The 115,343-nt window shown below is 38.0% G+C and carries 96 protein-coding genes, 1 other RNA gene, 1 pseudogene, 2 riboswitches and 1 other annotated feature (2 of these 101 running past the window's edge); of the genes and pseudogenes, 82 read left to right on the forward strand and 16 right to left on the reverse strand.

What is annotated here, in order from left to right; translation table 11 throughout:
• Positions 1-58: the final stretch of an HAD hydrolase-like protein gene (locus tag O3598_RS00550; protein ID WP_285416387.1), read on the forward strand. The gene continues 626 nt to the left of window position 1, outside the view; 58 of the gene's 684 nt are visible here — the last part of the coding sequence; its start codon lies beyond the left edge, outside the window; the stop codon is at positions 56-58.
• Between the two features lie 105 nt (positions 59-163).
• Here O3598_RS00550 and O3598_RS00555 read toward each other — a convergent pair whose 3' ends face one another.
• On the reverse strand, positions 164-670 hold the full coding sequence (locus tag O3598_RS00555; RefSeq protein ID WP_005378718.1) for an S-adenosylmethionine decarboxylase family protein: 507 nt from the start codon (positions 668-670) through the stop codon (positions 164-166).
• 270 nt (positions 671-940) lie between these two features.
• On the opposite strand from O3598_RS00555, the gene O3598_RS00560 reads away from it, so the two are divergent.
• From O3598_RS00560 to trmFO, 59 genes and pseudogenes are all read left to right on the forward strand, one after another.
• On the forward strand, positions 941-1,420 hold the full coding sequence (locus tag O3598_RS00560) for a CtsR family transcriptional regulator (RefSeq protein WP_285416385.1): 480 nt from the start codon (positions 941-943) through the stop codon (positions 1,418-1,420).
• Between the two features lie 6 nt (positions 1,421-1,426).
• A complete protein-coding gene (locus O3598_RS00565) occupies positions 1,427-1,966 on the forward strand; it encodes a UvrB/UvrC motif-containing protein (RefSeq protein ID WP_005379925.1) in 540 nt (179 codons plus the stop codon).
• A gap of 10 nt (positions 1,967-1,976) precedes the next feature.
• Positions 1,977-3,041: a protein arginine kinase gene (locus tag O3598_RS00570; protein ID WP_371451390.1), complete on the forward strand. Its 1,065-nt coding sequence runs from the start codon at positions 1,977-1,979 to the stop codon at positions 3,039-3,041.
• A gap of 156 nt (positions 3,042-3,197) precedes the next feature.
• A complete protein-coding gene (locus tag O3598_RS00575; RefSeq protein WP_371451392.1) occupies positions 3,198-5,648 on the forward strand; it encodes an ATP-dependent Clp protease ATP-binding subunit in 2,451 nt (816 codons plus the stop codon).
• A 155-nt stretch (positions 5,649-5,803) separates the two neighbouring features.
• A complete protein-coding gene (radA, locus tag O3598_RS00580) occupies positions 5,804-7,180 on the forward strand; it encodes a DNA repair protein RadA (RefSeq protein ID WP_371451394.1) in 1,377 nt (458 codons plus the stop codon).
• A 70-nt stretch (positions 7,181-7,250) separates the two neighbouring features.
• On the forward strand, positions 7,251-8,399 hold the full coding sequence (locus tag O3598_RS00585) for a PIN/TRAM domain-containing protein (protein WP_371451396.1): 1,149 nt from the start codon (positions 7,251-7,253) through the stop codon (positions 8,397-8,399).
• Positions 8,392-9,564, forward strand: a complete 1,173-nt coding sequence (gene ispD / locus O3598_RS00590; protein ID WP_371451398.1) for a 2-C-methyl-D-erythritol 4-phosphate cytidylyltransferase — start codon at positions 8,392-8,394, stop codon at positions 9,562-9,564. The genes O3598_RS00585 and ispD overlap by 8 nt, the downstream gene beginning before the upstream one ends.
• 2 nt (positions 9,565-9,566) lie before the next feature.
• Positions 9,567-11,027, forward strand: coding sequence for a glutamate--tRNA ligase (gene gltX / locus O3598_RS00595; RefSeq protein ID WP_156718716.1), 1,461 nt, complete (start codon positions 9,567-9,569; stop codon positions 11,025-11,027).
• A gap of 1 nt (position 11,028) precedes the next feature.
• Positions 11,029-11,349: pseudogene (locus tag O3598_RS00600) on the forward strand (bile acid:sodium symporter family protein); the annotation flags it as partial.
• 219 nt (positions 11,350-11,568) lie between these two features.
• Positions 11,569-11,774, forward strand: a binding site (T-box leader).
• 49 nt (positions 11,775-11,823) lie between these two features.
• Positions 11,824-13,272, forward strand: a complete 1,449-nt coding sequence (gene cysS / locus O3598_RS00605) for a cysteine--tRNA ligase (protein WP_371451400.1) — start codon at positions 11,824-11,826, stop codon at positions 13,270-13,272.
• Entirely contained in the window at positions 13,262-13,747 is a 486-nt protein-coding gene (locus tag O3598_RS00610; RefSeq protein ID WP_371451402.1) for a Mini-ribonuclease 3, read from the forward strand. Before cysS ends, O3598_RS00610 begins: the two co-directional genes overlap by 11 nt.
• Entirely contained in the window at positions 13,740-14,477 is a 738-nt protein-coding gene (gene rlmB / locus O3598_RS00615) for a 23S rRNA (guanosine(2251)-2'-O)-methyltransferase RlmB (RefSeq protein ID WP_316111585.1), read from the forward strand. Before O3598_RS00610 ends, rlmB begins: the two co-directional genes overlap by 8 nt.
• A gap of 9 nt (positions 14,478-14,486) precedes the next feature.
• Entirely contained in the window at positions 14,487-15,023 is a 537-nt protein-coding gene (locus tag O3598_RS00620; RefSeq protein ID WP_005379915.1) for an NYN domain-containing protein, read from the forward strand.
• A gap of 128 nt (positions 15,024-15,151) precedes the next feature.
• Entirely contained in the window at positions 15,152-15,820 is a 669-nt protein-coding gene (gene sigH / locus O3598_RS00625; protein WP_371451404.1) for an RNA polymerase sporulation sigma factor SigH, read from the forward strand.
• 5 nt (positions 15,821-15,825) lie between these two features.
• Positions 15,826-16,062 (forward strand): preprotein translocase subunit SecG, encoded by a 237-nt coding sequence (secG, locus tag O3598_RS00630; RefSeq protein ID WP_005377589.1) that lies wholly within the window; start codon positions 15,826-15,828, stop codon positions 16,060-16,062.
• Between the two features lie 70 nt (positions 16,063-16,132).
• Positions 16,133-18,472 carry a ribonuclease R gene (gene rnr / locus O3598_RS00635; protein ID WP_371451406.1) on the forward strand — a complete coding sequence of 780 codons (2,340 nt, stop codon included), beginning with the start codon at positions 16,133-16,135 and terminating at the stop codon, positions 18,470-18,472.
• Positions 18,473-18,502: 30 nt separating this feature from the next.
• Positions 18,503-18,973, forward strand: coding sequence for an SsrA-binding protein SmpB (gene smpB, locus O3598_RS00640; protein ID WP_005377596.1), 471 nt, complete (start codon positions 18,503-18,505; stop codon positions 18,971-18,973).
• Positions 18,974-18,994: 21 nt separating this feature from the next.
• Positions 18,995-19,375 carry a glucosaminidase domain-containing protein gene (locus tag O3598_RS00645; RefSeq protein ID WP_005377606.1) on the forward strand — a complete coding sequence of 127 codons (381 nt, stop codon included), beginning with the start codon at positions 18,995-18,997 and terminating at the stop codon, positions 19,373-19,375.
• A gap of 154 nt (positions 19,376-19,529) precedes the next feature.
• Positions 19,530-20,021 carry a hypothetical protein gene (locus tag O3598_RS00650; RefSeq protein WP_270523982.1) on the forward strand — a complete coding sequence of 164 codons (492 nt, stop codon included), beginning with the start codon at positions 19,530-19,532 and terminating at the stop codon, positions 20,019-20,021.
• Complete coding sequence (locus O3598_RS00655; protein ID WP_270523980.1) at positions 20,021-20,749, forward strand: 6-carboxyhexanoate--CoA ligase; 729 nt, start codon at positions 20,021-20,023, stop codon at positions 20,747-20,749. The genes O3598_RS00650 and O3598_RS00655 overlap by 1 nt, the downstream gene beginning before the upstream one ends.
• A 1-nt stretch (position 20,750) precedes the next feature.
• Positions 20,751-21,914, forward strand: a complete 1,164-nt coding sequence (gene bioF / locus O3598_RS00660) for an 8-amino-7-oxononanoate synthase (protein ID WP_275249134.1) — start codon at positions 20,751-20,753, stop codon at positions 21,912-21,914.
• A 29-nt stretch (positions 21,915-21,943) separates the two neighbouring features.
• Positions 21,944-22,285, forward strand: a transfer-messenger RNA (tmRNA) gene (gene ssrA / locus O3598_RS00665).
• Between the two features lie 270 nt (positions 22,286-22,555).
• On the forward strand, positions 22,556-23,686 hold the full coding sequence (locus O3598_RS00670; protein WP_316064968.1) for an efflux RND transporter periplasmic adaptor subunit: 1,131 nt from the start codon (positions 22,556-22,558) through the stop codon (positions 23,684-23,686).
• 10 nt (positions 23,687-23,696) lie between these two features.
• A complete protein-coding gene (locus O3598_RS00675; protein WP_287516133.1) occupies positions 23,697-26,906 on the forward strand; it encodes an efflux RND transporter permease subunit in 3,210 nt (1,069 codons plus the stop codon).
• A 150-nt stretch (positions 26,907-27,056) separates the two neighbouring features.
• Positions 27,057-27,998 (forward strand): manganese-dependent inorganic pyrophosphatase, encoded by a 942-nt coding sequence (locus O3598_RS00680; protein ID WP_105084181.1) that lies wholly within the window; start codon positions 27,057-27,059, stop codon positions 27,996-27,998.
• Between the two features lie 110 nt (positions 27,999-28,108).
• The gene (gene pcrA / locus O3598_RS00685; protein WP_371451409.1) at positions 28,109-30,298 is read left to right on the forward strand and encodes a DNA helicase PcrA; all 2,190 of its coding nucleotides are present in this window, start codon (positions 28,109-28,111) and stop codon (positions 30,296-30,298) included.
• Between the two features lie 30 nt (positions 30,299-30,328).
• Positions 30,329-32,329, forward strand: a complete 2,001-nt coding sequence (ligA, locus tag O3598_RS00690) for an NAD-dependent DNA ligase LigA (RefSeq protein WP_005377616.1) — start codon at positions 30,329-30,331, stop codon at positions 32,327-32,329.
• 64 nt (positions 32,330-32,393) lie between these two features.
• On the forward strand, positions 32,394-32,684 hold the full coding sequence (gene gatC, locus O3598_RS00695; protein ID WP_005377582.1) for an Asp-tRNA(Asn)/Glu-tRNA(Gln) amidotransferase subunit GatC: 291 nt from the start codon (positions 32,394-32,396) through the stop codon (positions 32,682-32,684).
• Positions 32,685-32,695: 11 nt separating this feature from the next.
• Positions 32,696-34,156, forward strand: a complete 1,461-nt coding sequence (gene gatA, locus O3598_RS00700) for an Asp-tRNA(Asn)/Glu-tRNA(Gln) amidotransferase subunit GatA (protein WP_371451412.1) — start codon at positions 32,696-32,698, stop codon at positions 34,154-34,156.
• A complete protein-coding gene (gene gatB, locus O3598_RS00705) occupies positions 34,153-35,601 on the forward strand; it encodes an Asp-tRNA(Asn)/Glu-tRNA(Gln) amidotransferase subunit GatB (RefSeq protein WP_005377579.1) in 1,449 nt (482 codons plus the stop codon). The genes gatA and gatB overlap by 4 nt, the downstream gene beginning before the upstream one ends.
• Before the next feature lie 145 nt (positions 35,602-35,746).
• Complete coding sequence (locus O3598_RS00710) at positions 35,747-36,112, forward strand: DUF4229 domain-containing protein (protein WP_287523962.1); 366 nt, start codon at positions 35,747-35,749, stop codon at positions 36,110-36,112.
• A 64-nt stretch (positions 36,113-36,176) separates the two neighbouring features.
• Positions 36,177-37,922, forward strand: coding sequence for a B12-binding domain-containing radical SAM protein (locus tag O3598_RS00715; protein WP_005377567.1), 1,746 nt, complete (start codon positions 36,177-36,179; stop codon positions 37,920-37,922).
• 14 nt (positions 37,923-37,936) lie between these two features.
• Complete coding sequence (gene mnmL / locus O3598_RS00720; RefSeq protein WP_005377578.1) at positions 37,937-38,917, forward strand: tRNA modification radical SAM protein MnmL/YtqA; 981 nt, start codon at positions 37,937-37,939, stop codon at positions 38,915-38,917.
• The gene (locus O3598_RS00725; RefSeq protein WP_005377602.1) at positions 38,910-39,878 is read left to right on the forward strand and encodes a PhoH family protein; all 969 of its coding nucleotides are present in this window, start codon (positions 38,910-38,912) and stop codon (positions 39,876-39,878) included. Before mnmL ends, O3598_RS00725 begins: the two co-directional genes overlap by 8 nt.
• A gap of 5 nt (positions 39,879-39,883) precedes the next feature.
• On the forward strand, positions 39,884-40,360 hold the full coding sequence (gene ybeY, locus O3598_RS00730) for an rRNA maturation RNase YbeY (protein WP_005377587.1): 477 nt from the start codon (positions 39,884-39,886) through the stop codon (positions 40,358-40,360).
• Positions 40,353-41,252: a GTPase Era gene (gene era / locus O3598_RS00735; protein ID WP_005377575.1), complete on the forward strand. Its 900-nt coding sequence runs from the start codon at positions 40,353-40,355 to the stop codon at positions 41,250-41,252. The genes ybeY and era overlap by 8 nt, the downstream gene beginning before the upstream one ends.
• 35 nt (positions 41,253-41,287) lie before the next feature.
• Positions 41,288-42,622, forward strand: a complete 1,335-nt coding sequence (locus tag O3598_RS00740) for a hemolysin family protein (protein ID WP_371441771.1) — start codon at positions 41,288-41,290, stop codon at positions 42,620-42,622.
• Entirely contained in the window at positions 42,609-43,310 is a 702-nt protein-coding gene (gene recO / locus O3598_RS00745) for a DNA repair protein RecO (protein WP_371441770.1), read from the forward strand. The genes O3598_RS00740 and recO overlap by 14 nt, the downstream gene beginning before the upstream one ends.
• Before the next feature lie 320 nt (positions 43,311-43,630).
• A complete protein-coding gene (gene larE / locus O3598_RS00750) occupies positions 43,631-44,377 on the forward strand; it encodes an ATP-dependent sacrificial sulfur transferase LarE (RefSeq protein ID WP_371451416.1) in 747 nt (248 codons plus the stop codon).
• Complete coding sequence (gene larB / locus O3598_RS00755) at positions 44,374-45,129, forward strand: nickel pincer cofactor biosynthesis protein LarB (RefSeq protein ID WP_371441768.1); 756 nt, start codon at positions 44,374-44,376, stop codon at positions 45,127-45,129. Before larE ends, larB begins: the two co-directional genes overlap by 4 nt.
• Positions 45,126-46,340, forward strand: a complete 1,215-nt coding sequence (gene larC, locus O3598_RS00760) for a nickel pincer cofactor biosynthesis protein LarC (RefSeq protein ID WP_371441767.1) — start codon at positions 45,126-45,128, stop codon at positions 46,338-46,340. Before larB ends, larC begins: the two co-directional genes overlap by 4 nt.
• 55 nt (positions 46,341-46,395) lie before the next feature.
• Positions 46,396-47,673 carry a nickel-dependent lactate racemase gene (gene larA / locus O3598_RS00765; protein WP_005383406.1) on the forward strand — a complete coding sequence of 426 codons (1,278 nt, stop codon included), beginning with the start codon at positions 46,396-46,398 and terminating at the stop codon, positions 47,671-47,673.
• Between the two features lie 139 nt (positions 47,674-47,812).
• On the forward strand, positions 47,813-49,603 hold the full coding sequence (locus O3598_RS00770) for a ShlB/FhaC/HecB family hemolysin secretion/activation protein (RefSeq protein ID WP_371451418.1): 1,791 nt from the start codon (positions 47,813-47,815) through the stop codon (positions 49,601-49,603).
• Positions 49,604-49,653: 50 nt separating this feature from the next.
• The gene (locus tag O3598_RS00775) at positions 49,654-56,904 is read left to right on the forward strand and encodes a two-partner secretion domain-containing protein (RefSeq protein WP_371451419.1); all 7,251 of its coding nucleotides are present in this window, start codon (positions 49,654-49,656) and stop codon (positions 56,902-56,904) included.
• A 5-nt stretch (positions 56,905-56,909) separates the two neighbouring features.
• Positions 56,910-57,842, forward strand: a complete 933-nt coding sequence (locus O3598_RS00780) for a DUF805 domain-containing protein (protein WP_165852680.1) — start codon at positions 56,910-56,912, stop codon at positions 57,840-57,842.
• Positions 57,843-58,337: 495 nt separating this feature from the next.
• The gene (locus O3598_RS00785) at positions 58,338-58,634 is read left to right on the forward strand and encodes a hypothetical protein (RefSeq protein ID WP_119982926.1); all 297 of its coding nucleotides are present in this window, start codon (positions 58,338-58,340) and stop codon (positions 58,632-58,634) included.
• Positions 58,631-58,810 carry a hypothetical protein gene (locus tag O3598_RS00790; protein ID WP_371451421.1) on the forward strand — a complete coding sequence of 60 codons (180 nt, stop codon included), beginning with the start codon at positions 58,631-58,633 and terminating at the stop codon, positions 58,808-58,810. Before O3598_RS00785 ends, O3598_RS00790 begins: the two co-directional genes overlap by 4 nt.
• Positions 58,811-58,858: 48 nt before the next feature.
• Positions 58,859-59,455 carry a hypothetical protein gene (locus tag O3598_RS00795; protein WP_227041320.1) on the forward strand — a complete coding sequence of 199 codons (597 nt, stop codon included), beginning with the start codon at positions 58,859-58,861 and terminating at the stop codon, positions 59,453-59,455.
• A 360-nt stretch (positions 59,456-59,815) separates the two neighbouring features.
• Positions 59,816-60,691, forward strand: a complete 876-nt coding sequence (gene glyQ, locus O3598_RS00800) for a glycine--tRNA ligase subunit alpha (RefSeq protein WP_316600741.1) — start codon at positions 59,816-59,818, stop codon at positions 60,689-60,691.
• Position 60,692: 1 nt separating this feature from the next.
• Complete coding sequence (gene glyS / locus O3598_RS00805; RefSeq protein WP_371451423.1) at positions 60,693-62,744, forward strand: glycine--tRNA ligase subunit beta; 2,052 nt, start codon at positions 60,693-60,695, stop codon at positions 62,742-62,744.
• Between the two features lie 146 nt (positions 62,745-62,890).
• A complete protein-coding gene (locus O3598_RS00810) occupies positions 62,891-63,262 on the forward strand; it encodes a MarR family winged helix-turn-helix transcriptional regulator (protein WP_371451425.1) in 372 nt (123 codons plus the stop codon).
• A gap of 170 nt (positions 63,263-63,432) precedes the next feature.
• Positions 63,433-63,774 (forward strand): 50S ribosomal protein L19, encoded by a 342-nt coding sequence (gene rplS / locus O3598_RS00815; protein ID WP_005377523.1) that lies wholly within the window; start codon positions 63,433-63,435, stop codon positions 63,772-63,774.
• Between the two features lie 91 nt (positions 63,775-63,865).
• The gene (gene ylqF, locus O3598_RS00820; protein WP_005379959.1) at positions 63,866-64,771 is read left to right on the forward strand and encodes a ribosome biogenesis GTPase YlqF; all 906 of its coding nucleotides are present in this window, start codon (positions 63,866-63,868) and stop codon (positions 64,769-64,771) included.
• Positions 64,764-65,564 carry a ribonuclease HII gene (gene rnhB / locus O3598_RS00825; protein WP_371451427.1) on the forward strand — a complete coding sequence of 267 codons (801 nt, stop codon included), beginning with the start codon at positions 64,764-64,766 and terminating at the stop codon, positions 65,562-65,564. The genes ylqF and rnhB overlap by 8 nt, the downstream gene beginning before the upstream one ends.
• A gap of 172 nt (positions 65,565-65,736) precedes the next feature.
• The gene (locus O3598_RS00830) at positions 65,737-66,138 is read left to right on the forward strand and encodes a YraN family protein (RefSeq protein WP_298606990.1); all 402 of its coding nucleotides are present in this window, start codon (positions 65,737-65,739) and stop codon (positions 66,136-66,138) included.
• Positions 66,139-66,148: 10 nt separating this feature from the next.
• Positions 66,149-67,720: a YifB family Mg chelatase-like AAA ATPase gene (locus O3598_RS00835; protein ID WP_371451430.1), complete on the forward strand. Its 1,572-nt coding sequence runs from the start codon at positions 66,149-66,151 to the stop codon at positions 67,718-67,720.
• A complete protein-coding gene (gene dprA, locus O3598_RS00840; RefSeq protein WP_371451431.1) occupies positions 67,704-68,840 on the forward strand; it encodes a DNA-processing protein DprA in 1,137 nt (378 codons plus the stop codon). Before O3598_RS00835 ends, dprA begins: the two co-directional genes overlap by 17 nt.
• Entirely contained in the window at positions 68,830-71,148 is a 2,319-nt protein-coding gene (gene topA, locus O3598_RS00845) for a type I DNA topoisomerase (protein ID WP_371451433.1), read from the forward strand. The genes dprA and topA overlap by 11 nt, the downstream gene beginning before the upstream one ends.
• Positions 71,141-72,457 carry a methylenetetrahydrofolate--tRNA-(uracil(54)-C(5))-methyltransferase (FADH(2)-oxidizing) TrmFO gene (gene trmFO, locus O3598_RS00850; RefSeq protein ID WP_371451434.1) on the forward strand — a complete coding sequence of 439 codons (1,317 nt, stop codon included), beginning with the start codon at positions 71,141-71,143 and terminating at the stop codon, positions 72,455-72,457. The genes topA and trmFO overlap by 8 nt, the downstream gene beginning before the upstream one ends.
• Before the next feature lie 106 nt (positions 72,458-72,563).
• Here trmFO and lgt read toward each other — a convergent pair whose 3' ends face one another.
• Entirely contained in the window at positions 72,564-73,391 is an 828-nt protein-coding gene (gene lgt / locus O3598_RS00855) for a prolipoprotein diacylglyceryl transferase (RefSeq protein ID WP_371451436.1), read from the reverse strand.
• A 131-nt stretch (positions 73,392-73,522) separates the two neighbouring features.
• Here lgt and O3598_RS00860 point away from each other — a divergent pair, with 131 nt between their 5' ends.
• The 3 genes from O3598_RS00860 (at position 73,523) to O3598_RS00870 (ending at position 78,254) form a co-directional block, all read left to right on the forward strand.
• Positions 73,523-75,142: a glycosyl hydrolase family 18 protein gene (locus tag O3598_RS00860; RefSeq protein WP_371451437.1), complete on the forward strand. Its 1,620-nt coding sequence runs from the start codon at positions 73,523-73,525 to the stop codon at positions 75,140-75,142.
• An 80-nt stretch (positions 75,143-75,222) separates the two neighbouring features.
• Positions 75,223-77,691, forward strand: a complete 2,469-nt coding sequence (gene leuS / locus O3598_RS00865) for a leucine--tRNA ligase (RefSeq protein WP_371451438.1) — start codon at positions 75,223-75,225, stop codon at positions 77,689-77,691.
• A gap of 83 nt (positions 77,692-77,774) precedes the next feature.
• Positions 77,775-78,254: a deoxycytidylate deaminase gene (locus O3598_RS00870; RefSeq protein WP_371451439.1), complete on the forward strand. Its 480-nt coding sequence runs from the start codon at positions 77,775-77,777 to the stop codon at positions 78,252-78,254.
• A 123-nt stretch (positions 78,255-78,377) separates the two neighbouring features.
• Here the strand turns inward: O3598_RS00870 and O3598_RS00875 are convergent, their stop codons facing one another.
• Complete coding sequence (locus O3598_RS00875; protein ID WP_371451440.1) at positions 78,378-79,607, reverse strand: aminopeptidase; 1,230 nt, start codon at positions 79,605-79,607, stop codon at positions 78,378-78,380.
• 152 nt (positions 79,608-79,759) lie between these two features.
• On the opposite strand from O3598_RS00875, the gene O3598_RS00880 reads away from it, so the two are divergent.
• The 4 genes from O3598_RS00880 (at position 79,760) to O3598_RS00895 (ending at position 87,267) form a co-directional block, all read left to right on the forward strand.
• Complete coding sequence (locus O3598_RS00880) at positions 79,760-80,392, forward strand: ComEA family DNA-binding protein (RefSeq protein ID WP_371451442.1); 633 nt, start codon at positions 79,760-79,762, stop codon at positions 80,390-80,392.
• Between the two features lie 112 nt (positions 80,393-80,504).
• Entirely contained in the window at positions 80,505-82,544 is a 2,040-nt protein-coding gene (locus tag O3598_RS00885) for a ComEC/Rec2 family competence protein (RefSeq protein ID WP_371451444.1), read from the forward strand.
• Positions 82,545-82,558: 14 nt separating this feature from the next.
• Positions 82,559-83,539, forward strand: coding sequence for a DNA polymerase III subunit delta (gene holA, locus O3598_RS00890; RefSeq protein WP_371451446.1), 981 nt, complete (start codon positions 82,559-82,561; stop codon positions 83,537-83,539).
• A gap of 2 nt (positions 83,540-83,541) precedes the next feature.
• Complete coding sequence (locus tag O3598_RS00895) at positions 83,542-87,267, forward strand: PolC-type DNA polymerase III (protein ID WP_371451448.1); 3,726 nt, start codon at positions 83,542-83,544, stop codon at positions 87,265-87,267.
• Between the two features lie 73 nt (positions 87,268-87,340).
• Here O3598_RS00895 and poxB read toward each other — a convergent pair whose 3' ends face one another.
• Positions 87,341-89,086, reverse strand: coding sequence for a ubiquinone-dependent pyruvate dehydrogenase (poxB, locus tag O3598_RS00900; protein ID WP_371451450.1), 1,746 nt, complete (start codon positions 89,084-89,086; stop codon positions 87,341-87,343).
• A 247-nt stretch (positions 89,087-89,333) separates the two neighbouring features.
• A riboswitch (FMN riboswitch) is annotated at positions 89,334-89,449 on the forward strand.
• A 73-nt stretch (positions 89,450-89,522) separates the two neighbouring features.
• Between poxB and ribD the strand changes: the two genes are divergently transcribed.
• The 9 genes from ribD to O3598_RS00945 all read left to right on the forward strand — a co-directional run bounded on the left by ribD (position 89,523) and on the right by O3598_RS00945 (position 98,852).
• Positions 89,523-90,743: a bifunctional diaminohydroxyphosphoribosylaminopyrimidine deaminase/5-amino-6-(5-phosphoribosylamino)uracil reductase RibD gene (ribD, locus tag O3598_RS00905; RefSeq protein WP_371451452.1), complete on the forward strand. Its 1,221-nt coding sequence runs from the start codon at positions 89,523-89,525 to the stop codon at positions 90,741-90,743.
• Positions 90,724-91,380 carry a riboflavin synthase gene (locus O3598_RS00910; protein WP_156718681.1) on the forward strand — a complete coding sequence of 219 codons (657 nt, stop codon included), beginning with the start codon at positions 90,724-90,726 and terminating at the stop codon, positions 91,378-91,380. The genes ribD and O3598_RS00910 overlap by 20 nt, the downstream gene beginning before the upstream one ends.
• 17 nt (positions 91,381-91,397) lie before the next feature.
• On the forward strand, positions 91,398-92,600 hold the full coding sequence (locus O3598_RS00915; RefSeq protein ID WP_060807168.1) for a bifunctional 3,4-dihydroxy-2-butanone-4-phosphate synthase/GTP cyclohydrolase II: 1,203 nt from the start codon (positions 91,398-91,400) through the stop codon (positions 92,598-92,600).
• 51 nt (positions 92,601-92,651) lie between these two features.
• The gene (gene ribH / locus O3598_RS00920) at positions 92,652-93,113 is read left to right on the forward strand and encodes a 6,7-dimethyl-8-ribityllumazine synthase (RefSeq protein ID WP_005377561.1); all 462 of its coding nucleotides are present in this window, start codon (positions 92,652-92,654) and stop codon (positions 93,111-93,113) included.
• A gap of 195 nt (positions 93,114-93,308) precedes the next feature.
• A complete protein-coding gene (hslO, locus tag O3598_RS00925) occupies positions 93,309-94,187 on the forward strand; it encodes an Hsp33 family molecular chaperone HslO (protein ID WP_287504664.1) in 879 nt (292 codons plus the stop codon).
• 76 nt (positions 94,188-94,263) lie between these two features.
• Positions 94,264-95,058 carry an S-methyl-5'-thioadenosine phosphorylase gene (mtnP, locus tag O3598_RS00930; protein WP_005383365.1) on the forward strand — a complete coding sequence of 265 codons (795 nt, stop codon included), beginning with the start codon at positions 94,264-94,266 and terminating at the stop codon, positions 95,056-95,058.
• A 43-nt stretch (positions 95,059-95,101) separates the two neighbouring features.
• Positions 95,102-96,160, forward strand: coding sequence for an S-methyl-5-thioribose-1-phosphate isomerase (gene mtnA / locus O3598_RS00935; protein WP_371451455.1), 1,059 nt, complete (start codon positions 95,102-95,104; stop codon positions 96,158-96,160).
• A gap of 91 nt (positions 96,161-96,251) precedes the next feature.
• Positions 96,252-97,496 (forward strand): adenosylhomocysteinase, encoded by a 1,245-nt coding sequence (locus tag O3598_RS00940; protein ID WP_105084141.1) that lies wholly within the window; start codon positions 96,252-96,254, stop codon positions 97,494-97,496.
• Positions 97,497-97,568: 72 nt separating this feature from the next.
• Complete coding sequence (locus O3598_RS00945; RefSeq protein WP_316584680.1) at positions 97,569-98,852, forward strand: amidohydrolase; 1,284 nt, start codon at positions 97,569-97,571, stop codon at positions 98,850-98,852.
• 82 nt (positions 98,853-98,934) lie between these two features.
• On the opposite strand, the gene O3598_RS00950 is transcribed toward O3598_RS00945, so the two are convergent.
• A complete protein-coding gene (locus O3598_RS00950) occupies positions 98,935-99,684 on the reverse strand; it encodes a class I SAM-dependent methyltransferase (RefSeq protein ID WP_316584681.1) in 750 nt (249 codons plus the stop codon).
• Positions 99,685-99,832: 148 nt separating this feature from the next.
• Between O3598_RS00950 and O3598_RS00955 the strand changes: the two genes are divergently transcribed.
• The 3 genes from O3598_RS00955 to O3598_RS00965 all read left to right on the forward strand — a co-directional run bounded on the left by O3598_RS00955 (position 99,833) and on the right by O3598_RS00965 (position 102,590).
• Positions 99,833-100,771 (forward strand): DUF1848 domain-containing protein, encoded by a 939-nt coding sequence (locus O3598_RS00955; protein WP_316600157.1) that lies wholly within the window; start codon positions 99,833-99,835, stop codon positions 100,769-100,771.
• A 149-nt stretch (positions 100,772-100,920) separates the two neighbouring features.
• Positions 100,921-101,835 (forward strand): HAD family hydrolase, encoded by a 915-nt coding sequence (locus tag O3598_RS00960; protein WP_316584683.1) that lies wholly within the window; start codon positions 100,921-100,923, stop codon positions 101,833-101,835.
• 11 nt (positions 101,836-101,846) lie between these two features.
• The gene (locus O3598_RS00965) at positions 101,847-102,590 is read left to right on the forward strand and encodes a DUF4241 domain-containing protein (RefSeq protein WP_060807160.1); all 744 of its coding nucleotides are present in this window, start codon (positions 101,847-101,849) and stop codon (positions 102,588-102,590) included.
• A gap of 90 nt (positions 102,591-102,680) precedes the next feature.
• Here O3598_RS00965 and O3598_RS00970 read toward each other — a convergent pair whose 3' ends face one another.
• Positions 102,681-102,830, reverse strand: a complete 150-nt coding sequence (locus O3598_RS00970) for a hypothetical protein (RefSeq protein ID WP_005377529.1) — start codon at positions 102,828-102,830, stop codon at positions 102,681-102,683.
• A gap of 152 nt (positions 102,831-102,982) precedes the next feature.
• On the opposite strand from O3598_RS00970, the gene O3598_RS00975 reads away from it, so the two are divergent.
• On the forward strand, positions 102,983-104,287 hold the full coding sequence (locus O3598_RS00975; protein WP_371451457.1) for a WG repeat-containing protein: 1,305 nt from the start codon (positions 102,983-102,985) through the stop codon (positions 104,285-104,287).
• A gap of 148 nt (positions 104,288-104,435) precedes the next feature.
• Here the strand turns inward: O3598_RS00975 and O3598_RS00980 are convergent, their stop codons facing one another.
• Positions 104,436-105,050, reverse strand: coding sequence for a phosphatase PAP2 family protein (locus O3598_RS00980; protein WP_005377496.1), 615 nt, complete (start codon positions 105,048-105,050; stop codon positions 104,436-104,438).
• A 157-nt stretch (positions 105,051-105,207) separates the two neighbouring features.
• The gene (locus O3598_RS00985; RefSeq protein ID WP_005377518.1) at positions 105,208-106,566 is read right to left on the reverse strand and encodes a VanW family protein; all 1,359 of its coding nucleotides are present in this window, start codon (positions 106,564-106,566) and stop codon (positions 105,208-105,210) included.
• Between the two features lie 112 nt (positions 106,567-106,678).
• Between O3598_RS00985 and O3598_RS00990 the strand changes: the two genes are divergently transcribed.
• Positions 106,679-107,689, forward strand: a complete 1,011-nt coding sequence (locus tag O3598_RS00990; protein WP_227041097.1) for a site-specific integrase — start codon at positions 106,679-106,681, stop codon at positions 107,687-107,689.
• A 75-nt stretch (positions 107,690-107,764) separates the two neighbouring features.
• Here O3598_RS00990 and yneA read toward each other — a convergent pair whose 3' ends face one another.
• Positions 107,765-108,067, reverse strand: coding sequence for a cell division suppressor protein YneA (gene yneA, locus O3598_RS00995; RefSeq protein ID WP_227041098.1), 303 nt, complete (start codon positions 108,065-108,067; stop codon positions 107,765-107,767).
• A 212-nt stretch (positions 108,068-108,279) separates the two neighbouring features.
• Between yneA and lexA the strand changes: the two genes are divergently transcribed.
• Complete coding sequence (gene lexA, locus O3598_RS01000; RefSeq protein ID WP_005377476.1) at positions 108,280-108,957, forward strand: transcriptional repressor LexA; 678 nt, start codon at positions 108,280-108,282, stop codon at positions 108,955-108,957.
• A 34-nt stretch (positions 108,958-108,991) separates the two neighbouring features.
• Here the strand turns inward: lexA and O3598_RS01005 are convergent, their stop codons facing one another.
• From O3598_RS01005 to recN, 7 genes are all read right to left on the reverse strand, one after another.
• Positions 108,992-109,927, reverse strand: coding sequence for a bile acid:sodium symporter family protein (locus O3598_RS01005; protein WP_005378974.1), 936 nt, complete (start codon positions 109,925-109,927; stop codon positions 108,992-108,994).
• 12 nt (positions 109,928-109,939) lie between these two features.
• On the reverse strand, positions 109,940-110,782 hold the full coding sequence (panC, locus tag O3598_RS01010) for a pantoate--beta-alanine ligase (protein ID WP_005383350.1): 843 nt from the start codon (positions 110,780-110,782) through the stop codon (positions 109,940-109,942).
• A gap of 77 nt (positions 110,783-110,859) precedes the next feature.
• Positions 110,860-111,252 carry an aspartate 1-decarboxylase gene (panD, locus tag O3598_RS01015; protein ID WP_005378768.1) on the reverse strand — a complete coding sequence of 131 codons (393 nt, stop codon included), beginning with the start codon at positions 111,250-111,252 and terminating at the stop codon, positions 110,860-110,862.
• A 254-nt stretch (positions 111,253-111,506) separates the two neighbouring features.
• On the reverse strand, positions 111,507-112,394 hold the full coding sequence (dapA, locus tag O3598_RS01020; RefSeq protein ID WP_227041099.1) for a 4-hydroxy-tetrahydrodipicolinate synthase: 888 nt from the start codon (positions 112,392-112,394) through the stop codon (positions 111,507-111,509).
• Between the two features lie 23 nt (positions 112,395-112,417).
• Positions 112,418-113,449: an aspartate-semialdehyde dehydrogenase gene (locus tag O3598_RS01025; protein ID WP_227041100.1), complete on the reverse strand. Its 1,032-nt coding sequence runs from the start codon at positions 113,447-113,449 to the stop codon at positions 112,418-112,420.
• Positions 113,450-113,485: 36 nt separating this feature from the next.
• The gene (gene dapB, locus O3598_RS01030; RefSeq protein WP_038148777.1) at positions 113,486-114,283 is read right to left on the reverse strand and encodes a 4-hydroxy-tetrahydrodipicolinate reductase; all 798 of its coding nucleotides are present in this window, start codon (positions 114,281-114,283) and stop codon (positions 113,486-113,488) included.
• Positions 114,284-114,361: 78 nt separating this feature from the next.
• Positions 114,362-114,535, reverse strand: a riboswitch (Lysine riboswitch).
• 41 nt (positions 114,536-114,576) lie between these two features.
• Positions 114,577-115,343 carry the 3' end of a DNA repair protein RecN gene (gene recN / locus O3598_RS01035; RefSeq protein ID WP_227041101.1) on the reverse strand. The gene runs 898 nt beyond the window's last position, so 767 of the gene's 1,665 nt are visible here — the last part of the coding sequence; its start codon lies off the right edge, out of view; it ends in the stop codon at positions 114,577-114,579.

Consider the following 115,343-nt stretch of genomic DNA (forward strand, 5'->3'; position numbering starts at 1 on the left):
TGATGTAGATGATATTGTTATGACCTTGGACTTAGAGGAAATGCTTGTTCGTAGATAAGACTATTAACGTTCATATTAAAAGGCTAGAGATTCGTCTCTAGCCTTTTTTACGCAGTAAAAAGACCTTGTTCGTACTGAGCAAGGTCTTTTAGATTTTCTTATGTTATTTTTTTAGGCCACTTTTTTTAGCTAATGATTTGATAACCTTAGCGCTTTGTTTTTTGAGTTTGCCTCCAGTTTGTTTTAATTGGATACGTGTACGGAATACACGACCAAGTGTTGTAATTTTGGTTTTGCGACGCGGTTTCATATCGCGTTCGTTACCAAAATCGCCACGTTGGACAGTGGTTGCTTTTACCTTTTCAGATCCAAATGATTGACGTAAGGATTTCATAAATTGTGTAAGTGGTAGAGTACGATTGAAGGCGAATAAATCAACTGCTACATAACCCAATTCCGGATACGCATGTAATGTGAAGTGAAATTGTTTTGCAATAGCAAGAACGACAATTTCATCATCCATAACTTGATAGTTAATTTCGTCTAATTCAATATCTGCTAACTCAAATGCAGCAGCTACACTTTCTTGTACGGCTGCAGCGGAAGAGAGGGATTCTTCATTGCAAGAGTATAAATCTAGTAATAATTGATGACCTAATGCATCTGCCATTGTAGCACCTTCTTTCGTACATACGCTATTATATCTTTAATATTATACATTGAATTCTTATATTAGTCTATTCGTAGAAACATTTACGTACATACATTGATTTGGTGGCGTAATTCATATAATAAATTTACGTATTTTGGTAATAGTCAAATAATAATTTATAAAAATTTGACTTTATATTTGACAATAGTCAAATAGTCAAATATAATAAAACTATATTAAAAGAACAAAAAGACAAATTAAGAGATAAATTTATAAAGAGGTGTTATTATGAGCGTTATAGCTGATAAAATAGAAAAATTTATACTTAATAAATTAACAGAAGAACAAGAAAGATTGATTTTAAAGAGAAATGAGTTGGCCGATGAATTAGATTGTGCACCATCTCAGATTAGTTATGTATTGAGTACGCGTTTTTCTAATGAACGAGGATTTGATGTTGAATCTAGACGTGGATTAGGTGGATATATTAGAATTCGTAAGTTGCAACCAGAATCTTCTAATATGGTACCAGCAGTGACAACCTATCATATCTATGAAGGTCCAAATCGCGTGGAACGGTTAATCGATTTACGCGATGTTGATCAATCTTTATTTCAATTGTTACAAGATAATAAAATTACAAAGCGCGAGGCTCAAATGATGCATAATTCATTTGCCAGCATCATTGAACATGTAGATTATGAATCTAGAAATGATGCAATTTGCAATCTTTATGCATCCATGATAGAGACATTGCGGAAGGAGTGATGTCATATGAAATGCGATCATTGCCATACAAACGAAGCAACAGTGCATATGACAAATATCGTTAATAATCAAAAAACAGAACAACATTTATGTTCGTCCTGTGCTAATAAATTACAAAAAGATGGTAAGTTATCTCCCTTTAGTTCTTTCGTAAATGATATTTGGGACAATGACTTTTTCTCCAATGATTTTTTCAAAAATATGGTGTACCCAGACCATATGTTGCAATCACAGCAGATGAAACGCTGTCCAAATTGTGGAAATACATTTGAAGATTTTAATCGATTTGGGAAATTTGGATGTCCTAGTTGTTACGAAACTTTTAAAAATCAGATTGCATCATTGGTTCAACGCATTCAAGGGTCAGTTGAATATGAAGGACGCGTACCAAACCAAGGGCATAATGTGTTTAAAGCACAATATGAAATTAAGCAATTACGACGTCAATTAGAAACGGCCATCGGTGATGAAAACTTTGAAGAAGCAGCTCAAATTAGAGATAAAATCAAAGCTTTAGAATCGAAGGTCGATAGTAAAGAAAATTGAGGAGGATAGTATGTTTGATAATATATTAGATGCAGCCCTTAGTAAATGGCTCCAACATACGCCATCCGATTCAGATCATATCGTTATTTCTAGTCGTATACGATTAGCTCGGAATTTCAGAGACACATTATTTACCAATAAAAATGATGGAGCCGCTCTACATCATGTTGATTCTATTGCACGTGGTTTGGTTACTACGTTAAAAGATTCCGACAATCAAGATTATTACTGTATTAGTCTTGATAAATTATCCGATACAGAGCGTGCTATTCTTGTGGAAAAACATTTGATTAGTCCTGTTATGGCTGAAAAAATGCCATATCGTAGCTTACTTGTATCCGATGACGCAGCGGTAGCAATTATGGTTAATGAAGAGGACCATTTGCGCATACAAACTATGGAGGCGGGCCTGAATTTAATAGATGCTTTTCACCATGCAGAACGCATTGATGATGTTATTGATGAGAAGCAACCATTTGCATTTAATGAATCTTTTGGCTATTTAACTGCATGCCCAACGAATGTGGGCACCGGTTTACGCGCCTCTGTTATGCTTCATCTTCCTGCATTAGCAATGACTGGACGCATTAATCGTCTTGTTCGGAGTATTGTTCAGCTTGGCTATTCTGTGCGCGGTTTATATGGCGAAGGTTCTGACGCATTAGGTCATATGTATCAGGTGTCTAATCAACGTACGATGGGCATTAGCGAAGCCGATACCATTGAGCAATTGACGAAAATTGTAGACGGTATCATAGCAGAAGAGCGAAAATGTCGTCAAACATTGGTGCACAATGATAAAGATGGTCTTGAAGATCATTTGTGGCGGTCCTATGGTATATTGCGATATGCAAGGTCTATAAGTGGTCAGGAGTCCCTAGAAAAATTAAGCGATGTTCAATTAGGTGTAGATTTAAATATCTTACCAGCATGGTCGAACGATAGTTTTAATGAGTTGGTGGCTATTACAAGACCTAATTTTTTACTTAAATATATGGGAAAAGAAGAGATAAGTCCTCAAGAATGCGATAATTATAGAGCAGCAGTTATTAGAGAAAAACTTTCACAAAAATAATAAGTGATTTTCCTATTTTCTATGATATTTAAGAATACTATTCATGGAGATATTCAAGAAATTCCATTTTATATAGATTGATAAAATGTACCTTCATTTCATGAATGAAGTTTATATAAAGAGCGCAAACTGATGTTTGCGAACGAGGTAATACATATGATGCAACGATTTACAGATGATGCACAACGAGTGTTATCCTTCGCCCAAGAAGCGGCCTTAGAACTAGGGCATGACTATGTGGGAACGGAGCATGTACTCATCGGGCTCATAAAGGTTAAAAATGGTGTTGCCGCAAAGGCTCTTAATGAGCTTGGTCTCAGTGCAGAGACGATTATTGAAGATGTTGAAGAGCATATAGGACGAGGTAATAAGAAGGTTAGTTCCGTCTATATGACTCCCCGTGTAAAACATGTGCTGGAGTTAGCTGTTGAAGTGGCTAATCATATGAACCACAATTATGTGGGGACAGAACATATTCTATTAGGTCTGTTGAGCGATGGTGGTGGCGTAGCAGTAGGTATATTGCGCAATCATAATATTCGTGCAAATGATATTGTGGATACGATTCGAACAATTCTCGGCTCTTCTGACAGCGTTAGTCATAGTGCGGAAGATAGGAAAGATAATAGTTCATTAGGTGAACTTGCTGATTTTGGCACAGATTTAAATGAATCGGCTAAGCAAGGTAAAATTGACCCCGTTATTGGTCGGGATAAAGAGATAGCGAGGGTCATTCAAATTTTGAGCCGCCGCACTAAAAATAATCCGGTGCTTATCGGTGAACCAGGTGTAGGTAAAACGGCTATTGCAGAAGGGTTGGCTCAGCGCATCGTAAATGGTAATGTGCCAGAAATTCTGCGTAATAAGCGAATTATTTCATTGAGTATCAGTTCCATGCTAGCCGGTGCGAAATATCGTGGCGAATTTGAAGAACGATTGAAAAAAGCCATTGATGAAGTTCAAAAACATAACGATATGATTATATTCATCGATGAAATTCATACATTAGTTGGCGCTGGTGCCACTGAAGGCGCCATGGATGCAGCGAATATTTTAAAACCTGCATTAGCTCGCGGTGAGTTCCAAGTGGTTGGTGCTACGACTTTAGATGAATATAAAAAGCATATCGAAAAAGATGCTGCGCTAGAACGTAGATTTCAACCGGTGTTGGTCGGTGAACCCTCTGAGGAGGATGCACTCGAAATTCTAAAGGGTCTACGCGATCGATATGAGGCCTTTCATAAGGCAAAGATTACCGACGAAGCATTGGCAGCCGCGGTTTCACTATCCAGTCGTTATATTACGGATCGGTTCTTGCCGGATAAGGCTATCGATGTTGTCGATGAGGCGGCGTCCAAGGTGCGGATGAAAGTGTTTTCTGCCGCACCCGATGTGAAAGCATTGGAGACACAATTAGCAGATGTAAAAAAGGAAAAAGAAGCGGCTGTAACAGCTCAAGAATTTGAGAAGGCGGCTGAGATGCGCGATGAAGAAAAGCGCATTGAAAAGGAAATCAATGATAAGAAAAAAGCGGCTAAGGAAAATAGCGATGCTAAGTTAGTTGTGACTGACGAAGATATTGCCTCTGTTGTAGCACAATGGACGGGGATTCCTGTTTCTAAAATCGCACAGGAAGAATCTGAATCATTATTACATCTAGAAGAAGAGCTTCATAAACGTGTCATTGGTCAAGATGAGGCCGTTGTGGCCGTTTCTAAGGCTGTTCGCCGCGCTAGAGCTGGTTTAAAAGATCCTAAACGTCCTATTGGGTCATTCTTATTCTTAGGACCTACTGGCGTTGGGAAAACCGAATTGGCTCGTGCCCTAGCTGTTGCCTTATTTGGTGATGAGACGGCGATGATTCGCCTAGATATGTCCGAATATATGGAAAAGCATACGGTATCGCGTTTAGTAGGTGCGCCTCCAGGCTATGTTGGCTATGAAGAAGGTGGGCAATTAACTGATGCAGTTCGCCGAAAACCATATAGCGTAATTCTACTTGACGAAGTAGAAAAGGCTCATGCAGATTTCTTTAATATCTTATTGCAGGTTCTTGATGATGGTCGATTAACAGATAGCCAGGGTCGCACTGTTGATTTTAGAAATACTGTTATCATCATGACGAGTAATCTAGGTGCTAAAGCTTTGCGCAAGGATTCACCTGAACTAGGATTTTTAGCAGCTAAAAAGGCTGATAGTAACACTGAAGATACTAATGAGGTTAATTTTAAGGAAGCAAAAAAATCTGTTATGGATTCGGTAAAGCGCCATTTCCGTCCTGAATTTTTGAATCGTATCGATGAAATGATTGTATTCCATGCTTTAACGTCAAACGATTTAAAACAAATTGTTACAATTTTAATGGATACTGTAGTAAAACGTCTTGTTGATATGGGATTATCACTAGAAATTTCACCAGCTGCTATGGATTTGCTTGTGAAAGAAGGATCTGATTTCTCAATGGGCGCACGTCCATTGAAACGAGCTATTCAACGGTTAATTGAAGATCCTATATCAGATCTTATTTTACAAGGTAATGCTCCTGAAGGAGCTATCATCAAGGCCGATGTAGAAGATGAACACATTGTGGTAAAAGCTTCTAATTAACTGGGAATAGATATTATTTTCATACAGTCTTTTATGTAAAATTTAATGTCAAAATGGTATACTATTAGTGATAATAGTTGACCGTAGTATAAATTATGCACAAAAGGTCATGAGTGAATTATCATTCATGACCTTTTACTTTTCATGGGGGTTGTATGGCAAAGGTAAAAACAGTTTTCTTTTGTAATAATTGTGGTGCTGAATCTGCCAAGTGGATGGGAAAGTGTCCTCAATGCGGTGAATGGAATACACTGGTTGAAGAAGTGGTGAAAGACACTAAACACAGCCGTACACCATCTGTGCGTGGGGTGGGCACTAGTATGACTAAACCCGTGGCATTGCCAGATATTGAAATGTCCGCTGTGTCTAGAATTCCTACGACCTATAAGGAGATAGATAGAGTGCTTGGTGGCGGTATTGTGCCTGGTGCATTAATGTTATTAGGTGGTGACCCTGGTATTGGTAAATCAACACTGCTTTTACAAGTTTCTCAAAAGGTGGCCGATACAGTTGGTACCGTTTTATATGCATCTGGCGAAGAATCACAATTACAATTAAAATTGAGAGCGGAACGATTACATATTAATAGCGAACGATTACATGTGATAGCCGATACAGATTTAGACCATATTCTTGAGGTCGCATTAGATCAAAAACCATCATTACTGGTCATCGACTCCATACAAACAATGTTTACTGCAGATATCGAGGCCGCACCTGGTAGTGTTAGTCAAGTCTGTGAGTGTACATCGCGTTTATTACGGTTTTGTAAAGAACAGAATATTCCGACCATTATCATTGGTCATGTAACAAAGGAAGGCAATATTGCAGGCCCTCGTATGCTTGAACATATGGTGGATGTAGTACTCTATTTTGAAGGGGAACGTTCCTATCAGTTCCGTATATTACGAGCTATCAAAAATCGCTTTGGTTCCACATCGGAAACCGGTATTTTTACCATGATTGAAGATGGTTTAGCAGAGCTGGCTAATCCGTCGGCGTCCTTGTTAGCTGAACGAGCAGATGATGAAAGTGGTAGTGCGGTCATGATTTATCTTGAAGGGGTTCGTCCCATTCTGGTAGAGGTTCAAAGTTTGGTAGCTACAACAGCCTTTGGAATGCCAAGGCGTACGGCTATTGGCTATGATTTGAATCGTCTAATTGTGCTACTAGCAGTATTGGAAAAACGCTGCGGCTTTACGTTGGGCAATAAGGATGTCTACGTCAATGTAATCGGTGGATTAAAGGTTAATGAACCGGCTTGTGATTTATCGATGGCCGTTGCCATTGTATCTAATTTAAAAAATCGCGTAGTGCCTCATGACATGGTGATTCTTGGAGAGGTTGGATTGACCGGTAATGTTCGTAGTATTCCACGCATAGAACAACGAATTAATGAAGCTAAGAAATTGGGCTTTACAAAGTTTATTATCCCAGAAGGGAACTATAAGCAAATTAAGCACGATGATAAGTCTATTCAAATCCGTGGTGTTACGTCAATTGCACAAGCGATGCAACTCGCATTTTCTTAATATATGTTACAGTTCATAGAAGGCTAATTCATTGAGTATAAACTCTATGGTATTTGAAGGAGGTGATGCCATGATTTATGGCATTTTACGGTATGTGATTGCTATCCTTATCGGTACGGCCGCATACGTAGGTATGGACAACTTAGCCCCTATTATTGATCCTTATTTAGTATCTCAATTTGCAAGCTTTGGAGATATGTCGCTCACTGTAGCACGTATTTCAGTTATTGTGCTTGGTACGATAATTGGTATTTTAATAGGCTATTTTATTTCGTCCTTTATTTTAAAACAAGGTTTAGTCATTGCTAGACGATTGGAACGGGTATTAACACATATTCCTAACCAAGAATTGATTGCAGGCACCATCGGTTTATTATTTGGTCTTATTATTGCTAATTTAATTGGTGCAGCATTCAATCAGGTTCCTATCATTGGACCGTATATTTCAATCATCTTAAGTGCCATTTTTGGCTATAGCGGTGTACGTTTGATGGCCCGTAAGGGACCTGAAATGTATCTTAACTATTTAAAGCAATGGAAACGCAGTGAAGCGGGGACTAAAAAAAGTAGAGGCTTCAACATGTTTGGATCTCACAAGTCCAGTGACTCAAATTCAACTGCAAAGTTATTAGATACTTCTGTTATTATTGATGGGCGTATTAAGGAGCTGTGCGCTACTGGGTTTATTGATGGCCCATTGGTAGTTCCTGTCTTTGTTTTAAATGAGTTACAAATTATTTCCGACTCCGCAGATGCGATGAAACGAAATCGTGGCCGTCGTGGGTTAGATATTTTAAAAGAAATGCAGGATGCAAAACTTGTATCTATTGAAATTGTAGAAGATGACTATGATGATCTACACGAAGTTGATTCTAAATTGATGCGATTAGCTTTAGAGAAACAATGGAAGCTTATGACCAATGATTTTAATCTCAATAAGGTGGCTCGTGTACAAGGCATTAAGGTTTTAAATTTAAACGAATTAGCCAATGTATTAAAACCGGTCCTCATTTCAGGTGAATGGATTCGCGTACAAGTAATGAAGGAAGGTAAAGAGGTTCAACAAGGCGTTGCTTACTTAGACGATGGTACAATGATTGTCGTAGAAGATGGTCGTCCATATGTAGGTCAAGAGGTTGAGGTTATGGTTACATCCATTTTACAAACCAGTGCAGGTCGTATGATTTTTGCGCGTGTAGATGGAGGTAAGCATGAGTGAGGTTAGCTGTATTGTATTAGCTGCCGGCGCAGGTCGCCGGATGGGTCATGATGAGAACAAAATCTTCATTAAACTTGGCAATAAATCGATTATTCAATGGACGTTAAGTAATATTGAACAAGTTAAAGCAGTGAGTGAAGTCATTCTCGTTGTTGCTGATGGCGAAGCAGACTATATGAAGCAGCATATTGCATCATTAGGGCTTTCAAAATCAATTAAAATTATCACAGGTGGCAAAGAGCGACAAGATTCTGTGTATGCAGGTTTACAAGCGGTTAGCGATGATATGGATATTGTCCTCGTTCACGATGGAGCTAGACCTTTAGCAAAGCCAGAGTTATTTGAACGTGTCATTGAAGGGGCCAAGACTCATGGTGCTGTGACTATAGGTGTACCATCTACAGATACGATTAAGCGTGTTGATATCGATGGACAGGTTTTAGAAACATTGAATCGTAACGAGTTGATGAATATTCAAACGCCACAAGGTTTTCTAAAAGATATATTCAAAGAAGCTCAAGAAACGGCTAAGCGTGATGCTTATTTGGGGACGGACGACGTGTCCTTAGTTGAATATATCGGTAAAGATGTGTACATTTTAGATGGCGATTATGAGAACATCAAGGTTACGACACCAAACGATATAGCGGTGGCTAAACGGTATTTAGGAATCAAGGAGCAACAGATGCGCGTAGGTTTTGGATATGATATTCATCGATTGAAGGAAGGAAGACCTTGTATTTTGGGCGGTGTTCATATCGAATCGCCTGTTGGCCCCGATGGTCATTCCGATGCAGATGTATTGATTCATGCGCTGATGGATGCCTTACTTGGTGCTGCTGGTTTAAAGGATATAGGCTACTATTTTCCACCGGAAGATGATACATACAAAGGGATTTCTAGCATGATTTTATTAAAACATGTGAATTCCTTGTTGAAAGAAAGAGGCTTAGAAGCCTATAATATAGATATTATGGTTATTTCTGAAACGCCAAAATTAAAGCCACACATCGATACGATGAAGGCTAATTTACAATCTGTTTTAGAAATTCCATTAGATCGCATTAGTATTAAGGCTACTACCAATGAAATGCTTGGTGCCATTGGGCGCCGTGAAGGTATTGCAGCACAGGCAGTAGTTTCCGTATATGAAGGAGAGGTTTAATTATGAAGGTACGTTTTGCGCCAAGTCCAACAGGTCCATTTCATATTGGCGGTGCTCGATCCGCTTTGTTCAACTGGCTATTAGCACGTAAGGAAAAAGGTACGTTTGTACTTCGCATTGAGGATACAGATTTATCTCGTTCTACTCGTGAAAGTGAAGAAAATATTAAAGCATCTTTGCAATGGCTCGGTATGAATTGGGATGAAGGCATCGACGTAGGTGGTGAAAATGGCCCTTATCGTCAAACAGAACGTCTTGATTTGTATAATGAAGTAACACAACGCCTACTTGATGAAGATAAAGCTTATGAATGCTTCTGTACAGCTGAAGAGCTTGATGAAGTACGTCAAGCGCAAATGGAACGCGGTGAAACCCCTAAATATAATGGTCATTGTTGCCATCTTACAGAAGAAGAAAAAGAAAAATATCGTGCAGAAGGTAGAAAACCAACTATCCGTCTTCGCGTACCTTTGAATAAAACCTATGCATTCGATGATATGGTTCGTGGTCATGTATCCTTCGAGTCTAATGGTGTAGGTGACTTTGTAATCGTAAAATCCGATGGTATCCCTGTATATAACTTTGCCGTTGTAATGGATGACCACATGATGAAAATCACTCACGTTATTCGTGCGGAAGAACATTTATCCAACACACCTCGTCAAATGGCTATCTACGAAGCACTTGGTTGGGAAATTCCTATATTTGGTCATATCTCCTTGATTCTTGGCAAAGATTATAAGAAGATGTCTAAACGTCATGGTGCTACATCTGTTGATCAATATAAGCAATTGGGTTACTTGCCAGAAGCATTAGTAAACTTCTTGGCACTTCTTGGTTGGGCTCCAGAAGGTGAAGAAGAATTCTTTACACAAGATGAATTGATTCAAGCCTTCTCCATGGATCGCGTTGCTAAGAACCCAGCTGTATTTGATATCGATAAATTAAACCACATCAATTTCCATTACATGAAAAATTTGAGCGATGAAGAATTATTCCGCCTTTGCTTGCCGCATTTAAAAGAAGTTGGTTTAGCTCCAGATAGCTTGAATCAATCTGATATTGATTGGTTAACATTACTTTGTTCTACATTCCGTGATCATATTAGCTTTGGTGCTCAAATTAAAGATCATGTAGGCATGTTCATGGGGGAAACAGTATTCCTCGAAGAAGGTCATGAAGAAGAGTTAAAGGCAGTGCTTAACGAAGAATCTGCGCCAACTGTATTGAATGCTTTCAAAGAAAAATTAGCAGACATGGAAGAAGTTACACCAGAAGCCGTTAAAAAGGCTATCAAGGCTGTTATGAAAGAAACTGCTTTGAAAGGTAAATTTGTATTCATGCCATTGCGTGTTGCCTTGACTGGTCAAATGCATGGTCCTGACTTAAACAATATCGTTACATTGCTTGGTAAAGAAAAATGCTTACATCATTTAGACAATGTAGGTGCTTTAACTAAATAATGTAATAGCGGTTAACCAAAAACAAATTGCTGAAACAGGTCTCATCATTTTTGTAGCTTGTTTAGTACAAAACTTGAGTGGCTACGTTGTTACATTCTTTATTTGTAAAATTCTTAACATCGATGTATCATCTCGTCGTGCTATGCAAATTGAAGTGGCTATGCAAAACTCTGCATTATCCGTTTCACTAGCGATGAAACATTTCACACCTCAAGCAGCGGTAGCTGGTGCTGTTTTCTCGATTATTCATAATTTTACAGGCTCTATTTTTGCCGGTATTTGCCGCAAACATGATGATAAAGAGAAGTTAGAACAAGCTTAGTCATTAACTTATTAAGTAAATCGTTCTAATAACTTATAATTGATAATATATTTCAATAAAATATACAGTTAAACCGCCATTTTCATAATCCTTAATATGTTTAATTCCCTTGATAAAGGGACATATTCAATGGTTTTGAAGATGGAGGTTTTTCTTGTAATTATTGACATTATATAGCATTATTGGTAAAATTATTTTATATCTTAATATAGGTATATATTAAAAGCTAAGATTGAAAGAAGTACTCTACAACTAACTTTTTAGCGAGAACCGATGGTGGGAGGGTTTAAGGATAGGTAGACGAAATGCATTCATGAGCTGACATCCCGATTATAGGTAGGTTTGTCCGGTGACGCGCCGTTATGCGATGAGTGGGTACTATATTGGTGCCTAACAGAGTGGAACCGCGGACCATCGTCTCTGTATGAGATGAGGGTTCTTTTTTATTTTTCGAATATGGAGGCATCAGTATCGATGAGAGAAATTACAGTTTATAATACAATGACGCGCCAAAAAGAGGTATTTACTCCTGTAACACCAGGTGAAGCAAAGATGTATGTTTGTGGTGTAACACCATATAATCATCCTCATATTGGTAATGCTCGTCCTTTTGTAACGTGGGATGTAATTCGTCGCTACATGAAACATGTAGGATATAAAGTAACGTATGTACAAAACTTCACTGATGTAGACGATAAGATTATTAATACATCTAATGGTGAAGGCGTAGCATGGGACGTAATTGCTAATCGTTATATCGATAGCTATTTTGAAGTAATGGATGCACTTGGCGTAGAACGTGCTGATGTATACCCACGCGTATCTACTCATATCCCTGATATTCTCAAGATGATTTCTACGCTTATTGACAAGGGCTTTGCTTATGAGCTAGATGGCGATGTGTATTTTAGCGTAGAAAAATTTGACCATTATGGTGAATTGTCTGGCCGTACATTAGATGATATGGAAGCTGGCGCTCGTATCGAAGTAGATGGTCGTAAGAAGAATCCTATGGACTTTGCACTTTGGAAAGCTGCAAAACCAGGTGAACCATTCTGGGAAAGTCCTTGGGGCAATGGTCGTCCAGGTTGGCATATTGAATGTTCCGCTATGAGCCAAAAATATTTAGGTGAAGAATTCGATTTTCATGGTGGTGGTAGTGATTTGATTTTCCCTCATCATGAGAATGAAATTGCTCAATCTGAAGGCTGTTCTGGCCATCATCCTTCTGTAAAATACTGGTTGCATAATGGATTCATTACGATTAATTCCGAAAAAATGTCTAAATCCTTGAACAATTTCTTCTTGGTGAAAGATATTTTGGAACAATATAGTCCAGATGCTTTGCGTTACTTCTTACTTAGCACACATTATCGTAGCCCATTGGATTTCTCCGATGAACGCTTAGAAGAAGCAAATAAATCTTTGGAACGATTAGGTACTGCTATCGAAAATCTTTTATATCTTGAAAAATGTGAAGCTGGCCCTTGTGACGATGCTCAACGTTTATTAGAAAAAGCTAAAGAATATGAAGAAGAATTCGAAGCCGCTATGAGCGATGATTTTAATACTGCATTAGCTACATCTAGCATGTTTGGTCTTGCTAAGGAAATTAATATTTACTATCAAGTTGTAACAGGTAGAGAAGGCGTTGTTTGCCAAGATGCTATCGCAGAGGTAAAACGTATCTTTAAATTTATGACAGAGGTTATTGGCGTATTAGAAAAAGCTTGGGAAGGTAATACTGGTGCTGACGCAGCAGAATACGAACAATTGATGGATGTTATTCTCTCTGTTCGTCAAGCATGCCGTGAACAAAAGCAATGGGCTCTTGCCGATTGCATTCGCGATCGTTTAGCTGAAATTGGTATTACTATTGAAGATTCCCCTACAGGAGCACGGTGGAAAAAGCGTGAAATTTAAGCAATTTCAATTTCTGAAACAAGAAGCTATTAAAAAATTAATACTCTTAGATACTAAGGAATATTCTTTTGTATCTAAACCAGCATCTGAAGTATTAGCTTCAGATGCTGTTATGTTGGCCTATATTGGTGATGCTGTATATTCTATGTACATTAGACAACGCGTTGTAGAAATGAGTATTTCAAAGGTTCAGGTTCTACATACATTGGTAACCGAATTTATTTGTGCAAAATCTCAGTCAAAAGTATTGGAACAATTAGAATCAATGTTTACAGATGATGAACAAACAATTGCTAGACGAGCTCGAAATAGTAATGTCAATGTACCTAAGAGTAGCTCTGTACGGGAATATCGAAATAGTACCGCCTTTGAAGCAGTCCTTGGTTTCTTATATGAAACAGGTCAGCAAGATCGACTTAATGAATTGATGAAAGAGGCCTATTCTATTACATTAAGAGGACTTTCACATGGATAATTATATTGTAGGCAGAAATGCCGTAAAGGAAGCACTAAAAGCAGGCCGTTCTATACAACGTATTTTGGTGAGTGATGATAAAGTTAAAACGGGGTTATCTGACATCGTAGGATTAGCAAAATCCAAGGGGGTAGAGGTTCGTCCCACACCTGTTAAACAGATGAATCGATATGAAACGGATGTACCTCATCAAGGTGTCATTGCTTTTGTTAATGCTGTAGAATTCAAAGACCTTGGAGAAGTATTGCAAGAGTCCAATCATGAGAATCCATTGCTTATCTTAACGGATGGTGTAGAGGATCCTCATAATATGGGGGCTATTATCCGTACTGCTGAATGTGTGGGTGCTACTGCAGTTTTGATTCCAAAACGTCATAATGCACCTATTAACGCAACGGTTGCTAAAACATCTGCCGGTGCAGTGGAACAAATTCCCCTTGTTCAAGTTGGCAATGTTACACAAACGATTAAACAGCTTCAAAAGCAAGGATTTTGGGTTCTTGGTGCTCATATGGAAGGTGACCGTACCTTGTATGAAACCGATTTAACGATACCTACCGTCCTTGTTATTGGAAATGAAGGTAAGGGAATTAGTCGTGTCGTAAAAGAAGCTTGTGATTTCCTAGTTACCATCCCTATGTATGGTAATTTAAATTCTTTAAATGCATCTGTAGCAGCTGCTATTCTCATGTATGAAGCAGTTCGACAACGGACTATGAAGGTAAAATAGAGGTGCTACATGTTAAAGGATATTTTAATCGTCGATGGGTATAATGTCATCTTCGCATGGCAAAGTTTAAAAAAACTGGCTAATGAATCCTTGGAACACGCTCGAATGGAATTACGTAATCAGCTTTTAAACTATGGTAAATTTAAAGGCTATGAGGTTATACTCGTGTTTGATGGTAAATATACTAAGTCGATAGCGAGTATCGAAGAAATCACTAAAGGGTTTATAGAAGTATATACCGATGATGGTGAAACGGCAGATTCTTTTATTGAACGAGAAGTATTCTTGCGTCAAGGTAAGTATACTAATGTATACGTCGTTACTTCTGACGGGGCTGAACAAAATCAAATATTAGGCTCTGGTGGACTTCGGATTCCAGCAAGAGAATTGCAAAATGATATGCGTCTTGCCAAGCAAGAGGAACGCTTGCAATATACACATAAACATCATCGTGACCAAATGGTACTCAGGAGAAATGAGGTATATGACCACTTAGATCCCGATGTGGCTAAAAAATTAGAAGCTATACGGAGAGGTACAAAGTAAGCACAACAGATAGACCTGCTGTAGTAGTATGAAGTACATTCTATTTCATAAATATTGCAGAACATATATAATTCAAGTATAATAACATATATTGGTATTTCTACAATATGTGATTGTATGGAGGACCTATGAACAATTTTCATATGCAACAGTCCGATTACAATTTCAAAGAAATGACTGATGAGCAAGTTGTGGTCATAGCTCAACAAGAGCAAAATGAGTTTGCAATCGACTATATAGTCAATAAATATAAAAATTTTGTGCGCGCTAAGGCGCGTACCTATTTTCTTGTAGGTGCCGATCGAGATGATATCATTCAAGAAGGCATGATTGGCTTGTATAAGGCTACTCGTGATTTTAGACATGATAAATTAGCCTCTTTTCGGGCCTTTGCAGAACTATGTATTACACGGCAAATTATTACGGCCATAAAATCTGCGACGCGTCAAAAACACGCACCACTCAATTCTTATATTTCTTTAAATAAACCTGTGTATATAGAAGAGTCTGAACGGACCTTGTTAGAAATGCTTTCATCAGCACGAAGTACAAATCCAGAGGACCTCATTATTAGCCAAGAAGAGCTAGATGATATAGAAAAAAACATAGGACATATTTTAAGTGATTTAGAGTGGCAAGTGTTAGAAGGCTATTTAGATGGTAAATCATATCAGGAGATGGCAAAAGGTACTGATCGTAGCATCAAGTCGATTGATAATGCTTTACAAAGGGTTAAACGTAAATTAGAGAAGTTTTTGGAACATCGTGTATTAGATGCTCCTACACAGGAAGGATGACTATTGTGACAAATTTTTTGATGGTTTTAGAAATCATTGTGTCCATTTTATTGATTGTTGTTGTAATTGCTCAAACTAGTAAGAGTTCTGGTATGGGCGGCGCCGTTTCTGGTGCGGCAGATTCTACATTCGGCGGTAAAGAACGCGGCTTAGATGGGTTCTTATCTCGCTGTACAATCATTTTAGGTATTATCTTTGCTGTATTGAGCTTAGTTCTAGGGGCAATGATTAACCAATTCTAATTTGAAAGCCTGCCTAGCAGGCTTTTCTTTTTTTCAGCATATATAAATATTATGCAAAGGAGGTGTTTATATGAAAGAAAAAGTGTTAGCGTTTTATAAATCTATTTATCCCCATACGTATCATATCGATGATGCTGCTATGGATTGTCATATTAAGGGCGGCCGTGAATTGGATGCCTTTATGGATGCTGCTAGAGAACTATTAAAAGAGGGGCGCTTAAGTTTTATACGAAAAGATGTATATGCCTATAATAATGATACAGAATTTATTGAAGGTATTTACAAGGGATATAGAAAATCCTTTGGATTTGTTATTACTGCTCCTGATGAAGAGGATGTGTATATAGCAGAACAAAATAAGGGCACTGCTATGCATAATGATAAGGTTCGTGTACGTATTATCACATCCCGAGATTCACGCCATAAACGAGAAGGCGTTATAACTGAAGTCATAGAACGAGCTAATGAAACTGTTGTAGGTACCTATGACAGACAGCATTCCTTTGGATTTGTCATCCCTGATGATGAACGATTGGGAACAGATATTTACGTTGACTTACATAATACCTTAGATGCTCGTAGTGGTGCTAAGGTGCTTGTAAAAATTATCAAATGGCCAGAAGGCGATAAGAAACCAGAAGGTGTCATTACAGAAGTATTGGGCTACAAAGGGGATGTAGGCCTTGATATCAACTGTATTATGGCTAATTATGACTTGCCATTTTCCTTCCCAGAAGATGTTGTGAAAGCGAGTCAACATATCAATACGACCATTACAGATGATCCAAAACGTTGGGATTTACGCGATGTGCCAATGGTTACTATCGATGGTGAAGATGCAAAAGACCTTGATGATGCAGTCAGTGGTCGTAAACTTGATAATGGTAACTATGAACTAGGTGTACATATTGCCGATGTAAGTCATTATGTAGTGTCACAAAAGGCTATCGATAGAGAAGCCTATAAACGCGGTACATCTGTCTATCTAGTGGACAGAGTTATCCCCATGTTACCAGAGGTACTATCCAATGGTATCTGCAGCTTAAATGCTGGCGAAGATCGGTATGCCATGACCTGTATGATGGAAATTGATACACAAGGTAAGGTTGTTAATTATCGGATTCAACCATCTATCATCCATGTGAATCGCCGTTGCAGTTATAAAGAGATTTATAAAGCATTAACCGAAGATATTATTCCTGATGACTTGGCACCTCTTATGCCGATGATTCACAATTTATCCGACATCGCAAAAACTTTAAATGATATGCGTCGTCGTCGTGGTGCACTGGATTTTGATTTCCCTGAATATAAGGTGCTTTTAGATACGGAAGGCACACCATTGCGCATTGTACGTCGCGACCGGACATTAGCGGAACGACTTATTGAAGAGTGTATGCTTATTGCAAATGAAACGGTAGCTACTCATCTAAAGAATACAAACCGTACGAGTGTATATCGTATCCATGAAACACCGAGCGAAGAAAAGATGAGTATGTATCAAAAGGTACTCAATTATTTAGGGCAAGATATTCGATTACATCTTGATGAATTAGAGCCACGCGTATTCCAACATATTTTAGATGCTGTTAAGGGCACGGATATTGAACAAGTGGCTCAAATCATGACATTGCGTTCCATGCAACAAGCTAAATATAGCATCGATAATGCAGGTCATTTTGGGTTGGCGTCGAAATGCTACACACACTTTACATCGCCTATTAGACGATATCCAGATCTCATGGTACATCGCTTATTAAAAGCTGATATGGGATGGACTGATGGATATGCAAACCGCGATACTAAAACAGAATTTTTAGAACGTGCGGCTGTCCATTCTTCAGAACGTGAACAAGTGGCTGTAGCTGCTGAGCGCGACACAGTCGATTTAAAGAAAACCCAATATATGGTTCCATTTATTGGCGAAGTCTTTGAGGGTAAAATATCTAGCATCACATCCTTTGGTATGTTTGTAGAGTTAGATAATGGTATCGATGGTCTTGTTCATATGAATATGATGACTGATGATTACTATTTTTACGATGAAGAACATTTCCTATTAGTTGGCAAGCGCACGGGTCAAATCTATCATTTAGGTGATACGGTAACGGTGACATTGGTGAAAGCTGATGTAGAAAAACGTCAAATCGATTTCGTACTTGGCGAAGTGGATAATCTTATGAGAATTCAAGAAATGATGAAGAATTCCGAAGGTTATGTAGGGGTAAGAGAAAAGAAACCGTTTGGGCGTTCTGGTATCTCTAAACAATCTAAACGAAAAGGCAAGGGACATAGCAAGTCTTCTAAACGAAGAGAACGATATTCTGGCTTATCTAGTGTTACAAAGCATAAAAAGGGACGCAAAGACCATAAAGCGTCTAAGAAAAAAGTAAAGAAACGTAAACGATAATGAAATATTAATACCTACTGTGAGGTGACTATGGCAAAGAAAGATGCACCATCATTAATTGCAGATAACCGTAAGGCACGTCATGATTTTAATATTCATGAAACCTATGAAGCGGGCATCGCATTGACGGGAACAGAGATTAAATCGATTCGCCAAGGTAAATTAAATCTTAAGGATAGCTTTATCCGCATTGATAAGGGCGAAATGCTTCTCTACGGTGTTCATATCAGTCCTTATGAACAGGGCAATCGCTTTAATCATGAGCCTGAGCGAACACGTAAACTATTGATGCATAAATCGGAAATAAAAAAATTATTCCAACAAGTGAAAGAAAAGGGATTCTCCTTGATTCCGTTGAACTTTCATTTTAGCCGTGGCTATGTGAAGGTAACGGTTGGTCTTGTAACAGGCAAAAAATTGTACGATAAACGCCAAGATATGGCAGAACGGGATGCAAAGCGTGACATTGCTAAGCGTTTGAAAGAACAACAAAAATACTGATATATAATAGGAGGATGTTTAGTGGAAGTTAATCAATACTTTTATAGTTTGGCAAAAATATCAGCTCAAAAAGCAGCTGAAAACGGAGTGCATGTAGATCCTAAATTTATATATACTCAATGGTACATTGAAACAGGTGGGTTTACATCACAACTACAAGCAACACATCATAATCTAGGTGGTGTTACAGCATCAGATGGCAGCTGGAGACATTTTACGGATTTTATTGATTTTGCTAACTATTTTGGCAATTATTTGACATACTATAGAGAAGATGGCATGACAAATGCTACATCTCTGTATTCGTATATCAATGCCTTGTACAATGGCGGATACTTTACAGCAGATTTTAATTCTTATTATGGATCTGTATTACAAGTTTTTAATACAATCAATTTCTAAACATGTTAAGGGACTGTGTTACAGTCCCTTATTTTTATGCATATTGTTAACTTGATACAAAATATAAGTTGATAAATATCACATATTTTTTTATAATGTAAACAAAGTGTGATTTATTTAGTTGACAATGTAAGTGCATGAAGAGGTGAATACTATGAGTCAAATTCGTCAAATCACAGAAATCGGTATTCTAACAGCTATGATTACAATCTTGGGAGCTATCAAAATTCCTAATCTTGTGCCGGGTATTGAGTTCCAGCTATCGGCTCCGCTAGCGGTAGCAATTTGCGCGGCCTTTGGATTTAAAAAGTACATCATCAGCGGTTGTTTATCCAGCCTTATCGGATTGGCATTGGGGACGCAAAATTTTCTAAGTGTTGCTATTGCTATGCAGTTTAGATTGGTCGTTGGTTTCTTATTATGGATTTGCAAAAATCATATGCTCGGTGTAATCCTAAGTGGTCCTATTGCATCTACAGTGGCTCGATTAACACTATCCGTCTATGTTGGTAAAGGTGCTCTCGCTATGGTTATGCTTGCTGTACCTGGCATGATCTTTACCGCTATTGTGGCGCCTATTATGACTGCTGTATTTAAAAAGGTTGTATCAGCAGCTACACATAGTGCACCTCGAAAGGTTGTGTAATGATGGGGCTATATAGTATTCGTATGCGCGGTGCAGAAGGCGGACCTCATGAAGAAGGGGGACGCCATATATCTGGGGCTGAACGCATTGTGGAAGAAAGTGATTTAGAATCTGTAGCATCCTCTTTAATTCATCGTGCATTGCATCATAGTAAAGGAAAATCAGATTTTATAAATATTCGTATAGACGCGGTTCACGATGAGGATATTACATATGTTGATTGTATTGATGTTGATGAACATGAGACTGCATCGGTAAAAGAATCACATGAATTAGCAAAAAACTTACTACAGTCTGTAGTGAGCCATAAGGCAGTAGAAAATGCTTTCACAGAACTAGGCCAACTACCAGGTAATATGCGTGGTGCCATTCTGATGGATGCCAATACAGGTGTGCGATTGGATCAAGATACTATGCGCGGTGTTCGCGTAAGTCATATGGATGCGTGTGGCAACGAAACAAGATCTATGAATGTGCATATGCGTGAAGCACTAGTACTAGCCACAAAGGTGCAGTCATGTCCTGGTATTGTAGGTGAACTTTGTTGGTCCGACGATCCAGATTATACAGTTGGGTATGTAGCATGTAATGGCATATATCATCGCATTCCGAATATGAAAGAAATGGGAAATCCTATCGGGGGCCGTGTATTTTTTGTAGATACAAATAGGCCTATTCGTGAAATTGTTGATTATTTAGAGAATACAACAGTATTGGTACGGTGGTAGCATGGATTATTATCAAGACTTTCAAAAAAAACTAGAGGCTAAGGAGCAAGAACAAAATAAAAGAACGATTAAGACCTACGAGCCCTTAGATGCAGTACGTGTAAAACGCAATGATAGCGAGTATATCATGATGGCATCTAATAATTATTTGGGGCTTACCCATGAACCTCGTGTACAACAAGCGGCTATGCAAGCAATTCAACGATATGGCACCGGCTCTGGTGGTGCTAGACTTACATCAGGATCGTTTCCATTGTTTAAGGAATTAGAAATCGCTATAGCCAATTTTAAAGAAACGGAACAGTCACTTGTGTTTAATACAGGTTATATGGCTAATGTTGGTACGATTACGGCCTTAATGAACAAGCATAGCGTCATCATTAGCGATGAATTAAACCATGCTAGTATCATCGATGGGTGTCGCCTCAGTGGAGCTCATATTGAGCGGTATAAACATAAAGATGTAGAACATGCTGAATACATTCTTAAGAATTATAAATCTGCGTATAAAATGATCATTACTGATGGTGTATTTAGTATGGATGGAGATATTGCACCATTAGATAAGCTGTATGAGTTAAGTAAGGAATATAATGCTCTTCTTATGGTAGATGATGCGCATGCGACCGGTGTCATCGGAAATGGGCGAGGTACGGCTCATCATTTTGGTCTTACCGATGTAGATGTACAGCTTGGTACCTTGAGCAAGGCCTTGGGTTCTGTTGGCGGCTACGTGGCGGGGCGTAAGGAATTGATAGAATACCTGATTAACTATAGTCGTAGCTTTATATTTTCTACAGCTTTGTCCCCGGCGGATATCGGTGCGGCTTTAGAGGCTCTACGAATTGTACGAGATGAACCATCTGTGGTCGATACATTACGTGATAATACTGTGTATATGGCACATAAATTACAGGCTATGGGCATTGATTGTGATGATGAAACACCGATATTCCCGATTGTGGTAGGCGAGAATGATCGAGCCTTAACATTGGCCCGTGAGTTAGAAGAACGAGGGGTTATTATTACAGCTATTCGACCTCCTACGGTTCCTGTTGGTGAAAGTCGCCTACGCATGACGGTGACTGCTGCTCATAGCAAAGAGCAACTTGATTATGTCGCAAAAACGCTACATGAATTACTAGTTGACATGAATATACATTAGGGGTATGATAGATAAACCAACAAACCCATGGGGATGTAAAGGTTTCGACAGGGGCGAGTGTGGTATAGATAGCGAGTCGGCGTTCCATTGGGCCGTTAAACGGTGGAAAAACATTTAAACGCAGAAGAAAATTTTGCATTAGCTGCATAAGCTACGTCCCTCATACTTGTGCCTACCAAGTGTGAATGGACGTCAAACCGTAGGCTGGCTTAATTTAGTTGTTCATATGAATTAGGCGAGACAACATGAACTGGAGTACTGTAGTTTGTCTGTGAGCGATAGGTACTTGAGACTTAAATCATAGACTGTGCTCGGAGAGGTCTATATGGCAACGCTTTTGGACAGGAGTTCGACTCTCCTCATCTCCACCATGAGATGATTCATACCGAAGATTAGTATCTTGTAATGATACTAATCTTCGGTATTTTTTTGTTTTGTACACAAATTGTTATAAAAGTCAACAATATATGGTGTGAAATTGTACGCAATTGAATGTTTAAAAATATAGATAATATCTAGCTTTATTAGAGGTTTATAGGATATAGAAATCTTGACTATCCCATGGGAATAAAGTACAATATATTGAGAAACTTATGAATTTGGATCTTATAAATTTAGTGTTATGAAAAGGAGTACATGTAATGAAGTCTCGATATTCACGCATGTTAGCAGTATTAGCAGTATCTGCTTTACTGGTGGCAGGTTGTGGTAATCAACAACAGCAATCTGCTGATGTGGCGGTAAATTCGTATAAAATCGTATCGCAAAACGCACAAGTTGATCAAACCTATACAGGTACGGTTAAGGCAGAAAATTCTGTGGCTGTACATGCTCGTATTACTGGTTATGTGGTGGAAAAATTTGTTAAAGGTGGGGACCAAGTAGTAGCTGGTCAACCTTTATATCGCATCGATTCTCGCCAATATGAATCCAATGTAGCAACAGCGGAAGCTAATGTAGCAAGAGCTAATGCAGATTATCAAAATGCAGAAACTGATTTAGGTCGTTACGAAACATTGGCAAGTCAAGACGCGATTGCACGCCAACGCGTAGATACTCAACGTTCTGCTGCAGAACAAGCTAAAGCAGCTGTAGAAGCACAACAAGCAGCATTGAAGATTGCGCAAGATAACTTGGGTGACACTATCATTTATGCACCATATTCCGGCACATTGAGCATGGATGCTGTTGATATAGGTACATTTGTTAATGCAGGATCCACGACATTGGTAACCATCGATTCTGTAGATCCTATTTTCGTTGAATTTAGCATGACTGAACAAGAGTATCTTGAATTTATGGCTACTCGTTCTGGTGATGAAAACAGCGGTCTTAATTTGAAATTACGCTTAGCTGATGGCAAGGAATATAATCAAGTAGGTTCTGTTGTTCAAGCGGCAAGAACTTTAGATCCTTCTACAGGTAAGTTAATTTTGAAAGCTTCCTTCCCTAATCCTGACCACTTATTGTTACCTAATATGTTTGCTACCGTTATTTCTCCTGGTGAAAAATTAACGGATGCCATTTTGGTACCTACAAAAGCTATTTTACAAATTATGGATAAAAACTTTGTATATGTCATCGGTCAAGATGGAACAGTATCTCAAAAGGCTGTTGAACTTGGTGGCACTACAGGGGCTTTCACAATCGTTAAATCTGGTCTCATTAGTGGTGATGAAATCGTTGTAGATGGTTTAACTAAGGTTAAAAATGGTGCAAAGGTACAAGCCACTGAATTGTCTAAAACACAAATTGAAACAGCTAAACAATAGGAGGTAAGACGTGTCGAAATTCTTTATTAATCGACCTATCTTTGCCATTGTTATTGCCATCATGATTACATTAATCGGTTTGCTTTCAATGGTTAATCTTCCGGTAGCTCGATATCCACAAATTTCACCACCAAGTGTACGTGTTAGTACCATGTATACAGGTGCTACGCCTCAAGTACTGAATGATACTGTAGCCAGTGTAATTGAGTCTCAAATTGTAGGCGTTCAAGATTTAGACTATATGACATCTGATAGTGCTAGTACTGGTACATATTCTTTGTCATTACAGTTTAATCAAGGTAGTGATCCCGATATGGATACGGTTAATACCCAAAACCGTGTGCAAGCGGCGCTAGCTCAACTGCCTTCAGAGGTCCAACAAGTTGGTGTAACAACGACAAAATCCTCTGGCGATATGGCGTACATTTTCTCCTTGAATTCTCCAAATGGTACCTTTGATAGTACATTCCTTAAAAACTATGGTACAAACTATTTGATGGATGCCATTAAGGGCGTAAAAGGTGTTGGTTCCGTTCAAGAATTCGGTTCTGACTATGCAATGCGCATTTGGTTAGATCCTAGCAAGATGCAAAAATTAGGCATTACCATGTCTGATGTAACATCTGCTATTAAAAGCCAAAACGTACAAGCTGCAGCTGGTACAGTTGGTAAAAATCCTACCAATGGAGAACAAGCATTCCAGTATCCAATTAAAATTGATGGCCGTCTAGTGACAGAGCAACAATTTGGTAATATTGTTATCAAGAACTCTAATGGTACTGTATTACATTTAAAGGATATTGCTCGTATTGATGTGGGCGCAAAAGGGTACGATTTTGTCGCTAAGTCTTCATATCGCGATCCAAATGCTCCATCTGGTGAGATTTTATTTGTTGAACATCGTCCGTCTGCTGGTTTTGCCATTTCTTTACAAAATGATGCAAATGCTTTAGAGACGATTTCAAATGTTCAAAAAATATTGCAAGAACAGTCTAAGTCTTTCCCACAAGATTTGGAATATCACGAAGTCGTAGATAATACGAAATTCGTACGTGCCTCTATTAATGAAGTAGAGCATACATTCTTTGAAGCTTTATTGCTCGTACTCATCGTAGTGTATGTATTCTTGCAATCTTGGCGTTCTACATTGATTCCGATGATTGCAGTACCTGTATCATTACTAGGAACATTTGGCGCGTTTGTATTATTAGATTTCTCCATCAATACATTAACACTGTTTGCCATGGTATTGGCTATCGGCCTTGTCGTCGATGATGCTATCGTAGTGGTAGAGGCTGTTGAATATGAGTTAAAATATAATGGTTTATCTCCAAAAGAAGCTGCCATTGCGGCTATGAAAAATGTACAAGGCCCAGTAGTTGGTATTGCCTTTGTATTAGCCGCCGTGTTCATACCTGTTGCATTTATGGGCGGTATGACCGGTATTTTATATAAGCAATTCGCCTTAACAATTGCCATTTCTGTGGCGATTTCCGCAGTTGTTGCGTTAATTTTGACACCATCGTTGTGTGCATTGATGTTAAAACCACATGTACAAAATGAACGTGAAGACTTTGTTCATCGTCAACTCAATAAATTTAATCGTGGCCTTGAACGTTTTAGTGATTGGTATGGTAAGGTGTTAGCTCGGTTGAGCCATCGTCTGAGCTTAACCGTTATTACATTACTCGTCTTTGCTGCTGGTACAGGTATCGTATTCCATTTCTTACCTACAAGTTTCGTACCTGCAGAAGATAGTGGATATTTCCTTATTGCTGTAAATGAACCACCAGGAGCAACGTCTGCTCGTACCGTGGAAACTCTTGATAAAATCAAAGATTTCTTAGAGCAAACACCGGGCATTAAAGATAATGTAGAACAAGTATTTACTGTTTCTGGGTTTGACCTTTTAGGTGGCTCTCAAAAATCTAGTGCTGGTGTTTCCTTTGCGGTATTAAAAGATTGGGATCAACGTAAATCATCTAATCAATCTGTTAATGCTATGGTGGGTGCAGTATTTGGCTTTGGTGCGAAGAATGTACCTGAAGCTAGTGTAGTAGCTTTGAATCCTCCATCCATTCCAGGCCTTGGTAACACTGGTGGCTTTACAATGTATATCATTAATAAAGCTGGTGATAGTGCTGAGGTAATGGCTGAACGGGCTCAGGCATTTATGGCAGAAGCTAGAACTAATCCGGCTATTCAAACAGTGTATACCACATTTAATACATCATCCCCATCCTTACAATTTGAAATCAATCGTGATAAGGCTGCTCAAGATGGTGTTCAGCTCACTGATATCTTCACCACATTGCAAGGTTTCTATGGTAGTATTCAAGTTAATGATTATACATCGTATGGTAAGAACTATAAGGTTGTTGTTCAAGCAGAGGATCAATTCCGTCAAAATGCTGACAACTTGAATATGCTCGCAGTTCGTAATAGTAAGGGACAAATGGTTTCTATTGCTAACTACATTACGAAAGAAAAGACGGCAACCCCTTCATCTATCACTCGTTTCGATAATGCTATGGCCGTTAAAATTGGTGGCTCTGCGGCTCAAGGATATGCTTCTGGTGATGCAATTCAAGCATTGAAGGATGCAGCTGCTAAAACATTGCCAGCTGGTTATACCTATGATTGGGGCGATCAATCCCGCGAAGAATTGAAGGCTGGATCACAAACCATGTTGATTCTAGGTCTTGGCTTGACATTTGTATTCTTGATTCTTGCTGCATTGTATGAATCCTGGAAAGTTCCATTTGCTGTATTATTCTCCGTACCATCTGGTATGATTGGTGCTGCATTAGTACCATTCTTGTTGAATTTTACAGGTCGATTCCAATTAGCAAATGACATCTATATGCAAATTGGTTTGTTAACATTGGTAGGTTTAGCTGCTAAGAATGCTATTCTGATTATCGAGTATGCGAAGATTCGTGTTGACGAACGCGGTATGGATGTTGTCGATGCGGCTATCGAAGCGGCTAAGATTCGTTTGCGTCCAATCTTGATGACGTCCTTTGCATTCATCCTAGGCGTATTGCCATTGGCAATTTCTACTGGTGCCGGTTCTGGTGCTCGTACATCGATGGGTATCACAGTTGTAGCAGGTATGACAACAGCTACATTCTTTGGTATCTTTATCATTCCAATGCTTTTCATTATCGTCGAAAAGATTGGTCCTGGATTCTTTACAAAACGTAAAAAGGATCACTAATTCCAAATTTCATAACACAAATAAAACACGCTTATAACATAGCTTATAGGCGTGTTTTTTTAACTATTTTATGGTATAATATGCTAGTTAAAACGATTTAATTATCGCATGGGCGATATTGTGAAATATTTATATAAAAGAGGTATAAACATGAGTGAAGTAAAAACATTTGTGGCTGGTCATAAAAGCCCTGATACTGATTCTATTTGTTCTGCTATTTCTTATGCTAATTTGTTAACACAAATGGGTACACCTGCAACGCCTGTATGTGCTGGTGATGCGAATAAGGAAACTAAATACGCATTGGAACATTTCGGTTTCGAACACCCACAAATCGTTACAAACTGGGAAGAGTTCGCTCCTAATGGTGGCGATTTATACTTAACTGACCATAATGAATCCAAGCAAATCATCGATGGTTACAAATCTATGAATATGTGTGGTGTTATCGATCATCACCGTATTGGCGATTTTGAAACTGATGGCCCTGTATTCATTCGCATGGAACCAGTAGGTTGTACAAATACAATTTTGACTAAACTTTATATTGAAAACAATCAAGAAATTCCTAAGAATATTGCCGGTTTGATGTTGTCTGCTATTATTTCTGATACTGTATTGTTCCGCTCTCCAACGTGTACAGAAACAGATAAGGAAATGGCTCATAAACTAGCTGCTATCGCTGGTGTAGATATCGATTCCTATGGTTTAGATATGTTGAAAGCTGGCGCAGATATTTCTGATTTAACAAACGATGAAATCGTACGTACAGATATGAAGGAATTCTCCGAAGCAGGTCAAACGATTTCTATCGGTCAAATTTCCGTTATGGATACAACTGATGTGTTGGCTAAGCAAGCTGAATTAGTAGCAGCTCTAGAAGCTCTTCGTACAACTAACGGCTATGCTGCATCCTATATTATGGTTACCAATATTCTTGATGAAAGTACAACATTGATCTATAGCGGCGATGTAGAATCCGTTGTAGTTAACGCATTTGGTAAAGACGTAAAAGATAATGCTGTATTCTTACCAAATACAATGTCCCGTAAGAAACAAATTGTACCTCCAATTTTAGGAGCTATGAAATAATAAAGGATATCGACATATCATGGTAATAAAAACGTTGCTCTTGCAACGTTTTTATTATATGTGATGGTCATTTATAATTACTCATTTTATGTTATAGATAAGGAGATACCATGCAATCATTGTTAGATGGCTTGAATCGGGAGCAACAACAAGCTGTACAACATACCGAAGGCCCACTATTGATTTTAGCAGGTGCAGGATCAGGGAAAACAAAGGTATTAACTGTACGTATAGCATATTTACTAGCTCAAGGTGTAAATCCTTATGAAATCTTAGCCATTACATTTACCAATAAGGCGGCTAAGGAAATGAAAAGCCGTGTAGAAGGCCTTGTAGGCGATGTAGCTAATCGAATTTGGTTAAGTACATTCCACAGCTTTTGTGCTAAATTTTTACGCTTTGAATTAGATAATTTTTTAGGTTATAACAGTAATTTTACAATTTATGATACATCTGACTCTCAAGTCGTTATAAAAGCAGCGTTGAAGGCCCTTAATCTGGACGATAAATATTATCCTGTAGGTGCCATGATTAGTGCTATTTCCGATGCGAAAAATAAATTGATGTTCGCTTCAGATTATAGAAAACAAGCACGTGACTTTTACCAACAAAAGGTAGCTGATGTCTATGAGTACTACGAACGAGAGTTGCGCAAAAATAATGCATTAGACTTTGATGATTTGTTGCTTGTAGCTGTTAAATTATTACAATCTAACGCCGCTGTGCTAGACAAATACAGCAAACGTTTTAGATATGTTATGATTGACGAATATCAAGATACAAACCATGCTCAATACTTATTGGCGTATTTACTATCATCTCATTGGAAGAATATTGCCGTCGTAGGTGATGCTGACCAAAGTATTTACGCATGGCGTGGTGCAGATATTCAAAATATTCTCGATTTTGAAAAGGATTATCCAAATTGTACATCCATTAAATTGGAGCAGAATTATCGTTCTACCAAAATTATCTTGGATGCTGCCAATGCTGTTATCTACCATAATGAAGGACGTCCAGAAAAGAACCTTTGGACTGATAAGGTAGAAGGGGCTAAAATTCAGCACTTTACGGCGCAATCGGAACATGAAGAGGCTGCTTTCATAGGCGATACAATTGTAAAAAAACATGATATTCACGGCGTACCGTATGGTGATATGGCCATCTTGTATCGTACCAATGCACAATCCCGTGTGCTAGAAGAAGCATTGATTAAACGTGCTCTACCGTACACTATGGTAGGTGGCACTAAGTTCTATGATCGTAAAGAAATCAAAGATGTGCTCGCCTATTTGCGCGTATTATATAATCCGTTTGATGATTTAAGTTTATTGCGTATTATTAATGTGCCAAAGCGTAGTATAGGTGCTACTACGGTATCTAAATTGCAAGATTATGCCCGTGAAAATGGTACATCCTTATTTATGACCTTAACACAATTGCACTTGGTCGATACCATTAAAGGAAAAACGAAAGAGAAACTTGAAGAATTTGGCATTTTAATTTTTACACTTGTTGCAGAAATGGATGATAAATCCGTCCTTGATATTTTAGAAGCTATCCTTGATAGAACTAGCTACTTGGCTCAATTAGAGGAAAGTACGGATCCACAAGATCAAGCGCGGGCAGAAAATATCGGTGAATTATTATCTGTAGCAAAGGATTTCCAAGATACAAATCCAACGGGGACTGTGGAAGATTTCTTGGAACAAGTAGCTCTAGTGAATGATGTCGATTCCTTTGAACAAGAGGAATCTAAGGTTACCTTGATGACATTACATGCTGCTAAAGGTCTTGAATTTCCTATCGTATTCCTCGGTGGCTTAGAAGAGGGCTTATTCCCACATAGCCGTACCTTGATGAATCCAGAGGAAATCGAAGAAGAACGACGCCTCGCGTATGTAGGGATTACGCGTGCTGAGAAGGAATTATATATTTCTAATGCTACAACCCGTACCGTATTCGGTCGTACTAGCAGTTATTTACCGTCTCGTTTCATCGATGAAATTCCAGCGGAACTCGTCGATAGTTTACGTGCAAAACGAAGAATTCCTGATGATATTAAACCAACTGTGCCAAGACATATGTCGGTCGCTAGTCGCCCTGTAACAAAACCGATTATTCGCAATGAAGTTATCGCTGATTGGAAGATTGGGGATACTGCGATTCACAGCAAATGGGGGAATGGTAAGGTCGTCAATGTTTCCGGTGAAGGGGCTGGCATGAAGCTAACTATAGAATTCCCTACACAAGGTGTTCGAGTAGTCATGGCTAAGTTTGCACCGGTAAAAAAAGGTTAGAACAATCACTGTATGATATAGAGGATAATTATGAATCCTAAAGATAGAATAGAACAATTACAAAAAGAATTGACTCATGCTCAGTATCTATATTATGTAAAAGATAATCCGACGATGAGCGATTTTGAATATGATCAAAAATATCGTGAGCTCGTGGATTTAGAAACGGCACATCCTGAATATATTGTGCCATCGTCTCCGACACAGCGGGTTGGCATCAAGGCGGATGGTCCTTTTGAAAAAGTAGTCCATGGTAGACCTATGCTCAGCTTATCCAATGTGTTTAGTGCGGATGAAGTACGTGCTTTTGACCAACGGGTAACGAAGGAATTGGGACATCAAACAAAGGCTTATGTGGTGGAGTTGAAAATTGACGGCTTAGCTGTTAATTTGCACTATGAAAATGGTATCTTTGTCCGTGCCGTCACACGCGGTGATGGTAAGGTAGGAGAAGATGTAACAGCCAATGTGCGTACCATCAAATCCATTCCTTTATACCTAGAAAATGCACCTGAGTTTATCGAAATTCGCGGTGAAGCGTACATGCCACATAGCGAATTTAAACGTATCAATGAGGAACGCGATGAAGAAGGGGTACCGACCTTTGTCAATCCTCGCAATGCAGCGGCAGGTTCCTTGCGTCAACAAGACCCTGCTATTACAGCAAGTCGTAATCTTGCGTTCTTTGCCTACGCTATCGGTTCTGAAAGCGGCGCTAATATTCATACGCAAGAGGAATTGTTACATACATTGGAGAATTTCCATTTTTCTGTAAATCCTCATTATCGCGTTTGTAATACCATAGATGAAGTTATTGAGGCTATTAATTATTGGGGCGAAAAACGTCATGAACTGCCATACGATACAGATGGTATGGTTATAAAGGTCAATGATTTTAATGATCAAGAGATGTTAGGCTCAACCGCAAAGGACCCTAAGTGGGCTACGGCTTATAAATATCCTCCAGAAGAGGTAGAAACAGTTGTCAAAGATATAACCATTAATGTAGGACGTACTGGTGTATTGACGCCAACTGGAGAATTAGAACCTGTGTTTGTATCTGGCACTAATGTGAGCCGTGTTACATTACATAATCAAGATTTCATCACTGAAAAAGATATTCGTATTGGTGACCATGTACTTATTCACAAGGCGGCTGAAATCATTCCAGAAGTCATTCGTGTATTGCCTGAAAAACGTACGGGCAGTGAGGTTCCTTTCACAATTCCCAATCGTTGTCCTGTTTGTGAAAGTCCAGCAGTACGCCGTGAAGGTGAGGCAGCCATTCGCTGTACTAACAAACATTGTCCAGCTATTGAAAAGGAACAAATCATTCACTTTGCATCTCGCGATGCGATGAATATCGATGGACTTGGCCCAAGTATTGTGGAAAATTTAATCAATGAAAAATTGATTACCAATGTAGTTGATTTATATCATTTGACTACGGAATCCATCATGGGTATGGACCGTATGGGTAAAAAATCGGCAGATAATCTTGTGAAAGCTATTGCAGATTCTAAATCTCGTGGATTAGACCGCGTATTATTTGGCCTTGGCATTCGCCTTATCGGTTCTAAAGCGGCCGGTACAATTGCTAATGTTGTGAAGTCTATGGATAGATTTTTAACGATTAGTAAAGACGAATTAGTGGCGGTAGAAGAAATCGGTCCTACCATGGCAGATAGCATTATCGAATATCGAGAGGACCCTCAACATATTAAAATCATCAATAGCTTAATCGAAGCCGGTTTAAAAATGGACGTAGATGTGCAAGAAGCCGCAGGTAATGAAATGGAAGGGGAAATCGTTGTTCTTACTGGTAAACTCGAGGTCATGGGTCGTAGCGAAGCTGGTAAACTATTAGAAAAACACGGCGCTAAGGTGACCGGGTCCGTATCTAAGAAAACAACACTCGTCGTTGCTGGTGAAGATAGTGGCAGTAAATTGACAAAGGCGAATGAACTTGGTATTCGCGTTATCAATGAAGAAGAATTTATAGAATTACTTAAAGATTTAGGTGAAAACTAATCCTTTATTTTGAAAATATATGTCATATGCTTTATAATTAAAAGATATGAAAGGATGTGGACCGATGAAAATCAGCCAAGAGGAAATTAAAAAAATCGCTTTACTGTCCCGATTAGAAGTAAAAGAAGATAAAATGGCTAGCGTTGAGAAGGAATTATCCGATATCTTAACGTATGTAGCAGAATTAAATGAATTAGAATTAGATGATGTAGAAGTAATGGCTCATGCTGTTCCTTTGCATAATGTATTTAGAGAAGATGAGACTAAACCTTCTTTAGATCATGATTTAGCATTGTCTAATGCACCTGAAGAAGATGATGGGTACTTTAAGGTGCCTCGCGTTGTACAAGAATAGGAGGTTTCACTGTGGCAACAATTCATGAATTACACACTAAATTAGTGAACAAAGAAATCAGTGCTGTCGAATTAACAAATGCAGTGATTAGTCACAAAGCAAAAGTGGAACCAGAGGTACATGCGTATTTATCTGATTCTCACGAATTAGCATTAGCATCTGCCAAAGCTGTAGATGAAGCAATTGCTAAAGGTGAAGCTATTTCCCCCTTAGCAGGTATTCCTGGCGCTATTAAGGATAATATTTGTATTAAAGATCAACCTGCTACATGTGCATCTAAAATGTTGGAACATTTCATTCCTCCATATAATGCATCCGTTATTGAACGATTACATGCTAATCACTTGGTTAGCTTAGGTAAACTTAACATGGATGAATTCGCTATGGGCGGTTCCACAGAAAATTCCGCATTAGCTAAAACAGCTAATCCATGGAATTTGGAATGCGTACCAGGCGGTTCTTCCGGTGGTAGTGCAGCTGCAGTATCCAGTGGCTCTGCTATCTGGGCATTGGGCTCCGATACAGGTGGTTCTATCCGCCAACCAGCATCCTTCTGTGGTGTGGTAGGTGTGAAGCCTACCTATGGTAATGTATCACGTTATGGTTTGATTGCCTTTGCATCCTCCTTGGATCAAATTGGACCTGTTACACGCGATGTAACTGATGCTGCATTGGTATTAAATGCCATTGCTGGCCATGACCCTAAGGATTCCACATCCATTCCTGGCGAACGTGTAGATTATACAAAAGCGCTTGTGAACGATGTTAAGAATTTAAAAATTGGTGTACCAAAAGAATTCTTTGGCGATGGTCTTAATGTAGAAGTACGCAAGGCTATTGATGAAGCAATTGAAACATATAAAAAATTAGGTGCTGAAATCGTTGAGGTTTCCTTGCCTAGCACAAAATATGCTTTGTCTGCGTACTATATTATCGCATTGGCAGAAGCAAGTTCCAACTTAGCTCGTTATGATGGTGTAAGCTATGGTTTGCGTGTGCCTGCAGATAATTTGGTAGAAATGTCTACTAAAACTCGTACAGAAGGCTTTGGACCAGAAGTACAACGTCGTATCTTGCTCGGTACCTATGTATTGAGCGCAGGTTATTACGATGCGTACTATTTGAAAGCTCTTAAAGTACGTCGCGTTATCAAAAATGAATTTGATGCAGCCTTCTCCAAGGTTGATTTGTTATTGGCTCCAACAGCCCCTAACACAGCGTATAAGTTTGGTGAAAAAATCAATGACCCATTAGCAATGTACTTAGAAGATATTTGTACAGTTCCAGCTAACTTAGCAGGTATTCCTGGTATTAGCATTCCAGCGGGCATGAGTAGCGATAACTTGCCAATCGGCTTACAATTATTGGGTCCTGCAATGGGCGAAGAAACATTGTTACGTGCCGCTTTCACATTCGAACAAGCACGTCCAGATTGTCAATTAGTAGCACCAACTGGGGAGGTTTCTCTATGAGTAGTAAATACGAAACAGTCGTTGGTTTAGAGGTTCATACAGAGCTTAAGACTAAGTCTAAAATCTTCTGTGGTTGTACCACTGAATTCGGCGGTGATCAAAATACACATGTATGCCCAGTATGTCTTGGCTTACCTGGTGCTATGCCTGTGTTGAATAAACAAGTAGTAGAATTTGCCATCAAAGTAGGTTTAGCATTGAATTGTGAAATTCTTAAATTCAACAAATTTGACCGTAAAAACTACTACTATCCAGATTTACCTAAAAACTATCAAACATCTCAATACGATTTGCCAATCTGCTTGAATGGTCACTTAGACATTGAAGTAAATGGTGAAACTAAACGCATCGGTATCACACGTATTCACATGGAAGAAGACGCTGGCAAATTGGTTCATAGCGGTAATACGATTTCCGATTCTAATTCTTCTAATGTCGACTATAACCGTACAGGCGTACCTCTTCTTGAAATCGTATCTGAACCAGATATTCGATCTGGTGCAGAAGCGAGAGCATACGTTGAAAAATTGCGTTCCATTTTGCAATATTTAGAAGTATCTGACGGTCGTATGGAAGAAGGTTCCTTGCGTGGTGACTGTAACGTATCCGTACGTCTTCGTGGCTCCAAAGAATTTGGTACACGTACAGAAACTAAAAACGTTAACTCCTTAACAGCCATTCAAAAGGTTGTTGAATACGAAGCATTGCGTCAAGCTAAGCTTATCGAAGCTGGCGGCAAGGTAGACCAAGAAACACGTACATGGGACGATGCACAAGGCATCACTCTTGGCATGCGTAAGAAGGACGAAGAAAACGATTACCGTTACTTCCCAGAACCAGATTTGGTACCAATCGTAATTACGGACGAAAAAATCGAAGAAGTACGTCAATCTTTGCCTGAATTACAAGATGCTAAAATTGCGCGCTTTGTGTCCGAATATGGTTTGTCTCGTGAAGATGCAACTATCCTTACTATGGCTCGCAAGACGGCTGATTACTTAGATGCTGCTGTGAAAGCTGGCGCAGATTCTAAGACTGTAGCGAACTGGATGCTTGGCGACTTGTCTAAGATGATCAATGAAAGCGGCTTAACATTTGGTGAATCTAAGGTAAGCCCTGAAAACTTGGCTGGTATGATTGCTCTTATTGAAAAAGGCACTATTTCCGGTAAAATTGCGAAAAAAGTTATCGTATCCATGTGGGAATCCGGCAAGGATGCAGATACTATCGTAAAAGAAGAAGGTCTTGTTCAAATTACAGATACTGGCGCTATTGAAGAAATCGTAAAACAAGTTATCGCTAATAACCCACAACCAGTGGCTGACTTTAAGGGCGGTAATGGCAAAGCTATCGGTTTCTTAGTAGGTCAAGTTATGAAAGAATCCAAAGGCCGTGCTAACCCTGGTATGGTTAACCAATTATTACAAAAATTCTTAAATGACTAAAACCATCGTGATTTAGTTTATCGGAATATATAATTAGAATATCCTCTATGGTATACTCACCGTAGGGGATATTTTGTTTCCATAAGTATTATGGTATAATAGATTGTATAAAATTGATTAATAGTTTTATGATAAGGAATATATCATGAATAACCAAGATACAATGAATGAACATAAAGAACAAGAAACTAAGACGCGTGTGTTAAGCGATACAGAGCGTCGCGATTTTGATGGTGTTACCATTGATGAAGCAGGTGACACTGTACATGTTGAATTTACACCTACCCAAAAAGAAGAAGAGCAAAGTGAGTATGACCAATTTCAAGATTATGGTCCTCGCGTGAAGGTATATCATTTTGGCGGTTCTAGTTGGTTAAGCCGTATCATTATGATTATTGTACTAGCCGCAATCTTAGCAGCCATCGTATTCTTTGGCGGGATCATTTTGTCCATCGTCGGCGTGGTCATCTTAGTAGGGGCTATTATCTCCTTTATCTTAGGCTTGTTTTAATGGTATAATATATCTATTATGACAAGACGGTGGCAAGTCCATTCGATGATGCTAAAGGGGTACTATGAACGTAGTTCTATCAACATTAAACTCAAAATTTATACATTCTTCACTAGCCTTGAGATATCTCAAGGCTTATGGTGAAGCCCATGGACAGGCATACGATATAGTGGAATATACTATTAATATGCCTGTTTTGCACATTCTCAGCGATATTACAGAACACGATATCGATATTTTAGGCTTTGCTTGTTATATCTGGAATATCGAAATGACACTACATGTAGTGGATATGGTAAAAGCCGTACGGCCAGATATTAAAATCGTATTGGGTGGTCCAGAGGTTTCTTTCACAGCTGATGAATTATTAGCACGATGTCCAAATATTGATTATATCGTACAAGGTGAGGGCGAAGAAGCATTTCATGCCCTTGTAACAGCCTTACATCTTGGCAATGATGGGTTAGATCCTGTGATTCCCGGCGTGAGAGGACGTAGGGATGATAGTATTTTAGGCTCTACAGAGGCCGTAGAGGTTCGTGATTTATCTACTATACCATTCCCATATACAGAGGCAGACATGGATGATTTAGAGCATAAGATTATTTATTATGAATCTTCTCGTGGTTGTCCTTTTTCCTGTCAATACTGTTTATCGGGCAATAAGAATACGGTGCGATTCTTTCCACAAGAGCGGACATTAAAAGAGCTGCAATGGTTTATTGATCATGGTGTGAAGCAAGTAAAATTTGTAGACCGCACCTTTAACTGTGCACCTCATCATCATAGACCACTTATGGAGTTCATGAGAGATAGCGATACAGATATGAATTTTCACTTAGAGATGGAACCGGAGCTTATGACGGAGTGGGAAACCAATATTCTCTGTGAAACGCCGCCTGGACGTATTCAAATCGAGGTAGGCGTACAAAGTACACATAAGAAAACATTAGATTCTATCAATCGCTATAATGATTGGCCATACATTCAAAAATCTATACGCCCTATCATTCAAGCAGGACGTACGCATGTTCACATGGATCTTATCGTAGGATTGCCTCATGAGGATTTTAATCGATTTGGACAATCTTTTAACGATTTATTTAGCTTACAACCTCATGCGTTGCAAATAGGATTCTTAAAATTACTAAAAGGATCTGGTGTGCGACGGATGAGTGAATACAAGTATGTAGCAGATCCGTTGGCTCCATATGAGGTTTTGAGTACCCATGTATTACCTTATGATGATGTACGTTTCTTGAAATATTTTGAAGATGTCTTTGAGCGCTTTTATAATAGCGAACGATTTAGAACAACCTTTGGCTATATTGGGCATCAATTGATTCACGGTGAAACTGATGCATTTACTTATTTCTGTGATATGACACGAGCATGGCTTAAGGAAGGCAATCATAAGGTTAATCTCAAGGATATAGACCAAATTGAATTCTTATATCGTTTCTTCCTTGATAAAGGTGATACGATAGCTGCGGAATTATTGCAATACGATACACTGGTAAGTTATCGTGGTAAGGTTCGCAGCGAAGCAGTAGGATTGCCGAAACAAACGAAGGAATTGCTACAAGTAGGCGAAGCATTTTGGCGTAATGAAGAGATAGCTTCCACATTTATTCCGAATTATACATTTAAAGAATGGCGCAAAATTCGCCAACAATATGTGGAAATGACCATGAGCCGTGAAACAGCATCATATTTAGGCATTCAGCATATACCAGAAGGGGCTTTCACAGTTATTATAGATGTGAATAAAGAGGTGGGCCCATTTATTCGCCCTGAAAACATACAATGATATAGAGGAGTGTTATGTCAGATACAACGAGACCGAAACGGTACCGGATGGTGTCAAAATTTTATAAAGAAACATATGGTGAAAAGGTATATAAATTACCTGTTGCATTGCCGTTAACCTGTCCTAATCGTGATGGATCAGCAGGTGTTGGGGGATGTACATTCTGTGGTGAAATCGGTGCTGGTTATGAAAATAGACCGGCATGGATGACGGTGCGCATGCAGTTAGAAGAAAATATTGCACACATCGGACCTAAATATAAGGCTAAAAAATTTATTCCTTATTATCAAAACTTTAGTAATACCTATTTACCTCTTGAGGATTTCAAATCCTATATGGAACAAGGCTGTATTGATGAAGCAGTGGGGATTGCTATCGCTACTAGACCGGATTGTATTTCCAATGAATATTTAGATGTTTTCCAGGATATACAACAGCAGTTTCAGAAGGATATATATATCGAATTAGGATTACAAACTGTTAACTATCATACACTTGATAAGATTAATCGGGGCCATGATTTAGCGCAGTTTATCGATGCGGTTCTACGCATTAAGCGTTATGGATTTAATGTAACCACACATATGATTGTAAATTTGCCATGGGATACGATGGAGGATACCATTGAAGGGGCTAAAATTTTATCATCCCTTGGCGTTGACCAAGTAAAGTTACATGCTCTATATATCGTGAAAAATACATTGATGGCCAAATGGTATGAAGAAGGTCAAATTACCTTGATTAGCGCTGAGGAGTATGCGAAGCGCGTTGTTCAGTTTTTACGCCATCTCCATCCGGATATTGTATTGCAACGTTTAGTGGGACGTGCCCCAGAGGATAATACATTATTTACCAATTGGTCTATGGGCTGGTGGCGTGTACAGGATTTAATCGATGATATGATGGATGAATTAGATGCACATCAAGGCGATTTATGTGATTATTTAAATGGTAAAGCAGTACGGAAATTTATAGATGGGGGACAGCATGAGTGAACGGGTATTTACCTTTCCTACCTATGACTTAGCACAATCTATACTAGGTCAACACAATAGATATTTACAAATGATGAATGAAGTCATTCCTGCGGATATCGTATCTCGCGGTGATACAGTTGTCATAAAGGGCGATGAGCTTCATGTAGAGGCGTTGTATCGGACATTAGAGGAACTTGTATTCCTCTACAAAGAAGGCAGTACGATTACAGAATCTCAAGTTCGCATTGCCGCTAAGATGGTTATGAATGGTAAAGGGGATGCCCTTCATACCATGTTCGAGGATACCTTGTCAGTAACGATGCGTGGTAAAAGCATTACGCCAAAGACGGAAGGTCAAAAGCAATATGTAGATAGTATTCGCAAGAATACTATCACCTTTGGCATTGGACCTGCCGGGACAGGTAAAACGTTCTTGGCTGTTGCATTAGCCGCATTTTACTTGAAGAATCGCAATGTAGATAAGATTATTTTGACGCGCCCTGCTGTAGAGGCTGGTGAACGGCTTGGTTTCTTACCAGGCGAATTACAAGATAAGGTAGATCCTTATTTGCGTCCACTCTATGATGCGTTGCACGAAATGTTTGGTATTGAACAAGTTCAGCGCTTTATGGAACGAGGCACAATCGAGGTGGCACCACTTGCGTATATGCGTGGTCGTACCTTAGAAAATGCTTTTGTTATCTTAGATGAAGCACAAAATACGACGGCAGAGCAAATGAAGATGTTTTTAACCCGTTTAGGTAATAACTCTAAAATGGTCGTCAATGGTGATAAAACACAAATTGACTTGCCTCCACGTGTAACCTCTGGTCTTTATGAAGCAGAGAAGGTATTAAAACGCGTGTCTGGTATTCATATGGTGTATTTCACAGATCAAGATGTAGTGCGCCATGATTTGGTAGGTCGCATCGTTAAAGCTTATGATGCGTACCATCAAAAGCTTTCAAAGGAAGAATAAGAATTATGCATATACAAATTAGTTATGATGATGGTATAGCTAAAGATGCTAACATCGAAGAAGTTATACAAAAGGTTTGCGATGAGGTGAGCCGCGTGTATGGACTCGAGAATGATGAACTAAGCATTCTGCTATGTGACAATAAGAAAATTCATGAACTAAATAAGGAGTATCGCGGTATTGATAGACCAACAGATGTATTGTCCTTTGCCCTTAATGAAGGGGACGATTACGAAGGTAGTGAAGAGGAACATCACCTATTGGGGGATATGATACTCTCCTTGGAACGAGCTCATGAACAAGCTGTCGAGTACGGGCATAGTTTTGAACGAGAATTAGCCTATTTAACAACACATAGTTGTTTGCATATCTTAGGCTATGACCATATGACCGATGAAGATAAAAAGGAAATGCGCACAGAAGAAGAATTTGTGCTTTCTAATTTAGGGTATGTACGAGAGGATCAACCATATAATGAATAAAGCAGAACATTTTAAATCCGGCTTCGTAGCTGTTGTAGGGCGACCAAATGTAGGCAAGTCTACCATGATTAATGCCTTGATAGGCGACAAGATTGCCATTGTATCCGATAAGGCACAGACAACGCGTAATCGCATTATTTGTGTTTACACCGATGAAGAAAAACAAATCGTTTTCATGGATACACCTGGCGTACATAAACCAAAACATAAATTAGGTGAATTCATGGTCGATGCAGCCATTGAATCTTTGAAGGAAACAGAGGCCGTTCTATTTGTTGTGGCAGGTAATGAAAAACGAGGCCCAGGAGATAATTTCATCATTGAACAATTAAAACGCGTAAAAGTACCGGTATTCCTCGTAGTCAATAAAATTGATACACTGCAAAAAGAACAGGTATTAGAAGCTATCGTATCCTATCAAGATGCGTATCCATTTGCTGGTGTCATTCCTATTTCGGCAAAGAATAAAGAAAATTTATCTGAACTTCTTAATGTGCTAGGTGAGCATTTGCCAGAAGGTCCTCAATACTTCCCAGAAGATATGATTACGGATCAACCAGAACGATTGATTATTTCTGATATCATTCGCGAAAAGATTTTGTTGTCTACCCGTGATGAAATTCCTCATGCCATCGCTGTCGATGTAGATGAAATGAAGACTCGTGATGATGGAACTACATATATTCGTGCTACCATCTATTGTGAACGAGATTCTCAAAAGGGTATCATCATTGGTAACAAAGGTGCGTTATTACGCAAGATTGGTGCAGAAGCGCGCATGGATATTCAAAAGTTATTGGCTACAAAAGTATATCTTGATTTATGGGTTAAGGTTAAAAAGGATTGGCGTAATAAATCGGGTATGCTTTCAGAATTGGGATATAAAAAATAGATTATTTAGATTGATTATAGTTAGAAAGGATTGTTATGGACAGTATAGATGCCCTGTTACCGATTGGGTTCGGCATAGTATGTATTTTCTTAATTAACTTTTTGGTGGTAGCAAAATTCTCTTTTGCACGGTTGCGCAAGGAACACGTAGAAGATATGGAAATCCTACATGAAAAGGATCGCCAATTCTTGTTAAAGCTATACCAAAATCCTGAGTATTTCCTTAATACTACACAATTTCTAATACTCTTTTTCATTCTCACATTAGCAGGTACTGGCACATATATCTTTAATAGTTTTGTGGTAGGTATCATGGATATTTTTAATATCCATGGTACATGGGTTCATCATATTTTAGACCTGATCTTGCTTATTATCATTAGTCTTATCGTCCTCATCTTTGGCGAAATTGTACCGAAAGCATTGGGATTATCATTCCCTACAAAATATGTAAATATGCATAGTCGCATCGTCGTTGGCGTTGGTCGTATTGTATATCCTTTTGTCTGGTTAGCTAGTAAAATATCTAATTGCATCCTTAAATTTTACCAAACAAAATACTTAACTGAACTAGACCTTGTATATACGGAAGAGGAACTACGCATGATGATTTCTAGAAGTCATGAAGAAGGTCAGTTAAATCAGGTAGAATCTGAGTTGATAGACAATGTTTTCAACTTTGTGGAACGTATGGCAAAAGAGGTTATGGTGCCTCGTCAAGATGTGGATTGTATTTTCGTAGAGGATGGTTATGATGAAGCCATGAAGGTGATTCGTTCTACATCGCATACGAGATACCCATTGTGTGTGGAAGATAAGGATCATATTGTAGGCCTTGTACATATTAAGGATTTGATGGAACGTCAAAAGCAGGCTAGAAAAGATTTGCGCAACATCAAACGAGATATCTTGACGGTTCCTGAGGTTATGAAATTATCTACCTTACTGCAATACATGCGAACGCGTCGTATTTACCAAGCCGTTGTTGTCGATGAATACGGCGGTATGGTAGGCCTTGTGGGGTTAGAGGATATCATCGAAGAATTGGTAGGGGATATTCAAGACGAACATGAACCTCATTTGCCGGCTACGATGAGTTATTCTGATGGCTCCTTTGAGTTTGACGGCAAGGTTCTTGTCGATGAAGTGTCTGAAATGATGAATATTCACATTGAAGACTCCGATTCCGATACGATTGGTGGCTATATCTTCGGTCTATTAGGCCGTACTCCAATTGTGGGGGATACTGTTGAAGCTTATGGTTATACATTTGAAGTAATTAAGATGCAAGGTTATCGTATTTCACGTTTGCGTGTAACACCTTTACCTGAGTCTGAAACTGTTACGGATGATGAACATGAACAAGATTAGTGGCGCTTTTAATACGCCGGCCATCGTGGTGAGCCGAAAAAAATACAAGCTCTATTCGGTGTTTACCTTTATCACACCGTCCTTAGGTATTATTAGAGCTTCTTTTCCGCATAAACGGTTGCAAACATTGCGTAATGCATCATATTTACGCCCCTTCAGCGCTATGTATATCACAGTTGTGCAGGACGGAGAATTTGTGAAAGTCACACAAATTGATGGGTCCTATGTGGTGGAATCTTTAGATACGAATCTAGATAATATTACGTATGCAGCCGTAGCCAGTGAACTGATACAAGAACTATTTGCATCGTATGATGTTGACCGTAATGTATTTAATGCTGTAGTCAATTATTCAAAATCGATACGTCAACGAAATGTACGATTAGGGACTATCATATTGGGATGGCAAATGCTGTCGTTAGCGGGGGTAATGCCACAACATGAGGCTTTTAATACCGGAGATGGAATTGATTTATTCTGGAACGAACTACGGATACATACGCATATGAATCCATCCCTTTCATTACGCAACGCAATGCCAACTATTTTGGCCTATCAATGGGGTGATGCAGCACCTATTGAACTTCCTGGAACTGTATGGAAGGAACTAGAACGATTACTATTTTCTTATTGTGAACAGGAAATAGGTAAACAACTACAAAGTGTAAAATTTCTGATGAGCTTATAATATATACTGATAAATTGTTAGATATCGATTCATAAGACTCCTTATCAAAAATTTTTATAAATTTTAAACCACTTATCTCGAATAGGTTAGATAAACCTATTTATGATAAGTGGTTTTCTTATATAGAAAAAATATAATGTATTACCTGAATATATATCTCATTTATGAGTTAGAAAATGGGAACAAAAAGTTTTATACTAAATACATTAATGGTTGTTCTATATATAGTAGAGTGATATTAGAGCCTATAGTGATGGCTCTATTTTATTTTTTTATTTTAAAACTATAGATTATAGAAATTTATTAAAGGATTGTATGGAATGGAATTAATCGAGTATATAAAGACATTAGGTAATGTAGGTGTAGCTCTATCTGGTGGTGTAGATTCATCCTATCTAGCGTATGCGGTCAAACAATCTGGCATTCCATGCAAAGCATATACTGTTAAGTCTCAGTTTGTGCCACAGTTTGAATTAGATGATGCCAAGAAAATTGCAGAATATATCGGTATTCCCTTAGAAATCATTGATATTGATGTACTCGAACATGATGATGTAACGAGCAACCCAAGTGATCGATGCTATTACTGTAAACATCATGTATTCACAACGATAAGTGAACAGGCTAAACACGATGGATTTACTGTATTATGCGATGGAACCAACGCCAGTGATGAGGTAGATGATCGCCCTGGTATGAAAGCAATAGCTGAGCTATCTGTTAAGTCGCCACTAAGAGACTGTGGCTTAACAAAATCTATGATTCGCCAGTTGGCCAAACAGGCTAATTTATTTACCTGGGATAAACCATCCTACGCCTGTTTAGCTACGAGATTTCAAGCGGGACAGCACATAACAGGTCATGATTTAGAACATATCGAAAAAGCGGAAGGGTATTTATTTTCGTTAGGTTTATCAGATTTTAGAGTTCGTCTGATAGGAAATACTGCTAAAATTCAAGTCCCAGAGAATCAAATAGCTATTGTTATTAAGAATAGGATTGAGATTCTCTCATATTTTAAATCTATGTTTGATGAGGTTATATTAGATTTAGAGGTGCGTTCATGAGCGATAATATTAGATCTCTTTTAGAGCAAGTAAAAAATGGTCAAGTAGATGTGGATGCAGCCTTATTAAAGCTAAAGATGAAACCGATAGAGGATTTAGGGTATGCCAACGTAGATTTACATCGTCAATTACGACAAGGTGTTCCGGAGGTTATATATGGCGCCGGTAAAACTAGTGAACAAATCGTGGGTATTATCTCCTCCATGCAGTCTAATGGGCAAGGTCATATATTGATTACACGATTAGCACCTGATGTGGCGGCAGAGGTTCAAGAACACCATTCCTTGACATATATCAAGGATGCTCATATCGGCTACGTTGGTGATATGCCTACGGAAAAAACAGATTCAAGTATAGCTATTGTTACCGGCGGTACAAGTGATTATAAAGTGGCTGAAGAATGTGCTGTTACGGCTGAGTTTTACGGCAATACGGTCAATCGAATTTATGACGTAGGTGTGGCGGGTATTCATCGTTTGTTACAACATTTAGATACTATTATGTCTGCTAAGGTTATCGTTGTCATTGCCGGCATGGAAGGGGCTTTAGCAAGTGTTGTTGGGGGCCTTGTGGATGTACCTGTTATCGCCGTGCCAACTAGTGTGGGGTATGGAACGGCATTTGGTGGTGTTACGGCGTTATTATCGATGCTCAATTCCTGTGCTAGCGGTGTTACGGTTGTCAACATAGACAATGGATTTGGTGCTGCTTATACGGCGAATATGATTAATCATATAGGTGAAAGTAAATGAAACGATTATTTTTAGATTGTCAAATGGGCATTGCAGGAGACATGCTGACCGCGACATTACTCGGTTTAGTAGATAACCCTGAAATATGGATAGAACGGCTTAATCAAATAGGGATACCTAATGTTACCTATACACTAATAGCGAAAGAAGAAAATGGATTACAAGGATATCGGGTAGCGGTAACTATTAATGGTATAGAAGAATCTGAACAGTATACAGGTAGTCATCATGACCAACATCATACTGATCATCACCATCATGTGCATGGCCGAGGCTTACAAGGTGTAACGGATATAATTAATAGCTTATCTATTTCCGATACGTGTAAACAGAATGCTATAAACGTATATAATCTGGTAGCTCAAGCGGAGGCTAAGGTTCATAAATCTACAGTGACACAAATTCATTTCCATGAGCTAGGCATGCTCGATGCTATTGCAGATATTGTAGCCGTTTGTGTACTCTTAGAGGCATTGAATTTAGATGAGATTATTATCTCTCCTATACATGTAGGAACAGGTACGGTTCACTGTGCTCATGGAGAACTACCTGTGCCAGCACCAGCAACGATGGAGTTATTAGCGGGTATTCCAATGTACGCAGATTATCAGATTAAGGGTGAGCTATGTACGCCTACAGGCGCAGCGTTAGCTAAGTATTTTGGTACAGCCTTTAGCCATATGCCAGTTATGACACCAACAAAGGTATCTTATGGATTTGGTACTAAACAATTTGAACGACCTAACTGCATTCGCGCCTTTGTAGACATGATTAATGATTTAGAAGATACAATCATTGAAATGGCTTGTAATCTCGACGATATGACACCAGAAGAAATCGGCTATGCAGTAGAACAGCTGTTACTTTCACCAGCCTTAGATGTATTTACAACACCGATTATGATGAAAAAACAACGACCTAGTACGATGCTCACCGTTCTTTGTAAAGTAGACGATATCGATACTGTGCGAGACTTAATATTCAAACACACTACGAGCCTTGGTATTCGATACCATCGTTGTGAACGATATATTTTGAGCCGGTCAGCAGGAGACATAGACTGGGAAGGCAATAGAATTGCTTTCAAAACAAGCAGTGGATTTGGTGTGGAGAGACATAAATATGAATATGATTCACTAGCTGCCATTGCTAAGCAGAATGATATGAGTTTGTTAGACCTTAAACGACAATTGCGTAAGAAGGAGGATTGATTTGTCGTAGCGGGTTATTTATAGTTTGTTAGTGTTAAGTTAAGGAGTGATTCCCATGAAAACATTTAATGTACCCTATGCAAAAGGATTTGTAGATATCAATATTCCTGATCAAAATATTGCAGGTGTATTAGAATCTAAAGCCCATTCCTATAAGGCGGAGCTTTCACAAGAAGCATTGGTAGAACATGCGTTAGATAATCCTATCGGTAGCCAACGCTTGGAAGAATTAGTTAAGGGTAAATCCAATATGGTCATCATCACAAGTGACCATACGCGTCCAGTGCCTAGTAAAATTACGATGCCAATTTTACTTCGCCGTATTCGTGAAGCCAATCCTTCCATCGATATTACCATTTTATTAGCAACTGGTTTCCATCGTCCTACTACGCATGAAGAAATGGTAGATAAATTCGGTCCTGAAATCGTAGCCAATGAAAAAATTGTAAACCATATCTCTGGCGATGCGAGTCAAATGACTAAAATCGGCGTGTTGCCATCCGGTGGGGACTGCATCATCAATAAACTAGCTGTGGAAACGGAGCTATTAATTTCTGAAGGTTTCATTGAACCACATTTCTTTGCTGGCTTCTCTGGCGGTAGAAAAAGCGTATTGCCAGGCATTGCTTCCGAAGTAACTGTAATGGCAAATCACTGTGCTGAATTTATCAATAGCCCATATGCTCGTACAGGTATTATCGAGAACAATCCAATTCATAAGGACATGGTATACGCTGGACGTACTGCGAAATTAGCATTTATTTTAAATGTTGTCATCGATGCGGAAAAACATATTATCAATGCTTTTGCTGGTGATATGGAACAAGCTCATGAAACAGGCTGTGCTTTTGTGTCTGAACTAGCCAGTGTGAAAGCTGTACCAGCAGATATCGTTATCACTACAAATGGTGGGTATCCATTAGACCAAAACGTATATCAAGCTGTAAAAGGTATGACCGCTGCCGAAGCATCTTGTAAAAAAGATGGCGTTATCATTATGATTGCCGCATGTAATGATGGTCATGGTGGGGAATCTCTTTATGAAAATCTTAAAAATGCTAAAACACCTCGTGAATTACTAGACCGCATTGCTAAGGTGCCTCGTAATGAAACAATTCCAGACCAATGGGAAATGCAAATCTTGGCTCGTATTCTAGATCAATTTACCGTTATTGTTGTAACAGATCAATGCGATCCTAAGATGCTTACAGATATGCATTTGCAACATGCTAGCACCTTTGATGAAGCATTGAATAAAGCTTTGGAATTAAAAGGAAAAGATGCAAGTATTACAGTTATTCCTGATGGCGTATCTGTTGTGGTGAAAGCGTAATTATATAAATATTATACTGAAAGGTGTACTGCTTAGAGGTAGTACACCTTTTTTGGCTAAATCTTCTATTGACTTTCGAAAAAAAAAAACATAATAAAATATAAAATATGAGTTTATATTTTATTTAGAGAGGAAATATATGATTAAGCGAGCGGTACTTTTGTATCTAGGGCTAGCATGTGTGATACCTTTACAGGGACATGGTGCTAATCCTATAGACATACAAGAACAACTAGATAGAGCAAGAGCTAGTCAAGAAGCGAGAGAGGCACGATTAGGAGAAGAACGGATACAATGGCAACATATATCATCTAATACAGACGGTAAGACACCAAGACCTGCATCAGGACCTATGAGTGTTTCACCGTCTTTTTATATTACGCAGATACGGTTAGCTGAAGAAGGCGGACACTCGAATACTTCGATAGATAATTCAGCACCATATAGTACGAGATTGATTAAGGGACCTTTATACTATCAAGCTAAAGGTCAGGATATATTACTTGATGTTCCTCAGACATTTTCGTTTCTGAGAAAAGAAATAAAACCTTATATTAACCGTAAGTTATCTATTGAGGATATTAATGGGTTATCGACTCAATTAAATAATTCATTACTATCGCATGGTTTTGTTACCTCTAAAGTGGGAATTCCACAACAATCCCTTGCTACGGGACAATTGCAGTTTAATTTACAAATTGGACGAATTGAAGCTATTATGTATCGGCCAGATTTACCACATTTACCTTGGCATAATGCATTTCCATTACGAGAAGGGGATATATTAAATATTCGAGATATTGAGCAAGGCCTAGAACAGATGCGACGAATTGGATCCCAATCAGTAGCTGTTGAGTTAGAAGCTGGGTCAAAACCGTTATATTCTACTATTATATTGCAAACGTCTAAAAAGCCTCCGATTCATGGCATGGTGTCTATTGATGATTCTGGATTAAAAGATACTGGAAAACTGCAGTGGACGACTTCTATAGGTATTGATCGATTATTCAATGCTAATGATACCTTTCAAGTGAGTTTAAACCAGGATGGAGCTCGAGATGGCGAAGTCAAGGGTACTAAAAACCATAGCATTTCTTACTCGATTCCACGAGGTAAAGATACGTTTTCTGTTTCATATAGTAATATGAAATACCATCAAACGGTACATACTATGGCAAATCCATTTATTAGTTCTAGTCGAGCTAAGACCTTTAAAGGCACATGGAATCATGTATTTCATCGTAGTCGAACAACAAAACGGAGTTGGGATATAACGATAGCTAAACGTAATTCCAAGAATTATATTAATGATGTAGAAATCGAAGTACAGAGAGCGAATACAGCATCATTGGAATTTGGCCTTTCAGAACGACGGTATCGTAAACAAAATACTATATTTTCTCGTGTCGCAATAAAAAAAGGTGTTGGTTGGTTTGGATCACAACCTGATTATGGCTATGGTGCACCAACAACTCGTTATACACAACTTTTATTGGATGTAGATTATCAAATGCCACGTACATGGGGACATCGCCCGGCAAGTATTACAACGTCATTTCATGGACAATGGACATTAGGTGGTAAGCAATTATATTCACGAGATATGATTAGTCTCGGTAATCGATATACAGTACAAGGATTTGATGGCGAGCATACGTTGATGGCTGAGAGCGGTTGGTATATGCGAAATGAAGTAGCTAGTTATATACCAAAATGGAAATCAAGTATATATGCCAATATAGATTTTGGTACCGTATATGGACCGAGTACCGATGTATTAACAGGTCGGTTTATTGTCGGTACAGCCATTGGTATGAGAGGCCAATTTAAGTCTGGATTATTTTATGATGCCTTTGTTGGTATGCCGTTATATAAACCGGAAGGTTATAAAACAAATCATATAACAGCAGGATTCCAAGCGGGATTTTGATTTTAGTAAACTGCTGTCATATCTCATATATATAGTTTGGGAGAGAATTTATGAAACAAAAACGATTACAATATAAAATTGCTGTTTGGCTTACAATGGGCCTCATGGTTATGGATCCTTTAGTAGTTCCTTTGGTTTATGCAGAAAATCCTATAGAGGTAGATCGTAATGCGCCTCAACATCGACAAGCACAAGTAGGACAAGCGGCAAACGGTATTACATTAGTCAATATTGCTGGACCTACGGCAGGTGGTGTATCTCGCAATGATTATACAAATTTTAATGTGCCACAACATGGTGTGATTTTAAATAATTCATATCAAATGGCGAATACGAGCTTAGCTGGGTATGTGCCAGGTAATACTAATATGATGCGTGGATCTGCCTCGGTTATTGTAAATGAGGTCACATCTCATAATCCTACTAACATGAATGGCTTTATTGAGGTGGCTGGACGTAAAGCATCAGTTGTTGTAGCTAATCCTAATGGGATTACTGTAGATGGCGGCGGTTTTATAAATACTGACCGTGCTGTATTAACGACTGGTAAGCCTGAATATGACCCTAATGGAAATCTTAATACCTATCGGGTAGAACAAGGTTCTATTGCTATTAATGGAAAGGGCCTTAATGCAAAAGAATCTAACTCCTTACAAATTTTAACCGAAGCTGCACAGGTAAACGCAGGTGTATGGGCTAATGCAGTAGAGACTCGTACAGGTAAAAATATAATAGATGCCAAGTCTTTAGAATCTAAGGCATTGGGTTCCTCTAATCAAATTGGTCTAGATGTATCTGCTATTGGTGGTATGTATGCTAACTCTATTACCATGAAAGGAACCAATGATGGGCTTGGTGTTAATATTAAAGGTACATTAAGTTCTGTTCATGCGACTAATATTAGTGCGGATGGTATGATTCAAGTGGATGGCGGAATAACAAGTAATGGTCAGACGTCTATTTCAGGTCATGCCATTTCAGTGGGACAAGATGGTGTTGTGCAAGGTGACAACGGCTTATCTATTGAAAGTCAATCGTCTATGGCTAATCATGGTTTGGTAAACTCAAATGGTACTACAGATATTCACGCAACATCGGTAGATAATGCTGAAAATGGCCGTATCTATGGCAATACTGTGTCTATTAAAGCGGATACTGTATCTAATCATACGGATGCAACTATTGAAGCAAGATATAAAAGTGCTGCAGATATTTTGACACAAGCTAAAGAGGAACTTGATAAAGAGTGGAATGCAGATATAACAGCTTATAAGACTAAAGAAGAGTTGCAAGCACATCGTAATCGTATTCAAGAGCTAACTAAGACTTATGATAAGGCGCAAGAAGCAATGACTAAAGTACAAAAGGAATTAGATAGTCATAAGTCTGGTACAATTGCGAGTCGTGACCATATGGATATACAAGCTAATGAAATCCATAATAATGGGAATGCTTTATTGTATAGTGGAAATACGATGAATCTAACAGGTTCTCATGTCATTGAAAATAAGGGCGCTACCATTCAATCAGGTGGTGAGATGACTCTAACAACGTCTAATCTTGTTAATGATAATGCAAGCTTTGGCATGAAGCGTGTTTCAGATGGTATGACTAAGCATGGGGATAAACTTAAAGTTGATGATAAAAATCATCCAGAAGAAAATCAAATTTTTGATATCTCTGAATTTCCTGGCTATACAGGAAAAGGTGGCTATGGTGTGGCTCATAAAGTACCAGTGAAACAAGCTGATGGTACGATTAAAATGGTAGATAAGGGCGTTCCACCTGTAAAAAACTTTACATTAATTCGAAGTGAAGAGGAGCATACCCATACAGAGGTTACGAACAATCAACCTGGGATTATTTCTGCTGGTGGCGATATAGTCATTAATGGTGCTTCCTCTAATATAAATAGCAAAATTGCATCTGGCGGACAAGTTATATTTAATGGGGCACATGAGACTGTCAGTGATACAACCAGTGATAAGGTGTTCAAAACAGGAACAACACAAGTTAGTGAATCGAAACGAGTTCATAAAGGACACGGATTTGGACATAAATGGCGTCGATATTGGGATCCAGAAGTATTTATGACACCTTCCATAGAAGAGCAGAGTATACAACCAATTGGTACAATACAGGAACATGCTGAGGATACCATTGCTGAGGCTAATAAGCGTAAAGTAAATGATAGCCTTGATCCGTTTGGCACAGGAACTCAAGGAAAGTCAAGTATTGGGAACGTAACGATTGAAGGATTAAAATTACCGACACAGGCGATTTATAACATTCATCCAGATATCACAGCGAATGCATTAATTGAAACAGATAGTGCTTTTACAAATCGTAAGAAAATTGTATCGTCTGAATATATGCTAAATGCGTTGGCTAATGACCCAGACCGAAGAATGAAGCGCCTAGGTGATGGTTTTTATGAACAAGGTCTAATTAATTCACAAATTCTATCTGCTACTGGTAAACCATATTTAGAAGGCTATACAGATAACGAAAGTGAATATAAAGCGTTACTCGAAGCGGGTATTGCCTATGGTAAAAAATATAAGTTAACACCTGGTATTACTTTATCAGAAGAACAAATGAAATCCATTACAACAGATATGGTATGGCTTGAAACAAAAACTATTGTTGTGAATGGACAAGCACAACAGGTATTGTATCCAAAGGTGTATTTAGCGAAACAATCGGCTAATCAAATTGATGCTATGGGTGCTGTTGTAAGTGGTAGATCTATTATAGCTAATACGGATAGTACATTTAAGAATAGTGGTAATATGATGGCAGATTCCATTGTGGTACGGGCAAATACGGTGGATAATACGGGTCGATTTAATGCGAATACTGTAGCTATTGGTGCTACGGATTCTATTCGAAATACTGGTGCTATTCATGGTAATCATAGTGTTACATTACGTGCTAATAACGATGTAACTGCTGAGGCAACAACACGTAAACTGGCTAATCAAGATGTACTTGTGCAACAAGGGCGTATTGGCGTATCAAATTCTAAAGGAATCATAGACATTCATAGTAATAAGGACGTACATCTAACTGGTGCTGTTATTACAGGTGGAGAAGAAGGTACAATTTCCATTACTAGTGCGAATACCGTTAATGTGGATACTAAAAAATTAAGTGCCAAGAAAGATATGACATTAAATTCTGCAAATTATCTTCGCACAGATAGAGGTACTGAAATTGGTACACAAATATTAGGTGATGGCAATGTAACAGTAGCCGCTAAGAATGATGTCAATATCCGTCAAGGTGTAATAAATAGTGAGCATGGCGTAACAACTATAGCTGCTGGTAATGATGTGAATATTGAAAATGGGAATACCTATAGCCGTGATCAATATGGACTACAGTACAAGGAAAAAGGGCTATTATCTCGTACAGTTAATACGATTCGTAAAGATTATGAGCATACGGGTGTGGTAGCATCCACTATTGGTGGCAATACAATTCAAGTAGGAGCTAACCATGATGTAAATATCACTGGTTCTAATGTGCTAGGCACAGGTGATGTAGTTATTTCTGCTGGAAATAAGGTACGCACAAATTCTGCAGAAGATAGCAGTCGCAATGATACATATCAACATAGTAAGAAAAAAGGTCTTATGGGAGCTGGCTTAGGATTTACTATTGGTAGTAAAAAAATCACTGACACATATGATGGTCGTTATACTACACAAGAAGCGAGTAATATTGCCTCTACTAATGGGGTGATTAATGTTACTGCTGGAGATACTATACATAGCACAACGACTAACTATTTTAGCAATAGTCCAGTATCCTTAACTGCTACGGATGTTGACATTGATGGTAAACATAACTCATCACATGTAGTACAAACGCATGAAGAAAAACGATCTGGATTAACGGTTAGTGTTGGTGGGCAAGTAGTATCTGCTTTGAACACAGCTCAACAACTTAGCAAACGCGCTAACAGTAGAAAAACTAGTGTGCTATCTGCATTTGAATATGGTGAAGCAGCCAATAGCATAAAACATGCTTATAATGATGCCAAGGCTTATAGTAAGATTAAACCTGTTAATTTATTAGATAAAGAAAGAGAGGTTTTAAGTAAAGCTAATGAATTAAATAAGAGTTATCAAATAGAACATCCAGAAATTGAAAATGCGGTACATCCAGATGTACAAAATGCAATAGATAAAGAACAAAAATATAAACACGAACGAGCTCGAAAAGATAGTCTTCTAAATATCAACGTATCTATAGGCTCTAGTAAATTTAAACAACGAAATGAGTTAAATGAAGAACAATATATTGGTAGTTCTTTAGCTAGTAAAACAAAAGTAGATATTTTGGCTAACAGTAATGATATGTCTAAAGGTAATATACATATTACAGGAAGTACAGTTGAGGCTCCGGTCGTTAATGTAAATGCATCTAATAATCTTCGAATGGATGCTGGGACCAATACAATAGTTCAACACGATGATTATACATCTTCTGGTTGGTCAATAGGTGCAACTGTAAGTCCACATGGAAGTGGTGTTATTGGTTTAGATGCTAATGTGTATAAAGGTAAAGAAAATGCATTAGAGACAACTAAGACACATACAGGAACCGTTATTCTTGGTAAACAAGTAAATACTGTTTCTGGAAATAATACAGAAATTATTGGTTCTAAGGTTATCGGTGAAAGTGTAACTACAAAAGTTGGACATGATTTGAAAATTGAAAGTTTACAAGATACAAATGACTACCATAAAATAAGTAAAAATAAAGGTATATCTGTATCTTATGGAATGAGTGGCCCTGCGAGAGTTGGATTTGATAATTCGAGAGGAACTACAGACAGTCACTATGCAAGTGTTACAAACCAGGCTGGTATATACGCAGGTGATGGTGGATATAATGTACAGGTAGATAATTCAACTACACTTACAGGTGGTATAATTAAAGGTAGTCTTGATAAATCAAGGAATAAATTATCCTCTAATTCTTTAAAAATGAATGATATTCAAAATGAAGCATCCTATTCAGCTAAGACATCTGGATATAGTTTATCTACGACTAAACGCTCTAAAAATAATCCAATAGGTATTACCGGTAGCCCTAAAATGGGGATTCCTGTAAAAGGTAATTCTAAATCAACTACTCATTCTGCTATCAGTGAAGGTATCATTGAAATTGCTGAGAGAGAATCTTTAGAAAAGATTAATCATGATACAGAACAAGCACTTAATAAATTAGCACCAATTTTTGACAAGAAGACAGTAGAAGAAAAACAAATTCTATTAACAAAAATTTCAAATCATGGATATAAATTAATTGGTGATATTTCAACACACCAGCAGACACAATTATTAAATCAAATTATAGATGCAAAACGAAAAAATGATAAAGCTAAAGCAGAAAGCCTTTTGAAAGAATATAACAAATGGGATGAAAATGGCGTTTATAGATTACTTTTGCATTCGGGATTTGGTGCTTTTATTGCAAAGACATCTGGTAATGGAGGTTTTAATGGTTTCAATGCTGCAAGTGCTAATATCCTTTTAAATAATACTAAGAATAAAGATTTAGGGAAGATATTTAGTTTAGTAATAGGAAAAGCCGTTGGAAATGATGTTGGAGTAGCGGTTTCTTCAATTGCAAGAGAGAAGAATTGGTTGGAGCATGAGGATAGGCAAAATCTTAATAATGATTTTGCAGTTTTAATCGCGAATGTCGATAATTTATCTGAGCCTGAAAAATTACATCAACTTAGAAAAAAGGCTGCTTATTATTATGCATTGATGCGATATGAGAGAGATTATCATGAATATTATTTTACTGCAGATAATGAGGTACATCCTACAGATGGAGGAATTCATTTAGATCAACCATATTATACAACCGAATCATATGAAAAGTTTGTTAACAATTTATTTGCTTATATGATGGGGGATAATCAAGCTAATATTGATTATTATAGTGATTTATCAGATAAGTATTATAATGAATTTGTTAGTAATAATAAATATCTTAAAGATTTTGAAGCCAAAGGATATATGATTATTGAACATAATAGTGGTTGGCAGAAAGAAGATGGGCAGTATTATGACCAGCTATTAAATGGTAATCGTGTACTTAATGGAACTTATAGAGGTAAAGTTCTTGAGTTACAAGGATATCCTACAGTTTTGGGAGATGATGGTTCTACTTTTTATACTTTGGATGAGGATGGAACACCTTGGTATAATCCTAATCCATCTGAAAGCTCTAGAAATAGAATAGTGTGGCAGGGTTATCAAGCTTCGGATGGACAATTAATCCAATATCATGCGGATAAAACTATAACACGTACAGGGGATTTTTTAGGCAATCAATTTCTTAAAGCCGGATATAAACCTCAATGGGTGGAGTCTGGTGATTATTGGATTGCTAATGGATGGTATATTAATTTAAATGATGAATCTAGAAAGTTAATAAGTGAATCTTTAAGTGGTGGTGTTGGAGAAAATAATACGATTGCAATGAATACATTAAAGTGGACAACTAGTAAAGTTGGAAGAGATTTAGGTATTTTATCTGATAGAGAAGAAAGTGCCTCTTTATTTTTTATTAATACAGCGGCCCGAAAAGGAAATAGTAGTAATAGTGTAATTTATACTAATGGTGTCGGTGTAGACGTTAACTTATCTAATCTTTTAACAAAAATAGGAGTGAAAGCACCTAAGATAATTTATAACAATACTCCAAATGAATATAAATTGGGTACTAGTGTGGGAGCTTATGCTAGTAAAGTTATTCCTAATAATAGTGATATAGATTTAGAAAGAATGCATTTTAAAACTGAGCATACTAATTTTTTATGGGGAGGTAAATCTCCACAGTTTCAAACTATAAATGATGTTGATTATGCTTTAGGTGAAGACAAGATTGATATAAATAGTAATACGTTACATGCACTAGCACCACGTATGACTCCGGGGAAGATTAAATCTAAGCATCGTAGTAAGACACATTCCATGCCTGTTGAGATTTCTTTTGGGTTATCAAAATCTGTAGAAGAGTATGGGCCGTTAAATCCTGACCAGTTAGCTTTAGTTAAAAAAGTATATGGAGGACTACCTTATGAAAGTCAACGTGCTGCTGCATTTCAAGATAGTCATCCTGATTTTAATGGAGAAAAGTGGATTAATTTAGGCAATAATTTAGAATATTATGTTGCAGTAGATAAAGATGGTCGATATAAAATTCTTCTTAATGAAGGCTGGCATCCAATAACAAAAGAAGCTTTACAAAGTGCATATAGACGGAAGGAATGAGTTGTATGTGGTCAATAATTGTAAATGAATGGGAGTTATTTAAGTTTAACATATATAACTTATTATACAATTGGAGGCTTGATAGACAATCATATTTATTTTCAATATTATTCACATATATAGCATTAATAGGATTACCAGGTCTTATTATCGAATTCTATAATATATTTGATGAATTATTGATATTTTGGTTTGGGTGGATTCATTTTGCTTTTTTTACTATAGTTATAGCTATTATATCCTTTCAGAGATCTATTGATTTTGGAAAATTGTGGGTTTATTTCTTAGCTTGGAGTTTTGTTTTTATATTTTTCTTTTATAATCCGATTAATTTTACTAATTCAATATTTAGGGTCACAAGAGATTTAAATTATATTAGTATTAAATCACAAATTAATTTATGGGTTCCGTTTTTGATATTTTTACTTCTTGGTATATTCCCTAGTGAGAATAAAAAAAGTAAATATGGGCTACCAAATGGCATTATTAAGACTAATTGGGGATATATAAATTACCCTTTTTTAGATAATTGGAATAAATTTTGGTCTGAATTTTCTTTATATAAAGTGGGACCTATAATTTCTGAGAGTTTATCTATACGAGTATTTAATATATCTAAACGGATTAGTCGTGGTGAATTAATTTATTATTATATAAGTTATCAAATAATTATATTAATTTTTGTATTAATTCATATGATATTGATAGAGGTACTCCCTGATATACTTATCATGGATTATCTATTAAATTTGTTAATTTATTTGGTTTATATATGGATTTCTATATATATGATTCAAGTTTTCTCTATGCGATTACATGATTCCGGTAGTAGTGCACTTTGGTTGTTTGGATTGTTAATACCTTATATTAATATTTACGTTGCTTATTTATTATTGGGGAAAGGGTCTTGGCATTTTGTTAGTGATGAGATTGAATGATTAGGTTTATTATGGTGTATGTTTTAGTTATGATTTTAACTGTGAAAATATACTGAGAGGATAAGGCACTGTCAATAATTTTATCTAAATATCTACAGAGAGTGGAATTAGTTGAGAACCCTTAGTGCGCAGCTTATTAAATGGCTCACCGAGGGTGGACTGAACAGATTAGAAGGGCCGGCTTGTCATGGACGGTGGGCAATGGCAAGTCTCAGTATTCTTCAACGTCACACGAGCGTTAATCATGAGGGATATGTTAGTATCCTGCGAAAGGGAATGCATTGCATTCAAATAAGGTGGTACTGCGATTTATAGAGCGCTATAAAATATTGTAATGATAGAACTATAGACTCGTCCTTGACGTCAATTGTCATGGGCGAGTTTTTGGTTTGTTGTCTTTAGACTGGTTCGCGACGTAGTTGTGAATCATAAAATCACCTGCTATGTGGGTACGGAAACGAAAGCTATACAAATTTTATGGGGAAAAGTGTACTCATGATGTTCGATAAGCACGCACACTATTGGAAAAGCTCTAAAGTTACAAATGGAAAAGTAGGCTATATTGCAACTGCTGGTAATGCAATAAGTATGATGACAAGAAATGCTGATAATAGCAAATTTAGTATGCGTGATCAAGCTATTAGAGAATATTTAAATATTGGTTATGCCGTAGGAACTTATTTGCGTTTAAAACGCGTACCTGCACCTGTTAGTGCAGGGGTTACAGGTTTGAAGATTTTAAAGTTCGTGTGGCACAATATGGGACTAGAGAAAATGTATATGGTAGGATGAAACAGACTGATGAGTTATCTGTGTTTGAATTGTATTATATAATTGCTTTAGATGGTGGAGTATATAATCGAAGTAGAGCTAGCGATGAATTGGTCGATCCATCTGTATTGAGTACTGACCCCATTTCTGGAGTTGTTGTACAAAATCCTGAAAAAGGACATCAATTGGAAGGATAGGAAGTCTTAATTAATTCGGATTTGAGATGGACTAATATTGATGAACCTATGGGAAAAGTACATGTAGGGGCTGCAGGTTGGCTTGCAAATAACACATCTTCATGGGATAATCCTAGTGTAAATAATCCTGCAGTAGTTGAAGAAATACCAAGGGTTATAGATGATTGGCCAGAAGAATCCACCGGTAAAATTTATAGAGTTTATAGTAATAGCTCAGAACCAGTATTTACAGGTGAATATCAAGGCAATAGGAATTTAATGTCAGGTGCTACTGCTGTTTATAATCCAGATCATAAAGCTTGGTATGCTGGTGGGTATGTTATTTATCAAAATGATAAAATTGATGCTATAATAAGACGGCAACAGAGAGAGCATGAGTATCAAATTGCTATAGATAAATTTAATAGTCCTAATACTGCTATTGGTTTAATGGGGGATGCAGTTTCTTATACTGGTGAGTATGCAGGATATAAAGGCGCTGGAAATGCAGTAACTATTGGTCAAACTGTTCCTAAATTAATTCAAAATCAAGATAAATATGATACTATTGGTGGAAAGATTTTTTACCAGTACTTTCTTAGCATTATTTATCTTATCTGTATTAGTAGGTGTATTAGTTTTTATATTTATGGGATATACTTCTAGATTTATTTCTTGATTTAGATATTTCTAACTAAATTAATTATTAATTATATATTCCTAGAGATTGACATTCTTCCCTCTGTATTGCTACAATATTGTGTATAATATATGCGATGAAGCAGAGTAGTAAACCTCTCTAGCGAGTGAGGATGGTGTAAGCTCACATTTGGTTGAAGGCGCTGTAGAGCATTGGCAGGAACGCAGGTATTTGTTAGTAAAGGCCAACATAGAAAAAAGAGGGCGCAAGCCAAATAGGGTGGAACCGCGGGTATACTCGTCCCTGTAACGTTTTTCGTTACAGGGACTTTTTTGTTTGTAACGAAATGGTTGATTTTATGTCGGTTGTGTAAAGTGGAGGCAGCAATGACATTTCAAGAGATTATACTAAATCTACAAAAATTTTGGAGTGAACAAGGTTGTATCGTTCAAAATCCATATGACATCGAAAAGGGCGCAGGTACAATGAACCCTGCTACATTCTTGCATGCAATTGGTCCTGAACCATGGGCTGTATGTTATGTAGAACCTTCTCGTCGTCCAGCAGACGGTCGTTATGGTGATAACCCTAACCGTTTGTTCCAACATCATCAATTCCAAGTTATCGTGAAACCATCTCCAGATAATATCCAAGAATTGTACTTACAATCCTTGGCAACACTTGGTATTCACGCTGAAGATCACGATATCCGTTTCGTAGAGGATAACTGGGAATCTCCAACATTGGGCGCTTGGGGCCTTGGCTGGGAAGTATGGCTCGACGGTATGGAAGTAACGCAGTTCACATATTTTCAACAAGTTGGTTCCATCGACTGTAAACCAGTTTCCGTAGAGATTACATACGGTTTAGAACGTTTGGCTATGTACATTCAAGGTGTAGAAAACGTATATGACCTTAAATGGAATGAAAACGTTACATACGGTGACGTTTGGCATGCCAACGAAGTTGAGCAATCCGTGTATAACTTTGAATTAGCAGATACAGATATGCTCTTCAAATTGTTTGATATGTACGAAGCAGAAGCAAAACGCGTTTGCCAAGCGGGCTATGTATTACCAGCTTACGACTATGTATTGAAATGTTCCCATACATTCAACTTGCTTGATTCCCGTGGTGCCATTTCTATCAGCGAACGTACAGCTTTCATCGGCCGCGTACGTGCACTAGCTCGTATTTGTGCACAACAATACCTCGCTAAACGCGAAGAATTAGGATTCCCACTTTTGAAAGGAGATAAATAAGATGGCAAAGGATTTATTATTTGAAATCGGTGCAGAAGAAATTCCTGCCGGCTTTATGCCAAATATCTTAGGTCAATTGAAAACATTGGCTGAAACAAAATTAAATGATGCCCATCTTCCTTTTGAAAGCATCGCTACATACGGCACACCACGTCGTTTGGCTCTTATCGTGAAAGGTCTTGCTGACACATCTGCTGAAATCAGCGAACGTCATAAAGGTCCTTCCGCGTCTATCGCATATGATGCTGATGGCAATCCTACAAAAGCGGCTATCGGCTTTGCTCGTGGTAAAGGTCTTGATGTAGCAGATCTTGTTGTAGAAGATGGCTATATCTACGCTGAAACTAAAACTGCTGGCGTACCTGCGAAAGATATCGTAACAGACATGTTACCTCAATTGATTATAGGTCTTAATTTCCCTAAATCCATGCATTGGGGCAATTTAGATGCTAAGTTCGTACGTCCTGTACGTTGGCTTGTAGCATTACTTGATGAAGAAGTAATTCCAGTAGAATTTGCTACTGTAAAATCTGGTAATGTAACACGTGGTCACCGTTTCTTAGGTGCTGATGAAATTACTATTAAAAATGCAGTATCCTATGTAGATACATTAAAAGAAAATTTTGTTATGGTTGATCAAGATGCACGTCGTGAATTGATCTCCAAACAATTACATGACATTGCAGCTTCTAAAAATGCATCCATCGTTTGGGATGATGATTTGTTAGAAGAAATCAACTATCTTGTTGAATGGCCTACAGCATTGTGCGGTGGCTTTGAAGAGTTCTACTTGGCACTTCCAGATGCAGCCATCATTACACCAATGAAAGACCATCAACGTTACTTCCCATTGGTTGATCAAGACGGCAAATTGTTGCCAATGTTCTTAACAGTGCGCAACGGTTCCGACCATTCTATCGAAGTAGTGCAAGCTGGTAATGAACGCGTATTGCGCGCTCGTTTAGATGATGCTAAATTCTTCTTCAACGAAGACCGCAAGAAACCTCTTATCGACCGTCAAGATGGTTTAACAAAAATCGTGTTCCAAGAAGGTCTTGGCAACTTAGCTGACAAAACAGAACGTTTGTTAACATTAGGCCGTGTATTTAGTGAAGAATGTGAATTACACGAAGATGCGCGTGTCGTATTGGAACGTGCTACTGAACTTGCTAAAACTGACCTTACAACAGGTATGGTTACAGAATTTACTGAATTGCAAGGTGTAATGGGTAAAGAATACGCGTTACTCGACGGTGAATCCCCAGAAGTAGCAGAAGCTATTTTTGAACAATACTTGCCACGTTTTGCAGGCGATGTATTGCCTCAAACAGAAGCAGGTAAAGTGTTGTCCATTATCGACAAAATCGATAACATCGTTGCTACATTTAGCCGTGGCTTAATTCCTACAGGCTCTCAAGATCCATATGCATTGCGCCGTCAAACCATTGGTATCTTGAACATTTTGCTCAACAGCGATTGGAATATTTCCTTGCGCCCAATCATCGTAGAATCCATGAATCTTCTTAATGTGCCTGCAGAGAAACAAGATGAATTGCTTGGCCAAGTAGAAGAATTCATTACATTGCGTTTGAAAAATATCTTCCTTGACCGTGAAGTACCTCATCATGTAATCGATCTATTGTTATCTAACAATGAATTGTCCGTTGCTGATGCTGAAGGTCTTGTGAAAGCTCTCTTGGCTAACCGCATTGATGAAAATGTTGAATTAGTACAAGCTTTCACACGCATGTATAATCTTGTGAAAGATGTAACATATACCGGTGTTGATGAAAGCCTATTAAAAGAAGATGCAGAACGCGCCTTGTATGAAGCGGCTACGAAAGCATCCGAAGCAAGTATCGATGCATGGGATAATAACGACTATGATGCTGTCGTAGCAGTACCTGCTACATTGGTTCCTGCCATCAATACATTCTTTGAAGATGTTATGGTCATGGACAAAGATGAAGCTATTAAAGCGAACCGTTTACAACTTGTTCGTTTAGCATATAGCGTAATGGCTATTATCGGCGATATTAGTGCATTAAAATAACATATATTTTATATAGTTAGGGAATTACATTTGTCTTAACTATGTGAATCTGAGGAAAGGCAACTGCGGTTGCCTTTTCTTTATGCAGGATTTTTGGCATCTATGTCGAATACATAAAGTATACAAAGTTGTAAGGAGATGTCATTATGATTACCAATGTTGAATTATTCAATGCCCTCCGTAATGTGACGGCTAAGCGTGAAGGTTCACGTTATAGAATACTTATGGAACTATATACTATCGGCAAGGGAACGAGTCAACGCGTATTAGTAGATAGTTTACAGATTCGTCCGGCTACCGTATCGGAGCAACTGGATGTACTTATACAATTGGGGTTTGTACAAAAGACTATCGATACGATGGATAAACGGACAACGGTGGTAACGTTAACCGATGCGGGAAAAGAAGAAGCACATAGTTTAGTCGAACATAGGGAACAGCAGTTAGCCCATCGGTTTAGACGATTATCGTCAGAGGATCGACAAGATTTGTATGACCTATTGGGCCGTATTGATTAAGCGATATATTTGTATATATTTACGGTAAAGTAGGTATATAAATCTATACAAGATATAGTGTGTAACCTCTTGCATTGTACATTGACTTGTGATAATATATTACTGTTAATTTGAGACAGTCCGCTGCCTATAAGGTGTAGGTATTGAATGTCTGCAAACAGGAGGAAACAATGAACATTATTAACGTACTCGAACAAGAACAACTTCGTACAGACATCCCTACTTTCCGTGCTGGTGATACAGTACGCGTACACGTAAAAGTAGTGGAAGGTAGCCGTGAACGTATCCAAGTATTTGAAGGCTTGGTAATTAAACGTCAAAACGGTGGCGTACGTGAAACTTTCACAGTTCGTCGTATTGCATCCGGTGTAGGTGTAGAACGTACATTCCCACTTCACAGCCCACGCTTAGCTAAAATCGAAGTTATGCGCCGTGGTGTTGTTCGTCGTGCTAAATTGTACTACTTACGTAACCTTACTGGTAAAGCTGCTCGTATTCGCGAAAAACGCTAATGTTCTTAAAAGGCTGCCGTTGGCAGCCTTTTATTTTTGCTAAAATATAGATATACATACATTCATACAAGATATATAGAAAGGAGACATTATGGCAGATTCACCTATCGTACATTGGTTCCCTGGTCATATGGCGAAAGCGACGCGCATGATAACGGAGTACATCAAAAAGGTAGATGTTGTTATCGAGTTATTAGATGCGCGTATTCCTCGCTCTAGTGCGAACCCAGTCATCCTAGAGTTAGTTGGTCAAAAACCGCATATTGTACTGTTAAATAAGGTAGATTTAGCAGATCCAAAAGCAACGAAGGAATGGACAGAATTCTTTACGCAACAAGGCATTACTGTATTAGCCATCGATTCCAAGTCTGGTAAGGGTAATAAGAAATTAGTATCTACTGTAGAACGTCTCAGTAAACCTATCATTGATCGTTGGGTAGCAAAGGGAATTCGTAGCCGCTCTATACGTACCATTATCTTAGGCATTCCGAATGTAGGAAAATCTACATTGATTAATTCCTTGGCTGGTTCTGCAGCAACCCGTACGGCTAACAAGGCAGGTCATACGCGTGGTCAGCAATGGGTTAAAATTGGTAAGAATATGGAATTGCTTGATACGCCAGGCGTATTATGGCCTAAATTAGAGGACCAACGGGCTGCTGCTCGTCTTGCTATGACAGGTGCCATTTCTGATGATGTATATGACTTAGAGCACGTAATTAAGCAATTGTTAAACCATCTATTGACGAATACACCTAATATCTTGATTGAACGCTACAAATTAAAAGAAGAAGAGATGGCCGATGTGGATACAATTCTTGAAAGCATTGGTCGCCGTAGAGGCTGTCTTGTAAGCGGTGGTGTTGTAGACCTTGATAAGGCACGTCGCATTATTTTGCAAGACTATCGCAATACAAAGCTTGGTACAATTACGCTAGACCAAGTTAATGAAGAGCCTTATTATCCAGAAGATGGTGAGGAAACATATCATGGATAAGGATATTTTCGCTAAGTTAAAGGTAGCTGATATTAAGGCCCTTTTTGAAACAGAACAAGCTTTGGAAATTTTACCATTAGCACAAGAAGATACTCGTACCTCCGTTCAAAAATTGGCAGCCTCTTATATTAAACGTCAAGAAAAAGAGCTAAAAGAGCAACAACGCTTGATGGGCATGTACGACTATGAAGGCATGTTCTATGATGAAGGGCTATATCATGTGGCTGGCGTCGATGAAGTAGGGCGTGGTCCTATTGCAGGTCCTGTTACGGTAGCTGCCGTTATTTTACCGCCTATGACATTAATTCCAGGCCTTAATGATTCTAAAAAGCTAACCGAAGAGAAACGTGAAGCATTGTATGACATCATTATGGAGGACGCTGTAGCGGTTAGCTGTGTTTCTTATGGTCCAGAAAAAATTGATGAGCTCAATATTTATGAGGCTACACGTCAAGCAATGTACGAGGCTATTCGCACCCTCGATGTACCTGCAGAGGCTGTTGTAGCGGATGCGATGAAATTACCTGATTTAACGATACCTGTTGAATCCATCATCAAGGGCGATAGCAAAAGTGCTAATATTGCAGCGGCATCTATCATTGCGAAGGTTACACGAGATCGATACATGAAAAGTCTTGATGAAGAATATCCTGGCTATGGTTTTGGTATACACAAGGGATATTATACAGAACTTCATAAAGAAGCCGTGGAGCAACAAGGCGTTACACCATTGCATAGAAAGAGCTTTGAACCGATTAAGTCCATTGTAGGATGGCATCGAGAAGAAAAATAAATAGATAGAATACTTTATTGTGAAATAAAAATGAAAAATCTACGGAAAAGAGGTTCCTATTGGTCACCTATGTGACTATTAGGAACCTCTTTTCTATTTACATTCATGGTCAGACCGTCTTATGTTGTATATATAAGTATTCGAAAGCATCTATATACATAAGGAGGTAACCATGAATACGATGAATTGTGAACAAAATTGTAATTTATTAGATGCAAAAGCTCTTGGTAATTGGGGAGAAGATATTGCTCGACAATATATTGAGCAACAAGGATTAAAAATAGTGACCACCAATTACAAAACAAAGGTAGGAGAAATCGATATTATCGCTAAAAATGGGCTGACCTATCATTTTATTGAAATCAAGGCGCGCCGTGGTGTCACCCATGGATTGCCACGGGAGGCTGTTTCAAAACGTAAACAAAAACATATTAAGCAGGCAGCCATGTATTTTATACGAGATTTGCGTGCCCAGAACCGTAAATGGAAAGAACTATCCTTTGATGTAGTTGAGGTATATGTACATGAGGACCTTAAGGCCACTGTACACTATATGCCTCAGTGTTTCATGTAGGAGGTCCATTATGTATGCAAAGGTCTATGGTGCTACCATAGATGGTTTAGATGGCGTCGTTGTAACCGTCGAGGTCGATATATCCCAAGGTCTACCTGTCTTTGACATCGTAGGACTCCCCAATCAAGCCGTAAAAGAATCGAGGGAACGCGTACGGGCGGCCATAAAAAATAGTGGTTTTGATTTTCCTATGCGACGCATCGTCGTCAATTTAGGACCTGCAGAGGTCAGAAAAAGTAGTTCCGGATTAGACTTACCCATAGCCATAGGTGTATTAGCCGCATCAGGTCAAATCAGATTACGCAAACCTAAACTAACAAAGTTATTACAATCAACTCTGTTTATAGGCGAATTATCCTTAGATGGCAGTCTGAAAAAGACACAGGGCATTCTTAGTATGGCTATGAAAGCACTTGATGATAAGCTACTTACAATCTTTACCAGTACAGATAATGTATCATTACTGCGCAATATAGAAGCAATTACATCCTATGGTGCCCATACATTAGAGGAGATTGTGAAACTAGTAATGCGACCGGATGAATATCGTATAGATACTATAGATAGGGATTGTGATGACGTGGTCAACAGCCTTATTGATTACAAGGATGTGCAAGGTCAAGAACTAGGAAAACGAGCTATGATTATTTCTGCCACCGGTGTTCACCATGTGATGATGATAGGCCCGCCTGGGTCTGGTAAAACCATGTTAGCAGAACGATTACCCACCATTTTGCCGCCTCTAAGCTGGGAGGAACGATTAGAAACGACACGCATTCACGATGTGGCAGGGTTGCTCGAAAAGAATACGCTGATTGCTAGACGGCCCTTTAGGTGTCCTCATCATACAGCCACCTTGGCGAGTATTATAGGGGGCGGCAGTAATGCAAAACCGGGAGAAATTACATTAGCTCATAATGGGGTCCTATTTATTGATGAAGCACCTGAATTTCCGCGCTATGTGCTAGATGCGTTACGGCAGCCATTAGAGTCCCATATGATTACTGTGAATCGGTTACAAAATAGTTATGACTATCCAGCTGATTTTATATGTATAGTCGCTGCTAATCCATGTCCTTGTGGCTATTATGGTGACCCTCATAAGGAATGTGTCTGTAGCTCTACAGAATTAGAGAAATACCAACATAAAATATCAGGGCCTATATTGGATCGGCTTGATTTATTTATCCTTGTAGAAAGACCTAGTTTTAACGACATGCTACATATTGATTCTAATTCCATGAGCAGTGCAGATATGAAACAACTCGTAGAACAAGGGCGTCAGAAGCAGTTCGAACGTTTCCGAGACCAACCCTTTAAGTCAAATGGTGCCATGCCACATGGTGCTATTCGTGAACTGTGTAATATACGCGATGATTGTTGGGGCTTGTTAGGAGAAGTATACGAACGTTTTCATTTTACGGGACGCAGCTTTGATCGGTTGCTAAAGGTGAGTCGAACCATTGCAGATTTAGATGGTTCTTTATACATAGAAAATGAACATATTTCAGAAGCGATGATGTATCGGCACATACCATACCATGTGTCGAGGATAGGAGTTTGTGATGGAGCAACAGTATGAAAGTAATTTTTACATTGCCGCCATGCAGAGTATTTCTTCACTAGGAGCGGCTACGATACGTGATTTAGTTGAAAAGTTTGGAGGACCCTATGAGGCATGGTGTGCTTTACAAAATCGTAAGAACCTAACAACAATACTAGGTATTCCATCCACAAAATATAGGCAAATCGAGAAAGAAGCAACCGACGAACGATTACAGACTATCTATAAGGCTCTTAAGAACTGGCATATAGAATATATTACGTACCTTGACGTATTGTTCCCTGGGCATTTGCAAGAGATATATAATCCGCCAGCTGTCATTTTTGTAAGAGGAAATGTATCATTGTTAGACGATGAAACAATGAAAATCGCCATGGTGGGAGCTCGAAAATGTTCCGATTATGGACGCAATGTGGCACTGCGGATAGGCAAAGAACTAGCTTCGTATAATGTGGCTATAGTCAGCGGTGGTGCACGGGGCATAGATAGTCATAGCCATGAAGGTGCTTTAGCGGCAAAGGGACAAGTAATCGTTGTTATGGGGTGTGGTTTAGATATTGTATATCCACCGGAGAATAAACGGTTATTTGACGCCGTTCTTAAGAATAATGGACTATTGCTGTCAGAGTATCCTCCAGGTACCCCGCCGTCAGGAGTCCATTTTCCCGCAAGAAATCGCATCATTAGTGGTCTTTCACAAATTATCATCGTAGTCGAAGCCAAGGCGAGCAGTGGGTCTCTTATAACAGCTGATATGGCCGCCAATGAAGGACGTGAAATCTATGTGGTACCTGGCAGTATTTTAAGCAATGTAGCGGAAGGTAATCATTGGCTCATGCGTCAAGGAGCCAATATATTAACGAAAGCACAAGATATAATCGAGGATTATGAGTTAAAGCCCCGTGTGGTTGATACGCAAGGGCCCGATGTGTTAAGCTTTAAGGTGGAATGGGAGGTCGTGTTGAGTACAATTCCTACCGATCAATGTATTAGCGTAGGCGATTTAATCAAGAAAACACACATTCCATTACAACGATTACAAAGCATTTTATTAGACCTTGAAATGAAACATATGATTGAAAAGGTTCATTCTAAGGGCTATATTAACATAATCGGGAGTGATAAACTTGTCCATTAAACGATCTATCGTTATTGGGGAACCGAAAGAACCAAAACAAGAAACAAAAAAGAAAAAGACTACGATTAATAAAAAGGTAGCAAAAGAAGCGTTGACACCAGTTGGTATTGTACGCGACAAATCGATTGTTGCTACATCGATGCCGCCAGAGCAACGAAAACCTCGCGTATATAATCCGGATGGTAAAATCCTTGTCATTGTGGAATCACCGGCTAAATCTAAGACTATCGAGAAATTTTTAGGCCCTAATTATATTGTGAAAGCCAGTATGGGCCATCTTCGGGATTTGCCTAAATCTCAGATGGGTATCGACATTGATCATGACTTTACCCCACGATATAGTAATCTGGTAGCACGTAAAAAGGTGATTGATGATTTGGTGGCCCATGCCGATGAAAGTAGCGCCGTATTGCTCGCAACTGACCCGGACCGCGAAGGGGAAGCTATTTCTTGGCATTTAGCATACATTCTAAACGTAGATATCACATCTAATTGTCGTATTACTTTTAATGAAATTACGAAAACTGCTGTTGCAGAGGCCTTAGAGCATCCACGTACTGTGGATATGAACATGGTTGACGCACAGCAAGCACGTCGTGTACTAGACCGCATTGTAGGGTATAAATTAAGCCCTCTATTATGGAAAAAGGTTTGCAAAGGTTTGAGCGCTGGTCGTGTTCAATCCGTAGCTGTACGTCTCATTTGTGAACGAGAACGTGAAATACAAGCTTTTGTACCTCAAGAATATTGGTCTATTGAAGGACAATTTAAGACGAAAACTAATGAAGAGTTTTCCGCAGAACTAACTCATGTAAAGGGCGATAAACTAGATATTACATGTGAAGCAGATGCAGTAGCAATCCAAAAGGATATTGCGGACCATACGGCTACTGTTACATCTGTTAAGAAAAGTAAACGAAGCCGTAAACCAGCTCCGCCTTTCACCACATCTACATTACAACAAGATGGAGTTCGTAAGCTTAATTTTGGGGCTAAACGGACCATGATGATTGCGCAACATTTATATGAAGGTTTAGAAATCGGTTCTTATGGTCACGTAGGTTTAATTACCTATATGCGTACAGACTCTACACGTATATCCAAAGATATGCAAGAACAGGCAAGAGACTATATTAAGAGAACCTATGGCGATGACTATTGCCCTGCTAAACCGAATGTATATGGTAAGAAGGAATCAGCTCAAGATGCGCATGAAGCCATTCGTCCTACATCTCTTGAATTGACACCTAAAATGGTAGAACCATTTGTAAATCGCGATGAACTAAAGTTATATACACTGATTTGGAATCGTTTTATGGCTAGCCAAATGGCACCACAACAAAATGAGTCCACTACTATTGAACTAGATATTGATGATACTTATACCTTTAAGGCAACTGGTTCTCGCGTGTTATTCCCTGGATTTAGTGCAGTCTATGAAGATAGTAAGAAAGAAGATACGCCACAATTACCAGCGTTGAAGAAATCTGATGTGGTGGAAACTGTACTTATCGACCCAGAACAACATTTTACGCAACCGCCTGCTAGATATTCTGAAGCAAGCCTTATCAAAACATTGGAAGAATTAGGCATTGGTCGCCCAAGTACCTATGCGCCAATTATAGATACTATCGTTAGCCGTAACTATGTAGAAACAAATAATAAACAATTCATACCTACAGAACTCGGCTTTGTAGTAGTAGACTTTTTAGTGGACTATTTTGAAAAAATCATCAACACTGGGTTTACTGCAGAACTTGAAGAGGAGCTCGATGCCATCGCTAATGGTAAGGATACGTATGTGAAGGTATTGACTGATTTTTACAATATATTTAAGCAAGAATTGGATGATGCTAGCGATGTAGACAAAATTCAAATCGCATCCATGGAAAGTGATGAAACCTGTGAGCTTTGTGGTCATCCTATGGTCTATAAATTCGGTCGCTATGGTAAATTCTTAGCATGTTCTAACTTCCCAGAATGTAAGAACACTAAACCGATTACGGTTGGTACCGGTGTTGCTTGTCCTAAATGTGTTGAAGGGGAAATCGTAGAACGGAAATCTAAGCGTGGTCGTATCTTCTATGGTTGTAATCATTATCCACAATGCGATTTTACGTTATGGGATAAGCCTACTCATGAGTTCTGCGATACATGTGGCAGCATTATCGTTGAAAAATCATATAAAAATGGTACGACGAAGAAATTCTGCTCCAATGAAACATGTCCAACTAGACCACCTAAGAAAACGAGAAAGAAAAAGTCTGATGATTCAGTAAAGAAAGAAGAGGATACAAAGAGTGAGTGAACATAGAGTTACTGTTATAGGAGCCGGCCTAGCTGGCTCTGAAGCAGCTTGGCAACTTGCCAATCGTGGTGTTGCTGTCGATTTATATGAAATGCGTCCTGTAAAGAGTTCTCCGGCTCATCAAACGGATCAATTTGCTGAACTAGTTTGTAGCAATTCTTTGCGCGCTGGTAATATAGAGAATGCTGTTGGTCTACTAAAGGAAGAAATGCGTCGATTAGGCTCGTTAATTATGGAATGTGCAGATGCAACAGCTGTACCTGCTGGTGGTGCCTTAGCGGTTGACCGTCATCTCTTCAGTGCTATGGTAACTGATAAGATAAAAAGTCACCCTAATATTACAGTGCATCATGAAGAGGTGACATCTATCCCTACGGAAGGCACCGTTATCTTTGCTTCTGGTCCATTAACATCTGAAACACTAGGTAATGCTATTAGAGAATTGACCGGGAATACGGGTTTTTATTTCTATGATGCAGCGGCCCCTATTGTGACCGCAGAGTCTCTTAACTATGATAAGGTGTTTGCTGCGTCTCGCTACGATAAAGGCGATGCTGACTATCTTAATTGTCCTATGAATGAAGAAGAGTATAAACACTTCTGGCACGAATTGACCCATGCTGAAGCTGTACAGCCTAAGGATTTTGAAAAGGAAATCTATTTTGAAGGTTGTATGCCTGTGGAAATCATGGCATCTCGTGGAGAGGATACATTGCGTTATGGTCCATTGAAACCAGTAGGCTTAGTGGATAAGCGTACCAATGAAGAATCCTATGCGGTTGTGCAATTGCGTAAAGAAAACAAAGAGGGAACTATGTTTAACCTCGTAGGGTTCCAAACTCATTTAAAATGGGGCGAACAAAAACGCGTGTTTGGTTTAATTCCTGGCCTTGAAAATGCAGAATTTATTCGGTATGGTGTGATGCATCGCAATACGTATATCAATTCTCCAGAATTGCTCAATCATGCATTCCAATTACAGTCTGATCATCGATTATTCTTTGCTGGTCAAATGACAGGTGTAGAAGGGTATCTTGAATCAGCCGCATCAGGGCTCATGGTAGGGTTACAGGTAAAACGATACCTTGACGATAATGCATTTATCAACTTCCCTAAAACGACGGCTATCGGATCATTGAGCCACTATATATCTTCTTACGAAGGATCTAATTTCCAACCAATGAATGTTAACTTTGGTATTATGGAATCTTGGCCTCAACGGATTCGCAAGAAAAAGGAGAAAAATGCTCTCATTGCCAATCGTGCATTGGAAGAACTTGACGCATTAAAGGCACAAGAACAACTGTAAATGATGGTTGTCGTTCATAGTCTATCGTTTAGAATAATTGAATAGATATAAAAAATCCTTCATTCATGGATATTGTGTATCCGTGAATGAAGGATTTTATTATTTTCTATTTACGTTTCTTTTGCTTTGGTGGTGCTTCTGGTACTGTTTCTGCAACGGTTTGTTGCTTTTTATCTAGATAACCAAAGTAGATAAATAAACAGATACCTACAATCATAATAATGAGGCTCGTCATCTGTGCTGATTTAAGTCCCATTGTGAGGTTTACATAATCACCGCGTAAGAATTCTAAGCAGAATCGCGCCGCAGAATACAAGATAGCATATAGAACGAATACTTGACCTTTAGCATGTTTAAATGAGCTAAAGAGTAGTAAGATTACGAAGATTAGAATATCGATTTGGCCTTCCCAAATTTCAGCCGGCCATAATGGCTGATTACCGTAGGTGCGGTATGCAAGGGTACTTTCAGGATAGAGAATACCAAAATTTCCACCCGTAGGATGACCAAAGGCATCGCCGTTAAACAAGTTAGCCATACGACCAACCGATTGAGCGAGAATAAGGGCTGGCGCAAAAATATCGGCAAAGGCCCAGAAATCGATATTATGTTTTCTTAGGTACCAATAACCAGCTAATGTACCAAGTACCACGCCACCTTGGATGGCCATACCGCCTTGCCATACGAAAGGAATTTCGAGGAGATGGTTGCCATAGTAATGCCAATCGAAGAAAAACACATCCCATAAGCGGGCGCCTATAAGACCTGCTATAGCGACTGTAATGGAGAAATCAACAATGTGTTCGTGCCATCCACGCCCGTCTTTTTTGAGTAAGAAATAGGCTACAGACGCACCGCTAATGATGGCTAGTGCTAACATGACACCGTAGGACCTAATCGGAAAATCGCCTATGAAAAATAGATATTGATGCATATGAACTCCTTTATGAATAAACGTTCATGCTTTTATAAGCATTGAAATTATAAGTGTCGATATATGTATGATATAATATAGGAATTGTTATGTAAACAAAAGCTAGTCAGCATAAATTATAGGAGACATACATGTTACGTAAATTTGCTATGGTCACGACCTTAGCTGCCGCCGTATTATCTAGTATTTCTGGTAATACCGTACAGGCTGAAGTGTTGGTGCCATTACAACAATATTTAAATACGACCAACCGTAATTATGAGGCCAATCAGTATAAGACCTCTTATACAATCTATGTACCACAGCTAGAGCTTAGCGGTACAACTATTACGATGAATCCTAAAGCCGTTGGAGAGCCGGTTAAATTACCGATTACAAAACGGGATGGTGCCGAGTATGTTGATGTAGAAAATGCAACACCGTTAATAGGCGTCACCTATACAAAGGATGGTGACCACGTTCAATTGACAGCTGCACCAGAAACGATGCAAGTATTACAAAATAAACCTGTCCAAGGGCCTCTATCTTGGGCCTTTGATCCATGGCCTAATCAAGATGCGCCGTATGCGAAAAAATTGAATGCCAGTGGAGATAACATCATCTCTCCAAGTTGGTTTAAATTGCATAGTCTTGGCTTAGAATCGAGTCCTAATATTAATGTGGACTATGTAAAAGCTTATAAAGCCAATGGATATCATGTGTGGCCACTCATTACCAATCGTTTTGATCCACATTTTACAAGTGGTATTTTAGCCGATGAAGCGGTGTGGAAGAAATACGCTCAAAATCTTATTCAATATGCCTACATTTATGGCTTTGATGGATATAATTTTGACTTTGAAAATGTAGACTATTCTGATCGGGATAAATTGACAAGATTCGTGGAATACTTAGCTGACGAATTACATAAATATAATATTCAATCCTCTATAGATGTAACGGGATATTCCAATAGTCCAAATTGGTCTCTTGTATACGACCGTAAGTCCTTTGCTAATAGCGTAGACTATGTCGTATTGATGGCCTACGATGAAACTTGGGCTAAGAGTACTACAGCTGGCCCTGTTGCAAGTTATCCTTGGGTACGTGATCATGCTGAGAAGATGTTACAAGAGGTACCAAGTCATAAGCTTGTTCTAGGCATTCCATTCTATACTCGAATTTGGCATGAATCAGGCGGCGTGGCACGGGGTGAAACATTGGCTATTAAAAATGAACCATCTTATTTCACAAATCACGCATCGAATATTATTTGGAATGATACGTTAAAATCATATTATGCGGCCATTCCAACATCTAGTGGTACCGATAAGATTTGGTTTGAGGATAATAAATCTTTAGGCTATAAATTAAACCTTGTAAAAGAATTACAATTGGCCGGTTTTGCTGCATGGCGCAAAGGCTTTGAAGATGATAATACGATTACAATGATTCAAGGCGTTGATTTAGGTAAAGGTGTACCTAATACAGCACCAGTTGCCGAAGCTCCTAAGCCTGTTGTTGAAAAACCATTAACAAAGGCTGAACGTAAGGCTCTTGAAAAAGCTGCTAAAGAAAAAGCAAAAGCAGAAGCTAAAGCGGCTAAGGAAAAGGCAAAAGCTGAAGCTAAAGCTGCAAAAGAAAAGGCAAAAGCCGAAGCTAAAGCATTTAAAGAACGTACAAAAACAGATGCTAAGGCTACCAATGAAAAACAAAAAATTGATAATGATATAGCGTCTATTGTTCCTGCTGTGCAAGTAGTAAAGAAGTAGATAAATTGACGGTTTATGGTACGAAGTAGTACAATAATACTATTAATTAGAATCACAAATAGATTTGAGGAGGCACCTACATGAACGAAAAATATGTAGCCCAAGATATTGAGAAAAAGTGGCAAAAGTATTGGGATGAGAACCATACTTTTAAAACTGAATATGACGAAAGTAAAGAGAAATACTATGCATTAGAAATGTTCCCATATCCATCTGGTAATTTGCATATGGGCCATGTGCGCAACTATTCCATCGGCGACGTAGTAGCGCGCTTTAAGAAAATGAATGGCTTTAATGTATTGCATCCAATGGGCTGGGATTCCTTTGGTATGCCTGCAGAAAACGCAGCCATCAAACATGGTATTGCACCTAAGACATGGACTCTTGATAATATTGAGAACATGAAAAAGCAACAAAAAGCATTGGGCCTTTCTTATGATTGGGACCGTGAAGTTGCTACATGTAAAGAAGATTACTATAAATGGACACAATGGTTCTTTGAACAATTCTATAAAAAAGGGTTAGCTTATAAAAAAGAAGCAAAGGTTAACTGGTGTGAAACATGCCACACCGTATTAGCGAACGAACAAGTTATCGATGGTCTTTGCTGGCGTTGTGATAATCCTGTAGAGAAAAAGGATTTATCTCAATGGTTCCTCCGCATCACTGAATATGCAGATCGCTTGTTAGATGACCTCGATACACTCGATGGTTGGCCTCAACGCGTTAAATTGATGCAAAAGAACTGGATTGGCCGCTCTGAAGGTACTGAATTCTCCTTTGATGTGCCATCCATTAACGAACGCATTTCCGTATATACAACTCGTGTAGATACAATCTATGGCGTAAGCTACGTTGTATTAGCTCCTGAACATCCATATGTGGAACGTTTAATTGAAAAAGCGCCTAACAAGGCTGATTTAGATGCTTTCATTACGCGTATGCGCAACATGAGCGACATTGATCGCACATCTACAGAAGCACCTAAGGAAGGTATGTTTACCGGTTCTTATGCAGTAAATCCTATGTCTGGCGAACAAGTGCCTATTTGGATTGCTAACTATGTTCTCGTAGATTATGGTACTGGCGCTGTTATGGGTTCTCCTGCTCATGATGAACGGGACTGGGAATTTGCTCATAAATACGATTTGCCTATTAAACCTGTTGTTTCTCACAATGGTGAAAGCTATAATTTTGATACATGGGAAGAATCTGACCACGAAGATGGTGTGTTGATTAATTCCGGCGAATTTGATGGTCAAACATCTGAAGAGGCTCGTAAAAATATTACGGCTGCACTTCACGAACGTGGTATCGGTGAAGGTAAAACTAATTTCCGCCTTCGCGATTGGCTTATTTCTCGCCAACGCTACTGGGGCGTGCCAATTCCTGTTGTATATTGCGATACATGTGGTGAACAACTTGTACCAGAAGAAGAATTACCTGTACGTCTTCCTGAAGATGTTAAATTCGAATCCGGTGCTGTATCCCCATTGGCAACATCCGAAGCTTTCATGAATGCTACATGCCCTAAATGTGGTGGTCCTGCGCGTCGTGAAACAGATACAATGGATACATTCATCGACTCCTCTTGGTATTTCTTGCGTTACACTGACGCATTGAACGATAAAGCACCATTTGATTCTAAAATTGCTAATTACTGGATGAACGTTGACCAATACATTGGCGGTATTGAACATGCGATTTTGCATTTGTTATACTCTCGTTTCTTTGTGAAAGTTATCCATGATTTAGGCCTCATCGAAGCTAACGAACCATTCCGTGGCCTTTTAACACAAGGTATGGTACTTAAAGAAGGCAGCAAGATGTCTAAATCTAAAGGTAATGTCGTTTCTCCAGAAGAAATCATCAATAAGTACGGTGCTGATACGGCGCGTTTATTCATCTTGTTCGCAGCACCAGTTGATCGCGATCTTGATTGGAGTGACCAAGGTGTTGAAGGTTCCTATCGTTTCTTAGGCCGCGTATGGCGTATTGTGGATGCGTATGACCAAGCGGCTAAGGAAAATCATACAGGTGACCTTACAAAAGATGAAGTAGCATTACGCCGCGAATTACACCGTGTTATCAAAAAGGTTACAGAAGATTTAGATAATAACTTCAACTTTAATACGGCAATCAGTGCCATCATGGAACTTGTCAATGCTATGTATGCACACAAGGACAAAGCAGAATCTGTAAATGCTGATCTTGCTAATGAATTAACACATAATCTCGTGTTGTTATTAGCTCCATTCGTACCACATATTACAGAAGAATTGTGGCATGAACTTGGCGAAACTGAATCCGTTCACACTATGAACTGGCCAACATACGAAGAATCTGCTCTTGAAGTAGACGAAGTAGAAGTGGTTCTTCAAGTTAATGGTAAGGTTCGCGATAAATTAACTGTTTCTGTGAATATTACGAAAGAAGAATTAGAAGCATTGGCTAAAGAATCCAGCCGTGTTCAAGAATTTACAGAAGGTAAACAAATCGTTAAGGTTATCTACGTACCAGGTAAACTTGTAAATATCGTTGTAAAATAATATTTCTATATATGATTTGTTAATATCTTGAAAGCCCCCAACTACATAGGTAGAAGGGGGCTTTATTATCTAGAGAGGTTATTATGGCAAAACGTAGCGATTATATTTCTTGGGACGAATACTTTATGGGTGTTGCTATTTTGGCTGCGCAACGTTCCAAAGATCCTAATACACAAGTGGGGGCCTGTATCGTCAGCAATGATAATAAGATTTTATCCATTGGCTATAATGGCATGCCCTTAAACTGTAGTGATGATGATTTTACGTGGGAACGGGATACGGCAGATGATAACAAATATTTCTATACCGTTCATAGTGAATTAAATGCGATTTTAAACTATCGCGGTGGTTCGTTAGAAGGTTCTAAGATTTATGTAACATTGTTCCCTTGCAATGAATGTGCTAAGGCAATCATTCAAAGCGGCATAAAGGCCGTTATCTATCGTGATGATTTATACAAGGATACTAAAGAGGTTAAGGCTTCAAAACGTATGTTAAGGACGGCTGGCGTAGATATCATAGAATATCAATCGACGGGCCGCGTATTGGAAATAACACTGTAATATAAAAAAGAGGGATGGTGTATCCTTCGAAAGCGACTTTGGCCCTGCGGAGGCCGAAGGCCGGAGTCAGACCTGGCCGGTGGAGCTAACGGAGGATGTACCATCCCTTTTATATGTTATTTGTTATACCAATAAGCGGCCGTCGATCATGATATCTACTTGTTGGCCGTCTTTTGTAATACCTTTAATATTCATTTTTTCATGACCAATCATAAAGTCTACATGAGCGAGTGAGTGGTTAAGACCACGTTCTTTAAGTTCTTCTTCAGATAGACCGTCACTATTTTTCAAACATGTTGGATAAGCAGCACCAATTGCTAAGTGGCATGATGCATTTTCATCAAATAATGTTTCATAGTAAATCATGTTAGATTGACTAATAGGGCTATAGTGGTCCACAAGGGCTACTTCACCAAGATATTGAGACCCTTCATCTGTTTCGATGAGTTCTTTTAGGATATCTAACCCTTCTTCAGCTGTGTAATCAACGATTCTACCATTTTCAAAAGTAAAGGCGAAGTTAGAAATTGGATTACCTTGGTAGATAAGTGGTTTTGTACTAACTACTTTACCGTTTACACCATTCCATTGAGGAGCACAGAACACTTCTTCTGTAGGAATATTAGCGTTGAATTTAATTCCTTCTTTAGAGAATTCTTCGCCACCTTGCCAAATATGGTCTTCCGGTAATTCGAGGAGTAAATCTGTGCCATTTTCACAGGTGTATCGCAATGCTTTTAAATCAAGAGTATTTAATGCTTCGCGACGATGGCGTAGCTTAGCCATGTGATGGGCATAGGTATCTTTGGGTTCTACATCATTGAGGCGGCATAATTTTAATAATGTAAGCCATAATTGGTCAATTTTTTCTTTATCAGATCCTTCGTAGCCAAGAAGTTCAGCCCAAAGCACTGTTGGTACAGCGGCTACACACCATGTTACGGACGAGTTCATGATAGCTGTATGGTAGAAGGATAGGACCTTGTTAAGATTGCGTGAGTTTAGGCTAATGCGCTCCGTAGGGATGCCTGCTAATGCCTTTGGATTGGCACTGATAAGTGATAAAAACGCAGCTTTTTCCTCTACATATTGTTCGTAATATACAGGTATCCATTTTGCTGGTGTTTCTAGAACCGACGCATCAGCATGTAATAATCGTTGGCGCGTTATAGGGGTATGTCGCCAATTGATGATAACCTCTTTAGCACCCAATTGGTAAGCTTCTTCTGTAACGATGACTGCAAAATCTTTATTGTCTACATCAACCGATACGATGAGTGTTTGTTTTTCTTGTAAATTAACGCCAGACTGCAATAGTGTACGGGCATATTTACGTAATAATTCTTGATCCATTATAGACTCCTTAACATAGTAATAGGACATACCGGGAAAGCATGTTCTTTTAATTCGATATCATTTTGAAAACTCCTGCTTATGTGACTAATAGAGTCACGAGTAGGAGTTATTTGTTGTATATGGAAACTCTAATAGTAGGAGGTGACCATATGAAACAACTAATCATGTCACATAAGTGGATTGTCATAATCCTGTGTATTTTAGTAGGAATTTATTTCCTATGGCCTATTATAACAGAAGGAAGCACCATAATGCCAGATTCATCTGTATTAGCCGCTGATATGATAAAGGATACTACCACTGAACAACAAAATAGTACGTCCCTTTCCATGAATGGTGATACGACACGGGGAGAATCACAACAGGCGGATGGGAAGGATAGCATTGTATATATAACTGGTGCCATTCAATCGCCAGGGCTTTATAAGGTAGCATCTAGCTCGACCATTGGGGATGTCATAAAAGGGGCTGGTGGTGCACTACCATATGGTGATCTAGAGTCGATTAATCTAGCTGAATCTGTGCAAGGGGGACAACATATTCACGTCAAATTTAACTTTCACGGAAATCCTGAAGCATTGCTACGAAATCAAAAGATTAATATCAATACAGCTACCGTTAAAGAACTCGATTCACTGCCTGGCATTGGACCAACTATGGCAAAACGGATTGAAGAATATCGTCAAAGTAAGGGGGCTTTTACATCTATAGAGGATATTAAGCACGTCAAGGGTATCGGCGATGGATTATTTAAGAAGATACGCGATAAAATTACAGTCTAATGTACCTATCTATTTGACCCTAAATATGTTAATGACATACTCAGAGATAGCCCATTGTATACTAAGTGGTATCATAATAGGTATTTTATGTGCCTATAGCTGGCATTATGTATTGCTCGATACAAGTTGGTACTGTATATGTGGCACAGTTGGATACCTACTATATACATTGGCTAAATCTGTGGTTCGTTATAGATTACAATCGTCTTTATCAATTACCTATATAATTGTAACCTGTATCATTTCATGTGCATTAGGGGGCGTATCATATGTACATGTAAATCATCAAATTAATCAGTATGTTGGGCATACTAAATTCTTTTTATCACAAGAAGGTGAATATGCATTACTCATTGATTCTCCGGTAGATCTAAAAATAATCGATGGAAAAGAATATAAATCATTTAGTGCTTTACTGTTAGGACTAGTGCCACACAAGGATACGGCAAAAGGCGTGCATATTAAGGCTGATGGGCATATTAAGGTAACAATACAAGAAAATTCTACACATCTTCATATGGGTGATTCTATCATCGTTTATGGTACGCCTAAATCTCTATATCTAACAGAAGAACGAGGGACCATTGATAAGCGCAATAAGGCAATACGTAATGAAGATATGGGTACCATATTTGATGGTACCTATAAGGTGGTTAATTTACACGTACTTGAACAGTATAAGATAGATTCGTATATAGGCTATTATCAACGGTGGCTTCACATAATTGATTCCATGCGTAGTACTGTTGAAGAATTGATGCAAAAGTATTTATCAGATACAACGAAATGGCTTGGAACTGCTTTAGTTCTAGGTGGACACTATGGAGAATTAGGCCAAGATGTACTGCGTCAATTTGGTTACACTGGCATCATTCATATTTTATCTATATCGGGTTCCCATATTGCACTGTTATTTTCTATCGTATATGGCCTATGTAGATTAGGTCGTATCAGAAAACGATATGCCATGATAGGTGGTATTATAGTATCTATCTTTTATTGTATATTAGTTGGTTTCAGTGCACCTGTTGTTCGTTCAACCATAATGGGGATTTGGCTCGCTTTAGCTTATTTAAAAGGCCGCATGTATACGGCGAAACAAGGATTGGCAGTGACGGCCATACTATTTTTACTATACGATCCGTTACTCATATTAGATGTAAGCTTTCAACTATCCTTTGGTGCTACCTATGGGCTCTTAGTATTTGGCAGGCCTTTATATCGATGGATTACAGTATTGCCACCGATTGTGAAAGCTCCACTAGTACTCTGCATCAGTGCACAGCTCCTATTGATACCTTTTCAGCTGTATTATTTTCACTATCTGAGTTTAGCCAGTCTATTGGCAGCTATCATTATTACACCTTTACTCGATATAGCGATTATTCTGTTGTTTGGATGTACGATTATTTCGTTACTTATCCCCATAGGATTTGTATGGAAATTAGTAGATAGTATCTTAACCATATGTTTATATGCAAATGCTCATCTCGCTAATAGTTCTATTTGTTTATGGTGGATAGGTACCATTTCTTCCACATTAGGGATGTTATACTATGGATGTATAGGATTACTATATATTAACCTAGTTTCATTAAAGCTTAGATTTAGAACTTTCACAAAAGGAATTATTCTTATGGGAATCGGTATAATTGCTATAGCTTATAGTGGTATCTTATATAGAAATGAAACGATCTTACATATTGTACCTATGAAACAGTCTAATGCGATGCTCATTGTAAAGCCTTTTGAAAAAGAGGCAATTGTATATATCGATACACCTGATGCTATTCCTATGAAAGCTAGTGAAATTCGCGTAAGAAATGGTCTACAAAGTTTTGGTATTCCATTAAAAAATGCTCATGTTCAACGATTTCAATCGACGGGCAAAAATACTGTTTTATACAAAAATGATATAACGTCTGTGATGGTCTATAATAGACAAAATGGTGAAAAAAAACTACAATTAAATGATATGAGGAACACTATTTTGATTACCTCGCAGTCGCATATGGTGAATCAAATTGTAGCGTTACATTCGAATTGTCCTATGCTTGTTAGCATGCCTAGAGGAGCGATGCGAGACATTGATCCAGATGCGGAACATGTTCATTTATGGGGCTATCAATATATTCCAGACTATCGATTATGAAAGGGGGACTAGCGATGCATCAAGTATATCTAATCTATGGTAATGAACCACAACTCATAGAAGAAGAGAAACAAAAATTTTTCTTATCTCATAAAAATCTAGATGTGCGCGTATTGCATGATGAAGCAGGTCCTTCCAAAATATCAGAACAATTGATGGAGGATTCTTTGTTTGGCGATGCTAAGTTATTTTGTCTTATCAATCCTCCTATCTTAAAAAAAGCAGGCCAAAAAGAGAGTCAAGAATGGGATGCACTGGCCGATTTACTGATGAATTATACCGGTGATAATCCAGTACTTATTATCTATCACGATATGGTGGATAAACGATTAAAACAAAATAAAAAGATATTAGAATCGATTCCTAACAAGGAATGTAAGCGATTAGAAGGTGACGATTTATTGATGTGGATACGTCAGTATTGCACATCTAATGGATATACGCTAACGCCTGATGGACATGATTATGTATCTCACCTATTGGAGTTATGGCAAGATGTGCCGGTTGCCTTTATGCGTACCGAGTTTGATCGATATTTTCTCTTATTAGGGACTCATAAGAAAATTGATAGATCTTTTTTAATGGAACATAGTAGTAATTATGGGGCTAAAAATATCTTTACCTTTAAAGAAGCTCTATTAAAACAAGATGTGAATACCTTATTAGAATTATTTCCATTTATGTTTAGCTATAAAGAAATCGACCGCGCCATGGGGTATATCGAAGGACAATTGCGGCTCCAATTATTGGTAAGCGAATGTCGTGCTGCAGGTATGACAGCTAAACAGGTAGAAAATTTTTGTAAAGAAAATGGGGCCTCTTATAAACCGTACCCTATAAAACTAGCCTATGAAGCGAGTTCTCGTATTTCTATAAAGGCTTTAAAAGCACTCTTAAAAGGATTATATGAGGTTATATTAGATAGTCGCACAAGCAAAGGGGATATGTGGCGATTTAGGGATTTATGTTTAACCTATTGTGGGTATAAGGGATAAAAATGAAAGTACGTTATCGAGTAGTACCAAAACAGAATAGTAAACCTGCTTTCTATGTGAATTGTGATGATAAACAGGTAACCATTCAAGCAGCAGATTCAGCGTTTAAAACATTAGTGTCATTACAAGAACGCTTAGCTGCTTGGTACAAAGAAAAAAATATTTCCTTTGATACGATTCCTACCAATGCAACTACATCTTGCTGCTTTGCGTGGAAGGTAGATGACGATGATGAAGAATTTGCACCGTACTACTATGCCGGTGGTTGTGGTGTAGGTGAATTTATTGAAGACGTTGAAGCGCATCGACAAAAATTAGAAGAAGAAAACATGCCAGAGAGAGGAAAGTCCTTTGCTGGCAATAACGATGATGAAATTGATTATGCAGATGAGTTTGTGCCATTTATGGATGCGGTGGAATTGGACTATTTTAATCCAGACCCCACATCGTATGAGTCTGTAACTACAAGAAATCCATCTGTATCTAGTAGCTCATCATCTACATCTTCAGCTAATAATGGACATCAACACAAAGGGGGCAAGAAATATCCACAACGCGCGCCTAAGGATGCCCCAACTGATGAGGGCATGATTTTAGGTCCACGCATTGAGGGCACGACATCCAGCATCATGGGCACTGTAGAAACACCAAGTGTCATTTTTGAAGGTGTGTTCATTGGCCTTGATAAACGCGATACTAGGACTGGTAAAAGTATTGTAAATGGCAGTATCGTAGATGATACGAACAGTATGAAGTTTATCAAGTTTACGAATAGTCCAGAAGAAGGGGATGCCTTATTAAAACAATTAAAGAAATTGCAAAAGGTGCGCGTTCAAGGTAGTGTCAACTTTGATGATCGATTTGATAAGGACTATATTTTATCTATACGTAGTATCGAAGCTATCGAAGAAGACAATACAAATGAACGGACAGAAGACAGACCAGATTCTCGTGTTGAGCTTCATCTCCATACTAAGATGAGTGATAAAGATGCACTCGTATCGATTAAGGATTTATTTAAAACTGTCAAAAAATGGGGCCATCCTGCGGTCGCTATTACGGACCATGGTGTTGTACAAGCCTTTCCTGAAGCACAAGCACTTGGTAAAGAACTTGGTGTTAAGGTTATTTATGGCGTTGAAGGATATCTCGTTGATGATGCGGATTTAGAAAAGGAATTATCCTTAGACGTTGTAAAACGAAAAGATGAAGCGCCTCGTTATCACATTATTTTGTTAGCGCAAAACATGGTGGGCTTACGTAATCTGTATAAAATGATTTCTATATCCCATTTGGAATACTATAAACGGAGACCTCGTTTGCCTCGTTCTATCATTGAAGAACATCGTGAAGGTATTCTTATAGGGTCTGCTTGTGAAGCAGGTGAATTGATGCAGGCTATTGTTAAAGGTTCCTCCAAAGAAGAGCTATTAACGATTGCATCATTCTATGATTACCTTGAAATTCAACCACATACCAACAATACATTCTTAATTCGCAAGGGTATCGTGCCAGATGAACAAGCTCTGATCGATATGAATAAGACGGTTATTGAATTGGGCGAAGCCCTCAATAAACGTGTATGTGCTACCTGTGACGTTCATTATTTAACGCCAGAAGAAAAGATTTATCGTGAGATTATGTTAACCGCTTGTGGGTTCCCTGATGCGGATGAACAACCGGATTTACATTTGCGTACTACTGATGAAATGTTAGCATCATTCCCATATTTGAGTGAAGAAAAAGCCTATGAGGTTGTTGTTGCGAATACACGGGCCATCAACGATAGTATTGAAGACATTAAACCAGTGCCAGATGGCACATATTCACCTAAAATTGAAGGGGCCGATGAAGCTTTCACAGAAATGTGTTATGTAAATGCGAAGAAGATTTATGGTGATCCATTGCCTCGTGTTGTACAAGAACGCCTAGATTATGAGCTTGACTGTATCATCAGCAATGGTTATGGCGTGCTTTACTATATCGCTCATAAGCTGGTAAAAAAATCGCTAGATGATGGCTATCTAGTAGGTTCTCGTGGTTCTGTAGGTTCGTCCTTTGCAGCGACCATGTCGGAGATTACAGAGGTTAATCCATTGCCACCGCATTATATTTGCCCTGAATGTAAGTGGTCGGAATTTTATGAAAATGGTGAATACGCCGGTGGATTCGATTTACCGCGTCGTGACTGTCCTAATTGCGGTCATCCATTACAAACGAATGGTCATGACATTCCATTTGCTATCTTCCTTGGTTTCGAAGGCGATAAGGTTCCAGATATTGATTTGAACTTCTCTGGTGACTACCAAGCGAAGGCCCATAAATACACAGAAGAACTGTTTGGTCGTGATAATGTATTTAAGGCCGGTACGATTGGTACCATTGCAGATAAGACTGCGTTTGGGTATGTAAAGAAATATGCAGAGCTTAGAAATATTCAGGCTCGTAGTGGATTCCTTGAGCACCTAGCAAAAGGTTTTACAAATGTAAAAAATACGACAGGCCAACATCCTGGTGGCATCATGGTTTGTCCTCGTGATATGGATGTGCACCATTTTACGCCGATTCAGCATCCGGCCAATAAAAAAGAGAGTGGCGTATTAACCACTCACTTTGATTATCACTCTATTGAAGGGCGTATGACAAAACTCGATATTCTGGGCCATGATGATCCGACGATTATTCGTATGCTGGAGGATTTGACCGGTATTGATGCGAAGACGATTCCTTTTGATGATCCGAGAACGCTAAGCCTATTCTCATCAACAGAGGGTATCGGATTGACGCCTGAACAATTGCAAGGGGACCAAGTAGCTAGCCTTGCCGTACCGGAATGTGGTACGAAATTTGTACGGGGCATGTTAGAAGATTCTAGGCCGCAAACCTTCTCTGATCTTGTTCGTATTTCTGGTTTCTCCCACGGTACGAATGTATGGCTCGATAATGCACAGGAACTTATTAAAAATGGTACTTGTAAATTGAATGAAGCTATTTCTACTCGTGATGACGTAATGAACTTTTTGATTCATCGTGGCATGAACAAGAAAAACAGTTTCTTCGTCATGGAAAATGTTCGTAAAGGGAAGGGCATCGAAAAGAGAAATAAACAAGGGCAAGCGACTACGGAATTTGAAAAAGAAATGCGAGAAAATAATATTCCTGAATGGTTTATTGAGTCTTGTAAAAAGATTTCCTATCTATTCCCACGTGCCCATGCCGTTGCTTACGTTATGATGGCCTTCCGTATTGCGTGGTTTAAGGTATACCATCCATTAGCATTCTACGCTGCCTATTTTTCCATCCGTGCAAAAGCCTTTGATTTACGGATCATGACAGGTGATTTGAATACACAATTGAAAGAATTTAATCGTATTAAAGCTCTTGACCGTGGTGCCAGCCCTAAGGAAAAGGATTTGATGTCCGCCTTAGAGGTATCTATGGAAATGTATCAACGGGGCTATCGATTTATTAACGTAGATATTCAACATTCCGGTGCTCGCCGATTTAGCATTAAGGACGGCGCACTATTACCACCATTCTTAGCTATCGATTCACTTGGTGAAACCGTTGCCGATGCAATTGTAGAAGAACGAGAAGCAAAACCATTTACATCCTTAAAAGACTTGCAACGTCGTTGTAAGGTATCTGCTACAATCATTGAAACAATGAAAGAACTTAAATGCTGTGGAGATTTGCCAGAAGATGAACAAATGTCGCTGTTTGGCTAATAAATTTAAAAGGTGTCATCGTTTGATGACACCTTTTTTTGAAAGTTTTGCAATTTAATTATTTTGGCAGATTTTAGTATAAGGATTTATATTTCATCCAGTTAGTTTTAGCCATTTCTTTAAGTTCTGTACCACGTCCATCAAGGATGGCGTTGATCAAGTATTTACTAAAGCCTTTTGCTTGTTGGTATGCAATTTTTGGAGGCATAGCAAGTTCTTGTTTATCTACACGAACGTTGATAATAACAGGACCTTCATTATAGTTCAAGGCTTCTTTAATTTTTTCATCAACTTCGCGAGAATTTGTAATGCTAATACCTTTGATACCAGCTGCTTCGGCAAGTTTACCAAAATCAGGATTTACAAAGTCTGTAGCATAATCTAGGTAACCAGATGCTTTCATTTCCATGGCAATGAAGCTAAGTTCTTCATTGTTAAATACGAATACTTTCACAGGAAGATTTAATTGTTTTAATGACAACATTTCGCCCATCATCATTGTGAAACCGCCGTCCCCAGATAGGGAGATAACTTGGCGATTTGGACATGCATTTTGAGCGCCTATTGCGTGCATCATTGCATTGGCCATGGAACCGTGGTTGTAGGAGCCAATGATACGACGTTTGCCATTTGTTTTAATATGGCGTGCTGTCCAGATAACCGGAGTGCCCACATCGAATGTGAAGATGGCGTCATCAGCAGCCAATTTATTGAGACGATTTACGAAATATTGAGGGTGAATTGCTACGCCATCAGGTTCAGCAACGGCATAGCTGTCCAAATCATTGCGGAATTTAGTGTATGCTTTACGAACGGTATCGATGAATTCTGTATCATCGCGTTGTGTAAGGTGAGGAAGTAGTTCGTGTAATGTATCTTTCACAGAACCTATGATGCCTTGTGTTAATGGAACGCGTGCACCTAGGGCAGATGGATTGATGTCTACTTGAATTACCTTAGCATTTTCAGGATAGAATGGACGATAAGGGAAATCGGTACCTAGCATGATTAGTGTATCGCATTGCTCAATAGCACGGTAACCGGATGTATAACCAAGCAAACCTGTCATGCCCACATCATAAGGATTGTCCCATTCGACCCATTCTTTGCCTCTGAAAGCATGTACAACAGGGGCTTGTAATTTAGTAGCAAGTTCAACCACTTCGTCATGAGCACCGGCACAACCAGCACCACAGAAAAGTGTAATGCGTTTGCCATTGTTTATATGTTGGACCATTTCAAGAATATCCTCTGATTGAGGAATTACGCGTGGCAATTTAGGCGCATGCCATGTAGGTAATTCATCAATTTCTGTTTCCATAACGGCCACATCACCAGGTAGAACGATTACGGCTACATCGCGATTGCCAACTGCGGCATTCATGGCGCGGAATAGGATTTCAGGCATTTGCTTTGGATTAGAAACGAGTTCACAGAAACAAGAGCACTCTTTAAATAAATTTTCTGGATGTGTTTCTTGGAAATAGTTGAGACCGACTTCGGATTGTGGAATATGAGAGGCAATAGCGAGCACTGGTACACGATTGCGATGACAATCAAATAGACCATTGATCAAATGGAGATTACCAGGGCCAGAGCTACCAGCACATACGGTTAATTTACCTGTTAATAGAGCCTCTGCACCAGCAGCGAAGGCTGCAGATTCTTCGTGGCGCACATGTTCAAATTGAATTTTCCCATTACGACGTAAACTATCGTTTACCGAGTTTAAACTATCCCCAGTAATACCATAAATTCTTTCGATGCCTGCGTTAGCTAATACTTCTATGATTACATCTGATATACGTTTTTTTGCCATATTATCACCTCTGTATGATAATTAATGTTATTTAAAAATATAATTCATTGTATACTATAAATAGTAGTATCTTATGATTGCATATTATGTGACTTTTATCACAATATATTGTATACATCACAAAATTAGTTCAATTTCTAAAAGTGTTATATAGTTGAGATGGATATTAATAAGTTTTCTCATATACAAATGTATAATCTTGCGAAAGTATCATAAAAGTGGTACTATAAACATATAAATTAATATGATAAGTCTTTGGGGATAGGTGAAATTCCTTACCGGCGGTTATAGTCCGCGAGCTATATGGCATGAATCGGTGCAATTCCGATACCGACAGTAGAGTCTGGATGAGAAAAGACAATAGCACATATATTTTGTATGTGTATATATGATGCCCCAAGGACTATGTTTATAGTCCTTTTTTTATTGAGGTATTATGATGAACGACGAATTATATATGAAGCGTGCCATTTGTCTTGCAAAAATGGCAACTGGACATACATCGCCCAATCCTTTGGTTGGTGCCGTCGTAGTAAAAAATAATACAATAGTTGGCGAAGGGTATCACCATAAGGCTGGTGAGGCCCATGCGGAAGTGCATGCTTTAGATGCCGCAGGCGACAATGCTAGGGGGGCTACCTTATATGTAACTCTTGAGCCTTGTGCTCATTATGGTAAGACCCCGCCATGTGCAAAGCGTGTCGTTGAATCTGGTATTGCTCGCGTTGTGATTGGTAGTACTGATCCCAATCCACTGGTAGCTGGTAAGGGCATTCAAATTCTTACTGAGGCAGGTATAGAGGTAACTACAGATGTATGTGTGGATGAATGTATTCAGTTGAATGAACATTTCTTTACATTTATTCAAACACATAAACCGTTTGTAACCATAAAAAGTGCTATGTCCCTAGATGGTAAAATTGCTACTTTCACCGGTCAATCTCAATGGATTACGAATGAAAGTTCCCGTAAGGACGGACATATATTGCGAGCGTCTCATGATGCGATGCTTGTTGGTATTGGTACCATCTTGGCTGATGATCCATTGCTTAATTGTAGGCTCACTAGAGATGAATTATATGAAGCACTTATCGACAGACACGATGTCTCCATAGATAATACATTAGAGGTGCATCAGCCAGATATTATTATTCTGGATAGTCAGGGGCGTACGCCAACGGATGCAAAGGTATTTACGATACCAAATCGTAAGGTTATCATTTATGTAGCGAAAGGTTGTCCAGAGCAGCGTAGAATTGTTTTGGCTAATGTTGGAGCGATTGTAGAAGAACTCCCAACAAAATCGGTGCGTCAAGGTCGTACCACCGATGTAGCTATAGATATTAAGAAGATAGATATTCAAGCGTGTTTGGAACATCTTGGGGAACAAGAATACACATCAGTGCTTGTTGAAGGTGGTTCCACCATTATCAGTTCCTTTGTTGAATCGTTGGCCTTTGATAAAATTGTTACCTATATAGGCAATCTTGTCATAGGAGGAGCGAATAGTACAGCTGCTGTAGGTGGTACCGGTTTTGCTACATTACATGAGGCGCCTACACTCGAATTTGCTAGTTCGCGAATACTAGATAATAATATTCGTATTGAATCCTATCGTTTAGGAAGGGAGGGCTCCTATGTTTACAGGCATCGTTGAAGAAGTTGGCAAAATAGTAAACGTTAAAAAGGGTGCCCAATCCTTATTATTGACAATCGGTGGCAATACGATTTTTGACGATTTAAAAATTGGCGATTCAGTAGCGGTTAATGGCGTTTGTTTAACTGCCACATCTATTGGAAATCACCAATTTACAGCAGATGTTATGCCAGAGTCAATAAGTATGACGACATTTACCAATTTAAAGGTAAATCAACCCGTTAATCTCGAACGCGCTATGGCTGCTAATGGAAGGTTTGGAGGTCATATTGTAGCTGGTCATGTAGATGGTACAGGTCGCATCGTCAATATGAAACGAACAGATAATGCCATTGTTTTCACTATTTCTGCTCCAAAATCGATTATGGATTACGTCATTTATAAAGGATCTATTACAATCGATGGCATTAGCTTAACGATTATGGAGAGAACTGAATCGACCTTTTCCGTATCTATCATTCCACATACATTAAGCGAAACTGTGCTCGGACATGCGTCGATTGGTACAGAGGTAAATTTAGAAACAGATATTACAGGCCGTTATATTCGTCATTTTATGACATTAGATGTGCCTACACATACAAGTAAGTCTCAAAAATCCATGGAATCTCTATTAGTAGAGAACGGATTTATGTAAAAGGAGGAGTTGTCTCCATGAATTATACATTGAATACAATTGAAGAAGTTCTTCAAGATATGAAAGTTGGTAAACCTGTTATTATCGTTGATGATGAAAGTCGCGAAAATGAAGGGGATTTAATTATCGCTGCCGAGTTTGCTACTCAAGAAAACATTAATTTCTTTGTTAAATATGCACGTGGTATCGTGTGCACTCCAATGAGACGAGAAGCTTTGGAACGCCTCGGTATTCCTGCAATGGTTACAAAGAATACGGATAATCATGAAACAGCATTTACTGTTACCGTTGACCATGTAGATACAACTACAGGTGTTTCTCCTGCAGAACGGGCGTATACGATTCAAAAATTATTGGATCCTAATGCAAAAGCTGCTGATTTCCGTAGACCTGGACACGTATTCCCATTGGTATATAAAGAAGGTGGCGTTCTCGTACGTCAAGGTCATACTGAAGCATCTGTTGACCTTTGTCGTCTTGCTGGTTTGCAAGAGGCTGCTGTTATCTGTGAAATCACTAAAGATGATGGTGATATGGCACGTTTACCGGATCTAATCGAATTTGCTAAGGAACATGATTTGAAAATTGCGTCCGTAGCAGAACTCATCGAATATCGTAAACAACATGAAGATATGATCGGATTAGGCGCTTGTTCCAAATTACCAACAAAATTTGGCGATTTCAATATCTTCGTATTTAAAAATGACTTAGATCATAAAGAACATTTAGCTATTGTTAAAGGCGATGTACAAGATTGTGAAGATGTGCTTGTACGCATTCACTCCGAATGTTTAACAGGGGATGTATTTGGTTCTAAACGCTGCGATTGTGGTGAACAATTAGAAAATGCATTACGCTCCATCGAAAAAGAGGGCAAAGGCGTTGTCGTGTATATGCGTCAAGAAGGTCGTGGTATTGGCTTAACAAATAAAATTAAAGCCTATGCATTACAAGAACAAGGTCTTGATACAGTAGAAGCGAATGAACAATTAGGTTTCCCTGCAGATATGCGCGAATATTCTTTAGCGGCTCAAATTATTCGATTCTTAGGTATTAAGAGTATCCGTTTATTGACGAATAATCCTGAAAAACGCCATGGCTTAGAACATTGGGGTGTTGATGTACACAAACGTGTACCTCTCATTATTCCTGCTAACAAATTTAATGCAGGCTATTTAAAAACAAAAGAAGAAAAAATGGGACATATGTTAGAAGACTAATTTTTCTTTCGTTATATAGACATTTAATCTAAATTCATAGGAGGCTATAACATGATGGTTCAAGAAGGTAATTTGGTTGGTACTGGTAAGAAATTTGCCATTATTGGTTCACGTTTCAATGAGTTCATTACATCTAAATTAATTGGTGGCGCAGAAGATTGCTTATTGCGTCATGATGTTAAACAAGAAGATATTACAGTCATTTGGGTTCCTGGTGCCTATGAAATTCCTTTGATTGCAAAAAAAGCAGCTTTATCTGGTCGTTATGATGCTGTTATTTGTGTAGGTGCCGTTATTCGTGGGGCTACTACACATTATGACTATGTTTGTAATGAAGTAGCAAAAGGTATTGCTCACGTTTCTTTAGAAACCGGTATCCCTGTTATGTTCGGTGTAGTAACAACTGAAAATATTGAACAAGCTATCGAACGTGCTGGTACAAAAGCGGGTAATAAAGGTTACGATTGCGCTATGGGGGCTATTGAAATGGTTAATCTTATCGATCAAATCTAAATTAACCTTTGAAAACACTCGGTATCGTATGATACTGAGTGTTTTTTATATCGAAAATATGTTCTTTTACTAGAAAAGATACTTAAACAAACATATGTTCCTGCATAATGGAAAATATACATATATCATGCTATACTATATAGGCACTAAAGAGTGTAATACATAATAATTTGATTATATATAAGGAATGATTGAATGGATTATATAAAACGTTTTACTACCCGTGAAGGGGTTCGTATGTCATTAGCCGTTACAACGGATACGGTAGAGACCGCGCGCGTACGTCATGATTTATGGCCAGTCGCAACAGCTGCTCTAGGACGTGCCATGACGGGTGCTCTATTATTGGCGGGTGATTTTAAAAATCACGAGAATGTAAGTCTTCGCATTAAAGGTGATGGCCCACTCGGTGTTGTACATGTCGATGCATTTTCTGATAATACTGTTCGCGGTTATGTAGATGAGCCACATGTGGATGTGCCATTAAAACGTGCTGGAAAACTCGATGTAGGTGCTGCAGTCGGCCACCATGGGGAAGTACAAGTTACAAGATTCACTAAATTGGCTCAAGATTATACATCTACTAGCCCTATTCAAAGTGGTGAAGTAGCAGAGGACTTGGCGTATTACCTTTATACATCTGAACAGGTGCCATCTACGATTAGCTTAGGCGTTCTCGTAGACCCAGATTATCATACCATTGTATCTGGTGGTTTTATCGTACAAGCTTTACCTGATGCTACTGATGCTGCATTGGCTATGGTAGAAAAGAATATCAATGAATTAGGACCTGTTACAGAATATTTAAAAGAACATCCTGATGGTAAAGGCCTTGTTGAGAAAGTGCTAGACGGACTTACTGTTAACGAAGTCTATAACGAACCAGTATTTTTTAAATGTCGTTGTAGTCGTGATCGATTCGCTGGCGTTCTTATGACATTGCGTGAAGATGATAAGAAATCCCTCTTAGAAGATGAAACAACAGAGCTAGTTTGTCATTACTGTAATGAAAAGTATCATTTCTCTAAAAAAGAACTAGAAGATATGTTTACACCTAAAGGACCAATTCAATAATAGAACTTTTTCTATAGATTGTTTTATCATTATATGCGAAAATATAAAAATAGAGTATTTTTAATAGGAGGCAACTATGAGTGCAATCGGTGTAATTGGCGGAACAGGTGTTTATGATCCGTCTATATTTGAAAATATTCATGAAGAATCCTTGATGACTCCTTATGGAGAGATTGATTATGTTCAAGGAACATATAAAGGTAAAACTGTGATTTTTGTAGCTCGTCATGGTAAAGACCATACGATTCCTCCACATAAAATTAATTATCGTGCCAATATTTGGGGCCTAAAAAAGCTAGGCGTTAAATTTATTATTTCTACGACTGCTGTAGGTTCTTTGAATAAGAATTTTGAACCTGGTCACTTTGTTTTAACAGATCAATTTCTTGATTTTACAAAAAATCGCGTCACTACATTCTATGAAGGTGGCGAGCGTCCGGTAGCACATTTAGATGTGACAAATCCATATTGTCCTGAGCTTCGTCAAATCATTGAATCTGTAGGTAAAGAACAAAAATTGTCTATTCATAATGGCGGTACCTATGTATGTACAGAAGGTCCACGTTTTGAAACACCTGCTGAGATTAAGATGTTCCACATGCTTGGTGGCGATACAGTAGGTATGACAAATGTACCAGAGGTTAATCTAGCAAACGAAGCGGAAATGGCGTACACAACAATTTCTATGATTACGAACTATGCAGCTGGTATTTCTGAAAATGCTCTTACTCACAGTGAAGTAGTTGAAATGATGGGCGAAATGGCATCTCAATTGAAAGCTCTTATTTTAGGTACAATTGAGGTGATTGATATGAACGCAGATTATGCAGCTCATCATCGCATGGCTGAGTATGGTGGTTTTAAATTATAAGAGTTCGTATCCATTTTGATATGACAATGTGGAGGGAGTTCTCATGAACAATATTGAATGGCGTGATGGTACGCTCATTTTATTAGATCAAACAAAATTACCAACTCATGTGGAATATTTACAGTGTACCTATTGGCGACAAGTGGCGGAGGCTATAAAGATGCTTCGTGTCCGTGGAGCTCCTGCTATTGGTGTCGCTGCAGGGTATGGCCTTATTTTAGCGGCTGCGGAGGCGAATCGTTTAGCTGTTCCCTTTTCTGAACAGCTATCAACCTTTTATGAGTGGAGTGAAGAATTAAAGGAAACTCGACCGACGGCGATTAATTTAGCTTGGGCTGTTAATCGTATTATAGCGATTGTGAAAGCCGGTCCGTTTGCGTCTATGCATGAAATTATAGACCGCATCACGCATGAAGCCATTGTTATCCATGAAGAGGATGTACAACTTAACACACGTATGGCTATTAATGGGGCCACTTTATTTAAAGGAAAACAAAATTTACGAATCTTAACACATTGTAATGCCGGTGCTTTAGCTACAGGTGGTCTTGGCACTGCACTTGGTGTGATTCGTAAACTACATGAACAGGGACAATTAGAAATGGTATATGCTGATGAAACGCGTCCTTTATTACAAGGTGCACGTTTAACGGCTTTTGAACTCCATGAAGATTGTATTCCTGTTACATTAGAGACAGACAATATGGCGGCCTATGCAATGCAACAAGGTTTAATTGACGCTATTATAGTTGGTGCCGATCGCATTACAACAGAAGGTGATGTAGCTAATAAAATTGGTACTTATGGATTAGCAGTGCTTGCAAAATTCCATAATATTCCATTTTATGTAGCTGCTCCATATAGTACATTTGATTTTACACTCAAAGATGGTAAGGATATCCCCATTGAAATGCGCGCTGATGATGAAGTGTTGACATTCCAAGGTGTGCCATCTGCGCCTACGGGTATTCATGTATTAAACCCTGCTTTTGATGTAACACCTCATGAACTAGTAACAGCTATTATAACTGAAGAAGGTGTTTTAACACCAAACTATCAAGAGTCTATTGCTCGCTTACAATCCGTTGTTGACAATAAGTAGATGTCATTACGGATGTATATAAAACTTATCATGTTAAAGTAAGTTCTTTTCATAACCTGTATATTATTAATTGAAGAATGAAGGGGTACATATGCAATCATTAATTAAAGATATCAATCTCGCTGCTGAAGGCCGTAAAAAAATCGATTGGGTTTCTAATTTTATGCCTACTCTAAATACATTAGGCGATCGTTTTGAAAAAGAACAAACTTTCAAAGGCCAAACAATTGTTGTTTCCGTTCACTTGGAAGCTAAAACTGCATACCTTGCAACTGTGTTAAAGCGCGGTGGTGCTGATGTCATCGTTACAGGTTCAAACCCTCTTTCTACACAAGATGATGTAGCAGCAGGTCTTGTTGACATGGGTCTTACTGTATATGCTTGGTACGATTGTACTGATGAAGAATATTTTATGTTCCTTAACAAAGCATTAGATCATAAACCTCATATTATCATCGATGACGGTGGTGATCTTGTTAATTTATTACATACAACACGTACTGATGCTAAAGAACGTTTGTTAGGTGGCAGTGAAGAAACTACAACAGGTGTTCATCGTTTGTATGCATTGGAACATGCTAAACAATTAACATTCCCTATGATTGCTGTTAATGATTCTAACTGTAAATACTTATTCGATAACCGCTATGGTACAGGCCAATCTGTATGGGATGGTATCATGCGTACTACCAACCTTACAGTAGCAGGTAAAAACGTTGTAGTTGCTGGTTATGGCTGGTGCGGTAAAGGTGTTGCCATGCGTGCTAAAGGTTTAGGCGCTCACGTATTTGTTACAGAAGTTGACCCTATTAAAGCTATTGAAGCAGTATTTGATGGTTTCACTGTATTGCCTATGGTAGAAGCTGCTAAAATTGGCGATATCTTCTGTACGGTAACAGGTTGTAAAGATGTTATCGTAAAAGAACATTACGAAGTTATGAAGGACAAAGCCGTTCTTTGCAACGCTGGTCATTTTGATTGCGAAGTTAATGTTCATGATTTAGAACAAGTTGCAGTTAGCCATGAACGTGTTCGTCAAAATATTGAAGGCTATACAATGGCTGATGGCCGTAAACTCTATGTATTGGCTGAAGGTCGTCTTGTAAACTTAGCAGCAGGCGATGGTCATCCTGCTGAAATTATGGACTTGTCCTTTGCTATGCAAGCATTGGCTGCTGAACATGTATTAAACAATGGTAAAAACATGGAGCCAAAAGTGTATGTATTGCCTCGTGAACTTGATGAAGAAGTAGCAAAAATTAAATTACACTCCATGGGTTACGATTTAGATGCGTTAACACAAGACCAAATCGATTACTTAACAAAGGTAAACTAATATAATCTTTAACTTGAACATCTAATTAACAGAGTCTATATAGACTCTGTTGTACCTATACAAGGAGGCATTATGTCAGATTTATTAATTACCAATGTAGATGTTCTTACCGACAATGGAACATTAAAAAATCATGCTATTGCAATCGAAAATGGTTTTATTACTGCTATCTTAACCGGAGAAGAAGCAAAATCTGCACAATCAAAGGAAACACTAGACGGTAAAGGTCAATTGGCCGCTCCAGGTCTCGTCAATACACATACACATATAGCGATGGGATTATTCCGTAACTATGCTGATGATTTAGAACTTATGGATTGGCTTGAAACAGCGATTTGGCCAACGGAAGCCAAATTGAATGACAATCTGGTTAAATGGGGTACACAACTAGGTATTGCAGAGATGCTACGTTCTGGTACGACTACATTTAGCGATATGTATTTCTTTATGAATATAACAGCTGATGTTGTGAAAGAAACCGGTATTCGAGCTGTATTGTCCCGTGGTCTTGCCGGTGTTTCTCCTACAGCTGATCAAGCGCTTGTGGAAAATGTAGATTTGTTCCGCACTTATCATGGTTATGATAATGACCGCATCAAGGTCCTATTAGGACCACATGCGCCATATACTTGTCCAGATGCGTATATGGAAAAGGTTATTGCTTTATCTCATGAACTAAATTGTGGCATTCATATGCACTTATCCGAAACAAAAGGGGAAGTGGAAAATGTTATAAAAGCGACTGGTAAGACACCAATCGCTCATATGCATGATTTGGGTTTGTTCTGGAATACTACATTGGCAGCTCACTGCGTACATGTAACAGAAGAAGATATGGCTATTATGGCTGAAAATAATGTAGCTGTAGCTCATAATCCACAATCTAACTTGAAACTGGCTAGTGGTATTGCGCCTATTCCTGAAATGATAGAAAAAGGGATTACTGTAAGTCTTGGTACAGATGGTTCTGCATCAAATAACAATGCGGATATGCTTGAAGAAGTTCGTTTAGCAGCGACATTACATAAAGCTCGTCTCTATAATCCTAAAGCTATTCCGGCACAAGCGGCTTGGAATATGGGGACTGTAGAAGGGGCCAAAGCTCTTGGATATAATGACCTCGGTAAAATTGCAGTAGGTCAACGTGCCGATATCGTATTATATGATGTATCTGGTATGCATTGGATGCCTCGATATAATGATGTAGCAGCACTTGTATACTCAGCTAATAGCTCTGATGCAAATACAGTTATTGTAGCTGGCAAGGTTCTTATGAAAAATAAAGAACTATTGACTATCGATGAAGAAAAATTGCGTAGCGAAATCGGTAAGGCTCAAGAGTATTTTAAAAACTAAGATTATATACCTCATATAACGAAAACCCACTCATGATATAGTTCATAGAGTGGGTTTTGTATTGTCTAGCGTAATACGAATTCTATTTAATCGCTTTCACCAAAAACATAGGCACAGGAATATAAAATTCATCCTCTTCTGCATAGATACGAGGTCCTACAGTTGAATCAATAGATACAGAACTAACACCCATCTTAGTGAGCAATTCTATGTCCCATTGTGGACGTGTAAAGGAAGAAATATCGAGCATATGATAAATGGTATGACAACGTTCCTTTAGTTCATTACTCACATGTTCATGTGCATGATGTACAGATTGTGGTAAATTATGATGATTGCGTGCATGTTCCGCATCATAGTTTAGAATTAATCCGCCAGGACGGATGACACGCAACCATTCAGCATAGGCTTTATCTGGATGTGGTAAATTCCATGTTACATTACGGGCTACAACGATATCAAAGGTATTCGTATCAAAACTTAAATTTTCAGCATCCATAATAGAGAAGGTAGCATCAGAATTTAGTGATTCGGCCAGTTGGTTAGCTTCATCAATCATATTTGGGGTAATATCAATACCATGTACTGTATGACCCAATTCAGAGAGAATAATACTGAAAAAACCTGCACCACAACCAATATCTAAAATACGTAAAGAACGGTCAGAATCAAAAATATGACGCATTAACTCATCACGCCAAAGCTTAAGTTTAGGGCTTTCTAATTCTTTAGCTCGTAAAGAGCCAAAATCACGAGCTCGGTCACTCCAATAGGAGGTAATAAACTTTTTATCATCCTTCATAGGATGATTTTTTTCAAATATATCATTCATTTTTTCAGTTCTCCTCATTTTTAATACACTTAATAGTACCATAAAATGAGAATGTACCATACTATAAATATCACACTTACTCCATAAATAATTAATATTGAGTATGATATAATACATCTATATTTTTGTTTTATGAAAGGACAGGACAATGATTTTACAGACGGGACAGCGTACGGATATTCCTGCCTTTTATGGGCAATGGTTAATTAATCGCGTCCGCCAAGGATTTGTAGATGTACGTAATCCCTATAATCCGATACAGATAACACGATATCCTATCAATCATGAGGTCGTAGATGGTATTGCGTTTTGTACAAAGAATCCGTTGCCTTTCATTCCGCTCTTACATGAAATAAATGATTATAGACAGTATTGGCATATGACTATAACTCCATATGGAGCAGATATAGAGACTAATGTACCACAAGTGGATTTAGTAATAGACGGATTTAAACACATATCTACAAAACGTAATCCTCAGTCCATGGTGTGGCGTTATGATCCTATTATTTTAACCTCAAACTATACAATTGATTTTCATTTTGAAAGCTTTTATAAAATGGCTAAGTCTCTAGAAGGCTATACAGATACCGTAGTTGTTAGTTTCATAGATATATTTGATAAGGTAGCTCAGAACTTTCCCGAAGGTTATAGACCGAGTTTAGATATTCAAATGAAGATCATTAAAGAATTAGTATCTATAGCTCATTCTCATCATATGATACTTAAAACCTGTGGAGAAGGGGACGTTTTCAAAGAATTAGGTGTTAATACAGAGGGCTGTCTTACGCTAGACTGTTATGAACGTGCTTGGAACGTAAAATTAAAAGCACCGAAACGTACACCAGCTAGACCAGAGTGTAATTGTTATTTACATGGTGATATAGGTGCCTATGATACTTGTAGCCATTTTTGTCGCTATTGTTATGCTAATAGGAATCAGGCTGCAGTTCATCAAAATCGCTTATTACATGATCCGAACTCTAGCTTGCTTATTGGTACACTTTCAAAAACAGCAATTATTAAAGAGAGTGCGGAAAAAAGTTGGATTGTAGATACAAATTACACACAAGATTCTTTATTTTAAGGAGAATTATAACCTGCTTTTAAGCCTATAGCGTTGACGTATCGTGTAAAATATAGACAAAAGGGGTTATCAAAGGGACATCTCAGGAATATAAGAGGGTGTAAAGCCTATTTTTGGTTTATTGTTTTATTATTACAAGGAGGTGGAGTATGATCACCTATAAGAATGAAAGTAAAGATTCATTACAATCGCTAGAATCATCTATGCCAGTTCTTGCTATGTGCTATGATTTTGATAAGACATTAACACCTGATGATATGCAGGCACAAGGCTTTATCCAATCTGTTGGCTATGATGAAGAGCAAATCAAACAGTTCTGGCAAGAATCTAATCAACTGGCTAAGAAAAATGATATGGATAATAACTTGGCTTATATGTACAAGATGATTCAAGAAGCAGTGGGCCGTTTTTATGTAACTCGAGAAAAGCTTATGGAATATGGCAATCAAGTGAAACTATATGAAGGTGTTCGCACTTGGTTTGAACGTATTCGTGAATATGGTTTAGAACACGGTGTATGCATTGAACATTACATCATATCTTCTGGCTTAAAAGAGATGATTGAAGGCACTGAAATGGCAAGAAATGGGGCTTTCAAAAAAATCTATGCCAGCGCATTTATGTTTGACGATAAAGGCGTAGCCGTATGGCCAGCACAAGCCATCAATTACACGAATAAAACCCAGTTCTTATTCCGCATACAAAAAGGTGTATTAGATATAAATGATCCTGGTGTAAACGATTATATCCGTCCTGAAGAACAACGTGTACCGTTCCGCAACATGATTTATATAGGTGATAGTGATACAGATATTCCTTGCATGAGCCTTGTCAATGTCAATGGAGGGCATTCAATCGGTGTTTATGATCCAGATAGCAAGAATAAGGATAAAGTATATAAAATGATGCAACATCATCGCATTCGTTATTACGCACCAGCAGATTATACAGATGGATCAGATTTAGATACTGTAGTTAAACAAATTATTCAGAAAACAGCAGCTTATGAAGCATTAGAACAACAATATGTACGTAATAAGCATGAAGCAGAATCACATAGATAGGAGTTTCTATAATGAATACACAGGATATATCAAAAGAATGGATAGACACATTTAATCATCTCGGCAGTGAGGGGAAATTAAAAGCGCCTGTCGATTATCATGCCATATTCGAAGCTGATGAACTATTTGGTAAAAAACTATATACATTGCCGATGGGATATATAACTTTACCAACAGGTCGTATTTTTGCGTGTGATCCATTAACACATTTAGCTGCTGTTGATAATAAGACATATATACGTACCGTAGATCCTGGAACATATCCAATAGAAACTAAAGTAGCTGAACTAGATACAGATTATTATCGTTATGTATTAACTAGGGTGTTGTTTAAGAATACAAAACCTGTACAATATGAGTTAGCCCTTAAAGGTCATGAGGATTTAAGCGAGTTAGAAGATGGTGAAAGTTATATTGGTTTTCCTGTAGATGCTGGATTGGCAACACTTGTTGATGAAGCAACTGTAACTGCGTATAGAGAATTTGATCGTCATTGGTATGAACAACATCCTAATGGCAATATTTATGATGATTACTTTGACGAGCTATTTAAATTAAATGCTATCGCTTATCCTAAATTTCAACGACCTGGTGGCGATTGGATTAACTTTAAAATTCCAAACACCGATTTGTATGTACCGATGATACAATCTGGCTTTGGTGATGGTTTATATCCTGTATATTGGGCTTTTGATGAAGCCGGAGATATATGCCAAATTATTATTGAATTCATAAGCTGTAGCTCTAATGAGTAGTAATAAAAATAGTATATAGATCTATGGATAGAAAAATAAGGCGCTTAGCAATGCTAGGCGCCTTTAATGTATTAATTTTTTATTTGATTATTAGATGCCAAAAATCCAGTTAATAACTACACGTAAACAACTGAGACCTACAACGATTTCTGCAAGAAAACGCAAGGAATGTTCCATACCATTTCCGAGATTTTTTAAACTGCCAATTTTAGCTTTACTTACGATATCACACCAGCACATATAGTGATCCTCCCTTGAGAGTTAATATGAGAAATATACATAGTTTATATGACTATTTTACAACTATATTCGATAAATTTCAATATAGAAAATAAAAATTATGATAAAATAATAATAATTATTATTGTGTTATATGAAAGAGGGTATATTTTATGAGGAGAATTTTTATTGCTTTAGCAATACTTCTTGCACTAGGTAATACGGCTGAAGCTAAAAACTATATTACGTTAGAATCGCCATCAGGAAATACAATTGTTGATGAAACAGGTAAGTGGATTTTAGGTCCTTATAAAGATTTACATGTAAATTACATTATTGACTTTGGAGAGAACTATGCATATGCTTCGTTTTATGATAATGGTCAAAAACGCTATATAAATTTAAATACGATGGTTTATTTACCGGCAGGATATGATTACGAGTTTTCTTATGAGTATGCAAAGGCTTTGACAAAGGGTGGATTTAAGTTAGTAAAGTCTGATGGTACATATGCTATAAATGATGTTGTTAGTGCTTATAATTATTGTTCGGATAATTTAATATACGGTAAAAAGGGTGAGTTTTGGTATCTTTATAATATAAGTACAGGTTCATTAGTTATAGATAATCCTATTACAAGTACATGGGAAAATGTAAATAAATATTATAATGGATCTGGAGCGGTTGTACTATTAAAAATAGATACAGCAGACGGATATGTCAAATATGTAACTAATGATGGTATAGAAATAGATGAGGATACTGCGATTCATAATATAAATAAATATAATTATGAACTCATGGATGGTGCTGGTACTGGAGATGGAGAAGGAAATGGTTATAATGGAATTAGATATAGTCGACAACCGGCTACTCAATTCATACCATTTTCCATTGTTGATAAAAAAGGGAAAACTTTATATGGTATTAGATTATCGAATGATAATGTATTAATTGCTCCTAAATACAATTATATAGAACCTTTAGGAGATGATTTTAAGTATTTTATTGCTGCGGATAAACATAATAAATATGGTATTATAAATGTTGTAGACCAAGTAGTCATACCATTTAAATATGATTCCTGTAAAAGATTAAGTGATCGTAGCTTTGTGTTAAAAACAGCTGAAAAATCTTATATTTTTAATGCAGAAAGTGGAATATTAGTTGATAAGGCTTATGATACGATTGACACATCAAAACCAATTTATATGATTGATAAATTTACTGTAGCCACATTAGAAAATAAAAAATATATAATTGATTCTAATGATGGTCATATAATATTAACATTGCCAGAAACAATTGATGATATCACGGCGTATTATGATAATTTATATGTAGTTAAATCTGGTAATACATATGGTCTTATGAATATGTATGGTAAAATTTTAGTTAATCCTGAGTTTAATAAAGTTACTATTGATGAGCCTATATTTAATAATTATATGAAATACTTATCAGAACGTGATGATTGATATATTATAAAAGAGTAAATTAGCTTATAGAAATATAGGCTAGTTTTTCTTTTTTATATAATTACTTCCGATAACGATAATTTATCGGAAGTAATTTAAGGCATAAAAATTGGGCCTAAGCTAGGCCCAATCAATATTTTCAAGGTTATTAGTTTTTACGTTTAAATGTATATGGTTCGTATTCTACTTCGTTTTTACGACCAGTCCACCAAGACCATAAGGCTTTTGCGATTTTCCATGCAATGCAACCTACGATAATACCTAATACTAATCCAGTTAATACATCTGTTGGATAATGTACAAATAAGTATACTCGTGCAAATGCTACTACACATGCACCAATCAACGCTATAACGCCCCAGAATCTCTTTGTTGGACATATATTACTTAATCCTAAGTATAATGCTGTTGCAGCCGCAAATGACCCAAAACTATGCCCTGATGGAAATGAATATGTCGTTGCTGCTGGTGGCGGTGCTACCAATGGTACTTCAGGGAAATCTACAAATGGTCTTAAACGCGCTACATGAGGTTTTAACCCTTGGTCGCCTATGATGAATACTAAGACTAAGGAAATGAACATTCCAAGGCCAATAACGCGATATTTCTTTTGAATCATTAATATAATAGAAATTAAGATCCATAAAGCACCTGCACTTGTTATTTTTGATAACCAGTACATGATTGGTGTTAAATAAGAACTAATAAAATGTTGTTGTATATAAAATATGACTGTATGGTCAAATTGTAAAATTGTATCCATAGTGAACCTCAACTTATGATTTTAATTGATAATTATCGAGAATGAAATGTGTCATTTTAGCGTTTTCAGGTACAAACACCTTACTACAAGTTAAAATAATAGCCTAATCTATGCATTCGGTCAATAGATTAGGCCATATTTAATAGAATGTTAATATTTATCTTTTTGTTTTACTCTTTGGTGAGTCTTTTTTTGCAGGTTCTGGTGCTGCAGGTTTCTTAGTAATAATCGTATCTACTGGATCATATGTAGACTCAAATACATCTGTTGTAGTGACCCAATTACCATATGTTATTGTACGATATGTATTAATTCTAAATCCAATATGACCTTCTTCTGTACTATCCTCTTTGGCAGAAGGATCTATTTTGGTAATCGTTTGATTTGGAATATCCGTACGGTCGCCAACACTGATAGAAACAGACTTCGGTACGTCTTCTGGTACACCTATGATATATATTGTTAGTTGTCCGTTATTCATAACACTTAATACATAGATATTATGAGCATATGGGTTTTTAAATTGAAAGTCCAAATATCCGTATGCAACGGTTGCATCACGTCCTGCAGGAATATAGCTAACAGGTTCAAAATGAGGTGTCCGCTCAATGATGTTCATACCAGATAGTAATGCAGTGTTAAATAATGTAGAGCTAACTTGGCAAATACCGCCACCAATACCCGGTACTAATTTTCCATCAATAATAACCGGTGCATCATCATAGCCAGCTTCTGCCGTACGTTCACCGACGACATCATTAAAGGAAAAGACCTCGCCTGGTTTGACTAATGTACCGCTAATTTTGGTTGATGCTAGCTCAATATTATGAGTTCTATTGGTGTTAGACGTATCAAAATTTGTAGTATAACTACCTAGAACAGCTGTTAATGGTTTTACATCATCGTTTGTAACACGAACTGTATCTTTAGATGTAAATTCTATAGAAATGTTGTTAAAATCATTTTCTTCTAGTTGAGCTTTTAATTGTTTAATTGTCTCATCAATATCAACGCGTTTTCCTTCTTTTGAAGGTGTCATCTTGACTTGGCCATTTTCAACCGTTAATAACGCATCATGACCTGATACATCGATTTGTTTTGCTAATTCTGTAAAATATGCTTTTGCTGTTACTTCATCAAGTTTATATACAGGATTTATATGTACTTTATAGATAAAAGCAGTAATCCTATGCATGATGAGCATTTTTAAATCATCTTCATAACCATAGGTAAAAATATTAGATTCCGTACTAGCTGTATCAAGCGTAATTCCTAAATCTTTTACTTTTACTTGTCGCGTACCTTGATTTGGTATTGTTATCGTAATTGTTTTATTATTACTAGCCTCTGTATGAATTAAGGAGCTAACAGCATCTCTAGAATATCCTGAGATATCTTGATCCTCATAATACAGGCCATATGTAATTGTGCCATCCATAGGAATTAAGCTGCAACCACTAGTAAATAGACAAAAACCGATTAATACACTACATAATAATTGTTTTAAGTTCATCATTATATCTTTCAAATAAAATTCGAGAAATTTGGTTCAAAATCATCTAATTATAGCATAATTCCATGTTTCTATGTGATACAATAATAGCATAGTGTTAGTAAAAGGAATATATATGTCACAGTCTAAAGAAGAGAAAAAACATTTCTATTTGCGCCATAATGATGCGTTAATGAATAGTACAAAATTATCGATGAAAGCAAAACAAAGCATTTTACTTTCAAAGGCTGAAAATACAGTAAATGCCTATGAGTCAGATTGGGATGACTTCGTTGATTGGTGTAATTACCAAAAGGTATCCTATTTTCCAGCAACACCAGAAACAATTGTCAATTATATTAATGACTTAGCAGATTATGCAAAGGCTAATACGATTGCTCGTCGCATTAGTGCCATATCAGAAAACTACAATGCTTCTGGGGCTAGAGAAAATCCATGTATGTCCCCTCTTGTGAAACAAGCTTTGCGAGGGATACGACGTTTAAAGGGAACCTTTCAACAAGGTAAGACCCCTATTTTATTAGATGATATTGAAGATATTTTAGAATGTATCGATGGTAGTGATATTCCAAAGATACAGAAATTACGAGATAAAGCAATTTTACTCATTGGATTTATGGGGGCTTTTAGACGCAGTGAAATTGCAGCCTTAACTGTAGAGAACTTAAAGTTTTCTCCACAAGGTCTTGAGATATTTGTCGCTTCATCTAAAGCTGACCAAGAAGGTCAAGGTGCTATTGTAGCGATTCCAAGTCTACAAGGTTCTCCATTGGATGCCGTACGAGCTTTAAAAAAATGGTTAACTGCCAGTGGCATTACATCTGGACCTGTATTTCGGGGCTTTACTAAATCAATGTCATTACGAAAAACGGCAATTTCTGATAAGTCCATTGCAGAGATTGTAAAAAAATATATTTCTCTTATCGGACTCGATCCTGCCATGTATGGTGCTCATAGTTTAAGGCATGGCTTTGCTACGACTGCAGCCGCTTATGGCGTCGAGGAACGTAATATCATGCGTCAGACGCGACATCACAGTGTAAATATGGTACGCCGTTATATTAATGAAGCAAATAAATTCGTCGATAATCCTATCTCAACAATTTTTGAAAAACGATTAAAATAATATTATATAATGAAAATGGCTAGTATAGATGGTTTTCTCATTGAAGAACATCTATACTAGCCATTTCGTATATATTTAATTTTGAGCCATATAGTCCATAGCTCTTGTTGGACTATCAGTTTTATATACAGGCACCTTTATTTTGGTCCCTGGTGTTAAATTACCAGAATCAGAAATATTATTTAATTCCTTTACTGTATGTACTACCTCACGAACATCCACATTAGATGCAGTTGAACGCGATGCAATATCCCATAAGGTATCTCCAGATTTTACAGTAATCTCTTGAACACTATGTGATTCCATAGCAGGAGTTGTTTGTTGATAACCGATAACCATTGCAAAACAGATACCAAGCATAATCATAATGTGTCTCATAATACATTACCTCTTTTATTTATCGAACATAAAATTCAGAACGTTTGTTTGTTTACAATAAGATAATAGCACACAAACGGATGTTCGGTCAAGCATTTTAAGAACAAATGTTTGCAAAAGTATAAAAATATCTATATAATAGGGATATAAAGAAAATAATTATAGTATACACTTTTACATATCCCATTTTTAGTACATATATGGAGGTTCCTGTGAGACGCCCAGCTACTGATATTAATACAAAACAACGTCGTATATTAGAGTTTATTCGAGATTCTTTACATAATGAATATCGTTGCCCTACTGTTCGTGAAATTTGTGCTTATGTAGGTCTTAGTTCTACGTCCACTGTTCAATCACATTTAAATACATTAGAAAAATTTGGGTATATTAAACGCGATCCTAATAAAAACCGTGCTATTACGATTTTAGATGAAGGAAAACCGAAGGTTTCTGTATCTAAAGAGAACAATGAAACTACTAGCTCTGATAATTTTGAATTCCTTGGTGCAGGATTAAAACAAGTTCCTCTTATCGGTACAGTACAAGCAGGCACACCAATTACAGCTGTTGAAAATTTAGAGGCTACATTGACCTTACCTGTTCAGCTTACAGGTGATTCTGATTGCTTTATGCTTCGTGTTCAAGGGGAATCGATGATGAATATTGGTATGTATGAAGGCGATATGTTAATTGTACGTCATCAAAATACAGCCAATAATGGCGATATTGTGGTAGCTCGTATTGATGATGAAGCGACTGTAAAACGTTTCTATAAGGAAAATGGTCATATTCGTTTACAGCCTGAAAATGATAATTTTGATCCTATTATTGTTGATGATTGTCATATTGAAGGACTTGTCATTGGATTAGTACGTGATAGAATATAACAAAAAGACGGCAACATATGTTGCCGTCTTTTTGTTATATTGAGATTTTATTTCTACGTATACTAGCGAAAATTGCACCAGATATATTATGCCATACACTAAAAATAGCTCCTACTAGAGTTGCGAGAGGGTTTAAAGCAAAATTAGTTGCTGCTAGCGTTACGGCTAACCCACTATTTTGCATACCTACTTCTATTGCTAATGCAGTAGTTTTATCGTATTTTAATTTAAGAGTTTTTCCTACAATTAACCCTAATAGTAATCCTAATACATTATGTATACCAACAATAATAAGAGTTAATAAGCCAGAAACCAATAGTTTATCCCTATTAACTGCAATAATAGCTGCTATTAATAATATAATAGCAATCATTGAAAATATAGGACTTATACTGGTAAGTGTATTAATGTGTGATTTACAAACATATTGAATGACACCACCTAATAAGATTGGTATAATAATGACTTTCACCATTGTAATCATCATTGGTAGCAATGCAACATCTACCCAAGCACCACCAATATATAAGATTAATAATGGTGTTACAATGGGTGCTATTAATGTCGATGTAATTGTCATTCCTACTGATAGTGGTACATCACCTTTAGCGATGTAGGTTATAACGTTACTAGCCGTGCCACCAGGACAGCAACCAACTAATATAACGCCTATTGCAATATCTGGTGGTAAGGTAAATATATGGCAAATTCCCCATGCTAATAAAGGCATGATTGTGTATTGTGCAAGCACTCCAATACAAATATCTTTTGGATGCCTAAAAATATTACATAGGTTTTCAAACTTAATTGTAAGGCCCATACCGAACATAGCGATACCAAGTAAAAATGGTGTATAAGCAACAGCCCATGTAAAATATGAAGGAACTATATAGGCCATACATGAAAAACCGATGATTAGAACCATTAAGTATTTAGAAATTAACTGAGTCAGTGTTTGTAAATAGTTCATAGTTTCTCCCTTCTAATTTGCATCGAAGGAAAAGTTATCGATAAGTCGCGTAGATCCAATATATACAGCCATAGCGACTAATACTGGAGATGTAATCTCATGAACTGGTTGCATTGTATTAGCATCAACAACTGAAACATAATCTATCTTGGCTAAGGGCTCAGTATTAATAATTTCTGTCATAGTATTAATGATACTATCAGCAGAAGCACCATGTTTAATGGTTTGTTTTCCCATTTGAATAGCTTTATATAATATGGTAGCCGCTTTTCGTTCTTCCTTAGATAAATATGTATTTCGAGAAGATTTTGCTAGACCATCCGATTCACGAACGATTGGCACTCCAATTATATTGACCGGAAAATTTAGATCATAAACCATTTTACGAATAATGGCTAGTTGTTGTGCATCTTTTTCACCAAAGTAGGCATTGGTAGGTTGAATAATATTAAATAGCTTCGTTACAACCGTACAAACACCTTTGAAATGAATAGGTCTACTAATACCACACAATGTATCAGATAACTCAACAATATTTACAAATGCTTTTCTATCATGATACATTTCATCTGACGTTGGAGAAAATATAATATCCGCCTTATGGGCTTCACAAAGGGATTTATCTCTATTAATATCACGTGGATAAGAATTTAGGTCTTCGTTTTCACCAAACTGAGTTGGATTAACAAATATAGATACAATGACCTTATCATTATCCTTTCTAGCTTGATCTATCAATGCGGCATGACCATCATGTAAATATCCCATTGTTGGTACAAAACCAATAGAATATCCCTTATCTTTCCAATGGTTTACTATGCTGCGTATATTTTCGATTGTAGTTATAATTTCCATAATAATGCCTCCGGTACTTATAAATTGTAAATACGAAGATAGTCCTATACAGTCTACTGTAATTCGATCAAAAACAGTTAGTCTTGATCAACTAATAAACCATGTTTTTCATAGTTTTTTATATGACTTATCTTATTATTTTCATCTACAAATACAACAAGAGGCTTATGGCTCTCTACTTCTTTTTCATTTAGTTGAGCATAACACATGATAATTACTTTATCATGTACTTGCACATGTCTTGCTGCAGCGCCATTTAAGCATATAACACCACTGCCTGCTTCGCCAGCAATCGTATATGTGCTAAAACGTGCTCCATTATTAATGTTTACAATTTGAACTTGTTCATATTCTCGAATTCCAGATGCATTCAATAAATCTGTATCGATAGTAATGCTCCCGACATAATCAAGTTCTGCTTGTGTCACAGTAGCTCTGTGAATTTTACCTTTTAACATTGTTAGTTCCATGTTAAACTCCTTGTGTTTTAATGTAATCGCCTTATGGTCGATTCGAAATATCACAATCATTTTGTTTATCATGAATTAACAGTAGACTAGAGTATAGTTAAAAATACTATCTCCATGTGAGATTATATCATAATACAATCTTTATAAGAAAAAAATATATTTATAGGCATATAAAATAATATTTATAATGTATTTCTTATAAAATAAAACCAGTAGTTATAAATCATAGCTACTGGTTTTAGTATCGTAATATTTTATTGTAAATATTCAGCTAATGCCTTATCAATGTATGCAGCTTCTTCTTGAGAAGGTTCACACATAGGTAAGTTGAATATACCTGCTGGTAAACCTAATTTTCGAGCTGCATATTTAACTGGAATTGGATTTGTTGTAATGAACATAGCTCTAGTAATTTCAGCTAATTTTTGATGTAATTGTGTTGCTTTTTGATTATTGCCCTCTTCAAAGGCTGCAATCATATCGTTCATATCTTGACCGGCCACATGAGATACTACAGAAATAACGCCTGTGCCACCAACGGAAAGAATAGGCAATGTAAGACCATCATCTCCGCTGTATACCATGAAATCTTCACCAGGCATTAAACGCTTAATTTCAGAAGCAATCATCAAATTACCACTAGCCTCTTTGATGGCACAAATATGTGGATATTCCTTATGGAGGCGTGCTAGTGTAGCTGGAAATATTCCAGTTCCTACGCGACCAGGTACATTGTATACCATGATTGGTAACGTTGTAGCCTCTGCAATAGATTTAAAATGCAAATATTGACCTTGTTGATTAGGCTTATTGTAATACGGTACAACAACTAACAATCCATCAATACCAGGAATCGTAGATACTTCTTTCACAAAGTCTACAGAACCTTTTGTATCATTGGAACCTACATTAGCTATAATAGTACCTTTATCACCGCACGTTTCAGCAATCGCTTTAAATAAAGTAATTTTGCTTTCACGGGATATAGTAGGATTTTCACCTGTGGTACCACAAACAACTAAGCCATCAGAACCATGATTTAATAGATGCTCTGCAATGGCAACTGAATTTTCAATGTTGACTGATCCATCTTCGTTAAACGATGTAATCATAGCCGTTAATACACGACCAAAGGTTTTCATATGTTTCTCCCCCTTGATAGATATTAAAATGCTTCCTTTTCTACCAAGTATTCTGCGATTTGCAATGCATTTAGAGCAGCACCCTTACGAATTTGGTCACCTACGATCCAGAAATTCATGCCTTTATCATTGTATAAATCTTTACGGATACGACCGATTTCACAGTCATTTTGATTAGATGTATATAGTGGCATAGGATATTCTTGTTCTGCTGGATTATCTTTTACTTGTAATCCTGGAAATGCAGCACAAGCCTTGCGGAATGCTTCTGCAGATACTGGTTCTTCTGTTTCTACTAATACGGATTCCGAATGAGAGCGATATACTGGAACACGAACAGTTGTTGGCACTACTTGAATGGTGTCATCATGAAGAATTTTGTGTGTTTCATTTACCATCTTCATCTCTTCTTTAGTATAATCGTTTTCTAAGAATACATCAATTTGTGGTAACAAATTGAACGCAATTGGGAAGTGTTTTGGTGCAGAACCTGTTGGCAACAAGTTAGCAGTCATTTCCTTGCCTTCAGCATATTCTTTTACTTGGTTTTGAAGTTCTTCAATACCTTCTTTACCAGCACCAGATACAGCTTGGTATGTAGATACTACAATGCGTTTAATTGGAGAAATATCATGCAATGGTTTTAAGCCAAGGCTCATGATGATTGTAGAACAGTTTGGATTAGCAATGATACCCTTATGTTTCAAAATATCTTCAGGGTTAACTTCAGGTACAACGAGTGGCACCTCTGGATCCATACGGAATGCACTGGAGTTATCAATAACAATAGCACCGCGTTTAGCAGCTTCTGGAGCTAATGTTTTAGAAATAGAGCCACCTGCAAATAATGCAATATCAATACCATCAAAGGATTCAGGTTTTGCTTCTTCAACCACATAGGTTTTCCCATTAACTGTAAGTTCAGTACCAGCAGAACGAGCAGAAGCCAATAGTTTTAAATTTTCATAAGGAAAATTACGCTCTTCAATAAGTGTAATGAATTCTGCCCCTACTGCACCAGTAGCACCAAGAATTGCAAGATTAGGTTTTTTCATTGTGTATCTCCTCAATTAATCAATTGTTGTTCAGTATTATAAATAATGTTCTAAGCCATATGTTAAGCCTGGTTTAGAGGCAATTTTCTTACATGCTAGAACGACACCAGGCATGAAGGATAAACGGCTTAAGCTATCATGACGAATTGTTAATGTTTCATCATAGCCGCCAAATAATACTTGTTGATGTGCTACATAACCAGGAAGACGAACGCTATGGATAGTAACATTGTCTACTTTTGCACCACGTGCACCTGGCAAACTTTCACGTGTTAAATCTTCAGAACCTGTCACATTTGCAGCCTCTTTTGCATCATTGATTAATTTAGCCGTCAAAATAGATGTACCAGATGGCGCATCATATTTATGGTTGTGATGTAATTCGATAATTTCTACATCAGGGAAATATGGCGCTAATTCAGCAGCCACTTTCATCATCATAACAGCGCCTAATGAGAAATTAGGTGCTACCAAACAATTGGCATTATGTTTTAAACCGATTTCATTCAATTCGTTGCGTTGTTCTTCAGTTAGGCCTGTTGTGCCTATTACAATATGCACGCCAGCACTAAGAATTTTTTTGGCATTTTCGAAAATAACAGCAGGATTTGTGAAATCAACGATAACGTCAGGTTTATTATCGCTCAATACTTCGTCAATAGTTTCAGCCATTGTGATATGTAATGGTTCAATTCCTGCTACAGTGCCCACATCTTGACCTGCTTTAGATGGATCGATGCCACCAATCATTGTCAATTCAGAATCTGCATGTACTGCTTTTACGACTTCGCGACCCATTTTGCCGCCTGCACCGTTTACCATTACTCTAATCATATTTACCTCCAAAAAAGCCAGTGGAGGCATCCACTGGCTTAATATATACGATATATGACACATCGTTCATTAAACAAGAATTATGATAGCACTCCACCAATGTAATATTGGTGACAGTCGTCTACCTATTAAATAGACAACCAGCACGATGATTTGGCTGTCATCCCACTTCGGCAAGTACACCTTTTATCATGAATCATTGTTTGCCGGCTCCTCATGATGACTATTTATACCCGCGCCTCTACCTTATTATTGAGTTAATATAATAAGTATAAGTAATTATGCGTATTTAGTCAATGAAAATGGTCAATAAGTTCTTGTGCAGCAGCAAGTGCTGTATGAGACATTCCCTTGCCGGACATCATGGATGCGATTTGTGAAAGCCGTTCTTCCTCGCTCAATTCAGATAATGTAGAAATAGTGCGGCCTTCTTGTTCTTGCTTAGATAAGTGATAATGCTGTTTTGCAATACTTGCCGTTTGTGGTAAATGAGTAATACAGAATACTTGATTTGTCTTGGAAAGAGCTAAGATTTTTTCAGCTACCTTCAATGCTATATCTCCACTTATACCGACATCGATTTCATCGAATACAAGTGTTTTGTGATTATCTGTACGGAATACGGATTTTAGTGCCAGTGCAATGCGAGCCAATTCACCACCAGATGCAACTTTATGTAATGGTAGCAACTGTTCGCCTTTATTAGCGGTAAATAATAATTCAATTGATTTAACGCCTAATGGTAAAAGTTCTTCACTTTCATCTATGAAAAAACGAATATCCCCTTTTTCCATACCTAAATCAACAATTTCAGCTCGTAGTTGTTTAGCAATTACATCTGCATTTTCACGACGTATAGAAATTAATGCTGCTAAAGCTGTTTTTGCAACCTTTTCTTTTTCCACTAATTGTTGTTCTAAAGCACCTTGTTCACAAACTTCGGATTCTAATTCCTCTAAGCGTTGTTGCGCCTTTTCTTCATAATTTAATATATCTTGGACTGTTTCGCCGTACTTCTTTTTAAGACCATAGATTACAGAGTCTCTATCTTGGCAGTATG

The organism is Veillonella atypica, from assembly GCF_041431435.1.
GTDB classification, from domain to species: domain Bacteria; phylum Bacillota; class Negativicutes; order Veillonellales; family Veillonellaceae; genus Veillonella; species Veillonella atypica.

What these genes read in the sequence shown, in the direction of transcription:
- O3598_RS00875 (WP_371451440.1), bottom strand. Translation starts at nt 79,607, where the DNA reads ATGGATCAAGAATTATTACGTAAATATGCCCGTACACTATTGCAGTCT.
- O3598_RS00710 (WP_287523962.1), top strand. Translation starts at nt 35,747, where the DNA reads ATGAATAACCAAGATACAATGAATGAACATAAAGAACAAGAAACTAAG.
- O3598_RS00770 (WP_371451418.1), top strand. Translation starts at nt 47,813, where the DNA reads ATGATTAAGCGAGCGGTACTTTTGTATCTAGGGCTAGCATGTGTGATA.
- O3598_RS00835 (WP_371451430.1), top strand. Translation starts at nt 66,149, where the DNA reads ATGTATGCAAAGGTCTATGGTGCTACCATAGATGGTTTAGATGGCGTC.
- leuS (WP_371451438.1), top strand. Translation starts at nt 75,223, where the DNA reads ATGAACGAAAAATATGTAGCCCAAGATATTGAGAAAAAGTGGCAAAAG.
- O3598_RS00565 (WP_005379925.1), top strand. Translation starts at nt 1,427, where the DNA reads ATGAAATGCGATCATTGCCATACAAACGAAGCAACAGTGCATATGACA.
- sigH (WP_371451404.1), top strand. Translation starts at nt 15,152, where the DNA reads ATGAACAATTTTCATATGCAACAGTCCGATTACAATTTCAAAGAAATG.
- cysS (WP_371451400.1), top strand. Translation starts at nt 11,824, where the DNA reads ATGAGAGAAATTACAGTTTATAATACAATGACGCGCCAAAAAGAGGTA.
- O3598_RS00570 (WP_371451390.1), top strand. Translation starts at nt 1,977, where the DNA reads ATGTTTGATAATATATTAGATGCAGCCCTTAGTAAATGGCTCCAACAT.
- O3598_RS00910 (WP_156718681.1), top strand. Translation starts at nt 90,724, where the DNA reads ATGTTTACAGGCATCGTTGAAGAAGTTGGCAAAATAGTAAACGTTAAA.
- O3598_RS00870 (WP_371451439.1), top strand. Translation starts at nt 77,775, where the DNA reads ATGGCAAAACGTAGCGATTATATTTCTTGGGACGAATACTTTATGGGT.
- mnmL (WP_005377578.1), top strand. Translation starts at nt 37,937, where the DNA reads ATGTCAGATACAACGAGACCGAAACGGTACCGGATGGTGTCAAAATTT.
- larA (WP_005383406.1), top strand. Translation starts at nt 46,396, where the DNA reads ATGAAAACATTTAATGTACCCTATGCAAAAGGATTTGTAGATATCAAT.
- O3598_RS00940 (WP_105084141.1), top strand. Translation starts at nt 96,252, where the DNA reads ATGCAATCATTAATTAAAGATATCAATCTCGCTGCTGAAGGCCGTAAA.
- pcrA (WP_371451409.1), top strand. Translation starts at nt 28,109, where the DNA reads ATGCAATCATTGTTAGATGGCTTGAATCGGGAGCAACAACAAGCTGTA.
- O3598_RS00725 (WP_005377602.1), top strand. Translation starts at nt 38,910, where the DNA reads ATGAGTGAACGGGTATTTACCTTTCCTACCTATGACTTAGCACAATCT.
- rplS (WP_005377523.1), top strand. Translation starts at nt 63,433, where the DNA reads ATGAACATTATTAACGTACTCGAACAAGAACAACTTCGTACAGACATC.
- holA (WP_371451446.1), top strand. Translation starts at nt 82,559, where the DNA reads ATGCATCAAGTATATCTAATCTATGGTAATGAACCACAACTCATAGAA.
- larC (WP_371441767.1), top strand. Translation starts at nt 45,126, where the DNA reads ATGAAACGATTATTTTTAGATTGTCAAATGGGCATTGCAGGAGACATG.
- O3598_RS00790 (WP_371451421.1), top strand. Translation starts at nt 58,631, where the DNA reads ATGAAACAGACTGATGAGTTATCTGTGTTTGAATTGTATTATATAATT.
- O3598_RS00555 (WP_005378718.1), bottom strand. Translation starts at nt 670, where the DNA reads ATGGCAGATGCATTAGGTCATCAATTATTACTAGATTTATACTCTTGC.
- glyQ (WP_316600741.1), top strand. Translation starts at nt 59,816, where the DNA reads ATGACATTTCAAGAGATTATACTAAATCTACAAAAATTTTGGAGTGAA.
- O3598_RS00620 (WP_005379915.1), top strand. Translation starts at nt 14,487, where the DNA reads ATGTTAAAGGATATTTTAATCGTCGATGGGTATAATGTCATCTTCGCA.
- O3598_RS00740 (WP_371441771.1), top strand. Translation starts at nt 41,288, where the DNA reads ATGGACAGTATAGATGCCCTGTTACCGATTGGGTTCGGCATAGTATGT.
- O3598_RS00990 (WP_227041097.1), top strand. Translation starts at nt 106,679, where the DNA reads ATGTCACAGTCTAAAGAAGAGAAAAAACATTTCTATTTGCGCCATAAT.
- dapA (WP_227041099.1), bottom strand. Translation starts at nt 112,394, where the DNA reads ATGAAAACCTTTGGTCGTGTATTAACGGCTATGATTACATCGTTTAAC.
- O3598_RS00795 (WP_227041320.1), top strand. Translation starts at nt 58,859, where the DNA reads ATGGGAAAAGTACATGTAGGGGCTGCAGGTTGGCTTGCAAATAACACA.
- recO (WP_371441770.1), top strand. Translation starts at nt 42,609, where the DNA reads ATGAACAAGATTAGTGGCGCTTTTAATACGCCGGCCATCGTGGTGAGC.
- O3598_RS00950 (WP_316584681.1), bottom strand. Translation starts at nt 99,684, where the DNA reads ATGAATGATATATTTGAAAAAAATCATCCTATGAAGGATGATAAAAAG.
- rlmB (WP_316111585.1), top strand. Translation starts at nt 13,740, where the DNA reads ATGGATAATTATATTGTAGGCAGAAATGCCGTAAAGGAAGCACTAAAA.
- larB (WP_371441768.1), top strand. Translation starts at nt 44,374, where the DNA reads ATGAGCGATAATATTAGATCTCTTTTAGAGCAAGTAAAAAATGGTCAA.
- mtnP (WP_005383365.1), top strand. Translation starts at nt 94,264, where the DNA reads ATGAGTGCAATCGGTGTAATTGGCGGAACAGGTGTTTATGATCCGTCT.
- O3598_RS01025 (WP_227041100.1), bottom strand. Translation starts at nt 113,449, where the DNA reads ATGAAAAAACCTAATCTTGCAATTCTTGGTGCTACTGGTGCAGTAGGG.
- panD (WP_005378768.1), bottom strand. Translation starts at nt 111,252, where the DNA reads ATGGAACTAACAATGTTAAAAGGTAAAATTCACAGAGCTACTGTGACA.
- dapB (WP_038148777.1), bottom strand. Translation starts at nt 114,283, where the DNA reads ATGATTAGAGTAATGGTAAACGGTGCAGGCGGCAAAATGGGTCGCGAA.
- rnhB (WP_371451427.1), top strand. Translation starts at nt 64,764, where the DNA reads ATGGATAAGGATATTTTCGCTAAGTTAAAGGTAGCTGATATTAAGGCC.
- O3598_RS00970 (WP_005377529.1), bottom strand. Translation starts at nt 102,830, where the DNA reads ATGTGCTGGTGTGATATCGTAAGTAAAGCTAAAATTGGCAGTTTAAAA.
- gatC (WP_005377582.1), top strand. Translation starts at nt 32,394, where the DNA reads ATGAAAATCAGCCAAGAGGAAATTAAAAAAATCGCTTTACTGTCCCGA.
- mtnA (WP_371451455.1), top strand. Translation starts at nt 95,102, where the DNA reads ATGAACAATATTGAATGGCGTGATGGTACGCTCATTTTATTAGATCAA.
- O3598_RS00670 (WP_316064968.1), top strand. Translation starts at nt 22,556, where the DNA reads ATGAAGTCTCGATATTCACGCATGTTAGCAGTATTAGCAGTATCTGCT.
- O3598_RS00560 (WP_285416385.1), top strand. Translation starts at nt 941, where the DNA reads ATGAGCGTTATAGCTGATAAAATAGAAAAATTTATACTTAATAAATTA.
- O3598_RS00945 (WP_316584680.1), top strand. Translation starts at nt 97,569, where the DNA reads ATGTCAGATTTATTAATTACCAATGTAGATGTTCTTACCGACAATGGA.
- yneA (WP_227041098.1), bottom strand. Translation starts at nt 108,067, where the DNA reads ATGAGACACATTATGATTATGCTTGGTATCTGTTTTGCAATGGTTATC.
- ylqF (WP_005379959.1), top strand. Translation starts at nt 63,866, where the DNA reads ATGGCAGATTCACCTATCGTACATTGGTTCCCTGGTCATATGGCGAAA.
- poxB (WP_371451450.1), bottom strand. Translation starts at nt 89,086, where the DNA reads ATGGCAAAAAAACGTATATCAGATGTAATCATAGAAGTATTAGCTAAC.
- ribH (WP_005377561.1), top strand. Translation starts at nt 92,652, where the DNA reads ATGATGGTTCAAGAAGGTAATTTGGTTGGTACTGGTAAGAAATTTGCC.
- ispD (WP_371451398.1), top strand. Translation starts at nt 8,392, where the DNA reads ATGAGTGAGGTTAGCTGTATTGTATTAGCTGCCGGCGCAGGTCGCCGG.
- O3598_RS00775 (WP_371451419.1), top strand. Translation starts at nt 49,654, where the DNA reads ATGAAACAAAAACGATTACAATATAAAATTGCTGTTTGGCTTACAATG.
- O3598_RS00650 (WP_270523982.1), top strand. Translation starts at nt 19,530, where the DNA reads ATGAGTCAAATTCGTCAAATCACAGAAATCGGTATTCTAACAGCTATG.
- ligA (WP_005377616.1), top strand. Translation starts at nt 30,329, where the DNA reads ATGAATCCTAAAGATAGAATAGAACAATTACAAAAAGAATTGACTCAT.
- O3598_RS00860 (WP_371451437.1), top strand. Translation starts at nt 73,523, where the DNA reads ATGTTACGTAAATTTGCTATGGTCACGACCTTAGCTGCCGCCGTATTA.
- ribD (WP_371451452.1), top strand. Translation starts at nt 89,523, where the DNA reads ATGATGAACGACGAATTATATATGAAGCGTGCCATTTGTCTTGCAAAA.
- O3598_RS00880 (WP_371451442.1), top strand. Translation starts at nt 79,760, where the DNA reads ATGAAACAACTAATCATGTCACATAAGTGGATTGTCATAATCCTGTGT.
- O3598_RS00915 (WP_060807168.1), top strand. Translation starts at nt 91,398, where the DNA reads ATGAATTATACATTGAATACAATTGAAGAAGTTCTTCAAGATATGAAA.
- O3598_RS00810 (WP_371451425.1), top strand. Translation starts at nt 62,891, where the DNA reads ATGATTACCAATGTTGAATTATTCAATGCCCTCCGTAATGTGACGGCT.
- panC (WP_005383350.1), bottom strand. Translation starts at nt 110,782, where the DNA reads ATGGAAATTATAACTACAATCGAAAATATACGCAGCATAGTAAACCAT.
- O3598_RS00985 (WP_005377518.1), bottom strand. Translation starts at nt 106,566, where the DNA reads ATGATGAACTTAAAACAATTATTATGTAGTGTATTAATCGGTTTTTGT.
- gltX (WP_156718716.1), top strand. Translation starts at nt 9,567, where the DNA reads ATGAAGGTACGTTTTGCGCCAAGTCCAACAGGTCCATTTCATATTGGC.
- O3598_RS00655 (WP_270523980.1), top strand. Translation starts at nt 20,021, where the DNA reads ATGATGGGGCTATATAGTATTCGTATGCGCGGTGCAGAAGGCGGACCT.
- O3598_RS00785 (WP_119982926.1), top strand. Translation starts at nt 58,338, where the DNA reads ATGATGTTCGATAAGCACGCACACTATTGGAAAAGCTCTAAAGTTACA.
- O3598_RS00895 (WP_371451448.1), top strand. Translation starts at nt 83,542, where the DNA reads ATGAAAGTACGTTATCGAGTAGTACCAAAACAGAATAGTAAACCTGCT.
- era (WP_005377575.1), top strand. Translation starts at nt 40,353, where the DNA reads ATGAATAAAGCAGAACATTTTAAATCCGGCTTCGTAGCTGTTGTAGGG.
- larE (WP_371451416.1), top strand. Translation starts at nt 43,631, where the DNA reads ATGGAATTAATCGAGTATATAAAGACATTAGGTAATGTAGGTGTAGCT.
- O3598_RS00585 (WP_371451396.1), top strand. Translation starts at nt 7,251, where the DNA reads ATGATTTATGGCATTTTACGGTATGTGATTGCTATCCTTATCGGTACG.
- O3598_RS00955 (WP_316600157.1), top strand. Translation starts at nt 99,833, where the DNA reads ATGATTTTACAGACGGGACAGCGTACGGATATTCCTGCCTTTTATGGG.
- bioF (WP_275249134.1), top strand. Translation starts at nt 20,751, where the DNA reads ATGGATTATTATCAAGACTTTCAAAAAAAACTAGAGGCTAAGGAGCAA.
- O3598_RS00830 (WP_298606990.1), top strand. Translation starts at nt 65,737, where the DNA reads ATGAATACGATGAATTGTGAACAAAATTGTAATTTATTAGATGCAAAA.
- smpB (WP_005377596.1), top strand. Translation starts at nt 18,503, where the DNA reads ATGGCAAAGAAAGATGCACCATCATTAATTGCAGATAACCGTAAGGCA.
- ybeY (WP_005377587.1), top strand. Translation starts at nt 39,884, where the DNA reads ATGCATATACAAATTAGTTATGATGATGGTATAGCTAAAGATGCTAAC.
- lgt (WP_371451436.1), bottom strand. Translation starts at nt 73,391, where the DNA reads ATGCATCAATATCTATTTTTCATAGGCGATTTTCCGATTAGGTCCTAC.
- O3598_RS00715 (WP_005377567.1), top strand. Translation starts at nt 36,177, where the DNA reads ATGAACGTAGTTCTATCAACATTAAACTCAAAATTTATACATTCTTCA.
- gatB (WP_005377579.1), top strand. Translation starts at nt 34,153, where the DNA reads ATGAGTAGTAAATACGAAACAGTCGTTGGTTTAGAGGTTCATACAGAG.
- hslO (WP_287504664.1), top strand. Translation starts at nt 93,309, where the DNA reads ATGGATTATATAAAACGTTTTACTACCCGTGAAGGGGTTCGTATGTCA.
- O3598_RS00975 (WP_371451457.1), top strand. Translation starts at nt 102,983, where the DNA reads ATGAGGAGAATTTTTATTGCTTTAGCAATACTTCTTGCACTAGGTAAT.
- glyS (WP_371451423.1), top strand. Translation starts at nt 60,693, where the DNA reads ATGGCAAAGGATTTATTATTTGAAATCGGTGCAGAAGAAATTCCTGCC.
- O3598_RS00680 (WP_105084181.1), top strand. Translation starts at nt 27,057, where the DNA reads ATGAGTGAAGTAAAAACATTTGTGGCTGGTCATAAAAGCCCTGATACT.
- rnr (WP_371451406.1), top strand. Translation starts at nt 16,133, where the DNA reads ATGAAAGAAAAAGTGTTAGCGTTTTATAAATCTATTTATCCCCATACG.
- O3598_RS00780 (WP_165852680.1), top strand. Translation starts at nt 56,910, where the DNA reads ATGTGGTCAATAATTGTAAATGAATGGGAGTTATTTAAGTTTAACATA.
- O3598_RS00965 (WP_060807160.1), top strand. Translation starts at nt 101,847, where the DNA reads ATGAATACACAGGATATATCAAAAGAATGGATAGACACATTTAATCAT.
- O3598_RS00575 (WP_371451392.1), top strand. Translation starts at nt 3,198, where the DNA reads ATGATGCAACGATTTACAGATGATGCACAACGAGTGTTATCCTTCGCC.
- radA (WP_371451394.1), top strand. Translation starts at nt 5,804, where the DNA reads ATGGCAAAGGTAAAAACAGTTTTCTTTTGTAATAATTGTGGTGCTGAA.
- O3598_RS00980 (WP_005377496.1), bottom strand. Translation starts at nt 105,050, where the DNA reads ATGGATACAATTTTACAATTTGACCATACAGTCATATTTTATATACAA.
- O3598_RS01005 (WP_005378974.1), bottom strand. Translation starts at nt 109,927, where the DNA reads ATGAACTATTTACAAACACTGACTCAGTTAATTTCTAAATACTTAATG.
- dprA (WP_371451431.1), top strand. Translation starts at nt 67,704, where the DNA reads ATGGAGCAACAGTATGAAAGTAATTTTTACATTGCCGCCATGCAGAGT.
- O3598_RS00960 (WP_316584683.1), top strand. Translation starts at nt 100,921, where the DNA reads ATGATCACCTATAAGAATGAAAGTAAAGATTCATTACAATCGCTAGAA.